The organism is Pseudonocardia aurantiaca, from assembly GCF_039526725.1.
Lineage (GTDB): Bacteria > Actinomycetota > Actinomycetes > Mycobacteriales > Pseudonocardiaceae > Pseudonocardia > Pseudonocardia aurantiaca.
In genome coordinates this window covers 288,422-400,033 of record NZ_BAAAJG010000015.1, presented here as the reverse complement: position 1 = coordinate 400,033, position 111,612 = coordinate 288,422, and the positions used below count along the sequence as shown (strand labels likewise).

Genomic DNA, 111,612 nt, shown 5'->3' with positions numbered 1-111,612 from the left:
CTGTTTCGGCAGTACGGCGAGAACGGTTGCGGCCGCGTGCGCAAGTACCTGCACGACGATGAGGAGGCGGCGCCCTACGGACAGCCTCCCGGTACGTTCACACCCTGGGTCGATGTGCCGGCCGATACCGACCTGCTGTTCTACGAAGGACTGCACGGCGCTGTTGCCACCGACACGGTGGACACCGCCCAGCATGTGGACCTGTCGATCGGCGTCGTACCGGTGATCAACCTGGAGTGGATCCAGAAGCTGCTGCGCGACAAGGCGTTGCGGGGCTATTCCGCCGAGGCGGTGACCGAAACGATTCTGCGTCGCATGCCCGACTTCGTGAACTACATCTGCCCGCAGTTCTCGCGCACGCATGTCAACTTCCAACGCGTGCCCGTTGTCGACACTTCCAACCCGTTCATCGCCCGGACCATCCCGACGGCGGACGAGTCGATGCTCGTCATCCGCTTCGCCGATCCGCGCGGCATCGACTTCTCATACCTCCTCTCGATGCTGCACGACTCGTTCATGTCGCGCGCCAACACCATTGTCTGCCCCGGCGGCAAGATGGATCTCGCAATGCAGCTCATCTTCACACCGATGATCTGGCGGCTGATCGAGCGGCGCAAGCAGGCCCTCGGGCTGTGACAGCGACCGGCGGGACTGTCGAATCTTGGCACCTCTCGGTGGTCAAGTGGATCGTGATTCGCGGGTTGTAGGGTCGCTGCTGGTAGGGCAGGGTCGGGCGGCCGGAGGGAGTTTCACCCTCCGTGTACCGAGTGGGGTTCCAGAAGTCGGCCTGAGCCTGTGACCTGCGGCGATCGGCGTTCCACGCGTCAGAGCCGCCAGGAACGCAACCAGACCGTCTGCGGCGACTGGCGCAGGACGGACAGGGTGGCGTCCGACAGCACGGTGCCGGTGTCGGTCAGGACGTACCCGTGACCACCGCGGGTCGACAGCGACTGGCCGACCACATTCACCCCGGCGTCTGCGAGCAACCGGTTGATCTCGGCCAACACGCCGGGCAGGTTCTCGTGCAGATACCCCAGCCTGAACGCGCCCTGGGGATGCGGCGGAGACACCTGCGGAAGGTTGACCGAAAGCGCCGTGCTCCCCGCCTCGACGAACCCGAGCAGCTTGTTCGCGACGAAATGCCCGATCTCCTCCTGCGCCTCCTGCGTCGAGCCGCCGACGTGCGGGGTGAGGATGACATTGTCAAGGCCCCGCAATGGCGAGTCGAACGGGTCGCCCTGTGCCTTCGGCTCAAGCGGGAAGACGTCGATGGCGGCGCCGGACAGGTGCCCGGACCGGATGTGGTCGTGCAGCGCGGCGTCGTCGACCACCATTCCGCGGGAGGCGTTGATAAACACCGCCCCCGGCTTCATCATCGCGAACCGCTCGGCGCCGAAGAGCCCCGCGTTGCCGGGCCTGCCGTCGACGTGGATGGTCACCACGTCCGCCTCGGCCAGCAACTCCTCCAACGACCCGACCCGACGCGCGTTGCCGTGTGCCAAGCGGTCAGAGGTGTCGAAGAAGATCACCCGCATGCCGATGGCTTCGGCGACGTTGGACAGCTGGGTGCCGATGTTGCCGTAGCCGACGATGCCCAGCGTGCGACCGCGGACCTCGTGGCTGCCCCTCGCCGACTTGTCCCACACACCCTCGTGCATCCGCTGCGTCTTCTCCGTGAGCCGGCGGGCCAACGCAACGATCTCGCCCAGCACCAGCTCGACGACACTGCGGGTGTTGGAGTACGGCGCGTTGAACACCGCCAAACCCCGGGCGGCCGCACTCTCCAGATCCACCTGGTTGGTTCCGATGCAGAAGCACCCCACCGCCAGGAGGTCCTTCCCCGCCTCGAGCACCGCCGGCGTGACGGTCGTGTTGGACCGGATCCCGAGCACCGACACCCCCGGCAGCTCCGCGACGAGCTCGTCCTCGCTCAGCGAGGCCGAACGCACGTCGACCTCGAAGCCCGCACGCCGGAACGCCGCCGCCGCGACCGGGTGGATGTTCTCCAGCAGCATCGCCTTCACCCGGCCAACCTAGGCGCGGATGGCCTCGTGCCGACACCCGGCTCGTGCGCCGCCCACCGACGATCGACCGACCGGGGGCGACACCTCGCCAGTACCGCCGGGCAGGTTGTCCAACGCATGCGGGCCGGCGGCTCGGGATGCGGTCCGAGGAAACGGGCCGGTCGAAGACCGGAACCGCGCCTCGGGCCGACTTCACAACTCTCATCGACCGCACCGCACACTCCGTCGGGCCGCTCCCCTGCGCTCGCCACCATCGCACCCGCCACCCGCCACCCGCCACCCGCCACCCGCGACCAGCGACGTCCGAAGGCACGATCGGCTCGGAGGCCTCCTCCACGAGTATCAGCAGGTCGCATGACCTAAGCCGGTTTTCGGGCACCCACACCGCCGGAGCCCGAGCCGGTGCTCGGCTCCGACGGCGCACTGAGCCGAGGACCGGCTCACGCCACGGCGCCGCTACTACGCAGGCTGCTGCTCTGCTCCGCGCTGAACCCCGCCTCCGCAAGAACCTCGTCGGTGTGCTGTCCCAACATCGGTGCCGCACGTCGGATGGCGCCCGGGGTCGCACTCATCTTCACCGGGATGCCGAGACCGATGACCTTGCCCTCGACCGGATGCTCCATCGTGACGACCATGCCCCTCGCCGTCGTGTGAGGGTCGTCGCACGCTTGCCGGTAGTCCTGGATCGGCGCTGCCGGCACCCCGGCGTCCAGCAGAGACGCGACGAGCTCGTCGCTCTGCCGTTTCGTGAGCGCCGACTCCAGCTCGGCGGTCAGCTCGTCACGGTGGCGCATCCGGTCGGCGTTGACCGCGAACCGTGCGTCACTCTCGAGGTCGGGCCGGCCGAGCACTGAGCAGAGTGCGGCCCAGAGCCGCTGGTTGTTCGCCGCGCGCCCTCGACCTCATCGAAGGCGACGACGACGTCCGCGCCGTCGTCATCACCGGCACCGGCCGGGCATTCACCTCGGGCGCCAACCTCCGCGAGGACCAGGCCCTCACCGACGAACAGCTCGCCGACTACATCGGCGAGTTCAGCGGCATGCTCAACCGCATCGAAGCACTCCGGATGCCCGTCATCGCCGCGATCAGCGGAGCCAGCGTTGGCGGCGGACTCGAGTTCGCACTCGCCTGCGACATCCGCTCGCCTCGACCGAGGCGTACCGACGAGCCGCCTGAACCGCACTCGAACCCCAGGTCACACGCTGAGTGAAGGATTTTGGCGCGCTACACGGGCTGACCCCGACCCACCACGAGTCCTGCACCGCGGCCGGATCACCAAGCAAGGCTCCCGCCTGGTCCGTTGGGCCGCGGTGGAGGCCGTGCAACGGGTGCCCGGACATACCCGGCTCGGCAGATCCGCGACCGGGTCGGCGAGCGCCGCGGCCGGCGCAGCATCTGAGCGTCGGGCTGAGCTTGGCCCGTGGGACCGGACACCTGTCCTGATGTGGCCGCGGCCACATCAGGACGGATACCGCTGTGCCGCTCCCCACCCGCCTGAGTTCCGCCGTCGAGCCGTCGAGTTGGCCCGCCAGGGCGATCAGCCAGTCGCCGCGGTGGCCAAGCAGCTGTCGATCAGCGAGTCGTGTCTTCGGAACTGGCTGGCCCAGGCCGACGCCGACGAGCACTCCAGCTCGTCGCGGTTGAGCAGCGACGAGAAACGCGAGCTGGCCGAGCTGCGCCGTGAATGGCGCCGCTTGGAGGTCGAGAACGAGATCCTGAAGCGTGCCGCCTATTTCGCGCGGAAGAACGTCCTCCCAAAGCAGTTTTCCCGCTGGTCCGTGAACTCGCCGACGACGGATTCGACGTCGCGGTGACCTGCCGGGTTCTGGGCGTGCGCCGCCAGGACTTCTACGAATGGCGTGCCGGGGTGAAGTCTGCCCGGGAGCAGGAGAACGAGTTGCTGCTCAAACATATAGAAAAAGTCCACATCGACCAAGAATCACGGGGAACGTACGGGTGGCCGCGATCGTGACTTCGTCGTGGACGGCCCGAATGAGCTCTGGTGTACCGACATCACCGAGCAGCACACGCTGGAGGGGAAGGTTGTACTGCGCCGCGGTGCTCGACGCCTACTCGCGGCCGAGCGTGGGCTGGTCGATCGATGACAACATGCGTATCGCCCTGGTCGTCGACGCACTCGGCATGGCGATCAGCCGCCGCCGACCCGAACCGCATTCAGCGGTCCTGCATTCCGACCACGGGTCGCAATACACATCCTGGGCATTCGGGCAGCGCATCCTCGAAGCCGGCCTCGGCACGTCGATGGGATCGGTCGGCGAATGCTACGACAACTCCATGACGGAGTCGTTCTGGGGCACCAGGCAACTCGATGCTCGACTCAAAGACATGGAAGACCCGCGCCCAGCTTGCCAGCGCGATATTCGAGTGGGTAGAATGCCGGTACAACCCACGCAGACGCCATTCCAGTATCGGAATGCTCTCGCCGGTGTACTACGAAGCAGCCCACACCGCCAGACCAAGATCACTGACCCCACACCGTCAGTGTCCGGCGCTGGGGGGCCAAGCTCACGCACCGTGAATCGATTTGCGGCGGTCGGAGGACGATGACGTCACGGACCAGGAATGCCTTTGCCGGTCCCGGAGAGCGCCCGGGTCGACCCGGCATGCCGCCCCGGTTCGGCCGGCGGCAGCTGCTCGCGGGGGCCGCCGCGCTGGGGGCCGCCGGCCTGGGGCTCGGTCTCACCGGCTGCTCGGGAAGCGGGCGACCGGAGCCGCTGCAGTTCTGGAACTATTACGCCCCGCAGGAGCAGGGCGACCCGGAGATCGTCGAGCAGAGCAAGTGGTTCCAGTCCGCGATCGACCACTGGAACGCGAACCACCCCGAGCAGGTCATGCCGGTGTTCGTGCCCGACTACGTCAACCCGATGAACCCGCGCATCGCCACGGCGTTCGCGGCCGAGAACGGACCCGACATCTTTCTGATCTCCCCCGGAGAGTTCCTGCGCTACTACAACGGCGGGGTCCTGGTCGACTTCAAGCCGTACCTGACGCAGGAAGCGTTCGACGACTTCTACCCGGAGACGCTTGCCACGCGGATCGTCGGCGAGGGGATCTACGCCCTGCCGATGGAGGTCGATCCGCTTTCCATCTACTACGACGTGGCGGCTTTCGAGGAGGCCGGCCTGTCGGAGGGCGACCTGCCCGCAACGTGGGACCAGATGCTCGACGTCGCCGAGCGGCTCACCACCCCTCGGCGCTCCGGGCTGGTGCTGGAGACCACTCCGGGCTACTACCAGAACTTCACGTTCTACCCGTGGGTGTGGCAGGGCGGCGGCGAGGTGGTCGACCCGATCACTCAGAAGCCCCGGATCGCCTCGGACGCCGTGGTGGCCGCGCTGGAACTCTTCGCCGCGAGCATCGCCCGCGGCGTCGCGCCGCGCACGCTCCCCGCAGGCGGCGAGATCGTCACGGCGTTCACCCAGGGCCTCGCGGCGATGTGGCAGCGCGGGCCGTGGTCGATCTCGGAGTTCCAACTGCAGGCGCCCGACCACCGGTACGGGGTGTTCCCGCTGCCGCTGCCCCCGGGCGGCCGGCAGATCACGGTCGCGGGCGGCTGGGCATGGGCCGTCAACAACCGGGGACGGAACTCCGACGCGGCGGCGCGGTTCGTCGTCGAGTCCATCGGCAGCATGAGCGCGGAGAGCATCGCGCGCGGCGCGGACTGGAACTACCGCGCCAAGTCGAACCTCCCCGCGCGCAGGTCGGTGTCCGCCGCCAGCGAGCAGCTGCCGTCCTACGCCGACCCGGCCCGCGCCGCTGTGCGCGAGCTGGTCTCCACCAGCCGCGGCGAGCCACGCTACCCACCGGTGCTCTACAAGGCCCTGTCCAACACGATCCAGTCGGTCCAGCTGGCCGGGGGTGACGCGCGCGTGCAGGCCCAGGTGGCGCAGGACGCGATCGAGAGCTTCCTCCAGACCTACGAGGGAGGGACGCTGGTATGACCGCGCTCTCGCTGAACCGGACGGCCGGGCGCGTGGGCGCTGACCGCCGACCACTCTCGACGATGCAGAAGCGCGAGCGCCGGGCCGCGTTCCTCTTCCTGCTCCCGGACTCGCTCGGCCTGCTGGTCTTCGTGGTTGTTCCGATGTTCCTGGCGATCGGGCTCGCCTTCTTCTCCCTGGACGGGTTCGGCCACCTCCGGTTCATCGGGGTGGACAACTACGTCCGGATGGCCCAGGACCCGCAATTCTGGTCGAGCCTGCGGGTGACGGCGGTCTACGTGGTCGTGGTCGTGCCGGTGATGTTCGTCGTCAGCCTCGCGCTCGCCGTGCTGGTCAAGGAGCGCTTCCCCGGCGTGGGCGTCGTGCGCAGCGCGCTCTTCCTGCCGTACGTGATCAGCCTCGTCGTGGTCGGCATGATCTGGCAGTTCATGCTCACCGACAAGGTCGGCGTGGTCTCCCGCGCGCTCGCGTTCGTGGGCCTGGAAGGCGTGTCGATTCTCGGCTCGCCCGGCCTGGCGCTCGCGGCCGTCATCGCGATCACCATCTGGTTCCAGATGGGCTACTACATGATCATGTTCCTGGCCGGCCTGCAAGACATCCCGGGAGAGCTGTACGAGGTTGCGCGGGTGGACGGGGCGAGCGCGTGGCAGCAGTTCCGCGGCATCACGCTGCCGCTGCTGGCGCCCACCAGCTTCTTCGTGATCCTGACCAGCACGATCGCGGTCGTCACCGGGGGCCTCGACCTGGTGTACGTCCTTACCCAGGGCGGCCCGGCGAGCGCGACATCTGTGCTGATCTTTTTCGTGTACGAGCAGGCCTTTCTGTTCGGCGAGTACGGCTACGCGGCCGCGATCGGCTCGGTCCTGCTGGTGGCGCTGCTGCTCTGGTCAGCCCTGATGTTCTTCCTCACCCACGGAGGGCGGTTCAGCCATGCCGACGACTGACCAGCTGCTGGAGCCGGCCGCACCCACCGTGGCCGCGGCGGAACGACGGCACGGCAGGCCGGCTCCGCGTACGCGGTGGAGCCGGCGCAACGCAGCGCTGCTGGCGCTGGGCCTCGTGCTCGGCATCGGCACCGTCCTGCCGCTCCTGGTGATGGTGCTCGGCTCGCTCAAGCCCAAGGCCGAGGTCACCGCGCCGACGCTGCTGCCGCAGCAGCCCACCCTGGAGAACTACGTATACGTCTTCACCGAGGTCCCGTTCGCGCGGTACCTGCTGAACAGCGCGTTCGTCGCCGGCGTGATCACGGTGCTGGCCCTGTGGTTCCACTCGATGGCCGCGTACGCGCTGGCCCGGCTGCGCTTCCCCGGCCGCGAGGCCGTTTTCCTCGTGATCTTCTCGACGCTGCTGGTGAGCCTTCCGGTGGTGATGGTGCCGACGTTCGCGGTGGTCCGGACGCTCGGCCTGGTGGACAGCTACGGCGGGCTGATCATCCCGGCGATCTTCAACGCCTTCGGGATCTTCCTGCTCCGCCAGTTCTATATCTCGATGCCCGCGGAACTCGAGGAGGCCGCGCTGCTCGACGGCGCGAGCTACTGGCGGGTGTACTGGCACGTGATCCTGCCGCTGTCCCGCCCGATCCTCTCGGCGCTGGCCGTGTTCTTCTTCCTGGCCAACTGGAACGCGTTCGTCTGGCCGTTGACGATCACCTCCGACCCGGACCTGCGCACCGTCCAGGTCGGCATCGCGGGGTTCCAGCAGCAGTACGCCGGCAACTGGAATTACACCCTCGCCGCCGCGACCGTGGCCGCGGTGCCGATGCTGCTGATGTTCTTCTTCTTCCAGCGCCAGATCGTCGAGTCGATCAAGAGCGCCAGCTTCAAGTAAGCGCACCGATCGGGCCGCCGCCCGCAGGCAGGTCGAGGTGCCCGGGGACCGAGACGGCAGCCCTGCCTCGACGCGGCATTCGGCGATCCTTGCGAGCACCCAGACTTGGCGGGGCGGTCGAAGCCCGCGGGCGAGAGCCTCTGCGGGCCAGATGTTGCCCTCGCTGGCGGTGGGCTCCAGTTCACTATCGACTACGCGGGCAGGGTCTCGGCGAGCCAACAGGTGTTCGGCTATCATCCCGCGCCGCCGTTGCCAGCCGACCGGCTGGCCCGCGTGCTGGACAGCTGACCCGCCGGCGTTGAGCCTGGGGACACAATGGCCAGGGCCGTCCTGCCAGCGCAGTGCGGTGGCTTGCTATCCGCCTCCTAACCGCGCGCCTACGACGACGAACGACTTCGACACTCGATCACCGCGTCAAGTCGAGCGCTCGTTAGGTGGCGCGTCCGGCACGATGACATGGTGGGCGACGCAGCAGCGCAAGACAACGGACCGGCGCTGCAGCTGCCCAGTACCGGGCCCGACCCGATGCCCTTCGACACCGCACTGGCTGCCGTCCTGGGCTACGCGCGAGGACGCCGCCCGCTGCGCTTCCGGTCCCCCGACTCGCCACAGGGCCGGTGGGTCCAGCTGCCGGCGTTCGGCTGGGCACGGTTCGACGCCCAGCCGATAGGCCCGGCCGGTGACACCGACGTCCTGATCAGCGAGGGGCTACACGGCCGGCTCGACCCGGCCGGCTGGCTAGCCGTCCACGACGCCCTCGCCCGTGTGCGCCCGCTTGCCGACGCCGCCTCCGACCAGGCCTGCGGCCGGGCCTTCTGGGAGCTGCCCGACGAGGAGCTGTCAGTGCTCGGCGAGCCGGGCACGGTCGGCGCCGCCCTGCGCGAAATCGGGCGGACCAGCGGGGAACACCCCGAGCACGTTTCCGCGGCGCTGCACCACCGCCATCCCGAGCTCATCCCGCACCTCACCCGCACCACCCGCCGCTCCCTGCTCCCCCACACCGAGGAGGGCGACAGCGGTGTGGAGGCGGTGGTCCTGCGTGAGCTGCGCGCTAACGACACGGCCTTCGCGGCGATGGAGGCCGCCACCGCGACGCTGATCGGCGACCGGCCGACCCGGCTGCGGCTACACGACATCCTGCTGTGGCTCACCGCCACACTGCGCCTGGCCCACGCTGTCGAGCTCGGCCGCGCATCCGACGAGTGGCAGGCCCACCGCGCCGGCGGGTACGACGAACCCGGCCGACTACTGTCCGCGCAGCGCGATGAGCGTGGCCGCAGCGGCCGCGCTGAGACACGGGACCACTGACACGGTCAATGCTTCGACGCAGGTAGCCGCTCGACGCGCCACTCGACCCGGAACGTAGATGACATGGCCGCGTCGGACTGACCGCTACCGGGGCCGCGGCCATCCCATGACCCTGCGCAGCCGCAGCACCCTCTGCGGTGGCCACTCCGCGAGCTCAGCCAGCACGAACACGCCGCCGATCTCAACCAACACATCCTCACCGACCGCGAGTGCATCCTCGGCCCCGACCACCACCTCAACACTCTGGCCAGCCCGTCGGCTCGCCCAGCCGACCGACGTCGTGGTCAGACGACGCGGACGTTGTCCGCCTGGGGTCCCTTCTGACCCTGGCTGGTCTCGAAGGACACCCGCTGGCCCTCCTCCAACGACTTGAACCCACTGCCCTGGATAGCCGAGTAATGAACGAAAACGTCCTTCCCGCCGTCGTCGGGGGCGATGAAGCCGAAGCCCTTTTCCCCGTTGAACCACTTCACGGTGCCCTCAGGCATGTTTCCTCCTTGATGGCCGATCGCGACCCGGTCGTGCCACCTCACGTGGCAGGGGTACCCTGCATCACTCACATGCGGGACAAACCGCCCGGCGTCGCGACGACGACCACCTCGACCCACCGCCGCCTCGGCCAGTTCGCGCCTGGCCGTTCCCAGCATATGACCCACACGGGCCGCCGGAGGGATATCTCCTCAGCCTCGTCGAGCCTCTCGCCGATCGCCGTGCACTGCGCTCATGCCTTGCACGAGGTGTCGACGGCTCCGTCGTGACGGCCGCGCGGTAGGCCGGGGTAGGTGCTGGGCGGGATCGGGGTGACCGGCAGCGCGGCAAGGGTGTTCTGGTCCTTGTCGTCGAGCAATTGCAGGGCGAGTACTGCGCCCAGCAGCAGGGCTGGCCCGCGGCAGTGTCGTCGACGTGGTCGAAGTCGTGGACGTGCGCGGCCGTCCCGGTGGCAACGCGGCGGCGTACGCGTCGAGTCGCTCGGTGCGGCCCAGCACCGGTACTGCGTCGGTCGGGCCGTGTATGCGCACGATGCCGTCGACGCTCGGGTGTGCGGCAGCTCGGTGTCGAGGTACAGCCGGCGAACACGGGCTGCAAGCTTCGGCGAGCGGCCGGACCCACGAACGCCCTCGGGACTCGTTCTGAAATGCGGGATGAGCCGCCACGAACTGGCGCGTATGTGAAGGTCGGTCGTTGGTCAAGGATCTCGGCGTCGTGGAACCGAAGGCGGAACAGTCGGTGCTGAGCGTTGACACTGGCGAGGTCCGCTCCCTAACGTCCCGAGCGAACTCGGGCAGGGGTTCTACGATCCGGCGCCCCGGCCGCTGTTCCCCGGCGCTCCCACGTTGGCTCGACCGTCAGGCCGAACCCGTTATGACCTGGCTGCGGGACCAGAGCGGGGAGACCGTCGCTGCACGTCCTCGACGACACACCGGCCCGGCGCACCGTTGCGCAGGTCGAAAGTACACAGGCCCTTCGACGCACCTACACCGATCTCGGCGCTCCACGCCCCGCGCACCAAGGCGCGCCGGGCAAGGTCCTCCTGGCCTTCGCCGACGAGGAGCTGCGACAGCGGGTCCTCCGGTCACGCCTGAAAGCCGCCGACGGCAGCCCGATCTCCCTGCCCGAGTTTCGGCAGGAGCTCGACCGCATCGTCGAGAAGGGGTACGCGGTGTCGCTCCAAGAGCGCGTCGTGGGCGTCGTTGCCCTCGCGGTACCCGTTTACGACCACACCGGGAGCGTCGCCGCCGCGCTGAGCATCAGCATCCCGGCTGCGCGCGCCGGACTGGCGGAGCTCGAGGCGCTCGCCCCCGTCGCCATCGAAGCCGCGAAGACGCTGTCCTACCGGCTGGGCTACGGCCTGCGCAGTCCCGACGCACGGCCGTCCCGCATCCCCGAGAAGAGAGGCCCCCTGGTCAACGCCGATGCATCTGCTCGCCCGGGGTCGGCGGCTCCGTGAGCACGTCGGTCTCAGCTCCTCGCGTTGTTGCCAGCGTTGTGGTCAGCCGTGAGAGACCACGCGTTCGCCACGTAGCAGGCACGGGCCTACGTGGCGCGGCCTCGCGGTACTGGGGGCCGCCGCGCACATCCGCTGAGCACGTCGTTCAGTCGGGGATCCGGATCCCGTAGTGCGCGACCCTGCGGTAGGCGGTGGCTCGGCTGATGCCGAGCCGTTCTGCCGCCCGGGTCACGGTCATGCCCGGCTCGGCCAGGCACCGGACGATCTCGTCGCGCTCGACCGTCTCGATCCGGCTGAGCACCCGCCCGGTGGAACACAGGACCTCGGGCGCAAGGTGCCGGACATCGACGACGCTCGCCCGATTCGCCGCGTCCCGCACGACCCGCCGGAGCTGTTCCGCGTTGCCGGGCCAGTCGTAGGAGTTCAGGGCCTGCGCGGCGGCCGGGGTGAAGTGGACTGCGCGCCCGGTCATCCGCCGGGCGAAGTGAATGGTCAGCGGCAGCACATCCTGCCGGCGGTGCCGTAGCGGCGCGAGCTCGACGACCAGGTCGACGAGCCGGGACAGGGCCGCCGGCACGGCGCCGGCGTCGAGTGCGGTGACGGCGAGGCTGCCGCGCTCGCGTTGCGCCACGATCATGGCAAGCTCGTCCGCCGCCCATGAGGGCAGGGCGTCCACCCGGCCGGCGATCACGCTCGTGTCCGGCTTCCCCAGCTCGGGGGTCCAGAGCGCGAGCCACGCGTCGGCACCGCGGGCGTCCGGCGGCCGGACGTGCAGGATCCGGTGCTGGCCCCGGACCCGCCGCAGCGCTTCGGTCAGCAGGGCAGCCTTGCCCACGCCCGCCTCGCCGACCACGCCGACCGACGCCCCCGCCGCCAGCGCCGCCTCGAGCTCGCGCGCGGCGGCGACCCACGCCTCCGACAGGTTCGGGGCGGCGTCCTCCCCCGGCGGGGTGTACACCCGGAACACCTCGCCGCGCGGCGCCGGCCGCGGCTCCGCGCCGCGGCCCCTTGCCAACATCAGCGCGGCCGTGTGCCCGGCCGCGGCCTGCGTGAGCGGCAGCAGCAGCGCGTCGGACTTGTCCGACCACGTCGTCAGGTTGACGCTGCCGAGCAGGCGACCGTTCACCGGGTCGGTCACGGGTACGGCGGCGCAGGTGTAGCTGCGCAGGGACGTGCAGTAGTGCTCGGCGCCGCGCACCAGGGAGGGAGCGCGGTCGGCGAGCGCCAGCCCCAGGCCGTTGGTTCCAGCCTCGCGTTCGGAGAAGGCGAAGCCGGGCGCGAGGTACGTGTCGTCGAGCGCCGCGACGAGCGCCCGCTCGGCGCAGAAGCGGACCAGCACCACGCCGTCGGCGTTGGTGAGCATGATGCTGACCGGCTCTCCCGCCAACGACTCGTGCAGACCGCCGAGAACCTGCCGCCCGCAGTCGAAGAACAGCGACTCGTTGTCGACCGAGCCGGTGAAGGCCGGGCTGACGGCGTCGTGGGGCGCGCCGTAGACCTCGCTGCGCCGCCAGGAGGCAGACAGCCGCGGAGACGCGGGCGGCCCCGATGCACCCACGTCCCCCTGCTGGGGAGAGCTCACTATCACGCACCTCCTCGGAGGCCGGGTCTCCGTCGACTCTCGCACAGCCGCCCGGACCAGCCGGGGAACCCCCGTCTCAGGTTGAGACGGTGATCACTCCCGAGGGGTCGAGCGGCTGCCTAGCGTCTCGGCCCAACGCGGTCGACGGAGCCGCGGGAGCGAGGAGCCAACGATGTACTCGAAGGACGGCGTGGACTACTTCATCGTCGACGCCCACGTCGCGCTGTGGGACGCCCGACCGGAAAACCAGCGCAACATCCACGGCAAGCAGTTCATCGACTGCTTCTACGACTACCACCGCAACCTCAGCCCAGAGTCGGAGGTGTGGCCGTACGAGGACTACCTCTACCAGGGCGGCAACCGGCTGATGAAGGACCTGTTCGAGGACGGGTACGTCGACCACGCGATCTTCCAGCCGGCACTGCTCGGGGAGTTCTACAACAACGGCTTCGGGCAGACCGAGGAGGCGTTCGCGCTGGCCTCGGCCCACCCCGACAAGCTCACCTACAACCACTGCTGGGACCCGCGCTTCGGGGAGGCCGGGCTCAAGCAACGAGCAATGCTTGAAACCTGTGGATGACCTGGAGGGGCCGTACCCTCCCGGTGATCTTGAGGCTCTCAAGCAAGACCGGCGGGCCAACGCCGGTCGGAAGGGTACGACCCGTGCTCACCGTAGTTCCTGGAGCTGCCGACGCCGATGACCCCCGCCGGAACCGCGATGGTTCGCCTGGCTCGTCGTTGATCGACGATCTGGTCCGCGAAGGGGCCCGCCGGATGCTGGCCGAGGCCCTGCAGGCCGAGGTCGACGACTACATCGCCCAGTTCAGCGCCGAACGCGACGCCAACGGGCGCCGGCTCGTAGTGCGCAACGGCAGCCACCAGCCCCGCGAGGTCCTGACCTCGGCCGGGGCGGTCAAGGTCACCGTGCCGCGGGTGAACGACCGCCGCGTCGACCCCGACACCGGCGAACGGGCCCGGTTCTCCTCGGCGATCCTGCCGCCGTGGTGCCGCAAGACTCCGAAGATTACCGAGGTGTTGCCGTTGCTCTACCTGCACGGCCTGTCCTCCGGCGACTTCGTGCCCGCGCTGGGCCAGTTCCTCGGGTCGACGGCCGGGCTGTCCGGGCCGGTGATCACGAAGCTGACCGAGACCTGGAAGACCGAGCAACGCAGTTTCGCCGCCCGCGACCTGTCGGACGTGGACTACGTCTACCTGTGGGCCGACGGGATCCACGTCAACATCCGCCTCGAGGAGCACAAGCTGTGCCTGCTCGTGCTCGTTGGAGTGCGCGCCGACGGGCGCAAGGAACTCGTCGCCCTCACCGACGGCTACCGAGAATCGACCGAGAGCTGGGCGGATCTGCTGCGTGACTGCGCCCGGCGCGGCATGCGCGCCCCGGTGCTCGCGGTCGGCGACGGCGCGCTCGGATTCTGGGGCGCGCTGCGCGAGGTCTTCCCCGACACCAGGGAGCAGCGCTGCTGGTTCCACAAGATCGCCAATGTCCTCGGTGCGCTGCCGAAGTCCGCGCACCCGGGAGCGAAGAAGGCCCTGGCCGAGATCTGGAACGCCGAGGACCGCCGCCACGCCCTCGACGCCGTCCACGCGTTCGAGGCCGCCTACGGCGCCAAGTTCGGCAAGGCCATCGCGAAGATCACCGACGATGTCGGGGTGCTGCTGGCGTTCTACGACTTCCCCGCCGAGCACTGGATCCACCTGCGCACCACGAACCCGATCGAGTCGACCTTCGCCACGGTCAGGCACCGGACGAAGATCACCCGAGGGCCGGGCTCGCGGGCAGCTGGTCTGGCGATGGCGTTCAAGCTCATCGAGGCCGCCCAGGACCGCTGGCGGGCGGTCAACGGCCCGCACCTGGTCGCACTCGTCCGGGCCGGCGCCACGTTCGTCAACGGCACGCTCGTGGAACGACCCGACGACCACCACCAACCGGAAGCCGCCTAAAAGATCTTTCATCCACAGGTCTTGACTATTGCTCCCCGACTGGACAAGGAGCGCTGTGACCCGGTCGGGGTTGCGGCTGGCGATGCGCAGCCCGATGGGAGCCCCGTAGTCCTGAATGTAGAGGGCGAACTTCTGGAGACCGAGTTGGTCGAGCAGCTCCAGCGTGATGGTGGTCAGGTTCTCAAACGAGTACTCGAACTCGTCGACAGGGGGTGCGTCGGAGAACCCGTATCCCATGTGATCGGGAGCGATGACGTGGTAGCGGTCCGCCAGTTCGGGAATCAGGTTCCGGAACATGTGGGACGAGGCAGGGAAACCGTGCAGGAGCACAACGGCCGGAGCGGCCGGATCGCCTGCCTCACGGTAGAAGACCTTGCGTCCGTTCACGGTGGCGGTGCGGTGCTGAACCACTGACTTGCTGTCGGTCATAGCGTCTCCTCAGTAGGGTGCGTCATCTGTCGATTTCTGTTCCCGAGCCGGACCTCGGGCGCTGTGGCATCGCCCTTTTCACCGGTGAGCCTCGCGTCGTCACAGGACCGCGTCGTGGCACCGCTCGGGAACCGTGCGCTGAGAGGGATTTCCCTCCCCGTCGCCCATGCGGCCCCGGAATCGGTCGAGCTTGAGGCCGACACTGCTTCGCGCGTCGCTCCCGGGAACAGCCCGACGGCGGGGACTCGGTCGCTTTGGCGGCGGAGCGGGTCATCTGTGCCACGCGTTCGGGACGTACGGGGAATGCGTCGGGGCGTAACCACCCTCTACGTGCTGCGGGGTACTTCCACTTGCCGCGGTCGTCGATCGACCGGCCGGATGCCTCCCGGCGAGCCACGGCCTCCCGGTGGTGGCGCCGCTCGATCGGGTGCCGGTGATGTCACACGGTCACGGAGGCGAGCGCCTCGCGGATCACCCTGACGACCTCCGCGGGGTGTGCGTGCATCACCAGGTGCGAGGAGTCGACCTCGGTGAACTTGACCTGGGCGCGCTCGTAGCCGTACCGCTGGACGTCGGGGTTGATGGCCTTGTCGGAGGACGCGACGATCCCCCACGCGGGCTGGTCCTTCCAGGCGGCCGTGCCGGCCGGCTCGCCGAAGGCGGCCCCGGCGAGCGGTCGCTGGGAAACGGCCAGGACGCGCGTGAGGGCCTGGTCCACATCGGCGGCGAAGATCTCCGGGAACCTGGCGATGTCCACCGAGACATCGGTGCCCGGCTCGTCGGAGCCCTCGACGGGGAAGGGCGTGTAGACGAGGGCGTCGGCCAGCGGTGAGGCGGGGAAGCGGCTCTGGAACTCGCCGAGGCTCTCGCCCTCGTCGAGGACGTAGGCGGCCAGGTAGACCAGCCCCACCACGTTGTCCTCGCGGCCTGCGACGGTGATCACGGCCCCGCCGTAGGAGTGTCCGACAAGGAGAACGGGTCCTTCGATCTGCCGGACGACGGAGGCGATGTACGCCGCGTCGCCAGCGAGGCCGCGGTTGGGTACGGCGGGAACCGCTACCCGGGTGCCGTCGGCGAGCAGTTCGGTGACGACGCGGGCGTAGCTGGACGCGTCGGCGAAAGCTCCGTGGACCAGGACCACGGTGGGCGTGTTGGACATGGCTTCTCCTCTGGTGAACCGCCACTGGCGGTAGCTGGAACGCACCGTCCGGCGCTTCCGTGCGATGTCAGTCGCTCCTCATGGGAGCTCCTCTCATCGCCTCCGACGCTAGAGAGGCGCGGTGGACGACCAGTGACCGATCTGTGAACCGCGCCGACCGGTGCGTGCGCGTCAGAAGTGCTTGCCCAGAAATGACCGGACGAGAGGCACGACCTCGTCGAGGGCGCTCTCGAGCAGGAAGTGGCCGCCGGCCACCAAGTGGACCTCGGCGTCCGGCAGGTCGGTGGTGAAAGCGAGCGCCCCGGCGGGTCCGAAGATCGGGTCGCCTTTTCCCCAGATGGCGAGCAGCGGAATCTGCCGCTCACGGAAGTGGCACTGCACCTTGGGGTACAGCGCCAGGTTGGTGGCATAGTCCAGGAACAACGCGAGTTGCACGCGGTCGTTGTCGGGCCGCGACAGCAGGTCGTGATCGTGGATCCAGGTGGTGGGGTCGACCAAGGTCTCGTCGCTCACGCCCGTGAGGTACCGCCAGCGGGTCAGCTCCAGGGTGAGCGCCTGACGAACGCCTGCCTCGGTCCGCGGGTTCTGCTCGCGCCAGTAGTCGCGTACCGCCGTGAAGAACTCCGGTTGTAATCCTTCGTCGTACGCGTTGCCGTTCTGGGTGATGATCGCCCTGACCGCGGCCGGTGCCCTCAGTGTGAGCCTCCACCCGATCGGCGCGCCGTGGTCGTGGACGAACAGGCAGTACCGCTCGATGCCGAGCTGGGCGAGAAGGGTTTCCGTGATATCGGTGAGCGCGTCGAAGGAGTACGCGAACTCCTCAGTCGTCGGCGCGTCGGAGAGTCCGAAACCGACATGGTCGGGTGCCACGAGGTGCCAGCGGTCCGCCAGCCGTGGGAGGAGGTGCCGAAACATCAGAGAACTGGCGGGGAAGCCGTGAAGGAGCACCAGGGTGGGCCGGTCCCTCGGCCCGGCTTCTCGGTAGAAGATCTGGTGGCCGTCGACCATGGCGTACCGGTGATGAATCGTGACCATGTTTTGTGCCACCTTCGCCCGGTATGCCATTTCCCTGAGGGATGATCACTGCAACGTACGGACCCGCTGTGGACGACTTGTGAAATCGCCACGGAACGAGGCGCCCGTCCGGCGTCAGCCCTTGAGAATCGCGGCCGCGACCCGGTCCACGAGCCACCGTGTCGCGCGGTCGACGCCCCACCCGAACGTCTCCACGGCGAGGACGAACTGAGGATTGCGGAAGTGGAAGAAGATGATCCTCGATGCGTCCTCGACCGAGAGTCCCTCGGCCAGGTCGCCATCGCCGGCGATGCCCTCGACGATCGTCTCCAGCGCCTCGATGTGACGCGCATCGGCGACGTCGAGGAATTCCTGGGCGGCTGGGGAGACGGGTGCCGCGCGCTCGACGATGCGCATGATGTCGCCGGCCTCAGCGGCGTGCCTGGCGTACCCCTCGGCCAGCACCTCCAGCTTGGTACGGCCTGGGGACGCGGCCGCCGCGTCGGAGATGATCCGTCCCACCGTCGGGCTCGTCGTCCAGATGTCCATCAAGGTCCGGAGAAGCCCCTCCTTGCCCCCGCACTGGGCGTAGACAGTGGCAGGGGAGACACGCGCCTCGCGGGCGATCTTCTCGACCGTGGTCTGTGCGTAGCCGGGCGCGGCAAACAGATTCCGCGCGGCCCTGACGACTTCTTGCCGGGTCATCATGGCGTACTCGTCGCGACGGCTCGGGGCTTGGCCTGACAACGTCTCACTCCTCGTCCGGGCAGCGACCTGTGTCGCCGGGCCATGTACGGCCGAATGCTCTCATCAAGGTCCAGGCGGCGCCGGTCGCGCACTCGGACTCGAACGCGTCGCGCTCCAGGACGGCCGAGACACGGATCCGGATCCCGTCCAGTTCGCGTGCGTCATCGGGGTCGGGGACCTGGCCGAGGTCCGCGAAGGCCTGGTCGGTGAACCCGATCAGCCGCGCGGCCAGTGGCATGTCCCCGTCCTCCGACGCGAGGGCCGCACCGGCGAGTCCCAGGTAGGGCAGGAAGTCCCGGTAGCCCGCCCGGAAGACACGCTCGCGGCTCTCCGCGATCAGTTGACGTGCGCGCTCCACATTGCCGAGGTGCAACTCGACAAGGGCCAGATTGTGGTACTCGGAGTGCACGTGCTCGTCCTGTCCGAGGACCCGGTTGAGTTCGATGCTGGCCTCGTAGAGGTCCCGCGCCCGCTCGTGGTCGCCCGACAACCGGGCCACGGCGGCGAGCACATGGCGCGGCCGCTCCTCCAAGCGACGCTCACCCGCACGCTGTGCGACGGCCAGGGCATGTTTCGCGAGATCGGCGGCTTGCTCCAGGTCCCCGCCGCGCAGGGCGACCCTGGCAAGGCCGTACAGCCCCTCGACCTCGCCGGCCGGATCACCTGCCGCGCGCGAGCGCTCGACCTCTGCGTCCGCCATGCGGCTCACGGCGTCGGTGTCGCCCTGCCTGAACGTCGCGCGGAGGTGTTGTCCGTCCGTCACCGTGCCCCACCTGCTCGAAAATTGGGACTGGCTAGAGTGGTACTCCAGCAGTTAGAGTCTGTGTGTAATCATGCTAGCGCAACTCCGACCCTGCGCAAAGGCGAGTGGTGGGCCCGGAGCGGAACCACCGAGGGGGTCGGACATGACATCAATGCTCGTCGTTCCCAGAGACATCGACGAGGCGAGAGGGCTTCCGTTCAGGGGCACCCTGCGCCTTCAGGTGCTGGGGCCGCTGCGGCTGTGGCGGGGCGAAAGTGAGCTGCAAGCCGGGCCACGCCAGCAGGCGTATCTGCTGGCTCTGCTCCTCGCTCGCGGAGGCCGGCCGACGGGCATCGGCGAGCTGATCGACCTGATCTGGGGTGAGGACGCGCCCGCCAGCGCCCTCAACGTGATCCACAAGTACGTCGGCTCGATACGACGTCTGCTGGAGCCCGACCTGCCCCCTCGGGAAACGGGCGCCTACCTGCTGAGGCGGGGCAACGGTTACCTGTGCACGGCCGGAGCGGACCTTCTCGACCTCGCCAGGTTCCGGCAGCAGTCCGGCGCTGCCCGGAAAGCGCGGGCGGACGAGCACGATGCCGCGGCACTGGGGCACTATCTCGACGCACTCCGCCTGTGGAGCGGCCCGGCCGGCGATGGGTGGACCCATGGACCCGTGGCCGCACCGATCTTCGCGGGCCTAAACGACGAGTACTTCCAGGCCTGCATGGAGGCGGCCGACGTCGCGCTGACACTCGGGCAGCCCGCGCGCGTACTGCCGGCCCTGCACCTGGCTGCCACGATGGCCCCGCTGCACGAATCGGTACAGGCCAGTCTCATCACCGTGCTGGGCGGCGCGGGTCGGCAGGCGGAAGCCCTGGCTGTCTTCGACGCCCTGCGCGGACGCCTCGCCGACGATCTCGGGATAGACCCCGGACCGGATCTCAAAGCCGCCCACCAACGGGTTCTCACCCAGACCCCCGCACCCCAGACCCCTGCGCCCCAGACCCCTGCGCCCCAGACCCCTGCTCCTCGAGCTCCCTCGACCCGGACCCCGGTCGCCGAGGACTTGGTCGCCGCGCCTTCGGGCAGGCCGACCCCCTCACTGCCGGCGATCTCGCAGACTCCCCCGCCGGGCGACGTCGACCGACTCGTCGGTCGGTCGGACGAGCTGGCGGCGCTGCGACGTGCTGTCGAGCCGGCCCTGGGGAACAGCACGGCAGTGGTACTGCTGGAGGGCGAGCCCGGGGTCGGGAAGAGCCGCCTCATGGAGGAGATCGCCGACCACGCCGAGGATCGTGGTGCCCTTGTGGTCTGGGGTCACTGCCTTGAGGGCGAGGGCAGGCCGACGATGTGGCCATGGGTCGAGACGGTGTCCAGCCTCTTCGACGTCATGCCACAGGAACGGCGGGAGCAGTGGGCAACTCGCGATCTCGGCCACCTCATCGGTTCCCGTGCGGAGAGGCCGACCGCACCGGCGATCCCGGACGGCAACGCCCGGTTCCGCCTGCTGGAACAGGTAGTCGACCTGATCGCCGAGGCGGCCGCCGCGCGACCGGTCGTGCTGATGCTCGATGACCTCCAGTGGGCGGACACGAGTTCGCTCCAGCTCCTGGATCATGTCGTCTCCCGCCTTCCCGCAGGTACAGCTGTCGTCGCCTCTCTTCGCAACCGAGGCCCTTCGCCCGGCTTTGAGCTGGTCCGGACGCTGGCCGCCGCCAGTCGCGCGACCGGTCATCGACGGCTCCTGGTCGGTCCCTTGAACACCGCTGAGGTGGCCGAGCTCATTCACCTCGAAACCGGTGTCCGACTCGCCCCTGACGTGGCCAGCTCGGTCCGCACCCGCACGGCGGGCAACCCTTTCTTCGTCCAGGAGCTGGGCCGGCTGTGGGCCGCCGACGGCGAGGTCACGATGGAGACAGTGTTGCGCAGCACCGTCCCGGTAACGGTGCGCGACGTCGTACGCGACCGCCTCGCCGTACTGGACAGTGACACACAGGAACTGCTGGGGATCGCGGCACTGGTCGGCCGGAGCGTAGAACTCGTCCTGCTCGCCCGGACGGCCTCACTCGACGTGGGTTCCTGCCTTGAGCGCCTGGAACCCGTCCGCAGCCTCGGTCTGGTCGGCCCGACGCCCGGCGACCCGTTCTCCTATCGCTTCACCCACGACCTCGTGCGTCAGGTCGTGTCGGAGGCGATCCCACCCGGTCGCGCCGCAGCGCTGCACGGCTCCATCGCGGACGCCATCGAGGAGGTCGGCCTGAGCGACGAGTCCGTCGCCGAACGGCTGGCACACCACCTGTGGACCGCGGGGCCGGTGGCGAACCCGGCTCGTACCGTCGCGGCCCTGGTCCGGGCCGGTGCTCAAGCCAAGGCGAAGACGGCGTTGGGGGCGGCCGAGCACCACCTCGCGTCGGCGGTGGAGCTGACGCGCAAGGCGTCGCTTCCCGAGCTGGAGCTCGGGGCTCTCTCGCAACTGATCGCGGTCGTCGGGATGCGTTCGATGTACGGCACGGCCTCCATCAGCTTGTTGGAGCGGGCGGAGCAGGTCGCGCAGCGCCTCGGGCGCGACCGCGAGGTGGCCGGGTTCCTCTTCTCCCGCTGGACCGCGCACGGCCAGGCCCTCGATCTGGACCGCAGCAGTCCCCTTGCCCGTCGGCTCGACGAGTTGGGCAATACCTCCCAGGACCCGGTCGTACGGTGCTATGGCGGGGCCGCGGCGGCATCCACGAATGGTGCCTCGGAAACATCGATGTGTCCTTCCAACGGCTGAGCGCGCTGAGCTCCGACATCCTTTCCGACCACGACGATGCCGAGTACGATCCCGTGCGCAGCGGAGTGCGGTTGATGACCGCTGGGATGTTCGCGGAGATCGCGGGTTACCACGGACGGACGGACCAAGCGCGCGCAGTGCTCGGCACCCTGGTGAAGGCGGCAGGTGATGACCCGTACGCCGTCACCACCGCGACCTCCTTCGAGGCCCGGACCGCCTCGGTGATCGGCGACCCCGACTGGGCTCTGCGCGCGGCCGAGCGCGGGATCGCCGCCGACCCGCACTTCTCCTTCGGCTCCCTCGGCACCTACCTGCGCCTGGCCCGGTGCTGGGCGCTGGCGACCGCGGGACAGAGCCCAGCAGCCGCCGCGGACGAAGCCGAGCATCTCATTCGCACCCACCTGGCCAGCCCCGCCCGCACCTGTGTCTCGACCTGGTACGCGCTGCTGGGTGAGATGCGCATCGCCGCGGGCTCGCTGGAGAAGGCCGCGGCAGCGCTCGACAGCGCCGAGGAGTACCTCGAACGCTACGGCCAGCGTTCCGCGGAGGCACTGATCATCCTCGTACGCGCACAACTGGAACAAGCCAGCGGCAACAACCGCGCCGCCGCGGACCTGGCCGACCGGGCCCGCACCGTGGCACTTCGGCAGGGAGCGCATCTCTTCACGCAACGCGCCGACCGGCTCCTCGCCCGCGTCGGCCAGCACAACGCCATGGGCGTCGGCGTCCAGAACCTCTCCACTCTTCGTTCACCGGGCACGCCTAAGTTCTCGACCTGAAGAAGGCGGGGCCGTTCTCAGCCGACAGATCACGACCGGGGAGGCCCTCTACCAGGAATATCGCCCGTCACCTGGTCCCGTTGTCGACAAGGCAGCGCACAGAAATCAGCCAGCTAGGATCCGGCGGGTGTGGCCGGACACGCGTTGCACGGCCTCCACCGCGGCCCAGCGGACCAGCCGGGAGCCCTGCTTGGTGATCCGGCCGCGGTGCACGGTGGTGTCGGACTCGTGATGCTTCGGGGTCAGCCCGGCCCACGAGGCCAGCTGCTGCGGGCGGGTGAACCGGGTGATGTCGCCGATCTCGGCGACGAACACCGCCGCGAGTAGCGGCCCGACCCCGGGTATGGCCTGGATCGCGGTGTATCCGGGGTTGGTGCGCAGCCGCCCGCCGAGCAGCCGCGCGAAGGTGTCGATCTCGAAGTCCAGCGCGGTGATCATTTGCAGCAGTGAGTCGACCCGGGAACGCGACTCGACCACGAGCCGGGTCCTGGTGAGCAGCTGCTGCCCGCCCGGGCCGAACAGGTCACTCATCGGCACCTGCACCCCAGCGCCGGCAAGCACCGCGTGGACCTGGCACTTCAGGTTCGACCGCAGCCCGACCAGCTTCGCGCGGTGCCGCACCCAGCCGCGCAGCTCCCGCGTGGCGGGTGGCGCGATCCACGCCTCGGGCAGGCGGCCCATCCGCAGCAGGTCGGCCAGGTCCCCAGCGTCAAGCTCGTCGTTCTTCACCCGCCGATAGGAGAACATCTTCACCCCCAGCGGGTGGGCCAGGTGCACCGGTCGCGCCGAGCTCGGCGAGCGTGTCCGCCGCCCAGTACCAGCCGTACGTGGCCTCCAGCACCACCTCGGGTGCTTCGCCGGCGCGGGTCATCACCTGCCGTAGGTACTCCGGGTCGTTGGAGATCCGCACCGTCTCCAACCGCTCGCCCGCCTCGGTCATCCGCACCAGCACCGACCGGCGCCGGTGCAGATCCATCCCGACGATCTGCCGTCCCGCGTACTGTTCGCTCACAGGGGCCTCCTCGAATCGATGGTGTGAGCACCCCGAGCATGAGCCGGGAGTCACGAGGAGCGGAGGCCCCGCTCCTTCATTGCATCAGGCATGGTTTCGCTCGTGGTGAGGGAGGCATGCGGCGTCTTGTTTCCGCTCCGTGAGCGAGGGATGCGCGATGGCGTCGGTGCTGGGAATGCTGGAGGCGCGGGAGACAGCGACCCGTGTGCGGGTGGAAGGGCTGCGGGAGGAAGTCGCCCGGTTGGCTGGGGTGTTGGAGGCCGCCGAGATCGAGCTGGATCGGCGGGTGATCGCGCGGGAAGAGCTGGTCGAGGCCCTGGCAGCCTCGGCTGCCGAGACCACCGCCGTGACCGGGACCGAGGCTGAGCAGAGAACCGTGCCCTCGCCCGCGCCGGTGCCGGGCTCGATCGTGCCACCTTGGCGCGAAGGATTGCCGGTGACGGTGCTGACGCCGGACTACCAGCGGATCCTGGGCGTGCTCGACGAGCGGCAGCCGACGGGCCAGGGACCGCTGAAGGCCAGGGAGATCGCGGTGGAGTTGGGCCTTCAGACGACGTCGGCGAAGGTCGAGGGGGTGCGCTCGAAAGCCAGGCGGCTGGCGGAGCGCGGGTGGCTCGTGCAGGAGACGTCGGGGATGTTCAGCGCCGGCCGGCGGCCCGTGGCCGTCCCAGGCGCCGGCTCATCCGCGTGACCATCGACCACCGGATCATTGCCTGGCTGCTGGCCGGCAACGTCTCGTAGTCCCGGGCCAGTCGGCGCGAATGCATCAGCCACGCGAACGTGCGCTCTGCCACCCAGCGCCTGGGCAGCACCACGAACCCCTCCATGTCGTCGGTGCGCTTGACGACCTGAAGAGTGAGCGCGAGTTTCTGCCGGCACCAGTCGACGAGGCCGCCGGTGTAGCCGCCGTCGGCCCAGACGAGGGTGATGTCGCGGTGCATGCGGCGCAGCCGGGTCAGCAGGCCCGTCGCGGCGTCGCGGTCGCCGATGTTCGCGGCGGTGACCGCGATGACCAGGAGCAGGCCGAGGCAGTCGGTCACGATGTGCCGCTTGCGGCCGCCCACTTTCTTCCCGCCGTCGTAGCCGCGTGAGACGGACGGCACCGAGGCCGCGGCCTTCACCGACCGCGCATCGATGATCCCGGCCGTCGGCTCCGCCTCACGGCCCTCCCGCTCACGCACCCGTCCGCGCAGCCGGTCGTGGAACTCTGTGATCAGCCCTTGGTCGCGCCAGCGGCGGAAGAAGGCGTAGACCCGGCCCCAGTCGGGGAAGTCCGAAGGCATCGCCCGCCAGGAGATCCCCGCCCGCGACCAGGTAGCGGATCGCGTCCAGCAGCTGGCGGTGGCAGTAGCCCTCGGGCTGCCCACCTCTGCCCTGGAGCCAGGCCGGCACCGGCAGCAAAGGCCGGATGGCCGCCCATTCCGCGTCCGACATGTCGGAGGGATGCGTTGCCGTACACATGCGCGAGGCAATCACACGATGGAGCAGCCGAGTTGAACTGAACGGGTCCGGACGCGTACAACAACGACACCAGGGCCTCCCGGCACTGCTCGGTCAGATTCGCATCCCCGAGCTACCGAGAGGCTTTGTCTTCATGCGCGTACAACGGGAAAATCACCCCGGCGGGAAACCTGTTCGACCCGCACGTTCCATGATCGGTTGAGATACGGCTTCTGAGACCAGGGTGCGGTGGTCTTTACCGCAGCCGTAGGTGTGGCACAGGATCCGCTGGGGTGAGGTGGGCGTCGGGCCGCAGCCATCAGGTGACATAGATGGCCAGGACGAGTCGGCCATCGGCAGCCCTCGGTAGGGGCACTTCGGTCAGTGCCCAGCGCAGCCGATCGGCATCGCTGCGTTCACGGGCCACCGCGGCACAGAGGCCTGCGTGACCGCAGCGGTGTTCGCCCACCGGCGACAGCTCGGCTGGCGACCTCAGCGGCCCATCGCCGCACAGCAAGGCAGTTACCGAACCGGGTGATCAAGTTTGGATGAGCCGTTCGACACCGGACGTTAGAAATCAAGCTCGTACCTCTGATGCGTCTGCGCCGGTCTGTTTGATTCACAGATCGGTCACTGGCCGTCCACTGCACCAGCCTAACTTCAAGACCGGGACAGAAAATCTATCCGCCCCGGAAGCAGAAACGACTCGACTCTCCAAGGAGGCGTCATGACCGAAAACAACTTGGTGAAGCACCGCTTCGCCACTGTAGACGGGCGAAAAGTATTTTACCGCGAAGCAGGCGACCCGGACGCTCCGGCCGTTGTGCTCCTGCATGGTTTCCCCGCCTCGTCCCACATGTTCCTGAACCTGATTCCCGAACTGGCGGACCACTATCATGTCATCGCCCCCGATCACATCGGATACGGGTTCTCCGATGCCCCCTCCGTCGATGAATTTGAGTACTCGTTCGAAAATCTCACCCACATCACTTTCGAGCTGAATTTCGCTCTCTACATTCAAGACTACGGAGCCCCCATCGGACTGCGTATCGCCAGCCGCAACCCTGACCGTGTCACAGCACTCGTCGTCCAATCTGGCAATGCCTACATGGAAGGCTTCACATCATTCGCAGATATTCTCATTGCATACACCCAGGACCGCGCGACCTCCCCAACGCGGAGCTTCACCTCCTCGACGCCGGCCACTTCGCCCTCGAATCCCACGGGCCAGAGATCGCAACTTTGATTCGCGACTTTCTAGGGCGAGTGATCACCCGAAGGCATTGACGTACCTGAACGTCTCGTCGAGGTGACGGTGAGCCGGCAGGCTTTTGGCGAGCCCAATCGGTGCCAGGATCGAACGTCACCTGGTCGCGGAAAACCAGGATCCAATGGCCCGTGATTAAGCGGAAAGAGTCGGCAGGGAATGTCGGATGGTGAGCGCGCCATTCGGTCCTTCGCCCCTGCCGGCAACAGTTCACGGAAGCGGACAACCCACTGACCAACTCGTTTCAGTTGAACAGAAGCCCAGCACCGTACTTGCGGCCAGCTCGATGATGTCGAAAATTGCCAGTCCGAAATCTTTTGGAGCTCACGATGTCCACGTCCACACAGTCACATTCCATGGCGGAGGGGCTCCATGCAGAAGCAAGCAGGTAAAAGTTGGAGAGAGGCGGCGTTCACAGGTCGCCGACAGACGACTCTCTCCCCCGGGGCGATTGCGAGCCACAGCGCCCTGGAGGGAATCCTGTCATTCTTCTTGCTGTTCGGAGCCACCAGCATCATCCGGTGGGTTGTGGGACCATCTTTTATTTCCAGCAAGGTGAGCGAAGGGCACTGGCGTCTGTTGATTGTCGGCCTGAGTGTGGGCCTACTCATTTCCGTTCTCATCTTGAGTCGGCCCGGCCGAATCAGCGGTGGTCACATGAATCCAGCAATCTCCTTTGCCATGTGGCGTTTCGGTGTCTTTCCTGGTCACATGGTCTTTCCCTACGTCATAGCACAGTTCGGAGGGTCAGTAGCCGGAGTGGTAGCCGCTCGGTATGTATGGGGAGCGACCACTGAGGAGCCCCCCGTGACCTTTGCGGTACTGCAACCCGCAGCCGGGTGGACTTCGGCCGGATTGTTTGCGGTTGAGGCAATAAGTACTGGCATCGTCATCTATGCAGTCGGGTACTTTTTGCAGTCGCCTCGACTCGCGCCTCTGGTCCCGTGGCTAGCGGGGCTGCTGACCGGCGCGGCGATCGTGCTGCTGGGTAATGTCACAGGAGCTTCGATGAACCCAGTGCGCCAGCTTGGACCAGCTCTTTTTTCTGGCCAGTACTCATTCCTATGGGTCTACTTGATAGCACCGATGGTGGGCGCTTTTGCAGCGGCTTTCTTCCTTGACGCTGCGAGAAGGCGCAGCACCGTTCTGACGCATCGGTTGTGCGGCACACAAGAGGACGGCTCTTCTGTATCCAGCACCGGCAAAGGAACACCTCCAACTGACGCGAAGCCTGACTCAGCGGGACCACATACGAAACATTGGAAACGCTCTGCCGTTGGTGGCCGTGACTGATCGGCCGCTCAGCACCTCACGACGACTTGGCTGTCGATGAAGAATTTCGAATGATCGTTCAGTGGGCTTCTTCAGCGTTGCCTCTCCAGGGTGAGGGTGGTTTTGGTGATGGACGTCGTGTGGTTGGGGCTGCATCGGGATCTGTGGAAGATCTGCCACGTTCACCCCGTGCCATCAGTGCTTGTGCGTGTAGTCGGCCCGTCCGTCGCCGACCCGGTCGTACTCGGTGAGTGTGCCGTCCAGCAGGACGAAGTCCGCATCGGCCTCGCACAGGCCTTCCAGCAGACCCGGCGCGCGTTCGGCGAGCAGGCGGATGACTGCGCTGGTGTAGGAGTGGGCGGTGGATTCGCTGATCCCGAACCCGGCAGTGAGCTTCGCCAGGGTGGTGTGTTCGCGCAGGTACACCAGTGCCACCATCGCGCGCTGAGACGGGCGGAGCTTGCAACGCCGGTCCCCCTCACGGGTGACAACGAGCATCGTCACCCACTCCACGAGCGCATGAGGCAGGTCGAGTGCGGCAGGATAGATGACCAACGAGGCCCACGAGCAGCGTGGTTGAGATGTCAGACATCTCGATCAACAGCCCGGGGGCCTCGCTCGTTGCGCTTCGGGGACCGTCACCTGATCAGTGGTCAACTCGAAGAAGCTTGGTGAGCCGTTTTCATCCTGAATAGTCACAGGTCAGCAGCGTGTGAACGGCTTGAACGATGGTGCTGATGCGGCGGGTGGAGCATCTGGCTCGTCGGAGGATTCGCCAGGACTTCAGCTGCGCGAAGGCCCGTTGTCTGGCGTGGTCGCGGTTGAACTGCTGGTAGTGCTCGGGCTGTTTGCGGTGATTCTTTGAGCAGTACGGCTCGTCGGCGGCGATGCGGTCGATGGGAATCAGGGTGCCGTCGACGATGACGTAGTCGCCCTTGCCCAGGCCGGTCAGGGCCTCGTGCAGGCCAGGCGCCCATGCCGCGAGGACGTCGAGGGTCTCATCGACGTAGCGCCAGGCAGTGGCTGTCGCGATGCCGAAGTCGGCTGCCAGGACGGGTAGCGTCTCGTTCTTGCGCAGGTGCACCAGTGCGAACAGGGTCTGCTGGAAGCATCTCAGCTTCCACCATCGCGAACGGAGTTCACACCTTCGTGCGTAGATGAGCCAGGAAACGTGCTCGAGCAGTTCATGCCGGACGTCGAGCGTGGCACGATACGGGACCAAGCGAGGCTCCTCGGACGATGCGTGGTGCGTAGAGAACACCACCGCAACGACCAGGAGCCTCGTCTCGTTGCGCACCCTTACTGACCTCCCATTTCACCCCACAGAGACAGGATGAAAACGGCTCGTCAACGACAAACTTCTCCGCTCGAACTCCTGGTCGATATCCTGGCCTTGGGAACAAGGTGATTTGAGGTATGGACCTCCCTTACCTCGACCACCTGCAACAGCGCTGGGAGGGAGGTGAGCACAGCGCCAAAATCCTTCACCAGGACCTCCTGAACAAGGGCTACCTGGGGCTGTGGGTGCCCGAAACTCGGCTCATGTCATGCGACCTGCCGATATTCGTGGAGGAGTCCGCCGAGCCGGTCGTGGCGGCGGACGCGGGTGAGGCCGTGCGGGCGGTGTTCCGGGAGCGCACGCAGGGGAGCGGCCTGTGCCAGTGCGCGGTGTGGGCGATGGTGGTTGAAGTAGCCCTCGTACTCGGCCATGACAGAGACTGCGTGGCGCTGGTTGACGATGAGGATCCGGTCGAGGAGTTCGCGGCGGATGCTGCCCACGAATCGCTCGGCGATGGCGTTCGCCCGTGGCGCCCGGACCGGAGTCTTGATCATCTGGATTCGGGCGCTCGCGAACACGGCGTCGAACATGGCGGTGAACTTCGCGTCGCGGTCGCGGATGAGGAACCGAAAGCGCTTGCCGGCATCGTCGAGATCCATCGCGAGGTTCCGCGCTTGTTGGGTCAGCCATGTCCCGGTCGGATGGGCTGTGACACCGAGGATGTGTACCTGGCGGGTGGCGTGCTCGACCACGCAGAACGCGTAGAGCCGGGTCAGGGGGATGGTGTCGAGGTGGAACAAGCCGCAGGCCAGGATCCCGCGGGCCTGGGCCCGCAGGAACTCGGTCCAGGAGGGCCCGGCCCGCCGTGGCGAGGGGTCGACGCCGGCGGCCTTGAGGATCTTCCACACGGTGGATGCGCCGATCTGGTAGCCGAGGCCGGCGAGTTCGCCGTGCACGCGCCGGTAGCCCCAGGTCGGGTTCTCGGTGGCCAGGCGCAGCGCCAGTGCCCGGAGGCCGGCTGGGATGGGCGGTCGACCGGGCCGGCGGTGGTTGGTGGTCCAGCGGCCGGCTGCGAGCTTTCGGTGCCAGCGCAGGATCGTGGCTGGCGTAATGAGAAGACCGATCCGGCGGTGGCGGGGGAGTCGGTGGACGAGAGCGGCGATCAGTGCCCGGTCGGCCCAGGAGAATCGAGCTCGCCGGGTCTGGCGGTTCAGTACGGCGAGCTGGTGGCGCAGCACGAGGATCTCGATGTCCTTGTCCGTGTCGGTGCGGGCGAGCAACACCATCCAGCCCAGCAGCCGGGATACGATCAGGTACGTCAGCCGGAGCGCCACCAGGCGATCATGCCGAGCCGTGGTGGGTGTCGAACCCGCAGGTCACGTTCGTCGGCCGAGTTCTGGGCACCCACAGGGTGGTCGAGCACGCCGCCGCGCTCGGGGTCGACGTCAATGGCGCCGAGCTGGCGCTCGGGCTCCGCGAAAGTCGTCGACCTCGGCGCTGGAGGTGACGTCGACCGGTACCGCGATGACGTCCGGGCCGCCGGCGCGCACATCAGCGGCCGCCTCGTGGGCCGCGTCCTTCGACAGGTCGGCGACCGCGACGCGGGCGCCCTGGGCGGCGAGCTCCGGCGATCGCGGCGCCAAAATATCCGGGCTACTGGCAGGCGTGATGGGTCCCACTGGCCGGGTCAGTGCAGTGGGACCCCACGGTCTCAGGCACGTCGAGGGCGGGGTTTTTGTTGAAGAAGCCGTACGGCTTCAACGTGAATTTCGCGTAGTCCACCGGCATGACGGGCCAGTCCTCCGGGCGGGGGAAGTGGGTCAGGCCGAAGGTGTGCCAGAGCACGACGTCGGTGTTCTCCAGGTTCCGGTCGGCGGCCATGTATTTCGGCAGCCCGTCGCCGCCGGGGTTCTGGTTGACGAGATCGCCGGCGGGGTACCGCTCCTCGGGGTCGTACGCGCTCACCCAGAGGTGCTTTGTGCAGTAGGTGGCCCGTGAGGTGATTCCGGCCGAGGGGTCGGCAAGCAAGGTAGGCGTCTGGGTGGGGTACAGGGCGTATCCGGTGGGCCGTCCGACGGCGTTCGTCTTGCCGGGGTTGATCACATGCCAGGTCCGCCCCTTGGAGGCGTCGGCGAGGCGGCCGCCTTCCGACTCCCGGCGGATCAGGGTGTGCTTATCGGTGAAGGCGTTGCCGTAGGGGTTGTCCGGTCCCACGGGGAGCCGCTCGACGTCGATCTCGACGACGGAGTTCTCGACGCCGTCCACGGTCATGTCGAGGCGGGCGCAGAAGAGGTGCTGGTGGTAGGGCGCCCCCACACCCCTCGCGACCTCGGAGGCGAAGCGTGAACCTTCCTCGGGGTACGCCGAGGGGAAGAGGATGCCGGTGAGCTTGGCCTCGCACTCGATGGTGCCGTCCAGGTACAGGTACCAGTAGAAGCCGTAGTCGTAGTTGCCGACCGTGGTGAAGAAGCTGATGACGAGCCTGCGCTGGCGCCTGACGTCGTAGGCGCCGCTCCACAGGTCGCTGTGTTTCCAGAGGGTGCCGAAGTCCTCCTCGTGGATGCAGATGGCGTTCTTGATGGTCTTCGGATCGCCGAGCTCGTCGGCGATGACCGCGTCGAAGTAGTGGATCTCGCCGAGGCAGTCGCAGCCGAGCCGGAGCGCGTTGGCGAAGCGGCCGAGCAGGTACTCGCCGGTGTCGAAGTAGTTCTGCCAGTAGCGGCTCGGGGAGGGGTCCGCATAGGGAACCACCATCTCGGCGATCGAACCCCGGTACATCACCGGCCGGTCCACACCATTGTCCGCGAAGCTGAGCTGGCGGAGGATCAGCCCCTCGCGGGCGTCGAAGGAAACCGATACCTTCCAGCCGGCCCATTCGAGTCTCGAACGGTCGACGGTAAAGGACGGTCCCTCGGGCTGGGTGATCTCGATGGGCGTGAGGTGGCGCGTCCGTTCCCCGCGGTAGTCGGCCTTGTGGAAGTCCGCCGATTCCATGGGAACTGGGAAACGTCGGTAGTCGACGATGTCCAGCACGGTCCCGGCGATGGGATCGACGTAGGCGCACAACCCGTCCACGGGATGAGCCCAGATGTTGTCCGTCGGGTCCTGCTGGACGAAGGCGAAGACGCGGATGATGCGAGCGCCGTCCTCGCCGGGCAGACCGTAGTACCCCGGGGACAGGGGCACTGACACCGTCTTGTCGGGGTCGACGCCGCGATCCTCGAGCGCTTTGCGCCACGCGGGGTCGGCGGTGAGGATCGGGCCTACGCGGTCGAACTCCTCCTCGAGGATCGGGAGCTGACCGGTAGAACCGTCCACCACTACGTCCTGCACGACCGTCCGGCACCCGACGGAGACCCTGAGGTCACGAGCCTCGCCCGTGCCCAGGTTCAGCAGCATGACGCGCGCGACCCGGTCGGACTCCGGTGCGTTGCCACCCTCGTAGGCCAGCACCTCACGCTTCGCCGGCTCGATGAGGCCAACGTAGACGAACCGGGTGTTCGCGTCGGTGGTGCCGGTCTCGGTCACGACGGACTTCACGGTCCTGATCTCGTCGGCCGTGAGCGAAGCCAGCACGTCGGCCGGGGCATGGGGCCGGGCAACGTCCCGGCTCGTTCCGTGCATCAGAGTCATCTGTCGTCCTCGGCAAAGGTGGCGAACATTGTGGCAGGGCAGGAGGTGACGAGCAGTGTCCGGCGTCGCGCTGTCGGCGTTAGGCGGAAGCGGGGAGCGGCGGCGGCCTGTGGCCCGCCCAGGGCCGGGCACCCTCGAAGTTGGCGGCGGCCCGCAGGACCGCCGCGTCGGCGCGGTGCCGACCGGCGATCTGCAGCCCCACCGGCCGGCCGTCCGCGGTGAACCCTGCGGGCACGGTGATCGCGGGGCTGGTGAGCATGTTGAACGGGTAGGTCAGCAGCCAGCCCAGGAGCCGGCGCTGCAGCGACTCACCCTCCAGCCACGACGGGGCGAACTGCTCGAGCGGGAACGCGGCGCTCGCGAGCGTTGGCGACATGAGGATGTCGTAGTCCCGCATGAAGGTGGTGAACGTGTCGTACATCCGGCCGCGGAAGACGTCTGCACGTGCCACGTCGACGGCGGTGAGCTTCTCCGCCTGGCGCATGATCTCGATGAGCTCGTCGTCGACCTGCCCGCGCACGCCCTCCCAATCGAGGAGGTCGTACTCGGTGGCGTAGCCGGGGATCCAGATCCCCTCCCACATGGCCTTCTCGGGGTTCGGCCACGGCGGCGTGGCCTCGACGACCGTGGCGCCGAGCTCCTCGAATGCACCGGCTGCCTCCCGGCAGATCCGGGCAACCTCGGGGTCGACGTAGCCGAGGCCGAGATCGTGGGAGTAGGCGACCCGCCAACCGTCGACGTCCTTCCCGATCTCCTCGGCGTAGGACACCGGCTCCGCCGGAAGGCTCATCGGGTCCTCGGCGTCGAACCCGGACACGACCTCGAGCATGAGCGCCGCGTCCCCGACGCTGCGGGTGATCGGCCCGTGGAACACCCAGGTGAGGTGCCGCGCTTCCAGGAGTGTGTGGGGGATCCGCCCGAGTGAGGGCTTGAGGCCCACGACACCGCACATGGCGGCGGGGATGCGCACGGATCCCGCGCCGTCCCCACCCTCGGCGAGAGGGCCCAGCCCGCTCGCCACGGCCGCGGCCGCACCGCCGCTGGAACCGCCTGCCGTGTGTCCCGGCGCCCATGGGTTCTGGGTCGGGCCGTAGAGGTGGTTGTCGGTGCCGCCGTAATACCCGGCCTCCGGCGAGTTGGTCTTGCCCAGGAAGAGGCCACCCGCCTCCTTCATCCGCCGGACCACGGCAGCGTCGCGCGTGGCGACGACGTGCTCGAACGGCTTCATCGCGCTCGTGAAGGGGAGTCCGTCGACCGCCGTGAGCATCTTGATCGAGAAGGGGACCCCGTGGAGCGGGCCGAGGTCCTCGCCGGCGTGCCGCTTGCGGTCGAGCTCGGCCCCGTCAGCCACGATCCGGTCGCGGTCGTAGGTGACGAACGCGTTCAGCGCCGGATTGACCGACTCGATGCGGTCTGTCATCGCCTCGGCCACCTCGGTGGAGGTGAGATCCCCGGCGCGCACCTTCGCGGCGAGCTCCGTGGCCGAGAGCCAGGCGATGTCTTCGTGGTCCACGTTGTTCTCCTCCGGTTCGATTCGGGTCCCGTCAGGCCGGGAGCCGGTCGGCTGAGTCGGGCCGGTCGGGCGACCTGCGCCCACGGAACTCCGCGACGAGCGCGGCATGGTCCTTGCCGACGAGGGAGTCCCACGTCGTGTACGCCTCGCTCGCGGGGAGATCGACGTAGCACGGCACCGCGACGACCGATGCCCCGGCGGCGACGCCGGCTGCCACGCCGGGTGGGGAGTCCTCGATGACGACGCACTCGGCGACGTCCACGCCGAGGAGCGCCGCCGCCAGGAGATAGGCCTCGGGGTCCGGCTTGCCCCGGGACACGTCCTCCCCGGTGACGACGACGTCGAAGGCCGGGAAGGGGATGCCGCGCACCACCTCGACCGCGGAGCTGCGGAACGCCATCGTGACGAGCGCCGTGGGGACGCGGGAGGTGCGAAGCGCGGCGAGAAGGTCGAGCGCTCCCGGCCGCCACGGGATGCCGTCCCGGAGCCGCAGGGCCACCTCCGCCACGATCTCCTCGACGATCTCCGCCGCGGGGCGCCGAGCACCGGCGCGGATCGCGATCGTTGCCATGTCCCACAGGTTCGCGCCCACGACCGCGTGGTGGTCCTCCTCGCCGAGCACCCCGCCGTGTGCGGCGACGATCGAGGTCAGGCTCTCGATGTAGTACAGCTCGGTGTCGACGACCGTTCCGTCCATGTCCCAGAGGACACCGGCCGGGCCGCGGCTCACAGGGGGACCGCGGCCGAGCCGAGCGTGAGCGCCTCGTCGAGACGGTCCAGGAACAGGGCGACGTCCGCGTCGGAGTAGACCAGCAGCGGGCGCACCTTGAGGACGTTGTTGTGCGGGCCGGCCACCGAGACCAGCACTCCGAGGTCGCGCAGGGTGTTGACGACCGCGAGGGCGAGGGCGCTGTCCGGGGTGCGCCGTTCGCGGTCGGACACGATCTCGACTCCCAAGAAGAGCCCTGCTCCTCGGACGTCACCGATCGCGGGATGGCGCCGGGCGTGGGCGCGCACGCCGTCGCGGAGCACGTCCCCCAGCGCCTCCGCGCGCGCTGCCAGGTTCTCGCGCTGGATGACGTCGAGCACCGCCTGGGCGGCCGCGATCGGCACCGAGCTGCCACCAAAGGTGTTGAAGTAGGGGATCTCGGAGCCGAAGCGGTCGACGATCTCGCTCCTGCCCACCATCCCGGCGACGGGAACGCCGTTGCCCATGGGCTTGCCGAGGCTCACTAGGTCGGGAACCACCCCGTGCCGCGCGAACCCCCAGAAGGAGGCCCCCGTCCTGGCGAAACCCGGCTGCACCTCGTCGGCGATGAAGAGCGCGCCCTCCTGGTGGACGGCCCGGACCGCGGGGCCGAGCACGGCGGGGTCGGACAGGACCCCGTCGGAGGCGAAGATCGTGTCGGCGAGGAACGCCGCGGGGCGGACTCCGCTGCTGCGGAGCCGCCCGAAGGCTGCCGTGATCTCGCCGGCGAACCACTCGCCCAACTGTGCGCCCCCGCCCCGCCGGTAGGCGTCGGGAGCGGGGACCAGCGTGGTGAACGAGCCGAGGGGGTGTTCACGGCCCATCGCGGGCGACACGTCCGCGACGAGGGAGGTCGTCCCGTGGTAGGCCTCGGCGGTCACCACGACGCCCGTGCCGCCGGTCGCGTGCCGGGCGACGCGCAGGGCCAGGTCGTTGGCCTCCGAACCGCTGTTGGTGAACATCACTGTGTCGAGCGCGGCGGGGAACGTCGCGAGCAGCTGCTCGGCGTAGTCGAGGATCTCGTGCTGCAGGTAGCGGGAGTGGGTGTTGAGAGTGCGCATCTGCCGGTGCACCGCCTCGACCACCGCTGGGTGCCCGTGGCCGATGCTGGCGACGTTGTTGTAGGCGTCGAGGTACTCCCGGCCGTCGGCGTCGTAGACGCGCGTCCCGGAACCTCGCACGAGGTGCAGGGGCCGGCGGTAGAACAGCCGGTAGCTGGGTCCGAGGACCCGTCGGCGACGCTCGAGCAGCTCGCGGTCCTCGCTCGGCAGGAGTCCTGCGTCGGCGCTGGAGAAGCTGTTGCCGTCGAGGATCGTCGATCGCGTCATGTCGGTCCTTCAGAGCTGGTCGTGGCGGTGGACGGCCCTTGCGCGGCCGGTGGTTCGGGGTGCGGGCGCGCCCTCACAGCGCGGCGAGCCACTGCGGCCACCGCGGGTCTGCCATGACGGCGCGGGCGCGGGCGAGCTTCCACGTGCCGTACTTGTGGTAGTCGTAGTCCCAGCTGTCGTTGAGCTGCTGGTTCACGCAGCCCCACAGGCCCCATTTCACATCGGCGAGCGCCACGCAGACGCGGACGCGGGAGACGACGTCCCAGGCGGCGGCACCGTAGAACTCCTCGATGCAGGCCATGCTCCGGGGCTCGTCGTAGAAGAACTCCGCCAGGATGAGCGCGAGGTCGTAGGCGCGCTCGTTGTTGGACGAGAACTCGAAGTCGATGAGCTTCATCGGACCGTCCGGGCAGGTGAGGAAGTTCCCCGGCATCGGGTCGTTGTGGCACGGCACGATGTCCAGGCCCGACGCCTCGAGCGCCGCGCGCGCCGCCCGCGCCTCGCGCAGCAGGACCGACGTGTTGGCCGGCAGCACGACCGCGAGGTCTCGCACCTGCTCCAGGTGCTCGTCGATCATGTCGAAGACGGTCTTGGTGACCGGCAGCGCGCCGACGCCGTGAAAGGTCCGGAACAGCCCGGTGACGGCACGGGCGACGTCCCACGACTTCATGTCGCCGTTGGTGCAGGCCCGGTGCCCTTCCAGGAACTCGACGATCTCGACGCCCGTCTCCGGCTGGAAGTCGATGATCCGCGGGCTGATGCCGGCGCGGGCGGCCAGCTCTCCGGCGGTGTGGGCGTTGCCCCGGTCGATGAACGACTCCGTGCCGGCCCCGGGCACCTTGACGAAGTAGCGCTGGTCCTCGTCGTCGAACCGCACCAGCCAGTTGCTGTTCTGCAGACCGCCGAAGACCGGCGTCGCGGCGAACTCGCGGTCCTCCCACCCCGGCACCGACCGCACGGCGCGCCGCAGGGCGTCAGCGGTGTCCGGGGCATCCGTGCCGTCCGGCTCGGCAGCGGCCGGAGCCGGCACGTCCGTCGGAGGCCCTGCCTGGTCCACGCTTGTCATGTCGCTCTCCTCAGAGGTGCCGCAGGCGGTCGTCGAAGTGCGGGTCGGCCAATGACCACCGGGCCCGCAGGAACTGCCAGTCGGAGAACTTCGAGTACTCCAGGGTTCCGGGGTCGACGCTGTCCACGTAGGCGCCGAGCAGCCCCCAGCGCACCGCGTCGGCGGCTCCATAGGCGCGCGCCCGGTCGAAGAGCGCGGCGTCCCAGCTGCCCCAGGCGATCTCGAAGAGATCGCGCGCGTCGTCGTCCGAGGGCGCCAGCTCGGCGAGGACGGCCCCGATGTCCTGCAGCGGGTCCATGACAGCGGCGCTGTCCCAGTCGACCAGGTAGGGCCGCCCTTCCGAGTCGAGCAGGACGTTGGAGACGTTGCCGTCGCCGTGGCAGAACGCCACGTCGAAACCGGTCGCGACGATCCGCTCCTCGGCCGCCTGCAGGACGCGCAGCATCCACGGCAGGTCGCCGGGAAGTGTGGCCCCTCGGTGCGCGGTGAGCGCGGCGAGGCCGTGGATGTCGTCGAAGACCGACGCCCGGCGCGCCTCCCGAACCGGCAGGCGGTGCACCGCGGTGCGCAGCGTGAGGTAGCGGTGGACGACGCCGGGATCGAGGAAGTCGTCGAGGGTCGCGGTCTTCGCCCGCCCGGTGAGGTCCTCGAGGGCGAGGGTGCGCGACGCAACGGAGGTACTCAGCACCCGCGGCCCGATCCCTGCCTCGCCGGCGGCCGCAGCGGCGGCGAAGGCGGTGGACAGGTCGACATACGCCGCTGCGGCGGGCCGCATGACCTTGACGAACGCGCCCTGTCCGGTCTCCGGGCCGGGCAGCACCCGGTGCCGCTCCGAATCGGCGCCCCACCAGCTCGGGCTCGCCATCGTCGGTGGTGCGGGCCTGATCAGCCGCGGGTCGACGGCGGTGGTCATGAGCTACCTCCTCATGTTCTGCTGCGTGGACCGGAGTCAGACGGCGACGGGCACGGCGGTGCCGCGGGGCACGAGCGGCCAATCGGGTTCGAAGCCCCGGTGCTCCTCGAGCCAGCGCGTCACGGCGAGCACCCGCTGGTCGGCGAAGCGGCGGCCCACCACCTGGACGCCGACGGGACGACCCCCGGACATGCCGAAGCACAGCGCCGCCGCGGGCTGGCCGGTCTGGTTGAACCAGCAGGTGTAGCCGGAGTGGGCCAGCGGTCGTTCGGGTTCGAGGCCCACGCTCTCGGCCGGGAACGACACAACCGGGATGACGGGCGCGAGCACCAGGTCGTAGCCGGCGAGGTGCCGGGCGATGCGGTCTCGGGAGCGTCCGACAGCTCCGACCGCGCGTTCCAGGTCGGTGGCCGACAGCCGGTTCGCGCCTTCCGACCACGCGACGAGCTGGGGCAGGACCCTCCTGCGGTCACGCTCGCCGAATGCTTCCCACTCGGTCCGCGCGCGCACCTGGAAGAGGGCGTCGAGCGCCGGGTACGGATCCTCCTCGAAGGGGGGAGGGACCTGCTCGACCGACGCCCCGCCCGCCGCGAGCGTCTCGGCGGCCCGCCTGACCACGTCGGCGACCTCGTCGACCGCCCGGTAGCCGTAGCCCATGTCGAGGAGGACGCCCACGCGCGCACCGCGGATCTCCGCGCGGGCGCGCAGGTCGTCCCCGGGGTCGAAAGCCTCTGGCGGGAGCGCCAGCTCGTCACGCGCGTCGAACCCGGCGATCACGGAGTACAGCTCCGCGGCCTCGGCGACGGTCCGGGCGATGGGCCCGGCCGAGCGGACCGTGCTCGAGGGCAGGTGCGGGATACGGCCCTGCGTCGGCTTGAGGGCCACGAGCCCGCAGTGCCCGGCAGGCAGCCGCACGGATCCGGCGATGTCGGACCCGACCGACCCCCAGCCGATGCCGGCCGCGAGGGACGCGCCCGCTCCGGCGCTGGAGCCGCCGGGGCTGGTCTTGAGGTCCCAGGGGTTGCGGGTGATGCCGTACAGGGAGCTCACGCCGGACGCCAGCATCCCGAAGTCCGGCATCGCCGTCTTGCCGACGATCACCGCGCCCGCCTCCTTCAACCTCGCGGCGGGTGGCGAGTCGCCGTCGCAGTCGGGCAGACCGTCGTTGGCGGCGGTCCCATGCCGCCACGGGAGCCCGACGGTCCGGACGCTGTCCTTGACCGTGACCGGGATCCCGTCGAGGACCGAGGACGGCCGGCCGGCGGCCCACCTCCGCCCCGCGGCCTCCGCCGCTCGGGTCGCGCGCTCGCGGTCGACGGCAACGATGGCCTTGAGGTCACCGTTCACCGCGTCGATCTGGGCGAGCGTCGCGTCGAGGGCGTCGAGCGGGGTGAGGGCTCCGCTCGCGAATCCCGTGCGGAGCTGAGAACTGGACATGGAGAGCAGAGGGTCCACGGGGCCGTCCTGAGAGGGGTCGGTGGCAGCCGGTGGCCTCCGCGCCGGGGCCGACTTCGGCTCCCACGACGTTCGCTCCAGACCATTTCTGGTCGATGTGGTTCGCGGTTACGTCCCCGTTAAAGGTCTTCGCAGACGTGATTGGTTGTGCGCTACTCGCGGGAGCATAGGCGGGTCCACCGTGCCGGCCAGTGCGAAGGCGTGAGGATCCCGTGTCCTACGAAGAGGTCCACCAGGCAATCCTGCGGCTGGCCGAGGAGATGGTCGCGCGGGCGCAGCCCAAGCTCCCGTCCGAGCGGGAGCTTGCGGCGCGGCTCAGCGCGTCACGGACCACCGTGCGCCGGGCGCTGGCCGACCTGGAGGACCGCGGGATGATCCGGCGGGTACAGGGCCGCGCGGGCGGCGCGTTCCTCAACGGCGTGGACACGTGCAAGGGGCCGGAACAGGTCACGGTGATGGGCAGCGGGCGCAAGGTGCAGCGCAGCCTGAACCGGGTGAGCAGCGTCCCCGACATGCTCAAGTCGCAGGGCTTCACCACCGGTACGCGGGTCATCGCCGCCTCGCTGGAGCCGGCGCCCGCTCCGGTGGCGCGGTTCCTGCACCTGGCGGGCACGGAGCTGGTCGCGTCCATCCTCCGGGTCCGGTTCGCCGACGGGGACAGCCTCTCCCTGGAGCGGATGTACGTCAGCTCCCGGCGTTTTCCCGCGCTGATCGAGAGCAACCTTGAGGGGTCGATGTACCAGCTCTTCGAGACGCGGTTCGGCGTGACCGTAGGGCAGGTCGAGGAGATGATCGAGGCGGCTGCTGCTCCTCCGCAGGTGGCCGCGCTGCTCGGGCTCTCGGACGGGGACCCGCTCCTGAAGCTCACCCGGATGGCCTTCGACTCGGACGGGACTCCCTTCGAGTACTCGATCGACCTCTTCCGCTCGGATCGGACGCGGCTGACCGTGCAGACCAGCAACCCGGCGGGCCGGGTCCGTTCCACCACCGCCCGCTCGTCAGGTCTCGAAGCCTGCTGAACCTTTTACGCGCTCGCAAAGAAGCGCCGCAGCACCAGAAATGGTCCGCGCCCAGGCTGCAATGGCCTTCGAGGATTCCGGCCAGCGCCCACGCGACCGCCACCCCGTGGGCGTCCCCCGCAAACCGACCCCAACCGGACGGCTTCGGCCATGCCGCGGCGCTGCTCGTCGAGATGACGGCCGCGGACGACCCACACGCCGGTGCGATCGACCATGAGGTAGACCCGTGAAGTCCTACATCAGAAGCCTGCCGTCGGCGGCGATCGAGACCGCCTTCGGCATCGTCTACGCCGTCAGCCTGCTCATGGCGCTGTTCCCCCCGCTGTACCTGGCCGCGAGTGGTGTGCGCGCAAGCGTCCTGGGGATCCCCGTTGCCATCGCCTACTGGATCGCCGACGCCGCACTCATCGGCCTGGCGCTGTGGGCGAAGTACGCCATCGAGGACGTGCGGGGTGAGCTCGACGAGGAATTCGACGCTACGCCCGACGCACCCGTGGCGCACCCCGTCGGGACCAGCGCATGATCATCATGCTGAGCATGCTGGCGGTGTTCTACGCCATCGTCATCGTCATCCTGTACGTCACGCAGCAGACCTCCCGGCCGAGCTTCAACGAGTACGCCGTCGGCGGCCGCAGCTACGGGCCCTGGTACGTCGCGATGTCCTACGTGAACTCGTGGTGGCCGGGCTCGACCTTCATCGCCTTCTTCGGGCTCGCCGCCGGCGCCGGCGTCTTCGGCCTCTACGGGCTGGCGTACTCCACCCTCGGCGTCACGTTCATGTACCTGATGGCGACCCGGGCGTGGCGCTGGGGCAAGAAGTTCAACCTCCGCACCCAGCCGGACCTGCTCGGCATGCGCTACGACTCCGGCGCGGTGAAGCGCATCGCGAGCGTCATCGGCGTCGTGTCCCTCTTCCCGTGGGTCGTCCTGGGCATGCAGGCACTGGGCGAGCTCTTCGAGATCGCGAGCGGCGGGGCGTGGTCGGTGACGGCGTGCCTGGTCATCGGCCTCGCCGTCATCGTCGTGCGGCAGTTCTGGACCGTGAAGATGGGCATGCGCGGGCTCATCATGACCGACCTGTTCCAGGGGATGGTCGCCTACGTGGTGTCGGCCCTCGTCTGTGTCGTGTTGCTGTCCGGCGTCGCCGGCTCCCCGATCAGTCTCGGAGACCTCTCCCGGGTCGGCGACGCGATCCTGCGCCTGCCGGGTGACGGTGGCGCCTACGGGCCCTGGTACATCTTCAGCCTCATCTTCACCGGCGTCGTCGGCTCCCTGTGCTGGCCGACGAGCTTCCAGCGCATCTACACCGCCTCCGGCGTGCGCGCGGTGAAGGCCGGGACGGTCCGGACGATCCTCATCTCGGGGGGCTTCTACACCCTCCTCATGCTCGTCGGCATCGCCGGGACGCGCGTTCCCGAGGTCCTCGCCGACCCGCAGCACGGCTGGTTCACGCTGCTGAACCAGTTCGGCGGGACCTGGCTGCTCGGCCTCGCGGTGGTCATCGTCTTCGCGGCCTCGATGGGCCACATCGACGGCGCGGTGCAGGTCTGTGGGCTGCAGATCGCCAACGACATCGTCAACAGCGGAAAGCGCAAGCTCTCCGACCACCAGCTGACGACCATCGCGAAGGGCAGCATGGTCGTGTTCATGGCGCTGGCCGGGGTGGTCGCCTACCTGACCTTCAGCATGGACCGGCTCCAGCTGCTCGCCCAGATCTCCTACCAGGGCATCGTCCAGCTCGGGGTACCGTTGTTCCTCGGCATCTTCTGGCGCGGCGGCAACAAGTACGGCGCCACGGCCGGCATGGTCGCCGGCTTCGTGGTGGCAGGCGCGCTCACGCTCGTCTTCCCGGACGACATCCGCGTCCTGGGCAGCATCACCGGCGGCATCATCGGTTTCGCGGTCAACCTCCTGGTCTTCCTCGCGGTCTCCGCGCTCACGGGGCAGTCCGAGGACGAGCGCAAGCGCGTGGCCGAGCTCTTCGAGGCGGCGAAGCGACGCGCGCCGGCGACACGGGCCGGCGTGACCGCGGCGACGCCGCAGGTCGCCTGATCCCGATGGCACCGGTGACCGCACAGCGACGAGAGGTACGCACGTGAACCAGCAGGACGTCCTCGAGGACTTCACGGTCCTGTCCTCCCTCGGAGCCACTCCGGGGGGAGGGGTGGATCGGCAGGCGGCGACGGAGACGGACGGGCAGGCCCGCCGCTGGCTCGTCGAATGGCTGACGGACAACGGGTTCGCCGTCACCGTCGACCGGGTCGGCAACATCTTCGGCACCGTGGAATGGGTGCCCGGCGCGCCGTTCGTCCTCATGGGCTCCCACCTGGACTCCCAGCCCACGGCCGGGCGGTTCGACGGGGCCTACGGCGTGCTCGCCGCCGCCCACGCCGCCCGCCGGATCGTCGCCGACGTCGCCGCCGGCGCGTTGACGCCCCGCCTCAACATCGCGGTCGTCGATTGGTTCAACGAGGAGGGCAGCCGCTTCACGCCGAGCATCATGGGCAGCACCGCGTACTGCGGCGGCATGGCCGTCGACGACGTCCTCGCGACCCGTGACCTCGACGGCACGAGCGTGGAGGAGGCGCTGCGCTCGATCGGCTTCCTCGGTGACGGCACTGCACCGCAGGCGGCCTGCTACGCGGAGATCCACATCGAGCAGGGACGGGTGCTCGAACGCCTGGGAGCCGACATCGGCCTCGTCGAGTCGAACTGGGCGGCACGCAAGTACGAGATCGTCGTCCACGGCACCCAGTCGCACACCGGTGCCACCGTGATGGCCGACCGCCACGACGCCCTCGTGGGCGCCTCGCGCATCGTCTGCCTCGCCCGCGACGTCGTCGACGAGTTCCCCGAGGGGGCGCTGCTCACGGCGGTCGGCCGGATGACCGTGCACCCCAACTCGCCGGTCGTCGTGCCGAGCGAGGTGCGGCTGAGCCTCGACGTGCGCTCCGCCGACGCCGACCTGGTCGAGCAGGCCCACGCGCTGCTGCTCGAGCGGATGGCCGGGATCGGCGCGCGGACCGGGGTGGAGGTCGAGGTCGCGCGGTCGTCGCTCCGGCACGCGCGTCCCTTCCGGGCCGCGGGGGTCGACCTCGCGGAGACCGTTGCGGAGGACGGCGGCGCCACCACCCACCGCATGCAGACCATGGCCGGTCACGACGCGATCCCGCTGAACACGCTCGTGCCCACCGTCCTGCTGTTCGTCCCGAGCGTGGAGGGCGTCTCGCACAACGAGCGCGAGCTCACGCACGACGACGACCTGCTGCGCGGGGTGGATGTGCTCAGCCGGCTCGGCGCCCGGCTCGTCGAGGGCGCGCTGCCGTGCGCCTGACACCCCGAGAAGAAGGATCCCCTTGATGATCGACCTGTCCGGAAAGACGGCCCTGGTGACCGGAGGGTCCCGCGGGATCGGCCGCGCGACCGCGCTCACCCTGGCGCGCGCCGGCAGCACGGTGGTGGTCGCCGACCGCAGCGACGCGCTCCGCACGGACGGCGCCTCGACCTCCGACCTGATCCGTGCGGCCGGCGGGCGAGCCGAGTCGCTGCTGCTCGACGTGTCGTCCTCCGCCGCGGTCGACGCGGTGTTCGACGACGTGGCCGCCCGCCACGGCATCGACATCCTCGTGAACAACGCGGGCGTCCTGTCGCCGGGCTCGGTGACCGAGACGTCCGACGACGCCTGGCGCTCGCTGTTCTCCGTGAACGTGGACGGCACGTTCTTCTGCATGCGCGCCGCACTCCGTCACATGGTGCCGGCCGGACGCGGCGGCAAGGTGATCAACGTTGCCTCGATCAGCGGGCTGCGGGCCAATCCCGGCTTCGCCGGCTATTGCGCGGCCAAGGGCGCCATGGTGAACCTGACGCGCCAGGCGGGGATCGACTACGCACCGCACGGGATCAACGTCAACGCGGTGGCACCCGGATTCGTCGAGACCGACATGACGGCGATCTACGACGCACCGATACGCCGGGCACTGGAGGCGCAGACGCCCAACGGCAAGTGGGCGACCGCCCAGCAGATCGCCGACACCATCCTCTTCCTCTCCTGTGGCCTGTCCGACCACCTCTGCGGAGAAGTCGTCGCCGTCGACGGTGGATGGCTCGTCGGTACTCCCGTGGTGGTCGAGAGGGTGACCGCGGCGGGGGGCATCGCCTGAGACGGCCAGTCTCCGCTGCCCGAAGTGCGTGGACTGGATAGCCGGCCAGCTGGCCGGGTTCGCGTGTTGCTGCGCTCGGTCTTCGACCACCCCGACGCTACCGCCGGCCAGCCCGAGTTGTGGCCGCGTAAACGGGCTCGCCGATCTTGACCGGGCAACCTGAGGTTGTAGTCCGTCCGGCGCGCCTGAACGAGGGCGGCCCATGACTCCTTGATCCTCGCTGTGTTCTGGAGCAGCGAGAGTAGAGCCACGGGCCGTGGTTGACCGTAGCGATGGGGCGTCGTGCCTGTGGGGACTCGAGGTCCTGGCGGTCGAGCGTGTCGTGCTCACCGGGCTCGGGGTCAGGGTCGTGCAGCTGGTCACCGATGATCCGGACGCGGCGCGCTGTCCGGTGTGTCGGTCGGTGTCGACGTCGGGCAAGGGGTGGGTGCTGAGCCTGTGGGTGCCGAGAACGCTGTCACCTCGCGCATGTGTCCGACGCCTGGGCGTGGGCAAAGGCCCGAAAGTTCGTCCAGCGCCAGCGCCAGCGCCAGCGCCAGCGCAACGCCGAGCGTGAACGGGAGTTGGTCGCCGAACGGTGTCGCCCCGACGACGGCCAGATGCATCTCCTCGGCGCCGAATGGCGGCGCCCGACAGCTCGTCCAGAGGATCGCACCTCCCTCGGAGCCTGCGCGGGAGAGGGTCGACGAGGTGCTGAACGACATCGCGAATTTCCATCGGTCGAGCGTGACGGACGTCATCCGGAACATCAGCGTGGCCGAGATCGCCCGACGCGCCCGGCTGCCGCAAAGCTTGGTCGAGGAGGTGCTGGCGTTGCCGCCGGGCAGTTGAAGCCGGTTCGCAGCTCGACGTACACGCAAAGGGGCGCTCGGCAGAATGCCGGTGACGGATACGCCGGAGCTGCCGACGGCAGCGACCATAACCGGCATTTTCGGACGTCTCGATGTCTCGATGACATCATCACGCAGTTCGCTGACAAACGCGAAGATCGAGACCTTCCCCATGCCGACGGGCTCTGATACAAGGCCGGCGTAGCAACGCGCACCTCCCTTTCCTCCCCCCGCAGTTCTCCCCGAAGTCCCGAGCAGAGCGAGCCGGTAGGCCGGCTTTGCAGCGCCGCGTCCGGCAGGGTGGAACCCACTCCCATGCCGGGGCGGACGGACCCGCGGCGAGGAGCTCCGTAAGCGCGTCATCTACCGGCCCCCAACGCCGCCCTTTCGACGTATGCAGAGGGTGCAGCGCGGGGGCGGCTCACAGCTGCCGACGCACTCACTCCTGGGAACCGCCCGGGAACCACGCTCCATGAACGCCCTGCTCGCACCCGCACGTCCTACCCGTAACCATAGGAGGCACAACGAGCCTGACGTGCGGAAACGCTTTTTTCCCCGAACTGGGGGTCAAGGGGTCGCAGGTTCAAATCCTGTCGTCCCGACGGCGTGATGGGCGGTTCTCTCAGTATGAGGGAGCCGCCCATCAGCGTTTCTACCTGCGGAAATAGGTCGTTGAGTGATCTTGTAGCGCGTCGGAAATGATTTTGCTGCTCGGTCTGGCGGACAGTGATTCATGCCCAACTGGAGCAAATCTGGAGCATGGTGTCGGGCGGGGCGAAATGGGGTCACGTTCTGCTCCAGGTCGCCGCTGTGGTTTCGGTCACTTCGGGCTTGTTCGGGGTTGTTGGGCGCAGCGGACGGTGAGGGCTGGCTGTGTCGGTAGGTGACGGTGGCGGGAGTCAAGGGGTCGCGCCGCGGTCGCGTGGTGTCGGCTGGTGTGTGAGATGGCTGCCGGATCTGGGATGTCGAGGATTTCGCTGGGTGGATTCTTGAGGCCGTGCGCCCAGTGCAGATCGTGCTCGATGTCGGTGGCCTGCATGGCGAGGTCGCACCTGCGCCGGGATGGCGCCTACGGTGCTGCCGATGGGAACGGAGCGTGTCAGCCATGAGCGGTCGGTCGCCGCAAGGCGGGTGGTTCGAAACCGTCCGTCATTGCTCTCCGTCGACCGGTTGGTCCGCCAAGAGTGTTTGAGCGACGCGGTACGGCCGCGCCTCAGTCGATGGCGACGCCGTGAGCGGCGGAGAGGTCCGCGAGGCCGTCTGCGCAAGTCAGCCCTGCGCCCACGTCCATGCTGGGGGAGACGACGACGCAGTTGCTGTAGGGCGGTAGTGCAGACGGGCGCACGGAGGCGCTCTCGGCGGTTCGCACGCCGTGCTGTGTCTTGCCGAGCAATCGGGCTGCGGAATTGCGCCGCGGAGTCGTGTCGTTCAGCAGAACACACCCGCTGCGTTCGGCATGTCCGACGGACGGCTCCGCCAGTCGTGCCTCTTCGACGGGTGCGCCCAAGCTCATAATTGATATGGAGCGAGAGAGCCCTTTATTGAAGGCAGCGGCTGGGTTCTGGCGGTCGGGGAGGGCAGGCGGCACTACGGGACGGACGATCGTGCGCACCGCACGCGCGCCCGCGGCGGTTCAAGTGCACTTGAACACTGGTTTGTCAAAGGTAGCTAGTACGCTGCAAAATCGTGTCCGAAGGGGGACTCCGACACGATTTCGTGGCAATTCTGCCCCGCTTCGGGGGTTCATGTGAATTACGATGCCATCGTGCCGGTCGAAGCGGAACTGGTGCTTGCTTATGTGCATCGGCGTCGCCGCGGAGGGGGCTCCATGACGACTGTCCTCACCGGCGGCACCGACGGCATCGGCCGCGCGCTCGCCGGCACTTACCTCGACCGCGGCCACGACGTGCTGGTGGTCCGCCGCAATGCGGAGAAGGGCCGGGCGTTCCTCGAAGCGCTCTACTACCTGTCCCGATTCCTGTTCAGCCACGGGCTCGCCGACCTCTTGCGCCGCGCTGAGCACCAGGTCGTCCTCAACTTCGGCGGTGCCGGCCTGACCGGCCCGCCTGCGACCTCGTCGTAGACCAGCGACTCCAGCCGGCACGGCGGGGTGCGCCAGAGGCCGCCGATCTGTCAGTGGCTCGCTTTCCCGGCGTGCTCGACGCGGTACGGGTAGACGAGCGGGTTGTCCGGGTGGCGCCGTCCCGTGGGGTGGTCGAACGGCTCGCCGAAGATCCGGACGGCCGCCACGTGCTGGTCGGGGGAGAGGGTTGCCCCGCGGAGCACGAGAACCTTGTGGATGCGCAGCGCCTCCCGCAGCTGGTCGGCGGTGGCGTGGCCGACGGGGTGGTGCAGGTCGACGCCGGCGATCTCCGCGCCGATACGCGGGCCGGTGGGCGTCCCGGTGAGGGACACGGTCGAGGTCACGGTGAAATCGATCTCCGAGGTGGTCGCGCAGTCGGAAATTCTGCGGAAAGGCGGGAGGAAAGTGCGGGCGCCGGCTACTGGCAGCGACAGCGGGCGGAGCGCACCAGCATGAAATCGGCAAATTGCCGGCCAACCAGCGGCAGGGGCGGAACAATGCTGGTTAGGTGAGTGACGGTACGGCCACGGCCGCGCGAGCGACAATCCGGGTATGATGTGAATCGCACTGCGTTGGGAATCCGTACATTTGAGAGTTCGCATCTCAAGAAATGGGAGCATTGCTGTGCGTTGACAACAATCCATGTCCCCGGATTGGCTCGCACTCGTCCTGCGTGCCATCGACCGAACGGACCATGATGCCTGTCCACGACACGTTGCTCGACCTCGTCGGCGGCACCCCGCTAGTCCGGTTGCGCCGGCTCACCGCCGAGATCGCCGGGCGGGTCGGTGAAGGATCAGGCCGCGTCGAGCATGGTCGCCGCGGCGGAGGCGTCCGGCGCGCTGCTCCCCGGCGGCACCATCGTCGAGGGGACGTCCGGCAACACCGGGGCGGGCCTGGCACAGGTCTCCGCCGTCCGCGGGTACCGGGTGGTGGTCGTCCTCCCCGACACGGTGGCCCGGGAGAAGTCGACACGCTCGTCGCTTTCGGCGCCGAGGTCGTCCTCACGCCGGCCGGGTTGCCCCGCGAGCACCCCGAGCACGTCCGGAACCTGGCGCGGCGGATCGCGGCCGAGACGCCGGGAGGATGGCTCGCCGACCAGTACGACAACCCGGCCAACCCGGCCGCCCACCACACCGGCACCGGCCCGGAGATCTGGACCGACACCGGCGGCACGGTCGCCCACCTCGTGGCGAGCATCGGCACCGGCGGCACGATCTCCGGCGCCGGCCGCTACCTGAAGGAGGTCCCGGCCGGCCGGGTGCGGGTGATCGGCACTGATCCGCCGTCCTCGGTCTACAACGGTGGGGACGGCAGCCCGTTCTACACCGAAGCCGCCGGGCACTACCGCCATCCCGAGACGGTCGACGACGTCTGGCCGCGCTCATACCGCACCGATGTCCCGGACCGGATCGAGGTGGTGGGCGACCGGGAGGCGATCCTGACCATGCGCCGGCTCGCGCGCGAGGAAGGGGCGCTCGTCGGCGCCTCCTCCGGTCTCGCGACGGCGGCGGCCCTGCGGGCCGGCCGACCTGGGACCGGAGCACACCGTGGTGGCGATCCTGCCCGACTCCGGGCGGTCCTACCTGTCGAAGTTCCACTCGCCGTCGTGGCTGCGCCGGTTCGGCTTCCTAGACGACGACCGCCCTGGACTGCTCGCCGGCGCCGGTGTCGTCGGCGCGGTGCGCACGGTCACGGCGCGCAGCACGCTCGGCGAGGCGGTGTCCGTCCTGCGGGACGGGCGGGACCAGTCGGCGCTGCCCGTTGTGCTGCCGGGGCGCGACCCTCGGCTGCCCACCGCGCTGGCCGAGCTCTCCGCGCTCCTCGAGCCGGTCGAGGTGGTCGCGGCGTGGGAGCGGCACGGGTCCGAGGCGCCGCTGCCCGCCGGGGCGCCCCCTGTCACGATCGGGACCGGCGAGACCGCGGCCGAGGCGCTCGCCCCGCTCGACGACGTCGGCGCCCGGCACGCGGTCGTGGTGCGCGACGGCCGGCTGGCCGGGCTGGTCACCCGTGCCGAGCTGGCCCGCCTGCGGGATGCCTCGGCGCAGCAGCCGGCATCGACTCCCTGAGCGGACAGGGCGGTCACACACCGAATATGGCGCGGATATCGGTGTGCAAGCTGGCGGGCCGTCGTCGACGATCGGCACGTGGGCTTCACCAGCGACGATCCCGACGTCCAGGACGTGGTCGAGAGGGAGCTGCGTCTCCAGGACCCGGCTGTACGGCACACGCGCAGCGCAGCCGCTGAGCTGCTCGATCGCGAGTTCCACGAGTTCGGCGCCTCTGGTCGGGTATGGGGTCGCGACTCGATCCTCGACATGATGGCCGATCACGAGGCTCCGCCGCCGACCCCGGACAACATTGCCGCCACCCGCCTCGGCGAGGACGTCATCCTCCTCACGTACCGCACACGGCGGCCCGAGCGGACGGCACTGCGCAGCTCGCTGTGGCGCCGTCGCGACGGCGGGCCCTGGCGCATCTACTTCCATCAGGGCACGGTGCAGCCCGACGCGACGTGAGCCCTATCAGCTCGCTTCCGCCGGGAGCGACGGGGCGGCGGACGCCTCCGAGAGCGTGGGCGCTCGGAAGGCGGCGAACGTCGTCCGCCGGCGGAGCCGGAACCCGAGGGGCTCGTAGAGCTGGATGGCGTTTACGTTCGACGCGGCGGCGTGCCGGCGCAGGCGCGTTGTTCGCCGAGGTCTTCGTCGCCCGCAGCTCCGCCCTGGTCGGCAGCCCGGCGCAGGTCCTTGACAAGGTGTACCGGCAGCACGAGGCGTTCGGCAACGAGGTGACCTACGTCCAGCAGGAGGCCGAGGGACTCAGCGATGCCGAGCGCGCCCGCAGCGTTGAACTGTTCGCGACGGACGTGGCACCGACGCTGCAGACGCAGCTGCCGGCGAGACCGTTCGTCTGGAAGGGATGTTGGTGAGCTCTTCGAACGACGCCCCGGCGGAGCCGGACCTGCTCGCGACGATCGCCGCGGAGCGCGAGATCAACAAGACGTTCTACCGCTTCTTCCGCCTCACTGATCTCAACGAGTTCGAGGAAGTCGGCGTCACGTGCTTCACGAGGGACGCGCTCATCGAGTACGACGTCATGCCCGGCCCGAGGCAGCGCTTCCACGGCCGTGACGAGTTCGTCGCGTTCATGACGGCGGGCGGCCCTCGGCGCGAACCGCGGGTGGCTCACGTCGTCGGGCAGAGCACGATCGACTGGGTTGACGGCGTGCCGCACCTGGAGGCCTATGTCACCGTGTGGCACTGGGCGGCCACGCGTACCCCGTCCGGTCTGCACCGCCCCGCCGACTGGACCGTGGTCGGGCTGGTGCAGGACCAGTTCGCGAAGGAGGACGGGCGGTGGCTGATCAGCCGCCGCTACGTGGCGCCGGTGGCGGGACTGGTCGCGGCCGGGAGGGCGCCAATGTGAGCTTCCTGGGCGAGCCGCGAGCTCGATGGGTTGCCGGGCGTTCGTTGGACCGCGGCGGCCACCCAACGTGGCGGGATGACAGCGAGCTGTTCCTGTGGTGGCGCGCGTGGCTCGCCCAGCGATCAGGCCGCCGCGTCGCCCACGAGCTACAGCGCCAGAGGCAGCGTGAGGACCCCTCGTCCGAGTTGGCGCCCGCCGTCGCTCGGGGATTCGAGTCCGTACCAGACCTCCGAGACACCATCGCCATAGCGGCTCCGAGGCACATCAGGCACGGTTCCAGGGTTACGGCCAGAACCAGCGGGCCGCGACGCTCTCGCCAGCCCAACCGCTGATCAGCATCAATCATTGCCAGCAGATCGGCGTGGACCAGCCGCCGGATGAGGGTCTGTTCCTGCGTGCAGCCCGCCCGACGACTTCATCCCCCATGGCCACGACCGCGCCGTTGGGCAGCCCGCTCGCAGCCAAGCCTTCCTCTGCGACCTCGATCGCCAATCTGATCAGCTGATCTGGAGTCATACTGCGAGGCTCCGGGCGGTCGGTCCAAGAGAATGTATTCTCATCTCCGGAGCGCTTTGCGTGCGAGCCAGTTCCCGATCAGCTGGGCCAGCTGCACGATCAGGACGATGATGACGACGGTGATCAGGGTGACGGTCCAGTTGAACTGCTGGTAGCCGTAGCTGATGGCGAAGTCGCCGAGGCCGCCGCCGCCGACGTAGCCGGCCATGGCCGACATGTCCACGACGCCGATGAAGATGAAGGTGTAGCCCAGGATCAGCGGTCCGAGTGCTTCAGGGATCAGGACGCTCCAGATGATCCGGAAGCGGCTTGCGCCCATGGCGCGCGCGGCTTCGATCACGCCGGGGTCCACGGACACGAGGTTCTGTTCGACGATCCGGCCGATCACGAACGTCGCCATCGCCGACATGGGGAACAGCACGGACTGGGTGCCGATCGTGGTGCCCATCACGAGCAGGGTGAGCGGCCCGATCGCGGTGATGAAGATGATGAAGGGGATCGGGCGCACGATGTTCACGAGTACGTTGAGCAGGCCGAACAGCGGGCCGTTCTGCAGTAGGCCGCCGCGCCGGGTGGCATAGAGCGCGACGCCGAGGGCCAGTCCGAGCGCGCCGGCGATGAGCATGGTCCAGAAGACCATGTAGACGGTCTGCTGGAACGACAGCCACAGGACGGGGGACAGCGTCGCCCAGTCGGTCATGACCGCGCCTTCTGTTCCATGGGGGCGTCGACCGCGGCGGTGAGTTCCTCGACGTGGGTGTGCGTGCGCAGCTCGGCGATCAGGGCGTCGACGGCGGTGTCGTCCCCGGCGAGCTCGAGGGTGATGCTGCCGAACGGCTTCTCGGCGAGCTCCCGGATGCCGCCGTAGACGATCGTGCTGCGCACGGCGTGGCTCGCGAGGACGTCGGACACCGCGGTCCGGACGGCCGGGTCGTCCCGGATCGCCACGGTGACGATCCGGCCCGGGAAGTGTTCGCGCAGCCGTGCGAGCGTCTCGTCGGACGGGCGGTCGTGCAGCACGCTGTGCACGAAGCGGCGAGTCGCCGGCTCGCGGGGGTCGCTGAACACGTCGTAGACCGGGCCGCGCTCGATCACCCGGCCCTGCTCCATCACGGCGACGGTGTCGCAGATCGAGCTCACGACGTCCATTTCGTGGGTGATGACGACGATCGTGGTGCCCAGCTCCCGGTTGATCCGCTTGAGCAAGTTGAGGACGTCCTTCGTGGTCTCCGGGTCCAGCGCGCTGGTGGCTTCGTCAGCGAGCAGGATTCGCGGCGAGGTGGCCAGCGCGCGGGCGATGCCCACCCGCTGCTTCTGCCCGCCGGACAGCTGGTTGGGGAACTGGCGTGCCTTGTCGGTGATCCCGACGAATTCCAGCAGCTCGGCCACCCGTTCCCGGCGCCGCTCGCGCGACCAGCCTGCGATCCGCAGCGGGTAGCCGACGTTGCCGGCGACGGTGCGCGAGGAGAACAGGTTGAACTGCTGGAAGATCATCCCGACCTCCCCGCGCAGCTCGCGCAGCCCGCGCTCGCCGAGCGATCCGGTCACCCGGCCGCCGACGGTGACCGTGCCCTCGGTCGGTAGCTCGAGTGCGTTGATCATGCGGACGAGGGTGCTCTTCCCGGCCCCGGAGTGGCCGATGACGCCGGTGATCTCCCCGTCCTCGATGTCGAGGTCGACGCCGTCGACGGCACGCACCTCACCACTCCGGCCTCCGGGGAAGGCCTTGCTCACTCCGCGGAAGGAGATCAGCGGTGCCACGGCTCAGGAACCCGTCCGGCGGATGTCGTTCTCGATCTTCACGGTCGTGGCCTGCAGGTCGGCGATGTCGTTCGTCGCGAAGACGCCGGTGTCGCCGAGGTCGGCGCGGATGGCCGCCTCGACCTCCGGGTCGTGGTAGAGCGCCGCCAGCCTCAGGTAGACGGGGTTGTCCTTGCCCTCGGCGCGGGAGACGAAGGCGTTGATGTAGGGCTTGGACGACTCGCTGTTCGGGTCGTCGGCGAAGATCCGCTGCTGGGCCGTCAGGTTCGCCGCGGTGGCGTAGTTGTTGTTGACGATCGCGGCGTCCACGCTCTGCAGGTTCGTCGCCGTCTGCGCGGCGTCGACCGGGACGACCGTCACCTTCGCCGACTCGATGTCGTTCGGCGTCGACAGCGAGTTGCCGCCGTCGCGCAACGTGACCAGTCCGGCCGCCTGCAGGACCAGCAGCGCACGCGCCTGGTTCGTCGGGTCGTTCGGGATGACGATCTGACCGCCCTGCGGGATCTGCTCGACCGAGGTGTGCTTCGTCGAGTACAGCGGCAGCGGGTAGACCGCCGTCGCGCCGATCGGGACGAGGTCGTCGTTGTTCTTGACGTTGTAGTTGGCGAGGTACTGCAGGTGCTGGAACTGGTTGAGCTGCAGCTGTCCCTGCGACAAGGCCGGGTTGGGCTGGTTGTAGTCGGTGAAGTTGACGAGGTTCACCGTAATGCCCTCGGCGGCGGCCTTCGTCTTGTAGACGTTCCAGTAGTTCTCGCTCGCGTCGGTCACGCCGATGGAGACGGTCTGGTCGGAGTCACCACCCGTGGACGGGGTGGACCCCGGGGCCGTGCACGCCGCGCCGAGCACGGCGAGTGGGAGGAGCAGCAGGAGCGTGCGGGTTAGGCGCGAGATGCGGGACATGGGGAGGAGGTCCTTTCCGGGGTGCCCACGGAATCCGTTCGGGCACGGGTTCGTACGCAGGAGTCGCGGGCGGGCTCACGCCCCGGCGACCGGCGGCGTGATCAGGCGCGCAGGCTCAGCGGAGGCGAAAGCCCCACATTCAGGCCTCGGGCACCTCGGGCTCGCCGAGGGTGAGCATGAGGCGGTTGGCCCAGGAGAAGAACGCGGCGGCGTGCACGATGTCGCTGATCTCGGCGTCGGACACGCCCAGCTCGCGCAGGCGGGCGACGTGGCCCGCGGTCGCCCTTGGCGGCGTGGCCGAAAGGGCGGCGGCGAAGTCGGTGATGGCGTCGCGGCGGGCGTCGATGCGCACCTCGACGCCCTCGTCGAGCAGCCGCTGCACGTCCGCGGCCCGGCCGGACAGCTGCGAGGACAGGCTCGAGTGCACCGAGGCGCAGTAGACGCACCCGTTGAGCCTGCTGGTGACGGTGGCGGTGAGCTCTCGCTCGGCGCGGGGCAGGCCACCGTGGCCGTAGAAGATCGCCTTGTCCACGGCCGACCGCTCGCGCAGTACGTGCGGGTCGCGCGCGAGCAGCCGGAAGTACGGGGACTCGGCGCGGAACCCGTCCAGCACGGCGAGCTGGTCCTCGGTGGCGTCGGTGAGCGCGATGGGCTCGATCCAGGGCACCCAGTCCAGGCGTTCCTGGGTGAAGCCGGCGGGGCGGCGGGCTACCGCCCGAACCTCGTCGGCGGGGGTGGTGGTCAAGTCAGGCCTCCTTTCCGGCGAGCAGCTCTAGGCCCGCCGCGGCGCGCAGCTGGAAGTTGACGAACGCGATCAGCTGTGACGCGGTGACGATGTCGGTGGTGTCCAGGCCGAACGCGCGCAGGGCCGCGAGATCCTCGCGGGTCGCCTCGGCAGGGCGGGTCGTCAGCAGGTCGGTATGGGTCAGGAGCGCGTCCAGGACCGGGTCACCGGTGGCTTCGGCGTTCTCGGCTGCGCCCGCCAGCGCAGTCGGGAGTTCGGCCCTGTGCCGGTCGGCGAGCGCGGGTTGCTCGGCGAGGGCAGCGACCCGCAGCGCGATCGCGTGCCGGTGCGCGACGCTCACCCCGCGCGGATCGGGTGGGTCGAACAGCGCGTCGTATGCACCCTGGGCGTGGTTGACGGCGGCGGGCCGCGCCTCCCGCATCGGGCGGACCGCCGCGGCGTTGGTGCCGAGCAGGCGGTCGATCTCGTCGGTCGGACTGGTACTCGTCACGAGCTTCTCCCTTCGAACGAGCGATCAGGACAGGACGAGCAGGCCGCGCGGGGTGTCGATCAGCGCCGCAAGGCTCGGCGGCCCCGGCTCGACGGCCAGCTGAACGTCGAGCGCGCGGAGCACAGCAGCGACGGCGTCCGGGTCGGGGTGGGTGGCGGACAGGCCGCGGAGCGTCAGCCGCGGCAGGGCCGGCGCCGGGTGCGGGGTGGCGCCCCAGTCGATGAGGAACGGGGTGACGCCGTCCAGGGGCGCCGGGTGCGCCGACGCGAGCCGCCACTCCAGCAGCACTCCGTCGGGCGTGCGGCGCGACAGCGGCCAGATCTCGCCAAGATCGGCACCCGCGCCCGCGGACGCCGACGCAGCGGCGGCGAGGTCGGCGGGGTGCACGGCCCAGGTGACCAGCCGGGGCTCGTCGAGTGTGTCCAGGCCGAACGGCATCGCGACGCCGGGGTCGGCCGGGTTCTCCGGATCGGGTCCGATGATCTCCAGGTAGCTGGTGGTCCGTAAGCCGACCAGGACGTTGCGGGTGCCGCGGCCCAGGTGACGGCCGCCCGGTGCGGGATCAACGCCGGTAGCCGCGCGGAACGCCCGGGTCGCGGCGTCGAGGTCGGGGACGGCGTAGACGAGGTGATCCAGCGAGGGTTCGACCGGCCCGAACCCGCGTCCGTCGGTGAGTGCCGGGGCGAGCGTCATGAGTGTGCGCCAGCGGCTGCGGGCACCCAGCCGAGCGCGGGTGCCACCTCCTCGGCGACCAGCTCGATCGATTCGAGCGTGGCGTCCTGACCGGGATCGGCCGGATGGACCTGGAAGATCAGGTCGGTTGCGCCGACGACCACCGGGTCCGCCGAGAGCGAGGCGATCACCTGCTCGGGCGTGCCGACGTGCACGTCGAACGCGGCGAGCAGGGCGTCCGCGTCGCCTGCGGGTACCGGCTGCCCGACGCGCCGCAGGTAGTCGGTGAACCGGACCAGGCCTGCCCGCGCGAGCGATCGGACCCGATCGCCGTCGCGGCCCACCAGCACCGACCGGGACGCGCCGACCCGCGGCCGCACGCCGGGCGGCAGCGCGGCGGCGTGCGCGGCCACGATCGGCTGCTGGATCTGCGCCAGCGTCGCGTGCGGCGCATCCTCGGTACGTGGCTGGGTGCGCGATAGCAGCAGCGCGGCGCCCGCGGTACCGGCGCGGGTGCCGCCGTGCCGGGAGAACGTGGCGTGCCAGATGTCGTCGAGCAGCCGGGTGCCGTCGGGGTGCAGGCGGGCGCCGTTCTCGCCGAGTTGCCGGCCGGCGAGGGCGTCGAGCAGCCGGGCCACGGCGTCGGAGTAGAGGTCGGCGCGGGCGGCGGGGTCGCGCCCGAAGACGGTGAACGCGTCCGTGCTGCCGCCGGAGCCGAGCCCGAGCTCCAGCCGGCCGCCGGACAGCGTGTCCAGCACGGCGGCGTCCTCGGCCACGCGGACCGGGTCTTCGAGGGCCACCGTGATGATCCCGGTGCCGAGCCGGATGCGTTCGGTGCGGGCGGCGACCGACGCCAGGAACACCAGCGGCGACGGCAGCCCGCCTTCCTCGGGGTCGAAGTGGTGCTGGGCGACCCAGCCGATGTCGAACCCGAGCCGCTCGGCCACCGCGAACTGCTCGAGAGTGTGGTGATAGACCTCCGCGGGCGGATAGCCGGGGTCGAGCAGGCGAGTGAACAGTCCAAGCCGTTTGGTCACGATCTTCCGTCCCGTCCGAGGTAGGCCTCCTGCACCGCCGGATCGTCGAGCAGGTCAGCTGCGGTTCCGGACAGCACGATCCGGCCGGTGGCGAGCACGTATCCGCGGTGTGCGATCGAGAGCGCGAGCTGGGCCTGCTGCTCGACCATGAGCACGGCGACCCCGAACTCGGCGTTGAGCCGGACGATCTCGTCGAGCACCTGGTCGACCAGCAGCGGGGACAGGCCCATCGTGGGCTCGTCCATGCAGATCAGCCGCGGTCTGCTCATCAGCGCCCTGGCGAAGGCGAGCATCTGCTGCTCGCCGCCGGAGAGCGTGCCGGCGGCCTGGCGGCGGCGCTGCGCCAGCCGCGGGAACTGCGCGTACATCCGGTCGAGGTCGGCGGCGATCTCGCGGCGGTTGTGGCGGGTGTAGGCGCCGGCCAGGAGGTTCTCGGTCACGGTCATCTGCCCGAACACCCGCCTGGCCTCGGGCACCGAGGCGATGCCCGCCCGGATCCGGCGCGGGGTGGACGTCCGGGTGATGTCGGCGCCGTCCAGCCGGACGCTCCCGGCCCGCGGGCGCACGAGCCCGAGGATCGTCTTCATCGTGGTCGACTTGCCCGACGCGTTGCCGCCGAGCAGCGACACGATCTCCCCGGGGCCGACGTGCAGCCCCACGGCTTCAAGGGCCTGGGCGGGGCCGTAGAACACGTCGATCCCGTCCAGCTCGAGGAGCGGGCTACTCATCGCACGGGCTCGCCGGCGCTCGGCCGGCGCTTCGCGCGGGCGCTGTGACATTGATTCGCTCGCAAGCTCGGTCATCGGACGCCGCTCCGCTCGCTGCGCCGGCCGAGGTAGGCCTCGACCACGGCCGGGTTCGTCCGTACGTCGGCTGGGGCTCCCTGGGCGATGAGCGCGCCGTCGTCCATGACGAGGACCCGGTCGGAGAGCGTCATCACGAGGTCGAGCTTGTGCTCGACGAGCAGGATCGTCTGGCCGGCCGCCTTGAGGGCGAGTAGCTGGTCGAGGACCTCGGCGGTCTCGGTCGGGTTCATCCCCGCGGTGGGCTCGTCGAGCAGCAGCAGGCGCGGGTCTGCGGCGAGTGCCCTGGCGATCTCGGTCCGTCGGCGGTTGGCGTAGGAGAGCCGGTAGGCGAGCTCGTCGTGGCGCGGCGCGAGCCGGTCGGAGAACCGGCGCAGCTGGGCGTCGACCTGCTCGGTGATCTCGCGGCGCTCCCGGCGGACCGCCGGCGTCGGCACGAGGGCGAGCACCAGCTCGGCCAGCAGCGGGATCCAGCGCAGCACCGGGAACCGCAGGAGGCCACGCAGCGGGCGGGCCGAGGCCAGCCGGGGATGCATCCCGACCTCGACGTTCTGTGCGACCGTCAGCCCGCCGAAGACGCGCCCGTTCTGGAACGTGCGCCCCAGCCCGGCGTCGGCGATCTGCTCCGGCGAGGCGTGCTCGATCCGCCGGCCGGCGAGCTCGATCGCGCCCGCATCGGGGCGCAGCAGACCAGCGACGAGGTTGAGCGTGGTGGTCTTGCCCGAGCCGTTCGGCCCGATGATCGACACCACCTCGCCGGCGTGGACATCGAACGAGACGCCGTCGACCGCGGTGACGCCATCGAACGTCCGGCGCAGGTTGGCCACCCGGAGCACGATCTCGGATCTGTCGGTCATCAGGCGGTCCGCACCCACAGGCCCTGCGGCCGGAACCGGATGACCAGCAGCAGCACCACGCCGTAGCCGAGGATCCGCACGTCCGGTGCCAGGCGCAGGAGTTCGGGCACCCCGACGAGGACGAGCGCCCCCAGCACCGCGCCGACCGGTGAGTACAGCCCGCCCAGCACGATGATCGTGAGCGCGAGCAGCGACATCGGGAGGTTGAAGACGCTCGGCTCGATGTAGGTGTACTGCACGGCCAGCAGCGAGCCGCCGATCCCGGCGAAGAACGCCGACACGGCGTAGGCGAGGGCCTTGTAGTCCCGGATCCGCACGCCCGACGAGCGGGCCGCGACCTCGTCGGCGCCGACGGCGGCGAGCACGGTGCCGAGGTGGGAGGCGCGGACCCGCGTGACCACGACGAGGGTGAGCACCAGCAACGCGAGGCTGAGTAGGTAGAACTCGATCGCGGAGTTGAGCTTCTCGCCGAACAGCACCGGCGCGGGGATGCCGCGGATCCCGTAGGCGCCCCGGGTGAGCGACTCCCAGTTGCGGATCACCGCGACGGCCACCGATCCGACGCCGAGCGTGGCGATGGCGACGTAGTGGCCGCGCAGCCGCCACGCCGGGCCGGTGAGTGCCCCGGCGACGACCGCCGCGAGCAGACCGGAGGCGAGGAGGGCGGGCCAGTAGGACCAGCCGGTGATCGTGGTGAGGATGGCCGAGGTGTAGGCGCCGATCGCGATCGGTCCGGCCTGGCCGATGGTGATCTGCCCCGCCGACCCGGACACCAGCGTCATCGAGGCGGCGATGATCGCGTACACCGCCACCGTGGCGGCCACCGTGATCGTGTAGCGGTCGACCAGCTGCGGAAGCGCCACCGCCAGGCCGAGCACGGGCAGCGTGATCCACCAGCGCAGCCGGATCTCCCGCCCGCCGGAGAGGAACGTGCCGGTCATTGGTTCGTTCGCGATCGCGGGGACCTTCCCGAGCAGGCCGCCGGGCCGCACGATCAGCACCAGCAGCAGTACGCCGAAGGTGATCAGGTCCCGCACACCGTCGCCCCACAGCGAGATCCCGAACGCCTCCACGACGCCCAGCAGGAACCCGCCGAGCACCGCGCCGACCATCGAGCCGAGCCCGCCGAGCGTGGCGGCGACGAACGCCGTGAGCCCGGCCGCCGTGCCCGAGGTGGGGGAGACGTTGGAGGTGTACATGCCGACGAACACGCCGGCCAGCCCGCCGAGCGCCGAGGCGATGACGAACGCCAGGTGCTGGATCCGCGCGACCGGGATCCCCATCTGCAGCGCGGCGTCGGGGTCCTGGGCGGTGGCCCGGATCGCCCGGCCCGAGCGGCCGAACTTCAGGTAGGCCGCGAGCCCGGCCATCACCGCGATCGTGATCGCGAACATCACCACGTCGGACGTCCCGATCCGCAGCCCGCCGAGCTGGAGGTCGTTGGTCGGCAGCGCGGGCGGGAACGGGCGCACCCGCGGCCCGAACACCAGCTGGGACAGGTTGTCGATGACGAGCGACACCGCGACGGTCGCGAGCAGCGCGGCGATCGGCGGCGACTTGGCAAGGGGCCGCACCGCCAGGACGTTGATCAGGAGCCCGAGCAGCCCGGTCACGGCCAGCACGGCGAGCACGGCCGCCCACAGCGGCAGGCCGAGCTCGGCGAGGAACCACCAGCCCGCCATCGATCCGACGGCGAACACCGAGCCGTGGGCGAAGTTCGCCACGTGGGTGACGCCGAAGATCAACGAGAGCCCGACGGCCACCAGGGCGTAGGCGTTGCCGTGGACCAGCCCGGCGATGAGGGTGTCGAACACTACGAGCCCAGCACGAACTTGCCGCCCTGCAGCACGAGCTCGCGGACCCTCGGGTTATCCGGCCTGCGCTCGTCGTTGAACGACAGCGTGCCGAACTGGATCGAGGGGAAATCGGTGGTCTCCAGAAGTCCCTTCTGAACCCCCTCGCGGGTGGCGCCACCGTTCCGGGCGGCCGTGACCAGCGTGATCAGCGCGTCGTAGGCGTAGACGTTGAAGTCGCCCGGCTCCTCGCCGTACCTGTCGCGGAACGCCTTGACGAACTCCTGGACCTCGGGCCGCGGGTCGTCGACGAGGAACGCGCCGGTGACGATGTCGCCCTCGGCGGCCGGCCCGGCCAGGGAGATGAACTCCGGGGTGTTCTGCCCGCCGAAGAACCGGCCGGTGAACCCGACGTCGCGCAGCTGTTTCACGATGAGCGCGCCGTCGGGTCCGTATCCCAGGTGCACCAGCGCGTCGGGCGCCGAGTCGCGCGCGTTGATCAGGATCGGCCGGAAGTCGGTCGAGTCGGGCAGGAACGCCGACGAGTAGGTGATGGTCAGTCCCTGCTGCGCGGCGGCAGCCGAGAACAGCGAGAACGCCGACTTGCCCCAATCCGTCTCCTGGTAGACCACGGCGATCTTCTTGGCGTACTTCGCGACGAAGCCTGCGTTGGCGCTCTGCAGCGTCTCCTGCGTGAGGGAGGGGGACCAGATGTGGTCGCCGCCCTTGGTGAAGTCCGGGTGGGAGTTGGTGAACCCGTACTGGACGAGCCCGGCGTCCTGGTACACCGACGACGCGGCCATCGACGCGGGCGAGGAGAAGTCGCCGAGCTCGGCGATGATCGAGGAGTCGTCCACGAACTTCTGCGCGATCGGCACCGTCTGCTTGGGGTCGGACTGGGAGTCCTCCCACTTGAGCGCGACCTTCTTGCCGTCGATCCCGCCCTCGGCGTTGACCTTGTCCAGGGCCAGGTCGAATCCCTGTTTCCAGAGCCGGCCGTACTCGGCGTTCGGGCCGGTCACCGGTCCGGAGACGCCGAAGGAGACGGTGTCGGCGTCGGCCGGGGAGGACGCCTCTCCGCGGTCCGCGCAGGCGGCGAGGGGGAGCGTGAGAGCGAGGAGCGCGACCGCCACACGGGGCAGGCGTGTCATGGGAAGTCCTTGTCAGAAGGTGAGTCCGGCCGGGCACGGCCGGGTACGACGAGGGGGCGGCGAGGGGGCGGCACAGCCGGCCGCGTACTAGATCGACGCGTCAGCGACAGCGCGTGGTGGTGCAGCCGCGCATCTGGTCGATGTGCCGGCGGGAGCTGGTGAGCAGCGCCGATCGACCGCGGTGATCACCGCGGTCGGTTCGCGTGCTGCTCATCCTCGTCCTCCGAAAGGGGCGCGGTGCCTGATCGTCTCCACTGCCCGGGGGCACGCTAGGCAGGCCGAACACCGAGGGTCAAGCCGTTCCGGTGTGACGCTGCCCGGCCCGAGCCGCGAGCCGGGCACGACCCATCACACGGGACGCATCACCGCGTGGCCGTTGTCGGCGAGGAACCGCGCGAACGAGCGGGGCTCGCGACCGGTGAGCTCGCGTGCCGCCGGGGTCCTCGCCTCCAGCGCGCCGGCGGCGACGTCGAGGTGTGACAGGGCCTCCGGTTCGGTGCGGACGTGATTGCCGCCCTGTCGATCGACTCGGCGCGCCCGGTCGGTGAGCGCCGCGGCCGCGCAGGCGGCGATGTCTGCGCAGTCGATGTAGGAGATGCGCCCATCCCCGTAGGCGCCGACGAGGTCTCCGTCCGTGGTGAACGCCCCGGCCCCCGTGACGAAGTTCTGCATGAACCCGCTGGCCTGCAGCACTGTCGCGGTGAGGCCGGAGGCGGCGAGGTACTGCTCGATCTCGCCGTGGGCGCCCTCGGCGAGCAGCCGGCCGGGCGCCGCCCGCCACACCGAGATGGTGGCCGGGGCGCTGGCAGCGGGATCGCTGCGGCCCGACGTGCGGGGAGAGGACCTGTTCGCCCTGATGAACGGGGGCGCCTGGGTGTGCGCGAACGTGTCGGCGGCTCAGGCCGAGCGGCTGGTGGCGTTCACGATGGCGGGGTTCGCGCCCTGACGGCTGGTCCGGTCAATTCGCCGACCGTCCTGCCATGTGGCTGGCGGCTTGTGCAGCTCGATTCGGCCGACGACGATGCCCGGCATGGCCCCGGCGCGCACCCGATCGACCGCGCACACGCGCGTGCCGGCGTCCGGTCTGGAGCGCTTCTGGCCGTCGCGGCGCATCCACACCTTCGACGAGCGCTGTCGCTGAGTCCCACCCCGGACCAGCCGCCTGCCAACTCGACGAAGGAGAACAGCCATGTCCGACGGCACCCCGCTATCCGCCCCCACCCGTCGGTGGGCCTTGAACGAGGACTGGGCCGCCACCATCGTCGGCCTCGTCCTGCTCGCGCTCGTGCTGACGGGGGCCATCCCCGGCTGGCTGGTGCCGTGATGGCCGGCGACGACGCGGCTCGCCCGGCGCCGCAGCAGACCGAGACCACCGACGCCCCGGCGAGGACGACCGGCGGCACCATCGCCGGGCTGGTCGTGCTGGTGGGGCTCGCCGCGCTGGTGCGGCTGCTCGATCAGACCCTGCCCGCCGCCACCGAGGGCACCGCGATCGGCGGGCTGGTCTCGGTGATCGAGTATCCGGTCTACGCGATCATCGTGGGCCTGCTCGGCAACCTCGTGCTCACCCGCCTGGGCGTCCGTGACCAGCTGTCCGGCGCGTTCCGCACGGAGTTCCTCATCAAGACCGGGCTCGTGCTGCTCGGCGCGTCGATCAATCTGGCGACGATCGTGAGCGCGGCGGGTCCGGCGATCGTGCAGGCCGTCGTGCTGATCTCGATCGTGTTCGGCTTCACGTGGTGGCTGGGCGGGCGGCTGGGTCTGGACGACAAGCTGTGCGCGGTGCTGGCGTCGGCGGTGTCGATCTGCGGGGTGAGCGCCGCGATCGCCGCCGCGGGCGCGGTGCAGGCCAAGAAGGAGCAGCTCGCCTACACCGCGAGCCTGGTGATCCTGTTCGCGTTGCCGTCGATCTTCCTGCTGCCGCTCATCGCGAGCGGTCTCGGGCTCGAGCAGGCGGTGGCGGGTGCCTGGATCGGCGGGAACATCGACACCACCGCCGCGGTGACGGCGGCGGGCGCGATCGCGGGTGAGCAGGCGCTGCAGCTCGCCGCGATCGTCAAGAGCACGCAGAACGCGCTCCTGGGCGTGGTGGCCGTCGCCCTGACCGCCTACTTCGCGATCGTGGTGGAGCGGCGTGAAGCCGCCCCGGCCCGTTCGTGGGGGCGTGACCTGTGGGTGCGGTTCCCCAAGTTCGTGCTCGGCTTCCTGGCCGCGTCCATCATCGCCACCGTGTTCCTCGCGAGCGGGGGGTCGAGGGGCGCGATCTCGGCGGTGAACGACCTGCGCACGCTGTTCCTCATCCTGGCGTTCGTCTCGATCGGCCTGGAGTTCCGGTTGGCGCCAGTGCGGGAGGCGGGCTGGCGGCCGGTGGGGGTCTTCGCCGCCGCGACGGGGGTCAACCTGGTGGTCGGCCTGGGGCTCGCGGCACTGCTGTTCACCGGGTTCCAGCCGGCGGCACAGGGCTAGTTCAGTCGCCTGCACGTTTCGAGGAGACACGCATGCCTGCACACGTTCCACTGAAGTTCGCCTACTGGGTGCCCAACGTCAGCGGTGGGCTCGTCACGAGCACCATCGAGCAGCGCACCGACTGGGGCTACGACTACAACAAGCGCCTCGCCCAGCTCGCCGAGAACAACGTGTGGGTGCCGAGAACTCGGTCACGTCGTGCGACCTGCAGATACTCGTGCACGAGGCCACCGAGGCGATCTCATCGCAGTGGCCGAACGGTCGCTTCGGAGGGCGGGGGAGTGTGGCCTGCGGGCGGATGCTGTTGGAGCGGTCGGTGCGGGCGGTAGGTGTTGTAGTGCGCGAGTCGGAGCGGGTGACCAGGATGTTCGACGGCTTGACGTCGCGGTGCAGCACGCCATGGCTGTGGGCGTCGGTGAGGGCCTCGGCGACCTGGGCGATCAAGGCGACCGCGCGACGGGGATCCAGCGGACCAGCGGCGATGACTTGATCGAGGCCTGCGCCCTCGACGAGGCGCATGTCGATGTAGAGGCGGCCGTCAATCTCGCCGAAGTCGTGAATCGGAATGACGTGAGGGTCCTGGAGGCGCGCCGCGCTGTCCGACTCTCGGCGGAACCGGGCACGGAAGTTCTCATCGCGCGCGACCTCGGGTGGAAGGATCTTGAGCGCGGCTGCGCGGCCACGCCGAGTGTCGAACGCCCGGTACACCTCGCCCATCCCGCCTCGCCCGAGGAGACCCTCGAGGCGGTAGGGCCCCAACATGTTGGGCTCATCGTTTGCGGTATCGGCGGTCAATGGTTGTCCCCGGCTTGGCGCGCACCATGATCGTCGGGTCGGCGATCGGATCGTTACTCGACGTACGGTGGCGATGCCGCAAGGGTGGGCTGGTCGAGCCCGCGGGGTATCAGCTCGGCCCGGCGAGACGGCGCTGGCCGGCGGGCTCGAACTGGGCGGGATCGGGTGGGTGATCGCCGGGGGCGAGTCCGGGCCGGCCGCCCGGTGGATCCGCGTGGGTGACGGGTCTGCGCGACGTGTGCTCGGCGGCGGTGCCGTTCTTCTTCGGCGCAGCGGGGCGGGCGCACCCCGAAGGCCGGTGGGCGGATGCTGGAGGGCCGCACCTGGGACGAGATGCCCGGCCGCACTGGCGCTCACGCAGCAGCGGTCGACTGAGTTGATCGGGAGATCACCAATGGTCGAGAATCCGGAGGCCCCTCGCGCCGCCGGGCCGTGCAGCAGGCACCGGACGGGGCGGGCCTGGCTGGACGTGCCGTTCACGGACAAGGACGCGGCGAAGGCGCTCGGCGCGCGCTGGGATCCGCAGGCCAAGCGCTGGTACGACCCGCGTTCTCCAACCCCGGGACTGGAGCGGTGGGCGGCGGTGGCGGAGGTGCCGGACCTGTTGCCGGGTGAGGACCGCGGGTTCGAGTCGGGGTTGTTCGTCGACATGATCCCGAGCTCGTGCTGGTTCACCCACGTGCGCTCGTGCGTGACCCCGCGGGACTGGGATCGGCTGCGCCGCTTGATCACCCGCCGGGCCGACCGGCGGTGCGAGGGGTGCGGTGCCGGCGAGGACTGCGAGGTGGGGCGGTGGCTGGAGGCGCACGAGCGGTTCGCCTACGACGAGCGGGCCGGGGTGCAGTCGCTGCGCCGGCTGATCTGCCTGTGCTCGTCCTGCCACCAGGCCACGCACTTCGGGCTACGCCACCGTCATCGGTCGGGACGCCGAGGCGTTCGCGCACCGGCGGGCGGTGACGGGGATGAGCTACGCGGAAGCCGCCCGGCACGCCGAGGCCGCCGAAGCGCTGTGGATCCGGCGGTCCGGCCGGGTCTGGGAGCTTGACCTGAGCATCCTCACCGCGGCCGGGGTGACCCGCCGTCGTCCTGAAGCGGCCCATGAACGCCCAGCAGCTGCGCGCCGCGGTCTTCAACGCTGACGAGCCGGGTGGCACTTTGAGGACCATGAGCATGGTGGTCGCGGTGTTCCGGCAGCTCAGGTACGGCGGGTTCATTGACCTGCAGTTCACCGGCAAGGGATGCAGCAGAGACAGCGGCAAGTCAGCATGACCTGCGGCTGACACGCCAACCGTCTGCGTCTTTTGCAACGAGGAGGTTGCAGATTCTCTGGTTACGTCAGGGGGCGAGTCCGAACTCGGCAAGCAGCGCCGCGGACTGCTCGGCGTCGCCCATCGCCGCTAGATCGGCGGCAAGGTTCCGCGCCGATCGATGGGTGTGGGGGTGGTCCTCGCCGAGAACGCGGCGGCGTCGGGTGAGGGTGTCCTCGTCCAGTTCGCGGGCTCGCTCGAATTCGCCCAGCGCGTACAGGTCGACGGCGAGGCTGTGGGCGGAGCCCAGGGTGTCGGGGTGGTCGTCGCCGAGGGTGCGGCGGCGTCGGTTGAGGGTGTCTTGGTCGAGGTCGCGGGCCTGCTGGAGTTCGCCTAGCTCGCGGAGGTCGGCGGCGAGGCTGCTGACGGAGGCGAGCGTGTCGGGGTGGTCGTCGCCTAGCGTGCGGCGGCGCCTGAGCCGGCGCCACACCACCGGAAGGGCGTCGCCCGCATGCCGCGCGCGAGCGGATGCGCCTGCAGTTGCAGTTCGAGGCCGGTGGCGGGGTGCCGTTGGCCGAGGGCGACAGCCTGGCGCTGGGGATCGTCGCGGAGTTGTCGCGCGCGTTCGAACAGTGGCCGGCTGCGCAACCGACGGGGACCGGTGAGACGACCCGGTAGGTGCGTCCGAGGTCATACGGCGTCCGAGATCACACGACCGTGTCCGCGGGTAACCACGCCGCCGATGGGCGCGATCTTGAACGTGAACAGATCGGGGAAGCCATGATCGCGACGTCGCGAAATTGTCGAACTGCCGTCGGGGGCCTGCTGCTGCTCGTGCTCGTGGGTTGTGCACCGAGTAGGCCCCCGGTGTCGACCCTGCCGACCCCAACCGCGCCTGCACCAGCAACCGCGACGACGATGCCTGGTGCGCTCACCACCGACGCGTTGAAGGACGCCCGCTTCATGGGCCTCGTTGGCGCCGGAGTCCCCGCGACTGCGGATGGACCCGCGACAGCCAAGCGGCTGTGCGAGATCGTCCGGGAGGCTCCCATGCTGGGCGGCATCTCCGCGTATCGCCTGTCGGAGGCTGGCTTCACCGACTCGGGCACGTTCCTGTTCCACGCGATTGCAACGTACTGCCCGGAGGTCCAGGAAGCCCTCCTTGACGGCGATCAACCGCCCAACTGATTCGGTGGCGCCCTCCGGGCTCTGTTCGGACACCGAGCATGGTGCGGGCCTGCGCTGTCGTTTCGCTGGCGGTCCGCTGTCTGCTGGTGTACCTGGCTGTCTGGAGGGCCCGCGTGGCCTCCTTCGTGGCCTCAAATGTAGGCGCACGGATGGTGTCAACTGAGCACTCTGAACCTGTTGACGTGCGCGGATGTACTGGGTGCGCATGGGTGTACCCAATGAAGGAATTACTCGTAATGCGTAGGCCTGGGGTTCGATTCCCCAAGGCGGCTCCGCGGGCCCCGTGGCCGCGGGCATCGGGAATCGCCGAGCGCCCAGGCGCCACCGTGTCGGCCGGGTCGAGAGTCACAGGTCGTGGGCCTCGTCGTAGCTGAGGTCCTCGTCGAGGTCGCTCGTGCCGCTGGCTGGCGGAGTGTTGGGGTGCTGGTGGCGGGGTCGGTCGTCCGGAACCTGTGAGGTGCCATTGGCCTCGTGCGCCAGGTCGTAGCCGTAGTCCGCTGAGGGGTCCTGGTCGTGCTGGTTCATGGGCAGTCCTGGGGATGGCGCGTCGATCCGGCCCGCGCCGGTGGGTACCGCCCGGCCGACGGGCGTACCCGATGGTCACCCCCTCCGCCTCGTGCGACAAGGCCTCGCCGGTCGCCGGCCCGCCGGCCCGCCGGCAAGGATTGGTCCGCGACGCACGTCCCGGCTGACGATGGAGCGATCAGCTTATGTCTCCTGGTGCGACGACGATCGTCGGGTCCGACTGAAGGAATCTCAACTGCGACTTCTCGCGCTGTCTCACACACTCGTTACGTCGGTTTGCCTCACACACATTTCATTTCCCTCAGGGCAGGGCGCGGACCCGCGTTATGACAGCCCATCTGACGGGCCGACGGTCCCGAAGGGGGCTCTTGGGATCAATCGTCACGGTGCGGCCGCCGTCGGGCGCGGCAAGGACGACCACCAGTTCAGGTGCAGCCAGCTCCTCCAGCAGAGCTCGTGCCGCCGCATGCCCTACTCGTTCGATCTCATCACCCTATAGCGCCGTGACCTCGGATGCTCATGTTCAGTGGTCCCACGCAGTGGGAGCTGGCGCAGAGCTGACACGATGGACTTCGGAGAATGGCCTCACGACGGCCACGATCAATGCGCTCGCTTGCCCTGGGCGAGCGGCAGTTCGTGTGATCGGCTGCCTCTCGGGTCGGAGGACCGTGATCATCCAGTAAGCCGACTCCAGGGAACCCGGGGCACATCAAAGGTCTCCGGACACGCCGGGGCGGTTCAGTTAGCATTGCGAGCCGAGCCGGCGTCAAGCAGTCACTCGGCATCCACGAAGGCGCCGCCTCGCAGATCATGACGCACCTTCACAGTGGCGATGCCACCAACGCCGGAGGCCGCGACCGCCCCACGTCCGAGGAGGCGGGGCCAGCAAGCCGAAGACAAGCCCATTTTGCGTGTTCTTCCTCACAATAATGGATACCCCGGATGTGTCCGAGCGGTGCCGGTGTCGATCCAATGGGGGAGCGATCATGCGGTTGGGCTACCACTCGATCACGTGGGGTGGCGTCATGGGCGACGCCGTCGGCGTGACCAGCGTCAAGGACCTCGTGTACCGGGTCCCCGGCTCGATGCACCGAGCACTGCGCGACATCGCCGAGGCCGGCTACGAGGGCGTGGAGATGTTCGACGGCAACGTCCTGGACTTCGCCAACCGGCCCGACGAGCTGCGCTCGCTCCTCGACGAGACGGGGTTGGCGCTAGTGAGTGTCTATACCGGGGCCAACTTCGTATACCGCGAGATCCTCCCCGACGAGCTGTACCGAGTGGGGCGCGCGGCCGACCTCGCCGCCCGGTTCGGCGCCGAACAACTCGTGGTCGGTGGTGGGGCCCGCCGGGCCGCCGGCACACCGGACAGCGACTACGACCGGCTGGCCGAGGCGCTCGACGCTGTCACCGACATCGCCGAGGAGCACGGCCTGTCGGCCTGCTACCACCCGCACCTCACGACCATCGTGGAGAGCCCGGACGAGGTCTCGACGATCCTGTCCCGTTCGCGCATCGGGTTCTGCCCCGACACCGCCCATCTGGTGGCGGGCGGCGGCGACCCGGCCGGGCTGATCCGCCGCTATCCCGACCGCGTCCGTCACGTGCACCTGAAGGATCTGCACGCCGCGACGACCACTTTCCTCCCGCTCGGGCACGGCGAGATCGACTTCGACGATGTGCTGGCGGCGGTCCGCGAGGTCGGCTACGACAGCTGGCTCATCGTGGAACTCGACTCCTACGCCGGCGACCCCGCCGAAGCCGCCCGGATCAGCCGGGCTTTCCTGGAGAAGGTCCTGTCATGAGGCGCCTCACCGTCGCGCTCGCCATGGTGGTCGCGCTCGCCGGCTGCTCGACGGCAACCGAGACGCGCATACCACCGCAGCTCGGCTACCCGCCCGCCCAGCAGGCCCTCGCCGAGCTCACCGGGAAGGTGCTCGCGACCGGCCCGAACGGGGAGGCGCCGACGAAGGCCGACGCGGTGACCCTCACCCCCGCCGAGACCGAACAGGTCCGGGCGATGAAGGCCACCGCGGCGATCGTCATGCACTACACCGGCGACGGCTGGACCGACGCCCAGATCGCCGCCCTGCGCCAGCAGTTCGGCGAGCTCGGCATCGACGTCATCGCCGTCACCGACGCCGGCTTCGAGCCCGACCGGCAGGTCTCCGACATCGAGACCGTGCTCGCGCGGCAGCCCGACGTCATCGTCTCCATCCCGGCCGACCCCGTCGCCACCGCGGGTGCGTACCGGCAGGCGGCCGCTGCCGGCGTGAAGCTCGTGTTCATGGACAACGCGCCGAAGGGCATGGTGGCCGGACGCGACTACGTGTCGGCGGTGTCGGCGGACAACGTCGGCAACGGCGTTGTCGCCGCACACCTGATGGCCGACGCGCTCGGTGGCCGCGGCGAGATCGGCGTGGTGTACCACGAGGCCGACTTCCAGGTGACCCGCCAGCGCTACGAGGGATTCACCTCGACCATCGAGCGCGACTACCCGAATATCCACATCGTCGATCGCAAAGGCGTCACCGGTCCCGACTTCGCCGGGCAGGCCCAGGCCGCGGCCATTGCGATGATGGTCAAGCATCAGGATCTGGCCGGCATCTGGGGCGTGTGGGACGTCCCGACCGAGGGCATCGTCGCGGCGGCACGGGCCGTCGACCGCACCGGTCTGGTCGTCACCACCGAGGACCTCGGGCCGAACGTCGCGATCGCGATGGCCTCGCGGGAGTACGTCGCGGGCCTGGGTGCGCAGCGCCCCTACGACCAGGGCCTCACGGAGGCGAAGCTCGCCGCGTACGCGCTGCTGGGCAAGCCGGCGCCGCCCTATGTCGCGCTGGATGCGCTGCCCGTCACGCGCGACAACCTACTGAAGGCGTGGCGCGATGTGTACCGCGAGGATCCTCCGCCCGAGGTCGTCCAGTCGTTCGAGGAGGCGCGGAGATGACCGCAGGACTGAACAACGTCGAAAGGGCTCGTGCAGCATCGGGCCCCGACCCCGTGGAGATGCGGGGCATCGAGAAGGGATTCGCCGGCGTCCCGGTGCTGCGCGGCGTCGACTTCACCCTGGGTCCCAGCGAGGTGCACGCACTCGCCGGCGGCAACGGGGCGGGCAAGTCGACGCTGATGAAGATCCTGGAGGGCGTGTACCGGCCGGACGCGGGCGCGATCCGCGTAGGTGGGCGCGAGGTCACGCTCTCCGCGCCCAAGGACGCCGAGGCGGCCGGGATCGGCATGGTGTTCCAGGAGTTCAGCCTCGTGCCCACACTCACCGTGGCCCGCAACATCTTCCTGGGCCGTGAGCCACGCCGGTTCGGGCTGATCGACGACCGCGCGATGGTCCGGCGGGCCGGCGAGATCCTCGGCGGGATGGGCGTGGACCTCGACCCGACGGCCGAGCTGCAGACCCTGCCCACCGGGTACTGGCAGCTCACCGAGATCGCGAAGGCGCTCGCCCTCGACGTCAAGATCCTGATCATGGACGAACCGACGGCGAGCCTGACCAAGACGGAGTCCGAGGCGCTGTTCGCGCTGATCAAACGGCTCAAGGAGCAGGGCGTCTCGATCGTCTACATCAGCCACCGGATGGAGGAGATCTACCGCATCTGCGACCGGATCACCGTGCTCCGGGACGGCGGCGTGGTGCTCAATGACGACGTGGCGGACCTGACGCCCGAGCAGATCGTCGCCGCCATCGTCGGCCGGGAGATGGACGCCCTGGAGTGGGAGGAGCGCCCCGCTCCTCGGGGCACCGATGTCCCAATGCTCGAGGTGCGCAACGTCACGGCGGCCAACGGCGTCACGGACATGTCGTTCCGGCTGCATGCCGGGGAGATCCTCGGGCTCGCCGGACTCATGGGCAGCGGGCGCACCGAGCTGGCGCGACTGCTCTTCGGGATCGACCGGCCCGACACCGGGGAGATCCTGCTGCGCGGCGAGCCCGTCGAGATCGCCAACCCGCGTGTCGCCATCGCCAAGGGCATCGCCCTGGTGCCCGAGGACCGCAGGCAACAGGGCCTCGTGCTCGATCACGCCGTGCGGGACAACCTGCTGCTGCCGCTGCTCGACGACCTGCGTCGCGGCGGTCTCGTCGACGACAGGCGCGGCGACGGCCTGGTCGCCCGCCTCATCGACCGGCTGCAGATCAAGCTGAGCTCGCCGAAGCGGCCCGTGCGGCTGCTGTCCGGCGGAAACCAGCAGAAGGTCGTCATCGGCAAGTGGCTCGGCCGCGAGCCCGAGGTGCTGATCCTCGACGAGCCGACGGCCGGCGTCGACATCGGCACCAAGGCCGAGATCATCCAGCAGATCCGGGAACTGGCCGACGCGGGCAAGGCCATCATCGTCATTTCCTCCGAGCTCGCGGAGCTGCTCGCCGTCAGCGACCGGGTGTTGGTACTGCGCCGCGGCACCGTCACCGCGGACCTCGACCGCCGCGACATCGCCGACGAGGAGTCTCTCCAGCTCGCCATCCAAGGAGTCTGAGCCATGTCCCAGACCGCCGTCCCCCCGTCGGCTCCGCCGCCGGCCGCCCCGGCCAGACGCCCCGGGCTGCTGCAGGAAGTCGACTGGCGCAACTACGCGATCTACATCGGCTTCGTTGTCATCTTCGTGCTGTTCGCGATCTTTCTGGCCGATGACGGCTTCCTGACCGGGACGAACCTGCTCAACATCGTCCGCCAGACCGCGATCATCTCGATCATGGCCGTCGCGATGACGTTCGTGATCGCCGCCGCTCAGATCGACCTGTCCGTCGGGTCGGTGGCCGGGCTGTCCAGCGTGGCCGCGGCGATGTCCATCGCCGCCACGGGCAACGCGCTGTTCGGAGTACTGGCCGGGCTCGCCGTCGGCCTGGCCGTGGGGATCGTCAACGGCAGCCTGGTGGCGTTCCTGGGGGTGCCGTCGTTCCTGGTCACCCTCGCGATGCTCGGCATCGCCTTCGGACTGGCGCAGTACATCACCGAGTCCGCACCGCAGCCGATCCTGAACGACACGTTCAACGCGATCTTCGGCGGCGGCAACATCGGCCCGATCCCAGGGTTGCTGGTGTGGACGATCGTCGCGGTGGTCATCGGGGCGGTGGTGCTGAACAAGACCCGCTTCGGCCGCCAGGTGCTCGCCACCGGGGGCAACCGCGTGGCCGCGGAGTACACCGGCGTGAACACCAAGCGGATCACGTTCACCGTCATGCTGATCTCGTCGGTGGTCGCGGCGATCGCAGGGATGCTCTACGCCGGGCGGCTCGAGTCGGGCCGCTACCAGTGGGGCACCGGCGACGAGCTCTCTGTCATCGCCGCGGTCATCCTCGGCGGCACGAGCTTGTTCGGCGGCACGGGCAGCGTGATCGGCTCGCTGGTCGGGTCGCTGCTCATCGGTTTGATCAACAACGGCCTCATCCTCGCGGGCCTCGACGTCAGCCAGCAGCAGATCATCCGGGGCCTGATCATCATCGTCGCGGTTGCGCTGGCGCGGAAGAAGTGACTCCTACTCCTCGGGATCGTCCAGACCCGACGGATGTTGAGAGAGGTGTCTCGTGGTTGACCGTTTCCGGGCCGGGATCATCGGCGCCGGGTTCATCGGTGGGGTGCACGCGCATGCGGTGCGGGCCGCCGGGGGACTGGTCGCCGCCGTGGCCGACCACACACCGGAGTCCACCGAGCGAGCGGTAGGGGTGCTGGGGGCCGAGCGTGCGGCCGTATCGGTGGAGGAGTTGGTCCACGCCGACGACGTGGACGGGGTCCACATCTGCACGCCGAACCACACCCACGCCGCTCTGGCGGAGGTGGTGATCGCGGCCGGAAAGCCGGTGATCTGCGAGAAGCCGCTGGCCACGACCGTGCAGGACGCCCGGCGGCTGACGGAGCTGGCGCAGGACGCCGACGTGGTGGCCTGCGTGCCGTTCGTGTACCGGTTCTACCCGGCGGTGCGCGAGGCGCGGGCCCGGATCGCGGCGGGCGAGGCCGGTCCGCTCTGGCTGCTGCACGGCTCGTACCTGCAGGACTGGCTGGCGTCGGCGGGGGCAACGAACTGGCGCGTGGACCCCGCGCTGGGTGGTGCCTCCCGCGCCTTCGGGGACATCGGGGTGCACTGGTGCGACCTGATGGAGTTCGTCACCGGGCACCGGATCACCCGTCTGGCCGCCAGGATGGGCCTCGCGTTCGCCAACCGGGCCGGTACCGAGGACGGCGCCGCGGTGGTGTTCGACACCGACCAGGGCGCGACCGGGTCCGTGGTGGTGTCGCAGGTGTCGCCGGGCCGGAAGAACCGGCTGTGGTTCTCCTTCGACGGCCCAGCGGCGTCCTACTCCTTCGACCAGGAGCTGCCGGACTCGCTGTGGGTCGGCGGGACGGCCCATAACCAGGTCGTGATGCGCGGCCCGGACACCTTCGGCGAGGCCGCCGCGGGATATGCCCGATTGCCCGCGGGGCACCCGCAGGGCTACCAGGACTCCTTCACCGCCTTCGTGTCCGACGTGTACGCGAAGGTGGCCGGACGCAAGCCCGACGGCCTGCCCACCTTCGCTGACGGGCTGCGCGCCGCGGTGCTGACCCAGGCGGTGGTGGAGGCGGCGACCGAGCAGACCTGGGTGGAGGTGCCCGCATGAAACTCGGATTCCTGACCGCGTGCCTGCCAGGACGCAGCCTCGCGGAGATCGTCGGCTGGGCAGCGACGAACGGCTTCGAGGCGCTCGAGGTCGCCGCATGGCCCGCGCTGGGCGACAGGCCTTTCACCGCCAGCCACATCGACGTCGACGACCTCGATCGGGGCGGCGCCGAGCGGATCCTCGCGCTGTTCGACCGGCCCGGACTCACACTGTCGTCGCTGGCGTTCTACGACAACAACCTGCACCCCGATCCGGACGAGCGAGCCGCGATCAACCGGCACGTGCAAGCCTGCATCGACGCGGCGGCACTGCTGGGCTGCCCCACGGTGGGCACGTTCCTCGGCCGCGACCCGGGCAAGCCGGTGGCGGAGAACCTGCGGGAGGCGGAGAAGGTCTTTCCCCCGCTGGTCGACCGGGCCGGCGAGCGCGGCGTGAAGCTGATCATCGAGAACTGCGTGATGGAGGGCTGGCACCCCGACGGCTACCCGGGCAACCTCGCCTACTCCCCGGAGCTGTGGGAGTGGATGTTCTCGCTCGGCCTGTACCTCAACTACGACCCGTCGCATCTGGTGTGGATGGGCATCGACCCGGTCGCCGCGCTGCGGCCCTACGTCGACCGGGTCGCGCACGCGCAGGCCAAGGACATCGAGCTCTTCCCCGAGAAGCGCACCCGGTACGGCTGGCCCGGTCGCGCTGTGGAGCGGCCCGACGCGTGGGACGTCGGCTGGTGGCGCTACCGGGTGCCCGGCCTCGGCCAGGTCGACTGGCGGCGCTTGGTCGACACCCTGTACGAGGGCGGTTTCGACGGCGTGCTGTCCGTGGAGCACGAGGACCCCGTGTGGGGTGGCACCGAGGAGCGCATCGAGACCGGCCTGCGTGTCGCCCACCGCACGCTCCGGCCGCTGATCGTCGCGTGATCCGAGGGGGAGCCATGAGAATCGTCGACCACAACGGGAACCTGGTGCGGCACGGCCGCGCCTTCGTCAACGGGGTTCGTCTGCACTACATGACCGCGGGCGACGGTGAGCCCGTGCTCCTGCTGCACGGCGTCCCGAAGACCTCGTACCACTGGCGGCACGTCATCCCGCTGTTCACACCGCACTACCGGGTGGTCGTCCCGGACATGCGCGGGCTGGGCGACTCCCAGCACACCGCGGGCGGGTTCGACATGCGCACCGTCGCCGAGGACTTCACCGCGCTCATGGCCGAGCTGGGCCATGAGCGGTACCGCGTGGTCGGCGAGGACTGGGGCGCCGCCGCGGCCTACCAGCTTGCCGCTGCCCACCCGGACCGCGTCCAGCAGCTCGTCTACCAGGAGATGATCCTGCCGGGCTACGGGCTGGAGGAATACTCGTTCCTCACCGCGGAGAACCTGCGCAGCTTCGTGTGGCTGTGGCACATCAACTTCTACTCGGTGCCCGAATTCCCCGAGCTGCTCATCAGCGGCAAGGAACGGGAGTACTTCTCCTACTTCATGAAGCACGAGACGCACGACCCGTCGGCGATCACGCCCGACGCGCTCGACGAGTACGTGCGCTGCTACTCCTCGCCCGGCGGGATCCGCTGCATGTGCGAGATCTACCGCGCGACGCTGACCGACGCCGAGCAGAACCGCGAAGCGGCGAAGACCAAGCTGACCATGCCGGTACTCGCCGTGGGCAGCGAGCACTTCATCGGCGCCGACAACGAGCGCCAGATGCGAGAGGTCGCCGACGACGTCCGCGGCGTCATCCTGCCGTGGGGCCACCAGCTCGCCGAGGAGTCGCCGGACGAGCTCGCCGGGCACTACCTGCGCTTCTTCGCCGGGGAGATGCAGCCATGAGTGCGTTCGCCGTCCGGACCGTTCCCCTGATCGTCGCGTGAGGGGTGGAGCAATGACGCACAGCCGATTCTTCGACGAGCACCAGCGGGAGACCGTCGCAGCCGCCATGGCCCGGATGATCCCGACCGACGACACGCCGGGCTCGCGGGAGGCGGGGAGCATCGACTTCCTCGACCAGTACCTGTCGGGCATCGAGTTCGTCTACGCCAAGCCCGACGGCAGCGGCTTCGAGAAGCTGGAGGGCAAGCGTGCCTGGGCGTGGGAGCAGCGCATCGCGGCGCTGCGCGAGACGTACGTGAGGGGCATCGACGAGCTCGACCGGCGGAGCCGGGAGGGGTTCGGCATCGACTTCGTCGGCCTGACCGAGGAGCAGCAGGACCAGGTGCTGCGCGACCTGGAGCGGCCGGCGCAGGAGCAGGAGGCGGCCGTGGCCGAGGCCCAGGTCACCGCGCCCTGGGCACCGCCGGAGCCGGCGCTGCAGCAGACGATGACGGAGATGGCGCTGGAGTTCGTCCCGTTGCTCGCCCTGCACACCCGCCAGGGCTTCTACGCCGACCCGATCTACGGCGGCAACCGCGACCGGGTCGGCTGGCAGGTCATCGGGTTCCCCGGGCCGGCGTCGCTGGCCGACGTGCACACCGGTCGGTACAGCGTCCTGGACTACTTCGCCGACCGGCGGGGCTACCCGGGAACGGAGGACGAGCGTGGCGCCTAAGACCAAGCCGGAGCGGGCCGACGTCTGCATCGTCGGCGCCGGCGCCACCGGAGCGGCCGCCGCGAAGGTGCTGACCGAGAACGGTCTGCGCGTCGTGGCGCTGGAGCGCGGTCCCTGGCGGGGGAAGGAGACGTTCGGTGGCGACGAGCTGGCCAACGTCAACCGCTACAACCTCTGGCCGGACCCATTGCTGAACCCCCGGACGGTCGTGCGGCCCGAGACCGGGTCGAGCGACCCGGTCGTCGAGCTGTTCTGCCCGGTTCCCCAGATGGTGGGCGGCGGAACCGTGCACTGGCAGGGCTGGTTGCCCCGGTTCACCCCGAACGACTTCCGCCTTCACACGATCGCCGGTGAACTGCCAGGCACGACACTGGCCGACTGGCCGATCACCTACGACGAGTTGGAGCCGTACTACAGCAAGGTCGAATGGGCCTTCGGAGTGTCCGGCCAGGGCGGAGCGAACCGCGCCGAAGGGCCGCGTAGCCGGGAGTACCCCTGCCCGCCGCTGCCGTTGTCGCACTACGCGCACAAGTTCCACGAAGGGTGCGACGCGCTCGGGTGGAACGCCTTCCCCACCCCGCAGGCGGCGCTGTCCCGGCCGCACAACGGCCGGCCACCGACCGTGATCAGCGCATTCGCGCAGCAGCACGGCGACCCGACCGGAACCCGGTCGAGCGCCCTGAACGTCTTCGTGCCCGACGCGGTGGCGACCGGACGGTTCGAGCTGCGGCCGGACTGCTACGTCCGGGAGATCACGGTGGACGATCGCGGGCGGGCGAAGGGGGCGGTGTACGCCGACGCCGACGGTGACCTCGTCGAGCAGGAGGCCGACGTCGTCGTCCTCGCCTGCGGCGCCGTCGAGTCAGCGCGGCTGCTGCTTCTCTCACGGTCGCGACGCTTCCCGGACGGCCTCGCCAACTCCAGCGACCTCGTCGGCCGCAACGTCACCTTCCACGAGTACAGCGCGGCCGTCGGCCTCTTCGACGACCCGGTGTACGCCTGGGCGGGCGGCGGCTACGTCAGCGCCAGCAGCTTCCAGTTCTACGAACACGACGACTCCCGCGGCTTCGCGAGCGGCGGGCACATCGCGTGCGCCGGGGTGGGCATCCCCCTGCCCATCAACTGGGGCCTGCCGGACCGCCCGCTGTGGGGTGCGCAGGCCAAGCAGATGGACCGCGACCACTTCAACCACAGCATGGCGGTGGCAATGGTCGTCCACGACATGCCCCAGCACGACAATCGGATCGAGCTTGACGAGAAGGTCGAGGACGCCTGGGGGTTGCCGGTCGCTCGCGTCACCCTGACGCCGCACCGGAACGACCTCGAGATGGGACGGTTCCTCATCGACCGCAACGCCGAGATCCTGGAGGCGGCCGGCGCGAACAAGGTCTACCGCGTGTACATCGACAAGGTGACCGGCAACTGTTCGCACCAGCACGGCACGACGCGGATGGGCGACGATCCCGGCACCTCGGTGCTGAACCGGTGGTGCCAGGCCCACGACGTCGACAACCTGTTCGTCGTCGACGGTGGCCCGTTCCCCACCGGGACGGGGGCGAACCCGACGCTGACGATGATGGCGAACGCATGGCGGGTGTCCGAGTACATCGCCACGCGGAAGTCGGACCGTCTAGGAAACAGGATGTGACGTTCTCGCACAGGGCCGCGATCATGGAGGAGCGGGTCGTGCTCCACCTATGAGCGTGGGCGTTCCTGCGGAGCGGCCGTGCCAGGTGCCTCGATGGTGGTCCTGGACGTGTCGAGCACGTTGGTCTTGTCGACGCGCTGGCTGATCGCGGTCAGGTGATCACCTTGGCTTCGGCCGATGCCGTCGCAGGGACCGCACGTCGTGCGTGCCAGGGCAGGAAGTCCCGCCGGGTGCCGATGCGCGTGCTCCTGAGCCTGCGCGCCGAACCGACAAGTGGTGGAGACCATCCTGCCATTGGCGAGGTCAGAGGCCCTGCCGCACCCTGGAACCATGAGCAACAAGACGATGCGGGCCGTCAGCCAGGACACTCTCGGGGAGCCGGACGTTCTCCATGAGGTGGAGGTAGAGCGCCCGGAGCCCGGCGGCGGCCAGATCCTCGTCACCGTCCACGCCGCCGGGGTCAACCCCACCGACTGGCTGCACCGCAGGCGCGGCCTCTACCTGGGCGAGCCGCCGTTCACGCTCGGCTGGGACGTGTCCGGCGTCGTCGAGGAAGTCGGCCTCGGCGTCTCGATCTTCGAGCCGGGCGACGAGGTGTTCGGCATGCTGCCCTACCCCCAGGGTGCCGGCGCGTACGCCGAGTACGTGACCGGGCCCACCCGCGCCTTCACGCGCAAGCCCGCCGGACTGAGCCACAGCGAGGCCGCGGCGCTGCCGATGGTGGGGCTCGTCGCCTGGCAGGCACTCGTCGACACCGCCGACGTACAGCACGGTCAGCGGGTGCTGGTGCTCGGTGCGGCCGGCGGCGTCGGGCATGTCGCCGTCCAGGTCGCCAAGGCGCGCGGCGCCCACGTCACCGGCACCGCCTCCGGCGACAAACGCGACTTCCTGCACGGCCTGGGCGCGGACGAGGTCATCGACTACCGCACCCAGGACTTCGTACACGAGGCCCGCGATATCGACGTGGTCCTCGACCTCGTCGGCGGCAACGACCGGCTGCGCTCCCTGCAGACGCTCAAACCGGGCGGCATTCTCGTGTCGTCCCTGCCTGTGGATCTCGACGAAGTGCACCAGCGCGCCGCCGAGTTGGGGGTACGGGCCACCGCCCTGATCGTCGAGCACGACCAGGCGGGCATGGCCGGACTCGCCGCACTCGCCGAGTCCGGGCAGCTGCGCCCGCACGTCTTTGCCACGCACCCGCTCGCCGAGGCCGCCAAGGCCCACACGGACGGCGAGGCCGGGCGTGCTGCGGGCAAGCTTGTGCTCACCGTCCGCCCGTAGAGCGGAGCGCCCGCAGGGCCGTCGGGCACGTGGAAACCGCTCCGGGGCCGGGCGCCGGTCCTGAACGACACCGAGTACGGCGCATAGTCAAGGTCGTCTGACACCTGATCCGAGCAGAGCTTCCCGTGAAGATCGGCATCATCGGCGCCGGGAGTGTCGGCGGAAACCTCACCCGCCGCCTGACCACCCTCGGCCACGACGTCCGCGTGGCCAACTCTCGCGGCCCGAGACCCTTGCCGCACTCGCCGATGAGACCGGCGCGCTGACGCTACTCTCGACCCGCTCCGACGAGAGATGGTCACCGGGCTCAGCCGGACGCGGATAGATGTCGCTTTCATCAGCCAGCTGCTCAACGAGGCCGGCGACGCACACAGCAGCCGGGTAATTGCTGTGTTTCTCCGACGTCTCGACGACATGATCGAGCAGCTCTCCAACATCGACCACCCTTTAGACCGCTGAACGCCCTCGCGACCGCAGTCGAGTTCGAGGAAACAGCAGACCCCTATAGCACAACGCCGATCACCGCACACCGCATCTCTCGGCGCAAAGTGGACGCGCGGGTTCATCGGTGCATCGAAAAGTGGTGGGTACAACGTGATCCAATGCGCACCACGAGTGGTGGGGGGACCCGCGTCTGCGGGGTGTCGCCTCGCACCAGAGACCCTGCGGCGCGGCGGTGGGGCGCGACCACCGCCGCACCGCGTCGTGGGGACCATCTGGGGACCGGCGGCCCTGCACGACCTGCACGAACCTGCACGCCCTGCACCGGGCCACACGAGGCACAACATGCCTGACGTGCGCAGATCGTCTGACCCCCGAACTGGGGGTCAAGGGGTCGCAGGTTCAAATCCTGTCGTCCCGACGGCACGATTGGGGTAGTAATCCCAGGCCAGGGCCTTGATTCACTTCGGTGAGTCGAGGCCCTGGTTCGGGTTCGGGGCCGACCGTCTCACAACTTCTCACATTCGGTTTCGCACGGGCGATCTAACTCGGGTCGGTGAGGGCATCCAGGTCGATCACCTCCTCCTCGTTCTGGGCGGTCTGCTGCCGTAGCCGGTCCAGCCGGGCGTGCAGCGCGGCGACCTCTGCCGCCGTTCGCTCCGTGGTGGGCGTCATCACCGCGTCCAGGGCACGTTGCCGGTTCTGCTCGCGCGCTGCCTCGCGTTGGGCGAAGTCGCGTCGGTCCGCTGCGCTCTCCGCGGCGCGCTCCTCCGGGGTCATCCGAGCAGCCCAGCGAGCGCGTCGCGGGCGGCGTTCAGGTCGCTCGTCCGCTTCGTGAAGCTCAGGTCGGCGTGGCCGGCCCACGCGGACACGATCACGTCCGGCACCCCGTTCGTGGCGAGGTAGGTCAAGCATGCGTGCCGGGCGTCGTAGAGCCGCACCTTCCGCACCCCCGCCAACTTCATCAGGTCGTAGGCCCGGCGGCGCAGCCAGTCCGTGCGCACCGGCTCACCCAGCTCGTCGACGAGGACGTACCCGGTGTCCGCGTAGCCCTCGCCAAGGGCGAGCTTCTCCGCGGCCTGCTTGGCCTTGAACGACTTCAACGCCGCCGTGACCGGGGCGGGCAACGGGAGCGCCCGCGTGCCCTTCTCGGACTTGGTGTTCTTCTCGACCACCTCCCCGTCGACGAGCGTGCGGGTGTTCTCCACCTGCCCCTCCTCGGCGTCGAGGTCGACGTCCGGCCACCGCAACCCGCACACCTCCGCGGGCCGCATCCCGAGCAGGGAGAGCAGCATCACCGCGAACAGCCGCTCGTCCTTGATGGCCAGCAGGAACGCTCGCACCTCCTCGGCGCCCCAGGGCTGACGCGCGGCCGTTGTCTTCGCGGCCTCCGTCCGGGCGGCGCGGGGGATCTTCGTGTACTGAGCGACGTTGTGGATCACGAGCTGCCGTCGCACGGCCTCGGTGAGTGCCGCCCGGAGCCGGTTGAGGGTGAGCTGAACAACGCGTAGCCCGAGCCCGGTGCCCTGTGGGGTTCCAGTAGTCGGCTACGGGTGTTGACCTGCGGCTTTAGGCGGCGCGTTCGTACTCGTTGATCAGCCCTCCCAGCACCGGTGGGCGTCTGATCCGACGGTGGTCAGGATCCGGAGCGGGAAGATCAGGGCGTGGCGGCTGAAGTTGTAGCGCACGATGTGGCCGCCGATGGTTGTAGTGGGCGCCGTAGGCAGCGAGTACGGTCCGCGGAGGTTACGGGCCTGCTGGGTGGTCCATGCTCCGGTCGGATGGCTGGTCGTGCGGAGGATATGGACGTAGCGGTTGCGGACTTCGAGGACGAAGAAGACGTAGATCCGTTTCAGGGTGATCGCGCAGTCGACGTGGAAGAAGTCCACGGCCAGCATGGTCGAGGACTGGGCGCGCAGGAACCGTCGCCAGGACGTATCGGTGGACCGGAGTGGTGCCGGAGGGATCCGCCGCAGCTTGAGGATCCGGCGAATCGTGGATGCTCCGACGCGGCAGCCGAGCTTGAGAAGTTCGCCCTGGATGCGCTGGTAGCCCCAGGTCTCGTTCTCGCGGGCCATCCGCTCGATCAATGCGGCGATCGCCTTGTCGACAGGTGGGCGACCGGAGCGGTTCGGGTAGGTCCACTTCTTGGTCACCAGGCGGCGGTGCCACCGCAGGACCGTGGCCGGGGTGATCAGGCGGTGACCGCGCAAGCTGGTGGATAGGCGCCGTATCAGCGCGGCGAACACGGCTCGGTCGGCCCAGTCCAGCCGGGGCCGAAGGTTGTTTCTCCGGAGTACGGCGACCTCGTGGCGTAGGACGAGGAGCTCGATGTCCTTGGACGACGATGCGCGGCCGAGCAGTGTAAGCCAGCTGAGGAGTCGACTGAAGATTAGATAGATCAGGCGTAGCGCCACGTACGTGATCATGCCTGGCCGTGGGTGGCCGCCGATCGCCGCAGGTCAAGGGCTCAGGCTGACTTCTGGAACCCCACAGGGTGGCCTGGGCGCGTCGTTCCCGGCTTTGCCCGGCCGCCCGGGCGATCCGGTACATGCTCGACTGCGAGCACCAGAAGCGTCCCTCGTCGAGCTCGCGGGCCCATACCTGCGGGATCGCCAGGTCCCGGTAGTGCTCGGAGTTGAGCACCGCGAGCACCGCGGCCCGCTCGTGGTCGGTGATCGTCGAGGGCGGCGGCCGGCGTGGTCGGTGCGGGCCGTGCACCGGCCCCAGTGCCACCCCGGCCGGGTCGGCGCGGCGATAGTGCGTGGCCCGCGACCGGCCGGTCAACGCGCACGCCCGCACAATCGACACCTTCGCGGCGCGCAACTCGGTGAACGCGATGTTCAGCGCCTCTTCGGCGGCGGCGGTGGTGGTTCCCGGTCGTCCGCGCTGTCGTCCGCGCTCTCGGACAGCTGTTCCAAGAGCGCGTGTGCTTTTCCCATGATGTCCAGCGCAGTCCGCGTCTTCGTCAGGTCGGATTCGAGCTTCGCGTTCCGCGCCCGGAGCCGTTCCAACTCGGCCGCCTCCGCCGAGCGGCCCGGTCGCTTCTCCGGTCGTTTCTCCGCCCGCCGGGAATCGGCCCACCTTTCAGCGCCCCCGCGTCCCGAGCGCGAGTCCACTCGATCACATGCGACGAATACAGACCCTCCCGGCGCAAGACCGCGCCCTTCTCGCCGTTCGGTGCGTTCTCATACTCCGCGACGATCGCCAGCTTGTACTCCGCGCTGAACGACCGACGCGACGGACGCGGCGACGGACCGCCGGCCGACCGCGGACCCGACGACGATGACGCCGCCGAGCCACCACTGGCCGCCGCACCGCGACGCTCCTCCGATGACACGAGCACCAGGATCTCCGATCACGCCCTCTGCTGTGAACCGCTAACGTCAAGCTGTCTCACGTGATCTTGGCAAAGAGGGCATGTCACACCTGGCCCCGCATGACGGGGCACCAGCAACGCCCGAGCCTGAGTTCATCAGAGCCTTGAAGAGACCCACAAGCGCTCGATCCATCACCCGTGTCTGAAGTGGCACAACAGCCGTTCGAACTGCGGCCCTGCAGCGGGTGTAGATGCGATGCTTTGGTTGCGGCCAGCCCTGCGGCCGGGGCCTAAAGCCTCGCGAACAGGCGATCCGGCCGTGCTGGCCGAGGCGCCGCACTCGGTCCGTTTCGGCTACCGGTGAACCTCTTACAGGGCAGGGCCTACGAGGTCCCTCCAGGTCCCACTGAGACGCTACCCACCCTCGACTCGCGGGAGCGTACGAATTGCCTCGCGATACTCCGTAACGATCCGGTTGACAATCGCGGCGGCTGGCATGATTGCATCGACTAGCCCGGCCGACTGTCCCGCTTCGACCTTGCCGTCGGTGACGTCGCCGTGGAGGGCGGCGTCACGCAGGGTCGAGCCCTGGAATGCTTTGCGCCGCACGTCGATGTCGGCGGCGGAGGCCTCGAGCTCGCCCATCCGGTCGGTGAAATCGTTGGCGAGGGCCCGGATCACGCCGAGGCCGTTCCCGACGGTCCGGGTGTCGTCGATTGCGGCCCGGACCACTGCCGCCTTGTAGTCGGGGTGGACTGTGGCCTCGTGGCTGGCGAGGAACCGGGTGCCGAACTGCGCGGCGCCCGCACCGAGCGCGAGCATCGCGGCGAGTCCGGCGCCGTCGGCGATCCCGCCGGACGCGACGACGGGGGTGCCGGGCACGGCGGTGACGATCGCTCGGACGAGGATCTGGGTGGTCACCATGGTAGGTGGGGGATGGCCGCCTGCCTCGGCGCCGACGACGACGAGCCCGTCGACGCCGGCCTCGGCGGCCTTGCGGGCGTGCTCGGTGCCCGCGACGACGTGCAGGCAGGTCGTGCCGATGTCGTGGAACTGTTGCAGGTAGCGGCGGGGGCCGCCCTGGGAGGCGATCAGCACAGGTGGGCGGCGGTCGAGCAGCAGCTCGATCACCTCGTCGGCGCCGGCACGGTACAGGGGCAGGTTGACCGCCCAGGGGCGATGGGTGCCGTTGGTCATGTCGTCGAGAGTCCGAGCGAGGTCGTCGAGCCGCATTGGCCCGGCGGCGACGACCCCGAGTCCGCCTGCGCGGCTGACGGCCAGCGGCAGCGCCGGGCTGGAGGAGGCCCAGGACATCCCGGCCTGGACGACGGGCAGGTCGGTGCCGAGCAGGCGGGTGACGGGGGTCGGGATGCGGGTCATGCGCTGACCTCGTCGCTAACCGCCTCGAGCAGGCCGCGGGCGTGGGCTGCGAGCTTGTTCTTCTGCACCTTGGAGCTGGCGGTCATCCCGATATGTTCGAAGCCTTCGACGATGCGCAGGTGGCGGGGCACCTTGAAGCTCGCCATGTGTTCGCGGGCCCAGCTGAGCAGCTCGTCCTCGGTGACGCTGCCGGCGTCGGTGAGCACGACGAAGGCGAAGGGCACCTCGAGCAGACGGGCGTCGGGCACCCCGACGACGGCGGCCTGTCGCACCCGGTGGTGGCGGTGCAGTGTGTCCTCGATGTCGGCCGGGGCGACGTTCTCCCCGCCGACCCTGATGATGTCTTTGGTACGGCCGACGAAGTGCAGGCGCCCGCTGGTGTCCAGAGAGCCGATATCACCGGTCGAGAGCCAGCCGTCGGGGTCGATCGTGGCGGCCGTCTGCTCGGGCGCGTCGAGGTAGCCCTGCATGACGTTCCAGCCCCGGACGAGGATCGAGCCGGGCTCGCCCGGGTCGCAGTCGCGAGTGTCGTCAAGCGTGCGGATGCGGACCTCGACGTCGGGTTCGACGAGCATGGCTCCGGATGCTCGGATCTCGTCGTCCTCCCACCAGCAGGACTGGGCGACGTTGGGGGAGGCCTCGGACAGGCCGTAGCCGGCGACACACTCGCGTGCGCCGAGCTCGTCGATCACCCGCCGGATGACGGTGGGAGAGGCGGCGACCCACGCTCCGCGTAGGTGCAGCGTGCGCCGCGCGCGGTCCGGGTGGTTGAGCAGCATGAGCGCGATGGTGTCGTTGCCGGAGAAGTGGGTGCAGTGCTCGGCTTCCATGAGCCGCAACGCCTCTGCTGGCTCGAAGCGAGGCATGGTCACCAGTGTCGTGGCGTGCTGGATCGACGCGAGAACGGACAGCGTGCTGCCCGCGACGTGGAAGAACGGTCGGGCGCTGTGGAAGCGGTCGCCCGGGCGCAGACCGAGCCGGGCACCGGAGAAGAAGGCGTCGGCACACATGCTGCGGTGGGTGAGCAGTACGCCTTTCGGTCGCGAGGTGGTGCCGGAGGTGTACTGCACGAGCAGGAGGTCGTCGGGCTCGGCGACCGCGGATGTCGCGGTGTCCGTGGCGTCGGCGAGGAACTGCGGCCATGCGGTCGCCCAGACCGGGACGTCGTCGCCGAACACGACCACTGACTCGAGGTCGGGGAGGGTCGTGCAGGTCGGGGTGCCTGTGGACCCGATCCCCATCTCATCCAGCAAGCCGAGGAGATCGACCCGCAGGACACGGTCGGCCGTGAACAGGGTGGAGACGCGAGCGTGGGCGAGGGTGTAGTGGATCTCGTCGGCGGTGAACCGGGTGTTGACCGGGACGGTGACCGCCCCGACCGACGCGAGTGCGGCGAACAGGGCGACCCAGCCGGGGCCGTTGCCGAGGCAGATCCCCGCCCGGTACCCGTGTCCGATACCCCGGGCGACCAGAGCGGCCCGGATGCGGGCGACGTCCCGGGCGAGCTCGCCGTAGGTGGTCCGCTCCTCGGCGGTGACGACGGCCTCGACGTCTGGGGCGAGCATCGCGGCCCGCTGCAGGGCCTCGTGCACCGTGAGCGGGCAGACGGTCCGCAGGTCCATCACTTCTCCTCCGTGCTCGTGCTCGCGGCCCGGTCGCGAGTGCGGAACTGGTTGACGCCCTCGCGCCAGCCGCCGTCCGCGAGGCACTGTTCGATCGCGGACATCTCGATCCTGATGCCGCGGTCGAGATCGGTCTCGGCGCCGAGGTCAATGGCGCGCTTGGTGAGTGCGATCGCCAGCGGGGGTGCCTTGGCGATCGTGCGGGCGATCTCCGTGCCGGTGTCGAGCAGGTCCTCGCCGGGCACCACGCGTCCGACGACGCCGAGGTCGCAGGCCTCGTCGGCGGCAAGGGGACGGTTGATGAACAGCAGTTCCTTGGCTCGCCGCTTCCCGATCACGCGTTGCAGCCGTTGGGTAGCGCCGACCGTGCCCCAGTGCGGTTCCGGGAAGCGGAACGTGGTGCCCTCGGCGGCTATGGCGAAATCCGCGGCCAAGGTGATCTCTCCACCGGACCCGACGACCGCGCCGTGGACGAGCGCGACCACGGGGCGGCGGCACTGCTCGATCGCCGAGTAGGCGGCGAACGAGGCGACGCGCCGGCGCCGGACCCAGCTCGCGTCCTTGTCTGTCCGTTCCTTGAGATCGGCACCGGCGCAGAACGCGGGTCCCTGTGCGGAGAGCAGCACGACGCGCACGCCGTCGTCGGCGTCGATCTCTTCGAAGGCCTGGCGTAGCTGCAGGCACATCGGCAGGTCGACGGCGTTTCGGGCCTCGGGGCGGGCGAGCTCGACGCGGGCGACGCCATCCACGATCTCGCAGCGCACCCGCAGCTGCTCCCCGGTCATCTCAGATCACCCCCGCGGCCCGCAGGCCGTCGATCTCGGTGCGGTCGAGCCCGGCCAGCTCGGCCAGGACGGTGTCGGTGTCCGCCCCGAGCAGGGGCGGAGCGCTGGTCTCGGGCGGTGCCCCGGCGGTGTCCCGCAGAGGGGTGCGCAGCGCGGGGAACCGACCTTCGGTCGGGTGGTCGAACTCGGCGACGACGCCGCGGGCGACGGCGTGCGGGTCGGTCAGCGCCTCGCGGACGCTGCGGACCTCGCCGACGGGGACGTCGGCGCCGCGCAGCGCCTTGACCAGAGGCTCCCGCTCCCGGGTGGCAATCGCACACCGCAACGCATGCATCACCCGGTCGCGATGGGCGACACGTCCGGCGTTGCTGCGCAGGGTGGGATCGGCGGCGAGATCGTCGAGACCGAGGGTGGTGCAGAGCGGGAGCCAGTGCTGGTCGCTTCCGCTGATGTGCAGCCAGCCGCCGTCGGCCGCCTCGAACGCGGCGGACGGGACGCGGCCGGGGTGCTCGGTCCCGGTGCGGGCGGGGTCCTCGTCGAGGGCGAACAGCCGCGCCGCGTTGAGCGCGTTCAGGCTCAGTTGAACATCCATCATGGAGACGTCGAGGTGCCTGCCTCGGCCGGTCCCGGCGCGGCCGGCGAGGCCGGTCAGGGCGGCGATGACGATCCAGAGCCCGGAGCTCATGTCCGCTACCGGGACCCCCGTCTTGGCGGGAGGGCCGTCGGGTTCGCCAGTCATCGCCATGATCCCGGAAAGCGCCTGGAAGACGGTGTCGTAACCCTTGCGCGCGCTGTCAGGTCCGGTTTGCCCGAAACCCGTAGCCGAGACGTAGACCAGGCCCGGGTTCTCCGCTGCCAGGTCCGCGTACCCCAGGCCGAGCCGGTCCATGGCGCCGGGCAGGAAGTTCTCGACGACGACGTCGGCGCGTGCGGCGAGCCTGCGAGCGACGTCGCGCCCGCGCTCGTCCTTGAGATCGAGCGTGACGGAGCGCTTCCCACGGTTGAACGCGAAGAAGTAGGCACTCTCGCCCTGCGGGAGCCTCGGCTCGAATCCTCGGGTCTCGTCGCCGGTCCCGGGCCGCTCGACCTTCACCACGGTCGCGCCGAGCTCCCCCAGGATCTGGGTGGCCATCGGAGCGGCGAGCACGCGGGAGAAGTCGAGCACCGTGATGCCCGCCAGCGGTGCGCTCATCGGCGGAACCCCCGCATCAGCGCGTTGACATCCTGGCCGGCACGCATCGCGGCGTCGGTGGGGAGGTCGGCCACCCGGTAGAAGAGGTCCTTGGCGGCACGGATCGCGCGAGGCTCAATGGCAGCCCAGCCTTCGGCGATCTCGAGTGCGGCGGGGAGAACCTCCTCCGGCGCCACCACCCGGTTCACCAGGCCGTGCTCGGATGCCTCGGCGGCGGTGAGCAGCCGTCCGGTACTGACCAGTTCGAACGCGAGCTTACGTCCGAGGTGACGCTGCAGCCCGGTCATGACCAGCGCAGGAACGATGGAGTGCCGCAACTCCGGATAGCCGAACTTCAGGTCCGAGCCGGCGACAGCCATGTCCGCGCCGATCGCGAGGCCCGCGCCACCACCGACGGCGACGCCACGGACCGCGGAGACGACCGGCTTACCCATCTGTTGCATCTGCGTCTGGACCTGGGCGGTCAGCCCGGCCCGCTCGAGCACCGCGTCCGGATTGTCGGGGGTGAGGGTGGAGAACTCCGACAAGTCGGCCCCGGCGCAGAAGCCGCGCCCGTTCCCGGCGAGGACGACCGCCCGGACGTCGGGATCGTGATCGGCCGCGGCAAGGGCGTCCCGCAGGGCCCGGGTCAACGCGGTGTTCAGAGCGTTGAGCTTCGCCGGCCGGTTCAGGGTCAGTACGCGGACGGTCCCGTCGCCGGAGGGGTCGTCGACGAGCAGGACATCGTCGGACGGTGCGGCCGTATCGGCCCGCTGCTCGCTGGCGGTCGCGGTCACGGAGGTTCTCCTCAGGTAGAGCAGTCGGTCAGGCGGGGACGGCGGCGGTTCCGGCGCGGGCGAAGCCGGCGCGGGCGACCATGCTGTACAGCGGTCGACCCAGCGCCTCCTCGCACGCGGTGGACGCTGCGGCCAGCGTGTCGAGGTCGAGCCCGGTCGCGATGCCCATCGCGTCGAACAGGCTCACCAGGTCCTCGGTGCAGACGTTGCCGGTGAGCCCGGCGCCGTAGCTGATCGACGACGGATGTCCACCGACCCCGCCGATTGCGCTATCGAAGTGCCGGCAGCCGGCATCGAGAGCAGCTACGGCGTTGGCGATGCCCGTCCCGCGAGTGTTGTGGAAATGCGCGACGACCGGCAGACCGGGATGAGAGCGGTCCAGGCGGTGGAAGAGATAGGCGACGGCGCCGGGCGTCGCAACCCCGGTCGTGTCGCCGAGGGTGACTGCATCGGCTCCCAGATCGACGAAGCGGGCGACGTCCTCGGCGACGCGGCCGGGATCCACCCGCCCCTCGAAGGGGCAGCCGAACGCGACCGACACGACGCCGATCAGTCGGAAGCGGCGGCCTGCCAGACGGGCCATCTCGACGACCCGCTCCCACTGGTGCTCCCGCGTGGTGCGCAGGTTCCGCTCAGTGTGGCTCTCGCTCGCCGACACCAGGAGACTCAGCTCCTCGGCACCCGCGCCCCGGTCGAGGTCCGCGAGTGCCCGCTCGACGGCCCGCGGGTTCGGGCACGTCGCCTTGAAGGCCAGACCCGGTCGGTGGGTCACCCCGGCAAGCACCAGGCTCGCGTCGGCGAAGGCCGGTACCCGTTCCGGATGGCTGTAGCTGGTTGCCTCGATCCGGATGAAACCTGCGGCGACGAACCGCTCGAGCAGCGCGACCTTGGTCTCCGTCGGCACGAATGCCGGTTCGTGCTGCAGCCCGTCGCGGGCGAAGCACTCGCAGATCGTGACCGCGTCGGTCATCGAGCCACCTCCCCTTCGATGGCTCCAGGAGTACGCGTGAGTGTTGATGAAGTCAACACTCACGGAGAATCGACGCGCTCACGCTCCTGTCGTTCAATCAAGAGAGCGAGGTCGGCGAGCTTGTCGAGGGCGCGCTGGAGGACCTCGGTCTCGTCGGGGGACAGGACTCCGAGGAACGTCGCGTCCCGCTCGTTTGCCGCTCCGATGAGTCCGCGGTAGACCGCGATCCCCTCCTCGGTGAGGGCTAGCTGCGAGGTGCGGCCCGAGCCTGCGGTCCGGTTGACGAGCCGCCGCTCGGTGAGCCCGCTCACCACTCGGCTCATCTGGGCCTTGTCGAGCCCGGCGCGCCGGGCGAGTCGGTTCAATGTCAGCGTCGGATCAGCCGCGATAAGGGCGATCGCCCGCCACTCGCCCAGGCTGACGTCGAACTCGCGGCGGTATCGCAGGGCGGCACTGCGCGACAGTGCCGACGACGTGCGCGACAGCCGGTAGGAGAGCAACTCGGAGATGGGGGCCAGGTCTCTGCCGTCCGCGCGCTCCACCATGCCCGTCATCGTAGCGGCCGAGGACTTAGTGTTGACAAAATCAACAGGTGGCGTCGACACTCTCGACGCCGCCGCGCTCAGCGACGCCGCCCCCCGTGACAAAGGAGTCGAACGTCGTGGCCGAACCCATACCCGCCACCGAGCGGCACGAGCAGGCACCTGACGGATCTGCGGTCGACCGCGCCGCGACCTACCGCAAGATCGCGCTGCGGGTCATGCCGCTGTTGGTCATCTGCTACGTCGTCAGCTTCATTGACCGGACAAACATCGGGATCGCTCAGGAGGGCCTGCAGCGTGACCTCGGCTTCGGCCCGGCCGTCTACGGCTTGGGCGTAACCCTGTTCTTCGTCGGATTCATCCTGTTCGAAGTACCGAGCAACGCTCTGCTCGCCCGGATCGGGGCGCGCAAGACGCTCGTGCGAATCATGGCATTGTGGGGCATTGTCACCATCGCGACGATGTTGGTACAGGACGAGATCACGTTCTACATCGCGCGCTTCCTGCTCGGCGTCACCGAGGCAGGCTTCTTCCCCGGCGCGTTGTTCTTCCTGTCCCGCTGGTTCCCCTCGGCCCGGCGCACCCGCATGACGGCGATCTTCTTCGTCGGCGTTCCGATCTCCGGTGTGCTCGGCTCGCTCATCTCAGGTGGCATCATGCATGCCTTCGGCGGCGTCGGTGGGCTTGCCGACTGGCAGTGGCTCTTCCTGATCGAAGGCATTCCGCCGGTCCTGCTGGCGATCGTCGTGCTCTTCTGGCTCGTGGATGAGCCGGAGCAGGCGACGTGGCTGAGCCCGGCACAGAAGGCGGCGGTGCGCGCCGACCTGGACTCTGACCAGGTCGGCAAGGGCGGCAAGGACGACGAAGATGCCACCGGGCGCCACGGTGGGCTGCTGCTGGCACTGCGCGACTCGAAGGTCTGGATCCTCGGGCTCTGTGCCTGTGGCGCCTACACGCTCGCGAACGCCGTCTCGTTCTGGACCCCGCGGATCATTGCTGACGCCGGGGTCGGGGACGTGCTGAACCTCGGCCTGTTCTCGGCCCTGCCGCCACTGGCCGGGATCGTGGTCATGCTGGTCGTGGGCCGGCACTCCGACCGCACCCTCGAGCGACGCTGGCACGCCGCGACAAGCTGGATCATCGCCGCGCTGGCAATGATCGCAATCTCCTTTTCCCACGGGAGCGTGCTGGTCGTCGTCGTGCTGCTGGCGATCCTCGCGGCTGCCCACTACTCGGGCCTGACGGTCTTCTACTCCATCCCGTCCATCTATCTGTCCGACCGGGCCGCGGCGACCGGGATCGCCGTCGTGACCTCGATGGGCTCTTTCGCCGCGGCTGCATCGCCCTCGTTGCTGGGATTCATCCAGGCGGCCACCGGAAGTCTCGCCGTCGGCCTGCAGATCAGTGCCGGCATCGTCCTGCTCGCCGTCGCCGTACTGCTGCTCGGCATCAAGGTGAGCGATCTGAGGGAGCACCGCCCGTCCTGACGTCATCGGGAAGCATCTCGTTCGCCCCTGGTCCGAGCTGATTCCGCGAGTGGGCCGCTCCGGGGTCGGCGGCGGCCCGTGAGCGCGTCTGGATCGGGGTACGGGTCACAGTCGATGTACAGCGCAGAAGTACAGCTACGCCAGCAATCGCCAGCTACCCCGTCCCACCATAACGCGCCGCCTGACCTGCTCAGATGCACTCAGCGACCTCGTCGCCCACAGCTCACACCGAAGAGGTCACTGGTTCGATCCCAGTATCGCCCACCAGCACAAACGGCCCCTCCCGATCTCGGGAGGGGCCGTTTGACTGGATCTGGCCCACTTTCCGTGATCGACTTGGCGCTGGCAGGTCATGCGGCGAGGAGGATTCGTTTGCGTAGCAGGTCGAATTTGGCGCGGCCGTACATCTGTCTCTTGATCATTTTGATGCGGTTGACGTTGCCTTCGGCTGCCCCCGAGCTGTAGGTCAGGGTCAGTCCGTTGGGGACGGCGGCGTGGTCGCGGCGCAGCCCGGTGACGAACCGCTGCAGGTCGGGCAGGTCGGCGGCCTCGACGGCGGCCATCCAGCTCTCGAGGCGTTCCCCGTGCCGTCCGGTGAGCATCTTGGCGAACGCCGTGACGTGTGCGGCGGTGGCGTCCAGATGGGGGCAGCCGGCCCGGACCTGTTTGAGTCGAAGCTGCTGCTCGGCGTCGAGGTCGTCGGGATGGCGCAGCATCCACGAGGCGATTTCCCGCACCTTGGGCACCACCGCTGCGACCGGTGGTGCGGCTGCGAGATCACGGAACGGTGCAAGGTAAGCCGCGACGGTGCCCTGTCTGCCGCAGTAGCCCTGGTCGGCGATCTCCCGGTAGAGCGCGCTGGCGTTGGTGACACCAGCATTCCACCGTTCGTGCAGGGGTTCTGGCACGGTTTCCGTGATCTTGCCCTGGATGGCCTCAGTCGCTGAGCAGGATGCGTTTGCGGAGGAGGTCGGGTTTGGCACGTCCGAACATCTGTCGTTTCAGCATCTTGATCCGGTTGACGTGTCCTTCGACTCGGCCGCTGTTCCAGGGGAGGGTCAGCCCGGCGGTGACGGCGTCCTGATCTCGCCGGATGCCGAGGGTGAAGGAGCGCAGGGCGGGTGGGTCATCGGCGTCGGGTGCGGTCAGCCAGGTCTAGAGTTCGTGCCCGCGCAGCTGGCACATCATGGTGGCGAACGATCGGACGTGCCCGGCGAGCGCGGCCAGGTGCGGGCTGCGGGCAAGGATCGCGTCGAGGAGCTGCTGATCGTCGGGATCCATGTTCTGCGGGTCGGTCATGATCCAGCCCGTGACGCGCCGGACGGTGGGTGGCGATCCCGGCAGATGATCTCGACGCCCGGGTGGGCCTGTAGCCAGGCACTCAGCGTCTCGGCGGTGCGGTCGGCCAGCACATCGACCGGGCGCCGGGACTCGATGTCGATCAAGATCGTGCCATAGTGGTGGCCCCGTCGCAGGGCGAAGTCGTCCACACCGAGCACACGAGGCGTCGGCAGATCCGGATCAGGCAACGCGCGGATCAGCCGCAGCAAAGTCATCCGACTGACCGCGGCCGCCAGACGCCGGGTCAGCCGCGCACCAGCACGCCACCGCCAGAGCAACCGCCTGCAGGACCCGGTCAAGCACTGTGCTGCGCCGTGCGTGCCGAGCGGCCAATCCCGGCATCTGCTCGGCGAAGGTCTTCCTGCCGCAGTCGGAGTTGACGCAGAACAACCGGCGCACCCGCAACCGAATCAGCGTCTCCCGGCTGGCCACAGCCGTGTCCAGCAGCTGGCGGTGATATCGGCTATGCACCCTGTCCGACACGACCCCGCAGCCAGGACAAGCAACCTCGCCGCCCAGGGTGCCGGCCTCGATACGCACCACAGGGCCAGCGACGCGCACACCGTCGATCCGAAACTCGGCCAGATGCGGGAACAGGACCTTCACCAGTTCAAGATCAGCACACCATCCCCATGATCAACTAAGCCACCCAGCGGCGCTCGAGCCCGGGTCCTTCACGGAAACCGTGCCAGAACCAGCTTTCGCCTGCCGTTGACAGTGGTGAACGTGTCGGATGTCGAACTACGGATCAGATGCCAGTCAGGGCCACGCATGATCTGCCATCGTGCCGGCTCCTGGCTGGGGTGAGGGCTGACCCGGCCGCCTGCAGCGGCGAGTACGTACCGCGATCCCGACGTCATCGGGTTGGGCTGGCGCGGCGGACCACGGCGATCTGGAGCACGCCGTGTGGAGATGCTGGGATATCTGCTCCGCAGACACCGCGAGTAACCGGAGCAGCGCCGGATCCGATCTCAAGGAGCGGCGCGTGGAATCATTCGTTAAACGAGATGCAGGCGTACCGATGGTGCCGCCTGAGCATCGTTCAGCTTCTGACGTGCACGGATGGACTGTGTGTGTACGGTGTACCCGGTGACAGACTTTCTCGTAATGCGTAGGTCTGGGGTTCGACTCCCCAAAGCGGCTCCATTTTTTTCAGAGGGCATCTATGGGTCTCTGTGTGTGTCACGGAACGTGTCCGTGGAACGAGTATCCCCCAATCGGGGACGGCGATCATTCTCCGGCCCGCGCTATCGGCAACGCGCAGGACATCGAGCGGATGATCGAGGACGCCTGGCCCGGCAGGGACGGGAGTTGAGGAGCCGGGTGTAGCAGCACGCAACGCGGCTGGAAGTCATTCCGACCGCGTCGGCGCTCCTGCTCGGCGGGCGTTAGCCGGTGGCACGCGCGCCCTCACCCGGTTCAGGCACCGGCCTCGAGCACCGCGAGGTCGCGCACCGCATAACGGTGATGCTCGGCCTCTTCCTTCAGCACCACCTTGAGGCAGCGGCGCACGACGTACTCCTGATCGGGATACGGGTCCGCCGGCTTGCGACCGCATACGCGATCGAGCTCGGCTCCGGTGAGCCCGTCGATGGCGCGCCGCATCGTGGCCATGCGGGCGAGCCGCGGCGCGAGCACCTCGTCGAGTGTCGGGGTGGCTTCGAGGGTGAGCCCGAGCTTCGCCGTCGCGTCGGGCGGCATCCCGCCGGCAGGGAAGCCCAACGGGTGGTACGGCGCTTCCTCCTCGAGCACGGCATTGCCGAGCCAGGCATCGCCGGCGAACAGCAGGTGGCGTTGGGTCTCGACCAACGACCACTCGCCGTTGACCTGCTCGTGCAGCGTGGCCTCGGGCAATAGTCTGGCGCGGTCGAGCGTCGCCTCCCACAGCGTCTCGATGGCATCCCAAGCAGTCCGGTAGTCGTCGGGGGACGCGGCGTCACGCGCCAGCACCCGTGTGGGGTGCTGCCGGTCGAGCTCGGCCTCGACGTAGGCGGTCACGTCGACGTCGTTGACGACGAGACGCTCGAAGTCGCCACCGAGGTAGACTTCGCTCCCGTAGCAGTCGACGATCTTCAGACCGCTGACCTCGCAATCTCGGATCTCGAGGCCGGCAAGGTCGCACAGGTTGACGCGGGCACCACGGAACTGGTCACTCCGGGTGTACTCAGTAGTCATCGATGCAGTCTCCCGCACCATCCCGTCCGCGCACCGTTTGGCAACCAGCTTTCGGCCAACGGTGGAACGTGCTCGTGTCCCCGTCCCGCTCGGCGTACTTGCCGCGCAGGCGACGCCGGTTTCACTGAGACGCTGGTAGCCGAACTCTGGGCGAACTCGAAGCAGAGCGCGCCTCCTCCCTGGGAGAGACTTCGCGACGTGCGGAACAATTTCCTCGATGTGATGTGGCACGTCGTGAACTGGAGGCGACGATCTCCCTCCGCCGCCGATGATCGTTGCGCGCCGACTAGCTCAAGGGCTGCTGCGCCATCGCGCTGCGATGCCTCCAGCGCCCTTGGCTCAGCCGACACGACGAGGAGAGCGGGTACCTACGAGGAAGCCGGTCAGACGTTCCCCGAGTCGCGAATTTCTTGCGCCCCACTGGACTGCCGCTCCGCGGATGCTGGGATGTGCGGTCGTTGGTGACATCGGTGAGCAGGGCGGTGAGTTCGGTGCGCATCGCCGGCCAGCCGTCGTGGGGCTCGGTCAGTCGTGATTGGAACCGGGTGATGAAGACGCGGCCACGCATGGAGTCGAGCACGACGCCCATGCGGCGGGTCCAGGATCGTTGCGGGGGTGTGGTGGGGGCGGCCGCTGCGACGGTCTCGGCAGTGATGCCACTGCGCGCTACGGTCATGCGAACGACAGGAGGGCGAGAATCGCCACAGACGTTCACCACCTGGATCGGTCGTGAGATCAGCGGCGGCGAGCGCGTCGTGCAGCGGTGACGGTTCGAAAGAGAACGCGGCGAGGTCGTCGGTGAGCCCACGTTGATCGGCTTCGAACCGAGCGCCGGAGAGGTGGGCGACGACCAGGCCGACCATGACGCACGCACCGATCAAGCCCGTCCGGACGCGCGATCGCCGGGCGGCCGCTCCGGGGGCCTCCCGCGCCGATCCTCACTCGGCGTCGAGAAACGCCAGCGCAGTCGCGGCGAACAGCGGTGAGTCCACGATGTCGTAGTGGGTGAGCCCGGGCAGGATCGAGAGCGCGTGACCACCCTTCGGGCGGCCTTCACCCGTCCAGCCACCGTCGCGGAGACCGCCGTCGAGCAGGCCGAACACCTCGACGTAGTGGCTCGGTGGCGCCATGTCGGCGTCGGCGGCCATGACCAGGGTCGGGACCTGGAGGCCGCGGACGTCGTCGTCGAAGTCGAACCCGTGCGACATCGACTCGCCGATCTTGTCCAGCAGCCGCGGGAAGTCCTCCGGGCGCGGTGCCACTCGCTGGTAGAGCTCGTACATCGGCGTCTCCTTCATGAACTCGGCCGCTGCCGCGCTCACCTGACCCTGCTGCTCGCGCATCTCCGGGTAGATGGCGTCCGACCGGGTGTTGGCCGACACCGCGACCAGCCTGCGGAGCGTCGCCGGGTGCCGCACCGCGGTCTGCAGCGCGACACCGCCGCCGAGCGAGTAGCCCACGACGTCGGGCCGGTCCAGCCCGAGGTGCTCGATCAGCGCAGCGGTGTCGTCGGCCATCAGCCGCACGTCGAGCGGGCGGTCGATGTCGGCCGTGCGTCCGTGCCCCTGCAGGTCGGGAAGGATCACCCGGTGGTCCTGGGCGAACTGGGTCAGTATCGGCCCGAACATCTCACCCGATCCCAGCCCCCCGTGCAGCAGGATCATCGGCCGCCCGCTCCCGTGCGACTCGAAGTACATGTTCAGGCCGTTGACCTCGGCGTACTGGCCGGTCCCCGACACGTCGCTGGTCCAGGTTGGTGCGGTCATGTGCTCATCCTCGCGTGCTCGCCCGGAACTGTCGGTAGGTAGACCAGGAGGCGGCGCGGAACTCATCGGCCGCGGCGGGATTCAGCTGCCGTCGATAGCGGTGCCGCAGCAGGAGCGGCGGTCACGCTCGGTGCGCAGTGACCGGCGCGCCGTCCCGATGCGCCCAACAAGTCCCCGCCGGTCAGCGGATCCTGGTCCCCGCCGCCGCACATTAGCGTTCGAGGCGTGCCGCTGAACCCACTCAACGCCGCGTCGAAGCCCGGCAGGCTCCCCACTGCGGAAGCCGCCTCACTACCAGCCCTGTTGGAAGCCGCGAAACCGGCCGTAAGGCACGGTCTTGGTATTTCGATGGACAGGAATGTCCGCGGGCAGAAATAGTGGGCAGATGGTTCACAACGTCGCTCTGGTTCTCGATGGTGGGGCCGCCGGAAATGCGTGGGAGATCGGTATCATCGCAGGCCTGGCCGAAGCTGGTCTCGATATATGACAGAGGCCGCCGATCTGGTGGTCGGCACCTCGGCCGGTGCCACCGCGGCAGCGCAGGTGCGCAGCGGTATACCGACGGCCGAACTGTTGGCCTCGGTGCTGTCCCCGCCGGTTCAACCGGTCGGACAGCACCGGGAACGGCCGCCGTCCCTGCCGATGGCCACGGTGTTCGAGCGGATGAGTGCGCGGGACAGCGGCGCGCAATGGTCGCCGCCAGGTTGCCTCGCCCTGAATGGCCGGACAGGCCGATGATTGTGGTGGCCGTCGACGCGCGTACCGGCGAGTTGGCTGTGTTCGACCGCGATTCCGGCGTCGACCTGGTGGACGCGGTCACCGCGAGCTGCGCGCTGCCCGGCTTGTCCCCAACGCACAGCATCAACGGCACTCGCTGCATCGACGGTGGCGTGCGCTCCCCCGACAACGCAGACCTTGCCTCGGGCTATGCGAACGTCGTGGTGCTCTCGCCGTTGGGCGGACGGAGCCGGACACCACTGGAACGGGGCGGACCTGGCAGGCCAGTTCGAGGGCCTGCGCAGACCACCGGAATGGGGCGCGGACCTGGCAGGCCAGGTCGAAGGCCTGCGCAAGCAGGGCAGCCGCGTCGAGGTGATCACACCGGACGCCGATTCCCGAGCCGCATTGGGCACGAACCCGATGGATCCCGCCACCCGCATCCCCGCCGCCGGTGCCGGTTTCGCCCAAGGCAAGCAGGAAGCGACCCGCGTGACGTTCCTCTGACGATTGCACGCCGACGCCCAGCGCTACCCCGTCATTTGCGAACCTTCCGCGGGTTGTCGGGCTCGATCGTCGGGGTGCGCCGTTCGACGAGACCGACCCGCGTTTGCCGGGACGGACCGATTGATCGTCATGTCCGCGGTGTCCATCGTGGCGGCGGCCTGTGCGCGGCGGGAGAACGGGGCCGCGGCGCGGAGCCGGCCTCGGTGAGGGCAGTCAGCCAACGTCATAGTCTCCGGGCACACCGGGGCGGTTCATGGAGTTCTTGGCCGCGATCGGCCGGTCTCATCGCGTAGATCTGCCCGGCGCTGGGGTCGGCGAACGCCGGAGCGTGAAGATCGCTACTCGCACTGTCAGCGCATCGATCAGCAGCGCCCCGAGGCTCCACGGGTTCAGCCCACCGTTCGAGCCGGGTCTGGAGACCGCCAGCCATGTCCCGACGAGGGGGCCGGCGACCCCGACCGCGACCCCGACCGCGCCCATGATCGCGCAGGCGAGCAGCCAGTGGTCTTCACGGTCGCCGCCGAAACGGGCTGCTTCGACGAGCAGGCCGACCAGCACCAGTGCGATTGCTGCGACGGTGAGCAGCCCGGAGAGAGCGACGACGAAGGCGGGGCTCGCCGTCGAGGTCAGCGCGAGGCCTCCGTGGGCCGCCGCGGAGACGCCCAGCAGTGCCGCCACAATGATGTGGCCCCGAGATGACCGTTGGGCACTCACCCGGTGAGCCTATGCCTCGCTCACGACTGTGCTGGAGCGTCTGCGATCGGGTGATACGACCGGGATCTTGACCTCCCGAGGTGCACGATCGAGCGTGGGGTGCTCAGGGGTACGCGGGCGAAGGACCTACCGTCGGCATCCGGCTTCGGTTCTGGGGCCGGCCGGAGCCAAGTTCGTCGGCCACCCTTCCATGCTCGTGCTCAGCCAACCCGGCCGAACCCCAGCACCGTCGGCGGCATCGCCGCACTCGGCGGGCTCACCATCGACGCCATGAGCTGGCGCAATGACCTGGCGCAGCGCTCAGCGATTGCGTTCGCCCGGGGGGCTTGCGGTGGCGTCTGGAGCGTCGCGTTCCGCGTCCTCTGACCGCCCGCCGTACGGATGGCGCCCCCGGTGACTCGATGGTGTGGACACGGTCTGCGGGCTGTGGATGAACGCGCCCGCTGCGGGGCGGGATCGGGCACCATCCGGTGCATGCCCAGCGACCCGACCAACCCGAGGCACCCGTCCGAGTGGACGACGGCCGTTCAGGAGGTGGCCGAGCTGTTGGCGCGGGTGGCGGCGGAGCGCGGGTTGGACTTCGAGCCGGCGCCGGTGCCGGTGATCGATGCGTTGCCCGGGCTGAACCGCACCGTGGAGGAGGTGGCCGGGCGTTGCCGGGATGATCAGGAGCGGCGCTGGCTGGCCGCCGCGCTGGCGGCCCTGTCGCACCACGTGCAGGTCAGCACCCTCCCCGAACCTCTCGCCCGGGAGCCGTCCGACACACCGGATCTGCTGGGGTCGGCTGAGGGCGCCGAAGCGGTGGTGGCGGTGGTGACGTCTCCGCTCGGGGTTCTGGCCGGCCGCCGCCGGGACGGCGTACCGCGCTGGGTGTTTCCCGGGGGATCCCTCGAGGAGGGTGAGACCGCGCAGCAGGCCGCCGTCCGCGAGTGCGCCGAGGAGACCGGCCTCGTCGTGGCCGCCGACCACGAGATCGGGCGCCGTACCCACCCGGTGACCGAGCAGGCGCTCATCTACATCGCCTGCACACCCAGAGCCGGATATGCCGTCCGCGCCGTTCGCCGGACGAACTCGTGGAGATGCGCTGGCTCAACCGCAGCCAGGTCGACGAGCTCATGCCCGACCTGTTCGATGCGGTTCGCGAACACCTCGATGGCGAGCAAGCGTGACGGCCCACCGCTGGGCCGGCGGCCGGGGTCGGTGGCAGGCGACCTGCTCGGGCGTGACACGAGCCATGACACGAAGTCGCGTTGGCTGCTGTTGTCGTCGAGGTCGTCGCGGCGGGGATCGATGCTGTAGTTCCTGGTTGAGGCCCTGGGCCGTACCGAGCGATCCTTTTTAATCCGTGGGTTCAGGGTTCCATCCCCTGGGAGCCCGCCAAGTGTGGTTGTCCCCGCTCAAGCACGAGAACCTCAACGTCTTGGGCCGCGGCAGCTTCACCGCGTCCGTCCCGGCGTCACTGAACGCCTTTGGCATTGCCCTGCGCTAGCTCCGCCACCGGCTGCCACTTTTCCCACGTCGCCAGACGTTGCTCGTAGTCGGCCTTTGCGATAGCCAGCGGCGCCGTACCGAAGAAGCATCGCAGCGGCGGCTCGTCGGCATCCACGAGCGTCAGCACGGCTGCGGCGGATGCCCGCGGGTCCCCAGGGGTTCCGACGCGATTGCGGCGCTGCTCCTGCACCTGTGCGTGGTAATCGATGTACGCCGGCATCTGCTGGGACGTGCTCGACGAGGAGCCGGCCCAGTCGGTGGCGAACCCACCGGGCTCGATCAGCGTGACCTTGATGCCGAATTGCGCCACCTCCTGGGCCAGCGACTGGCTGATCCCTTCGAGCGCCCACTTCGAGGCGTGGTAGATGCCGACCAACGGGAACGCGCTGATCCCACCGATCGAGGAGACCTGCAGGATGTGGCCGCTACCCTGCTCGCGCAGGAACGGCAGCGCCGCCTGGGTGACCCAAAGCGCCCCGAACAGGTTGGTCTCCAGCTGCGCGCGGGCTTCGGCCTCAGTGATCTCTTCAACCATCCCGAAGTGGCCGTAGCCGGCGTTGTTGACCACCACGTCGAGGCGCCCGAACCGCGCGTGTGCCTGCCGCACGGCGGCGAAGTCGGCGTCGCGGTCGGTGACGTCGAGTTGCAGGGGCAGGAACCGCTCTCCGTGGGTTGCGGCAAGGTCGTCCAGCGTGGACAACTCACGCGCCGTCGCGGCCACCGAGTCGCCGCGTTCCAACGCTGCGATCGCCCATTCCCGGCCGAAGCCCCGCGAAGCGCCCGTGATGAACCAGGTCTTCTTTGCCATGCCACCGACGTTACGACCGCAACCGGCCCACGCGTCCGAGTGCTGGGCTGTGTGAAACCCCTCGTCCTCACCTACCGCCGCGCCGGCGGTAGCCGGCCCGGCGCCCGCCGGTCGGTTCCGCGGAACACGAGCCAGCGCATCGCGCAGTACATGAAGAACCCCTCGCATGCGCCCGCCGCGACCCGCGCGGCCTGGTACTGCACCCCGATCGCGTTGAGCCCGCAGCTGACGCCGACCAGGAGCGCGAAGTTGACGGCGACGACGCCGACGTAGACGAGCGTCTGGCGGCCGACCGGATCGTGCGATCGGAAGTTGAGGACGCGGTTGAGCGCAAAGCTCAGCGCGAACGCGACGGCGTAGCCGATGCCGACCGCCACCGCGTAGGGCGCCCCCCAGTGGGTGTGCAGCGCCGTCAGGATCAGCAGGTCGATGCAGAAGGTGAAACCGTTGATCGCGGCGAAGCCCACGAACGTCGACGGCACGATGCGGGACAGGCCGAAGGGCAGGCGGGCCGTGACGGCGGCGCAGAGCCGGGCGAAGCGCTCCCGCGCTCCACCTCGGTGGTGTTCGGCGGTGTCGTCGCGCGGCTCGGTCTCCACGGTTTCCTTGGTATCGGTCGAGGGTCCCGGCGCAGCGACGGGATGGCGAACGGAAGCTGAACTTGACCGGCACCAGTGGGGCCGAATGCGGTCGACAGCACCTGCGACTGCGGCGCGGGTACGTCCAGGTACTTGAAGCCCTCGCCGAGGAAGCGTCCCCCGTCGAACACGACGGTCCGCTGCTGCGGCAGTGCCCGGTCGAGGGCGCTGAGTACGCCGGCGACATCGAGCGTGTCGTGGCACGCCAGAGGAGGTCGTCGTCGGCCAGCCCCAGCCGACACGAGGACAGCACGGCCGGCGGCCTGATCGCGAACCTGCGCAACCGAATGTCGCCCCGCCGAGATCGTCCATTCCAGGCTGGGCACAATAGGATGGGCCCGGTCGTTGAGCAGACGAGACCGCCGGCGGAAGAGAGGCCCCGATGTCGTCGCCTTACCAGCCCCACCAGCGCGATGTCGACAACACCCCGGTCGCGGCACCCTCGGCGAGAAGTCGGGTCGGAGCGATCCTCGCTCACCTGTCGGCGCCGATCGCGGCGCTTTTGAGCGCTGGCGCACTCAGCCTGCTCGGGCCCTTGCTCGTGTGGCTGGTGCAGAAGAACGAGCCGTTCGCCCGCCGAGCAGCCGCCGGGGCGTTCAACTTCAACCTGAGTTTCTGGTTGCTCTATTTGATCAGCTGGCTCCTGATCTTCACCGTTGTCGGCGCGGTGATCGGCATCCCGATGATCATCGTGCTGTTCCTGGTGTCCGCGTGGTGCCACGTCAAAGGCGCCGTTCGCGCGGCTGACGACCGACCGTACGACTACCCCTTCCAGATCCGCGTGCTGTCCTGAGCCCGCTACGCTCTTCCAGCCGCTGGGCCAGCGCGATCCGATCTTCGAAGCTCAGCTCGGCACCCGCAGCTGCGAGGTAGGCACCGAGCGGCAGTTCGGCGTCGTCGTACTCGACGACCAGGCCTGGCCCGTCGTCGGTCTTCTTGAACTCACTGGGCACCGCGATGCCCTCCGGTTCCGCGCCGAGTGCGAGCGCCGGCAGCAGGTCGGTGCCGATGTCGATGGCCAGGATCTGCAGCACGCCCAGCGCCAGCGGGACGCCCCCGCCGGTGAGCCCAGTCCATCGCGTCGTCGGCGGAGCCGTCGTAGCCGACTGCGACGACGACGGCTCCCTGCTCCGTGCCCCGGTTCATCGGCCGGCGAGCGCGGGCGATGCCGGCGTCGGTGTGGTGTTCACCGCCGTGGCGGGTTGGCTGCTCGAACCGGGCTTCTCGCTCGCCCTCTACCGTCCCGCGCCGGAAGTCCGGTGCGTATATCGGCGGATCCAGGTTTCCGCTGGGTGTGCCGGGGCGCGGTCCTCGTACCGGGCGTACTCGGGCCGTGCGCCGGTGCGCCCAGCGGGGAGCTGGGCCGTCGAGATATGAGGTGGACTTGCGGCGCGGGACACTAGTACTGCCGGCTTTCGACGAGGCCGTTCGACGGGGCAGGGGATGCTGCCGTGACTGCCTCGGGAGGGGCGACCGTCGACGTGAGCTGCACCGCGGTGCCGGTCTCGGCCGCCTCGGTCACGGCTAGCAAGATGTCGAGCACGTGCGCGGCGAGGCGCCCCGACGCGCGCTCGGGCACATCGTTGCGGATGGCTCGCACCAGGTCTACGACGCCGGTTCCGCGGCCATCGCTCGAGCCGGCAGCAGGGAGCGTTGTCGGTTGGTCGCTGCCGTACCGCCAGAGCGTGCTCGCGCCGTCGAAGTTGTTCGGGTCCGGCAGGCTGATCGTGCCATCGGTGCCGTTGATCTCGACGAACCCGCTCCGGGGGAGGGCGTGCTGGAACGAGAAGGTCGACTGTGCGGAGCGTCCACCGGTGAACTCGATGAGCGCGGCGTGATGAGTCGGCACCTCGACCGGGAACGTCTCACCGGCGCGGGGTCCCGAGCCGATCGTGCGCGTGTGCCGCGACGTCGAGGACACCGCCTGAACGCGCGTGGCCGAGCCGAGCACGAGCACGAGCGTGGACATGTAGTACGGCCCGAGGTCGAATAGCGGTCCGGCGCCCTTGGCGTACAGGAAGTCGGGCGACGGGTGCCACGACTCGGGTCCGGGCAGGTGGACCATCGTCGTCGCGGTGAGCGGTTCGCCGATGTCACCACGGGCGATGGCCCGCAGCGCTGTCTGGATGCCGGCGCCGAGGACCGTGTCCGGGGCGCACGCCACGCGCAGCCCTGCCGCGTCGGCAGCGGCGAGCAGCCCGACGGCGGACGCGTGGTTCATCGTCAGCGGCTTCTCGCTCCACACGTGCTTGCCGGCGGCGAGGATCTGGTGGCTGACCTCGGCATGGGCTGCAGGGTTGGTCAGGTTCAGCACTACCTCGATGTCGTCGCGCGCCAGGAGCTCGGCGACGGTGCCGTGGCCCTCGACCTCGAACCGGGTCGCCTGCGCATGCGCCCGCGCTAGGACGACGTCGGCGACGAACCGCACCTCGACGTCCGCGAAGCGTGACAGGTTGGTCAGGTACTGGGTCGAGATGTTCCCCGCGCCGATGATGCCGACGCCCGTGACCCCGGTGCTCACACCGCCTCCTGTGCGTCGTTCGCGGCCAGCCAGGCGAGCGACTCGGTGATGCCCTCGAAGACGTCGCCCTTGTACGAGTCGAACTCCACCACGCGCAGGGCATGCGGGGCGGCGCGCAGGATCGAGATGATGTCGACGTCGCCCTGCCCGGCGGGGGCCTGGTTCTCGTAGGCGGCCTTGAGTCGCTCCGGGACAACGAGTGCGTCCTCGCTGCTTGGCAGCACGGACGCGATGTCACCGGTGACCTGTCCGTCTTTGACGTGCAGCGCTTGCACGCGCTCGCCGAGCGAGCGCAGCACGGCGGGTGTGTCGGCGCCACCGACGGTCGCCCAGTAGGTGTCGATCTCGAGCGGGACGCGGGGGTCGAGGCGCTCCGCGAACAGCTCGAAGGCGGACCGCCCGTCGATCTGGTTGGCGAACTCCCACTGGTGGTTGTGGTAGCCGAAGCGCAGTCCCCGCTCGCGTGCCTGCTCGGCCAGGGCGCTGACGCGGTCAGCGAGGCGATGCACGTCGTCGGCCTGCTGCCAACGCTCTGTGGGGATGAAGGGGTCGATGACGAACCCGATCCCGAGCTCGGCCGCGGCGTCGAAGATCGCCTCGGGCTGCACGGAGTCGATCACGGGGGCGTGCCCGGACGGTGCGGTGACGCCGGAGGTGGCGAAGGCGCGCCGGTAGTCGGCGACCCGCTTGTGGAACGCGTACGGCTCCACCTGCGTGTACCCGATCTGGGAGACGCGGTCGATCGCGGCGTCGATGTCGGCGTCGACGGCATCCCTGACGGAGTACAGCTGCACGGACGGCTGTGTCATGCGAATGCTTCCTATGTGTTGGCTGGTCACAGGTGTGGCTTGATGTTGAGGTTCACGCCGAGGGCGTCCTCGGCGTCGACGATGGTCCAGCTCCCGCCGGCCCCGAGCGTCCGCATGACATAGCCCATGTCCTCGAGCTCGCCGATGACGGCGTCGCGGGCGTCGCCGACCTGGAAGCCGACGTGGTGCACGCCGTTCCCGTGCTTGTCGAGGAACTCGCGGAAGGTGGACGGGTTGCGGTCGGGCTCGTGCAGCTCGACGATGAAACCGCGGTCGGCGCAGTCGATGACGGCCAGCTTCAGGCCGTAGGCGGCCACCGCACCGCGGTAGGTCTCGTCGTGATTGGGAACGGCCTCCGTGACGCGCACGCTGGGGCGCGGGACGTCGAACAGCTCGCACCACGAGTCGATCGCGGTCTCGATGTTTTCGACGACGAGGGCGATCTGGATGAACCCGCCGAGCGGGATGGGGTTGTTCATAAAGTTCCGCCTTCGATGTGGGAGCAGCGCGGCTCAGGCTCAGCCGACGGGGTATGCGACGAAAGCGAGGGCGGTGCCGTCGGGTGCCCAGCTCGGCACGTTGATCGTGCCCTGGCCGCCGAACAGCGCCTTGAGGTCGCGGACCGTGCCGTCCTCGTCGAGCAGGCGGACGATCACGTCCTTGTCGGCGGGGTGCCCGAGCGTCCCCGGAGGGAAGCTGACGTAAGCGATCCGGCGCCCGGCCGGGTCCGGGTGCGGGAACCAGTTCACGCGCTCGTCGTGCGTGAGCTGCTCGGGCTCGCCACCGCCCACCGGGACGCGGAAGAGCTGGGCGTGGCCCGGCGTCGTCGAGCCGCGCTCGGAGTTGAAGTAGACCCAGGCGCCGTCGGGGGAGAACTCGGACCCGTCGTCCTGGAAGTCGTCATCGGTGAGCTGCCGTTCCTCGTGCGACGCGACGTCGATGAGGAACACGTTGGTCCGCACGCCGTCGTCAGGCAGGAACTCGAGCCCGATGTAGGCGAGAGTCTTGCCGTCGGGGCTCACGCCGTGCAGGTAGTGACGGAACGCGTCGCCCTTGTCGGTGGTGATGCGGCGGATCTCGCCCTCACCGCCGAACGGGGCCGCGTAGATGTGGCCGTCGTCGCTGGAGACGTACACAGTCTTGCCATCGGGGCTGATCACGTGGTCGTTGTTGATGGGGTCGACGCCGGGCAGCGGGATCTCGACGAGGTCGCCGCCGTCGAGACCGAGACGGAAGAGCCGGCCGTCGCCGTTGACGACGAGGTCGCGGCCGTCGGGGGTCCAGTTGGGCGCTTCGAACAGCAGGTCGTGAGATGTGAGACGAAGCCGGGCCTCGCCAGTCGCCAGGTCGTAGACGTACAGCTCGGCGCGCTGGCCGGCCGAGAGAGTTCGGGGCATGCGGAATTCACACGACTTTCGATGTGGGACAGGGAAGGGATGCGCTCGACTACTTGAGCGCGCCGGCTGCGAGGCCGCGCTCGAAGAGCCGCTGGAGCGAGAGGTAGGCGACGACCTCAGGTATCGCGGTGATGACTGCGGACGCGAGCACCTTCGTCTGGTCGTTGCTGAACTGCCCGACGAAGAAGGACGGCAGTTGCGTGATCGTCTGGGTGGACGGGTCGACGAGGAACACGAGCGGGAACAGGTAGTCGTTCCACGCGCCGATCAGGGTGAAGATCAGGATCGCGGCACCGATCGGTCGCATCATCGGCAGGACGACGTACCAGAACCCCTTGAGAGTCGATGCACCGTCGATCCGCGTGGCGTCGATGAAGTCGTCCGGGATCCCCTGCGCGAAGTTGCGTGCGAGTAGGACTGCGAACGGGATCTGCAGCGCCGCGAGCGGGAGGACCACCGCCAGATAGGTGTTGTAGAGCCCGAGCGCCGTCGTCGTCGCGAACAGGGGTGCGAGCAGGACGACGCCCGGAAGCGTGAGCGCGACCAGCATCATCCAGAACAGCACCTCGCGGCCGAGGATCCTCAGCTTCGCGAATCCGAAGGCCGCGAGCATCGTGGTGCTGTACACGATCACGATGGTGATCGCGGCGATGACCACGCTGTTCCGGAAGAACAACGGCAGCTCAGGCACGGAGAGCACCGCTCGGTAGTTCCCCCAGCCCTGCCCGGCGAGCGACCCCTGCACCATCGCGACCAGGGGAAGGAAGAACGGGAGGGTCAGCGCCGTCAGGACGATCTGCAGAACGACCCGGCCGAACTTCGAGCGAACGGTGAGCATCACGCCCCCTTTCCGTCACGGTGGCGACGCACGTTGAAGATGAGCCCCATCGCGATCGCCAGGACGAGCATCAGGATCGAGATGGCCGAGGCGTAGCCCACCTGACCGAGCAGGATGCTCGTCCGGTAGATCATGGTTCCGAGGAACTCCGTGGCGAAATTCGGGCCGCCGACGGTGACGAGATACGGGATGTCGAAGATCTTCAGCACCCCGATCGCCGTGAGCGTCGCGAGGGCGGTCGTGGTGCCCTTGACGTTCGGAAGGATGATGCTGAACAGCTTCCGCATGTTGCCCGCACCGTCAACCTCGGCGGCTTCGAGCATCTCCGTGTCGATCTGGCTCATCGCTGCGAAATACAGGATCACGGCGAGGCCGGTGCCGTGCCAGACCATGATCACCAGCACGGCCCAGAGGGCGGTCGACGGCTGCGCGAGCCACGGCTGCGCGATCCCGCCAAGGCCGATCGCCGAGAGCAGTTGGTTGAGCTGGCCGTCGGCGGCGAAGATCTGGCGGAAGACCGGCGCGGTGATCGCCGGCGCGAGCACGACCGGGAGGAAGAGGACGACCTTGTAGACGTTCCCGGCGATCGGGCGCGAGTGCAGCATGGCAGCGAAGACGAAGCCGAGCCCGGTCTGCAGGACGAAGGTGAACACGAATGCGATCGCCGTGTTCCGGATCGCCTTCCAGAAGATCGGGTCGCCGAACGCCTGCACGTAGTTCGCGGCCCCGACCGAGGTCGAGGTCGGCGACGTGCCGTTCCACTCGAGGGTGGACATGTAGCCGGTGTAGCCGACCGCGTAGTAGATCAGCCCGACCGAGATGACGAACGCCGGAAGGATCCAGGTGTACCCCTGCGGGCGCAGGAGGTGGGGCTTCCTCCGATCGGCCTCGGCCGGCCGGCGGTTGCCGGGAGGCCCACTCCCGGCAACCGTGTGAGCGCCCGGTGTCGCAACGGACATGTCAGCTGCCCGCAACCGTGCTCGCCAGGGTCTCCAGCGCTGCCTCAGGCGTCTCGGACTTGGTGGCGACCGCCTGGATGGCTACACCCAGGGCCTGGCCCGTGGCCGTGTTGATGTTGCTGAGACGGGGATCCGTGACGGCGTTCGAGCGCTGGATCAGCTCTGCCAGCACGGGCTGCTGCTGGTTCGGGTCGACGAACTTGATGTCGTCCCACTTCGGGCTGATCGAGGCCAGCGACGGAGTGTCGTTCAGCGCGTTCGCCACGATCTGCTGCGCGGCTTCCGACGTGGTCAGCCACGTGACGAAGGTCTCCGCGGCCTGGGGGTACTTGGACTTCGCGGACACGGCCACGCCGAAGTCAGCGTCGCCGAACAGCGGTGCCGGGTTTCCCGCGCCAGTCATGTCCGGGAACTTGGCGGCGACGATCGGGAACGGCTTCGCTCCGGCGACGCCGGAGGCGTTGACGGCGGCGGTCGCGCCGTCGACGGTCGAGTACTGCATGTACCAGGTGCCCATGAGGACCATCGCGGCCTTGCCGGAGATGAAGTCGTTGTTCACGTCCGGGTACTGCTGCATGCCCAGGGCGCCCGGCTGCATGATGCCGTTGTCGAACATGTCGCGGTAGATCGTGAACGCCTCGACGATCGTCGGGTCGGTCCACTTCGCCTTGCCCTCGGCCGCGTCGGCCCAGACGCCCGGCTTGATGCTGTCGGCGATCGAGTGGATCAGGTCCTGGTTGAAGCCGTTGTCACCGGCGCCCTGCTCGAAGCACACCTGGCCCCCGGCCTGGAATGCCTTGCAGGTGTTGATCCACTCGTCGAGCGTGGTCGGCACCTTCTGGTCGTACTTCGCGAAGATGTCAGGGTTGACCCAGAGCGTGCCCGCGAACGTCGACCCGACCGGAAGTGCCTTGAGCACACCGTTCTTGTCGGTCAGGCCCTGCGGGCCGAGCGAGATGAGCTTGCTCTCCCAGTCGGCGCCGAGCGTCTTCTCCGCGGCCGGCTTGATGTCGACGGCGAAGTCGCCGTACGCCTGGACGGAGCCGATGCCGCCGCCGGGGGCCATGTTGAACACGTCCGGTCCCACGGTCGAGGCGAGCGCAGGACGAATCGCGGAGTCGTAGTCCGCCGTGGCCACCTGCTTGTAGGTGACCTTGATGTCCGGAAACGCCTTGTTGAACGCTTCGATGTACTTCTCGCCGACACCGAGCTCCGGCGTCCAGCCCCACCAGGTGATCGCACCCGACGTCGCCGAGTCGTCGGCAGCCGGCGCCGAGGACCCGCCACCGCAGGCGCTGGTCACGGCGAGCGCACCCACCAGGGCCGCCACCGCGACAGCGCGCTGGCCGATGCCTTTTCGTCCACGAAACCTCATCGTTCTCCTCTTTTGGGACCGCCGGGGACACGAGTCCCCGGCGGGTGGATGGCACGTCCACGTGCCGTCCGTCAACGTAAGTGTCGGCATCGTACGCGTCAATATTACGCGCCAAGATTGGAAAGTTTTCGCTCCTGGCGACCGCCAGGTTTTCTTCGAAGTGCCCGCCATGTGGCTACACTCACGCCATGTCGCTTCGCTCATCCGCGAGCGTCGGCGTCGGCGTCGGCGCGGACCGTCCCACTCTCGCCGACATCGCCGCTGCCGAGATTGTGTCCGTCGCCACGGTGTCGAAGGTGCTCAACGACCGCAAAGGGGTCTCGCCCGAGACTCGCGAACGTGTCGCGAAGGCGCTCGAGAAGGCCGGCTACCAGAAGCGCGGATCGGAGCGTCTCTACACGCCTCAGATCGAACTGGTGTTCGGTTCGCTCGCAGGCGAGTGGGCGATCGAGCTGATCCGAGGCGCGTCGCGCGTTGCGGTGGCCAACGATCTGACTCTGAGCGTCGTCGAGAGCGGCGTGCGGTTCGGTGTCGCACCGGGGTGGGCGCGCGCCGTCGCGCAGAGGCGGCCCGCAGGCGTCATCCTCGTCGCGTCCGAGCTGCCGGAGAGCAACCGGGCGCAACTGCACTCCCGGAACATTCCATTCGTCATCGTTGATCCGTCGGGCGACCCGCCGCCGGACGCGCCGTCGGTGGGCTCGACGAACTGGGCCGGCGGTGTAGCAGCCGTCCGACACCTCATCGACTTCGGCCACCGGCGAATCGGGCTCATCTCAGGGCCGAGCGACCTCATGGCGACCCGCGCGCGCGTCGCCGGGTTCCGCTCCGCGATGGAGGCTGCAGAACTCCCGATCGACCCCGACCTGGTCGTCTCGGACGAGTTCCAGGATGAAACAGGGCCCGAGGCCGCGCTCCGATTGTTTGCCCGAGACGGGCGCCCGACGGCGATCTTCGCCACCAGCGACTTGAAGGCGCTCGGCGTTTACGCGGCGGCCCGCGAGCTCGGGATCCGTATCCCCGAGGAGCTCTCGGTCGTCGGCTACGACGACCTATCGCTGGCCCGCTGGGCCGGACCGCCCCTGACGACGATCCGCCAGCCGCTCGCGGACATGGCCGCGGCCGCCGCCGACCTCATCATCCGTGACCGGAAGAACCTCACAATCTCGACTGATCGCATCGAGCTTGCGACATCGCTGATCCAGCGGGAAAGCACCGCGCGGTTCTAGTAGTGCTTTGTTATGTCGTGTCTGTTGGGGTCGGGCGTCGAGTCGGGATGGGCTGCAGGCAGGTGCGGCAGGCGCCGGTCCAGACGCTGAGCAGGGTCTGGAG

The 111,612-nt window shown here is 69.2% G+C and carries 114 protein-coding genes and 9 pseudogenes (1 of these 123 running past the window's edge); 53 read left to right on the top strand and 70 right to left on the bottom strand.

All coding sequences use genetic code 11. The annotated features are described in order from the left end of the window. Nucleotides 1-636: the 3' portion of a phosphoribulokinase gene (locus ABD143_RS24180; RefSeq protein WP_343982650.1), read on the top strand. 246 nt of this gene lie to the left of the window's left edge; only the last 636 of its 882 coding nucleotides appear in the window; its start codon lies off the left edge, out of view; its stop codon occupies nt 634-636. Nucleotides 637-824: 188 nt separating this feature from the next. Here ABD143_RS24180 and serA read toward each other — a convergent pair whose 3' ends face one another. Then, on the bottom strand, nt 825-2,015 hold the full coding sequence (gene serA / locus ABD143_RS24175; RefSeq protein WP_343982866.1) for a phosphoglycerate dehydrogenase: 1,191 nt from the start codon (nt 2,013-2,015) through the stop codon (nt 825-827). 449 nt (nt 2,016-2,464) lie between these two features. Continuing rightward, on the bottom strand, nt 2,465-2,875 hold the full coding sequence (locus ABD143_RS24170; protein WP_343982647.1) for a CoA transferase: 411 nt from the start codon (nt 2,873-2,875) through the stop codon (nt 2,465-2,467). An 8-nt stretch (nt 2,876-2,883) separates the two neighbouring features. Between ABD143_RS24170 and ABD143_RS24165 the strand changes: the two genes are divergently transcribed. The 7 genes from ABD143_RS24165 (at nt 2,884) to ABD143_RS24135 (ending at nt 9,121) form a co-directional block, all read left to right on the top strand. After that, complete coding sequence (locus ABD143_RS24165) at nt 2,884-3,234, top strand: enoyl-CoA hydratase/isomerase family protein (protein ID WP_343982645.1); 351 nt, start codon at nt 2,884-2,886, stop codon at nt 3,232-3,234. A gap of 232 nt (nt 3,235-3,466) precedes the next feature. Next, entirely contained in the window at nt 3,467-3,838 is a 372-nt protein-coding gene (locus tag ABD143_RS24160; RefSeq protein ID WP_343982642.1) for a transposase, read from the top strand. 40 nt (nt 3,839-3,878) lie between these two features. Next, entirely contained in the window at nt 3,879-4,592 is a 714-nt protein-coding gene (locus ABD143_RS24155; RefSeq protein WP_343982640.1) for a DDE-type integrase/transposase/recombinase, read from the top strand. Between the two features lie 56 nt (nt 4,593-4,648). Further along, on the top strand, nt 4,649-5,986 hold the full coding sequence (locus ABD143_RS24150; protein ID WP_343982637.1) for an ABC transporter substrate-binding protein: 1,338 nt from the start codon (nt 4,649-4,651) through the stop codon (nt 5,984-5,986). Next, nucleotides 5,983-6,930: a carbohydrate ABC transporter permease gene (locus ABD143_RS24145; RefSeq protein WP_343982634.1), complete on the top strand. Its 948-nt coding sequence runs from the start codon at nt 5,983-5,985 to the stop codon at nt 6,928-6,930. Before ABD143_RS24150 ends, ABD143_RS24145 begins: the two co-directional genes overlap by 4 nt. Next, on the top strand, nt 6,917-7,813 hold the full coding sequence (locus tag ABD143_RS24140; RefSeq protein WP_343982631.1) for a carbohydrate ABC transporter permease: 897 nt from the start codon (nt 6,917-6,919) through the stop codon (nt 7,811-7,813). Before ABD143_RS24145 ends, ABD143_RS24140 begins: the two co-directional genes overlap by 14 nt. Before the next feature lie 459 nt (nt 7,814-8,272). Beyond that, nucleotides 8,273-9,121 (top strand): hypothetical protein, encoded by an 849-nt coding sequence (locus ABD143_RS24135; RefSeq protein ID WP_343982628.1) that lies wholly within the window; start codon nt 8,273-8,275, stop codon nt 9,119-9,121. A gap of 284 nt (nt 9,122-9,405) precedes the next feature. Here the strand turns inward: ABD143_RS24135 and cspE are convergent, their stop codons facing one another. Beyond that, nucleotides 9,406-9,609, bottom strand: coding sequence for a transcription antiterminator/RNA stability regulator CspE (gene cspE / locus ABD143_RS24130; protein WP_343982625.1), 204 nt, complete (start codon nt 9,607-9,609; stop codon nt 9,406-9,408). Between the two features lie 911 nt (nt 9,610-10,520). On the opposite strand from cspE, the gene ABD143_RS24125 reads away from it, so the two are divergent. After that, the gene (locus ABD143_RS24125) at nt 10,521-11,069 is read left to right on the top strand and encodes an IclR family transcriptional regulator (RefSeq protein WP_343982864.1); all 549 of its coding nucleotides are present in this window, start codon (nt 10,521-10,523) and stop codon (nt 11,067-11,069) included. 145 nt (nt 11,070-11,214) lie between these two features. Here ABD143_RS24125 and ABD143_RS24120 read toward each other — a convergent pair whose 3' ends face one another. Further along, nucleotides 11,215-12,651: an AAA-type ATPase lid domain-containing protein gene (locus ABD143_RS24120; protein WP_343982623.1), complete on the bottom strand. Its 1,437-nt coding sequence runs from the start codon at nt 12,649-12,651 to the stop codon at nt 11,215-11,217. Nucleotides 12,652-12,823: 172 nt separating this feature from the next. Here ABD143_RS24120 and ABD143_RS24115 point away from each other — a divergent pair. Both ABD143_RS24115 and ABD143_RS24110 read left to right on the top strand, forming a co-directional pair. Next, nucleotides 12,824-13,204, top strand: a pseudogene (locus ABD143_RS24115) (amidohydrolase family protein); the annotation flags it as partial. Nucleotides 13,205-13,314: 110 nt separating this feature from the next. Beyond that, nucleotides 13,315-14,586, top strand: a pseudogene (locus tag ABD143_RS24110) (IS256 family transposase); the annotation flags it as partial. Here the strand turns inward: ABD143_RS24110 and ABD143_RS24105 are convergent. The 5 genes and pseudogenes from ABD143_RS24105 to ABD143_RS24085 form a co-directional block, all read right to left on the bottom strand. Then, nucleotides 14,482-15,039 (bottom strand): annotated as a pseudogene (locus tag ABD143_RS24105) (alpha/beta fold hydrolase); the annotation flags it as partial. The pseudogenes ABD143_RS24110 and ABD143_RS24105 overlap by 105 nt on opposite strands. A gap of 439 nt (nt 15,040-15,478) precedes the next feature. Beyond that, entirely contained in the window at nt 15,479-16,198 is a 720-nt protein-coding gene (locus ABD143_RS24100) for an alpha/beta fold hydrolase (RefSeq protein ID WP_343982620.1), read from the bottom strand. 171 nt (nt 16,199-16,369) lie between these two features. After that, nucleotides 16,370-17,233: an alpha/beta fold hydrolase gene (locus ABD143_RS24095; RefSeq protein ID WP_343982616.1), complete on the bottom strand. Its 864-nt coding sequence runs from the start codon at nt 17,231-17,233 to the stop codon at nt 16,370-16,372. A gap of 114 nt (nt 17,234-17,347) precedes the next feature. Continuing rightward, entirely contained in the window at nt 17,348-17,959 is a 612-nt protein-coding gene (locus tag ABD143_RS24090; RefSeq protein WP_343982614.1) for a TetR/AcrR family transcriptional regulator, read from the bottom strand. 4 nt (nt 17,960-17,963) lie between these two features. After that, nucleotides 17,964-18,722, bottom strand: a complete 759-nt coding sequence (locus ABD143_RS24085; RefSeq protein WP_425563744.1) for a tetratricopeptide repeat protein — start codon at nt 18,720-18,722, stop codon at nt 17,964-17,966. A gap of 142 nt (nt 18,723-18,864) precedes the next feature. Between ABD143_RS24085 and ABD143_RS24080 the strand changes: the two genes are divergently transcribed. Continuing rightward, nucleotides 18,865-21,474, top strand: coding sequence for an AAA family ATPase (locus tag ABD143_RS24080; protein WP_343982611.1), 2,610 nt, complete (start codon nt 18,865-18,867; stop codon nt 21,472-21,474). A 74-nt stretch (nt 21,475-21,548) separates the two neighbouring features. Next, the gene (locus tag ABD143_RS24075; RefSeq protein WP_343982609.1) at nt 21,549-22,253 is read left to right on the top strand and encodes a hypothetical protein; all 705 of its coding nucleotides are present in this window, start codon (nt 21,549-21,551) and stop codon (nt 22,251-22,253) included. Nucleotides 22,254-22,358: 105 nt separating this feature from the next. Here the strand turns inward: ABD143_RS24075 and ABD143_RS24070 are convergent, their stop codons facing one another. Both ABD143_RS24070 and ABD143_RS24065 read right to left on the bottom strand, forming a co-directional pair. Then, complete coding sequence (locus ABD143_RS24070) at nt 22,359-22,982, bottom strand: IS110 family RNA-guided transposase (protein WP_343982606.1); 624 nt, start codon at nt 22,980-22,982, stop codon at nt 22,359-22,361. After that, nucleotides 22,963-23,265, bottom strand: coding sequence for a hypothetical protein (locus ABD143_RS24065; protein ID WP_343982603.1), 303 nt, complete (start codon nt 23,263-23,265; stop codon nt 22,963-22,965). Before ABD143_RS24065 ends, ABD143_RS24070 begins: the two co-directional genes overlap by 20 nt. Nucleotides 23,266-23,422: 157 nt before the next feature. Between ABD143_RS24065 and ABD143_RS24060 the strand changes: the two genes are divergently transcribed. Then, the gene (locus ABD143_RS24060; protein WP_343982600.1) at nt 23,423-23,956 is read left to right on the top strand and encodes a hypothetical protein; all 534 of its coding nucleotides are present in this window, start codon (nt 23,423-23,425) and stop codon (nt 23,954-23,956) included. Here ABD143_RS24060 and ABD143_RS24055 read toward each other — a convergent pair. Further along, nucleotides 23,904-24,632, bottom strand: coding sequence for an IS5 family transposase (locus tag ABD143_RS24055; protein ID WP_343982598.1), 729 nt, complete (start codon nt 24,630-24,632; stop codon nt 23,904-23,906). The two genes, ABD143_RS24060 and ABD143_RS24055, sit on opposite strands and share 53 nt — an antisense overlap. Before the next feature lie 392 nt (nt 24,633-25,024). Next, a complete protein-coding gene (locus ABD143_RS38335) occupies nt 25,025-25,174 on the bottom strand; it encodes a hypothetical protein (protein WP_379660078.1) in 150 nt (49 codons plus the stop codon). Between the two features lie 258 nt (nt 25,175-25,432). Here ABD143_RS38335 and ABD143_RS24050 point away from each other — a divergent pair, with 258 nt between their 5' ends. Together ABD143_RS24050 and ABD143_RS24045 are read left to right on the top strand one after the other, a co-directional pair. Beyond that, nucleotides 25,433-25,951, top strand: coding sequence for an alpha/beta fold hydrolase (locus tag ABD143_RS24050; protein ID WP_343982596.1), 519 nt, complete (start codon nt 25,433-25,435; stop codon nt 25,949-25,951). Between the two features lie 393 nt (nt 25,952-26,344). After that, nucleotides 26,345-27,265: an MIP/aquaporin family protein gene (locus ABD143_RS24045; RefSeq protein ID WP_343982594.1), complete on the top strand. Its 921-nt coding sequence runs from the start codon at nt 26,345-26,347 to the stop codon at nt 27,263-27,265. A 177-nt stretch (nt 27,266-27,442) separates the two neighbouring features. On the opposite strand, the pseudogene ABD143_RS24040 reads toward ABD143_RS24045, so the two are convergent. From ABD143_RS24040 to ABD143_RS23990, 11 genes and pseudogenes are all read right to left on the bottom strand, one after another. Next, nucleotides 27,443-27,799, bottom strand: a pseudogene (locus ABD143_RS24040) (helix-turn-helix domain-containing protein); the annotation flags it as partial. A 127-nt stretch (nt 27,800-27,926) separates the two neighbouring features. Next, nucleotides 27,927-28,508: a transposase family protein gene (locus ABD143_RS24035; RefSeq protein WP_379660080.1), complete on the bottom strand. Its 582-nt coding sequence runs from the start codon at nt 28,506-28,508 to the stop codon at nt 27,927-27,929. Between the two features lie 281 nt (nt 28,509-28,789). Further along, the gene (locus tag ABD143_RS24030) at nt 28,790-29,857 is read right to left on the bottom strand and encodes an integrase core domain-containing protein (protein WP_343982590.1); all 1,068 of its coding nucleotides are present in this window, start codon (nt 29,855-29,857) and stop codon (nt 28,790-28,792) included. Nucleotides 29,858-29,968: 111 nt separating this feature from the next. Further along, nucleotides 29,969-30,166: an SDR family NAD(P)-dependent oxidoreductase gene (locus ABD143_RS24025; RefSeq protein ID WP_343982587.1), complete on the bottom strand. Its 198-nt coding sequence runs from the start codon at nt 30,164-30,166 to the stop codon at nt 29,969-29,971. A gap of 10 nt (nt 30,167-30,176) precedes the next feature. Further along, the gene (locus ABD143_RS24020; RefSeq protein WP_343982585.1) at nt 30,177-32,156 is read right to left on the bottom strand and encodes a primary-amine oxidase; all 1,980 of its coding nucleotides are present in this window, start codon (nt 32,154-32,156) and stop codon (nt 30,177-30,179) included. Between the two features lie 79 nt (nt 32,157-32,235). Next, complete coding sequence (locus ABD143_RS24015) at nt 32,236-33,669, bottom strand: amidase (RefSeq protein ID WP_343982583.1); 1,434 nt, start codon at nt 33,667-33,669, stop codon at nt 32,236-32,238. A gap of 31 nt (nt 33,670-33,700) precedes the next feature. After that, complete coding sequence (locus ABD143_RS24010; RefSeq protein WP_343982581.1) at nt 33,701-34,399, bottom strand: HAD family hydrolase; 699 nt, start codon at nt 34,397-34,399, stop codon at nt 33,701-33,703. Next, nucleotides 34,396-35,745: an aspartate aminotransferase family protein gene (locus ABD143_RS24005; RefSeq protein ID WP_343982579.1), complete on the bottom strand. Its 1,350-nt coding sequence runs from the start codon at nt 35,743-35,745 to the stop codon at nt 34,396-34,398. The genes ABD143_RS24010 and ABD143_RS24005 overlap by 4 nt, the downstream gene beginning before the upstream one ends. A 73-nt stretch (nt 35,746-35,818) precedes the next feature. Beyond that, nucleotides 35,819-36,811: a phosphotransferase gene (locus tag ABD143_RS24000; RefSeq protein WP_343982576.1), complete on the bottom strand. Its 993-nt coding sequence runs from the start codon at nt 36,809-36,811 to the stop codon at nt 35,819-35,821. Nucleotides 36,812-36,821: 10 nt separating this feature from the next. Then, nucleotides 36,822-37,724, bottom strand: a complete 903-nt coding sequence (locus ABD143_RS23995) for a phosphotransferase family protein (protein ID WP_343982573.1) — start codon at nt 37,722-37,724, stop codon at nt 36,822-36,824. A gap of 36 nt (nt 37,725-37,760) precedes the next feature. Continuing rightward, nucleotides 37,761-39,179 carry an amidase gene (locus ABD143_RS23990; protein ID WP_343982570.1) on the bottom strand — a complete coding sequence of 473 codons (1,419 nt, stop codon included), beginning with the start codon at nt 39,177-39,179 and terminating at the stop codon, nt 37,761-37,763. A gap of 212 nt (nt 39,180-39,391) precedes the next feature. Between ABD143_RS23990 and ABD143_RS23985 the strand changes: the two genes are divergently transcribed. The 5 genes from ABD143_RS23985 to ABD143_RS23965 all read left to right on the top strand — a co-directional run bounded on the left by ABD143_RS23985 (nt 39,392) and on the right by ABD143_RS23965 (nt 44,358). Beyond that, the gene (locus ABD143_RS23985) at nt 39,392-40,198 is read left to right on the top strand and encodes a GntR family transcriptional regulator (protein ID WP_343982568.1); all 807 of its coding nucleotides are present in this window, start codon (nt 39,392-39,394) and stop codon (nt 40,196-40,198) included. 226 nt (nt 40,199-40,424) lie between these two features. Then, entirely contained in the window at nt 40,425-40,721 is a 297-nt protein-coding gene (locus tag ABD143_RS23980; RefSeq protein ID WP_343982565.1) for a hypothetical protein, read from the top strand. After that, nucleotides 40,718-42,250 (top strand): sodium:solute symporter family protein, encoded by a 1,533-nt coding sequence (locus ABD143_RS23975; RefSeq protein ID WP_343982562.1) that lies wholly within the window; start codon nt 40,718-40,720, stop codon nt 42,248-42,250. Before ABD143_RS23980 ends, ABD143_RS23975 begins: the two co-directional genes overlap by 4 nt. A 43-nt stretch (nt 42,251-42,293) precedes the next feature. Then, nucleotides 42,294-43,532, top strand: coding sequence for a M20 family metallo-hydrolase (locus tag ABD143_RS23970; protein ID WP_343982559.1), 1,239 nt, complete (start codon nt 42,294-42,296; stop codon nt 43,530-43,532). A 25-nt stretch (nt 43,533-43,557) separates the two neighbouring features. Next, nucleotides 43,558-44,358 carry an SDR family NAD(P)-dependent oxidoreductase gene (locus ABD143_RS23965; RefSeq protein ID WP_343982556.1) on the top strand — a complete coding sequence of 267 codons (801 nt, stop codon included), beginning with the start codon at nt 43,558-43,560 and terminating at the stop codon, nt 44,356-44,358. 359 nt (nt 44,359-44,717) lie between these two features. On the opposite strand, the gene ABD143_RS23960 is transcribed toward ABD143_RS23965, so the two are convergent. Then, a complete protein-coding gene (locus ABD143_RS23960; RefSeq protein WP_343982554.1) occupies nt 44,718-45,362 on the bottom strand; it encodes a hypothetical protein in 645 nt (214 codons plus the stop codon). A gap of 1,654 nt (nt 45,363-47,016) precedes the next feature. Here ABD143_RS23960 and ABD143_RS23955 point away from each other — a divergent pair. Further along, nucleotides 47,017-47,271, top strand: a complete 255-nt coding sequence (locus tag ABD143_RS23955) for an SDR family NAD(P)-dependent oxidoreductase (protein WP_343982550.1) — start codon at nt 47,017-47,019, stop codon at nt 47,269-47,271. A gap of 50 nt (nt 47,272-47,321) precedes the next feature. On the opposite strand, the gene ABD143_RS23950 is transcribed toward ABD143_RS23955, so the two are convergent. Then, nucleotides 47,322-47,615: a TauD/TfdA dioxygenase family protein gene (locus ABD143_RS23950; protein ID WP_343982547.1), complete on the bottom strand. Its 294-nt coding sequence runs from the start codon at nt 47,613-47,615 to the stop codon at nt 47,322-47,324. 468 nt (nt 47,616-48,083) lie between these two features. On the opposite strand from ABD143_RS23950, the pseudogene ABD143_RS38330 reads away from it, so the two are divergent. The 5 genes and pseudogenes from ABD143_RS38330 to ABD143_RS23925 form a co-directional block, all read left to right on the top strand. Next, nucleotides 48,084-48,733, top strand: a pseudogene (locus ABD143_RS38330) (PLP-dependent cysteine synthase family protein); the annotation flags it as partial. Nucleotides 48,734-48,821: 88 nt separating this feature from the next. After that, entirely contained in the window at nt 48,822-49,340 is a 519-nt protein-coding gene (locus tag ABD143_RS23940; RefSeq protein WP_343982540.1) for a CBS domain-containing protein, read from the top strand. A gap of 78 nt (nt 49,341-49,418) precedes the next feature. Continuing rightward, on the top strand, nt 49,419-49,790 hold the full coding sequence (locus ABD143_RS23935) for a nuclear transport factor 2 family protein (RefSeq protein ID WP_343982537.1): 372 nt from the start codon (nt 49,419-49,421) through the stop codon (nt 49,788-49,790). Nucleotides 49,791-49,957: 167 nt separating this feature from the next. Beyond that, complete coding sequence (locus ABD143_RS23930; RefSeq protein ID WP_343982534.1) at nt 49,958-50,200, top strand: hypothetical protein; 243 nt, start codon at nt 49,958-49,960, stop codon at nt 50,198-50,200. Continuing rightward, nucleotides 50,197-50,697: a nuclear transport factor 2 family protein gene (locus tag ABD143_RS23925; protein ID WP_343982530.1), complete on the top strand. Its 501-nt coding sequence runs from the start codon at nt 50,197-50,199 to the stop codon at nt 50,695-50,697. Before ABD143_RS23930 ends, ABD143_RS23925 begins: the two co-directional genes overlap by 4 nt. Here the strand turns inward: ABD143_RS23925 and ABD143_RS38325 are convergent. The 13 genes and pseudogenes from ABD143_RS38325 to ABD143_RS23865 form a co-directional block, all read right to left on the bottom strand. Further along, a pseudogene (locus tag ABD143_RS38325) lies at nt 50,636-51,088 on the bottom strand (hypothetical protein); the annotation flags it as partial. The gene ABD143_RS23925 and the pseudogene ABD143_RS38325 sit on opposite strands and share 62 nt — an antisense overlap. Nucleotides 51,089-51,253: 165 nt before the next feature. Then, nucleotides 51,254-51,913, bottom strand: a complete 660-nt coding sequence (locus ABD143_RS23920; RefSeq protein ID WP_343982527.1) for a methionine ABC transporter permease — start codon at nt 51,911-51,913, stop codon at nt 51,254-51,256. Then, a complete protein-coding gene (locus ABD143_RS23915) occupies nt 51,910-52,974 on the bottom strand; it encodes a methionine ABC transporter ATP-binding protein (protein WP_343982524.1) in 1,065 nt (354 codons plus the stop codon). The genes ABD143_RS23920 and ABD143_RS23915 overlap by 4 nt, the downstream gene beginning before the upstream one ends. A gap of 3 nt (nt 52,975-52,977) precedes the next feature. Further along, nucleotides 52,978-53,874: a MetQ/NlpA family ABC transporter substrate-binding protein gene (locus ABD143_RS23910; RefSeq protein WP_343982522.1), complete on the bottom strand. Its 897-nt coding sequence runs from the start codon at nt 53,872-53,874 to the stop codon at nt 52,978-52,980. Nucleotides 53,875-54,013: 139 nt separating this feature from the next. Then, nucleotides 54,014-54,619, bottom strand: a complete 606-nt coding sequence (locus tag ABD143_RS23905) for an alkylhydroperoxidase domain protein (protein WP_343982519.1) — start codon at nt 54,617-54,619, stop codon at nt 54,014-54,016. 1 nt (nt 54,620) lies between these two features. Beyond that, the gene (locus tag ABD143_RS23900; protein ID WP_343982515.1) at nt 54,621-55,109 is read right to left on the bottom strand and encodes a CMD domain-containing protein; all 489 of its coding nucleotides are present in this window, start codon (nt 55,107-55,109) and stop codon (nt 54,621-54,623) included. A gap of 24 nt (nt 55,110-55,133) precedes the next feature. Next, a complete protein-coding gene (locus ABD143_RS23895) occupies nt 55,134-55,802 on the bottom strand; it encodes a VOC family protein (RefSeq protein WP_343982513.1) in 669 nt (222 codons plus the stop codon). Further along, the gene (locus ABD143_RS23890) at nt 55,799-56,818 is read right to left on the bottom strand and encodes a putative FMN-dependent luciferase-like monooxygenase (protein WP_343982511.1); all 1,020 of its coding nucleotides are present in this window, start codon (nt 56,816-56,818) and stop codon (nt 55,799-55,801) included. The genes ABD143_RS23895 and ABD143_RS23890 overlap by 4 nt, the downstream gene beginning before the upstream one ends. Beyond that, entirely contained in the window at nt 56,815-57,546 is a 732-nt protein-coding gene (locus tag ABD143_RS23885; protein WP_343982508.1) for an ABC transporter ATP-binding protein, read from the bottom strand. The genes ABD143_RS23890 and ABD143_RS23885 overlap by 4 nt, the downstream gene beginning before the upstream one ends. Nucleotides 57,547-57,617: 71 nt before the next feature. Next, a complete protein-coding gene (locus ABD143_RS23880; protein ID WP_343982506.1) occupies nt 57,618-58,478 on the bottom strand; it encodes an ABC transporter ATP-binding protein in 861 nt (286 codons plus the stop codon). Further along, the gene (locus ABD143_RS23875; protein ID WP_343982503.1) at nt 58,478-60,292 is read right to left on the bottom strand and encodes an ABC transporter permease; all 1,815 of its coding nucleotides are present in this window, start codon (nt 60,290-60,292) and stop codon (nt 58,478-58,480) included. The genes ABD143_RS23880 and ABD143_RS23875 overlap by 1 nt, the downstream gene beginning before the upstream one ends. After that, complete coding sequence (locus ABD143_RS23870; RefSeq protein ID WP_343982500.1) at nt 60,292-61,422, bottom strand: ABC transporter substrate-binding protein; 1,131 nt, start codon at nt 61,420-61,422, stop codon at nt 60,292-60,294. Before ABD143_RS23870 ends, ABD143_RS23875 begins: the two co-directional genes overlap by 1 nt. Before the next feature lie 348 nt (nt 61,423-61,770). Further along, nucleotides 61,771-62,205, bottom strand: coding sequence for a Rossmann-fold NAD(P)-binding domain-containing protein (locus ABD143_RS23865; RefSeq protein ID WP_343982497.1), 435 nt, complete (start codon nt 62,203-62,205; stop codon nt 61,771-61,773). Between ABD143_RS23865 and ABD143_RS38320 the strand changes: the two genes are divergently transcribed. After that, complete coding sequence (locus ABD143_RS38320) at nt 62,093-62,368, top strand: SbtR family transcriptional regulator (protein ID WP_379660077.1); 276 nt, start codon at nt 62,093-62,095, stop codon at nt 62,366-62,368. The genes ABD143_RS23865 and ABD143_RS38320 overlap by 113 nt on opposite strands. Here the strand turns inward: ABD143_RS38320 and ABD143_RS23860 are convergent. Next, the gene (locus tag ABD143_RS23860; RefSeq protein WP_343982495.1) at nt 62,320-62,535 is read right to left on the bottom strand and encodes a hypothetical protein; all 216 of its coding nucleotides are present in this window, start codon (nt 62,533-62,535) and stop codon (nt 62,320-62,322) included. The genes ABD143_RS38320 and ABD143_RS23860 overlap by 49 nt on opposite strands. A 76-nt stretch (nt 62,536-62,611) precedes the next feature. Here ABD143_RS23860 and ABD143_RS23855 point away from each other — a divergent pair, with 76 nt between their 5' ends. The 3 genes and pseudogenes from ABD143_RS23855 to ABD143_RS23845 all read left to right on the top strand — a co-directional run. Further along, the gene (locus ABD143_RS23855; RefSeq protein ID WP_343982492.1) at nt 62,612-62,746 is read left to right on the top strand and encodes a hypothetical protein; all 135 of its coding nucleotides are present in this window, start codon (nt 62,612-62,614) and stop codon (nt 62,744-62,746) included. Next, nucleotides 62,746-63,888, top strand: a complete 1,143-nt coding sequence (locus tag ABD143_RS23850) for a YeiH family protein (RefSeq protein ID WP_343982489.1) — start codon at nt 62,746-62,748, stop codon at nt 63,886-63,888. The genes ABD143_RS23855 and ABD143_RS23850 overlap by 1 nt, the downstream gene beginning before the upstream one ends. Before the next feature lie 32 nt (nt 63,889-63,920). Next, nucleotides 63,921-64,058: pseudogene (locus tag ABD143_RS23845) on the top strand (dimethylsulfone monooxygenase SfnG); the annotation flags it as partial. Nucleotides 64,059-64,296: 238 nt separating this feature from the next. Here the strand turns inward: ABD143_RS23845 and ABD143_RS23840 are convergent. Continuing rightward, a pseudogene (locus ABD143_RS23840) lies at nt 64,297-64,605 on the bottom strand (protein kinase domain-containing protein); the annotation flags it as partial. 472 nt (nt 64,606-65,077) lie between these two features. Between ABD143_RS23840 and ABD143_RS23835 the strand changes: the two are divergent. After that, a complete protein-coding gene (locus ABD143_RS23835) occupies nt 65,078-65,728 on the top strand; it encodes a DUF5710 domain-containing protein (RefSeq protein WP_343982487.1) in 651 nt (216 codons plus the stop codon). Nucleotides 65,729-65,781: 53 nt separating this feature from the next. Further along, entirely contained in the window at nt 65,782-65,952 is a 171-nt protein-coding gene (locus tag ABD143_RS23830; protein WP_343982484.1) for a hypothetical protein, read from the top strand. Nucleotides 65,953-66,018: 66 nt separating this feature from the next. Here the strand turns inward: ABD143_RS23830 and ABD143_RS23825 are convergent, their stop codons facing one another. Then, complete coding sequence (locus ABD143_RS23825; protein WP_343982481.1) at nt 66,019-66,420, bottom strand: tetratricopeptide repeat protein; 402 nt, start codon at nt 66,418-66,420, stop codon at nt 66,019-66,021. Nucleotides 66,421-66,647: 227 nt separating this feature from the next. Here ABD143_RS23825 and ABD143_RS23820 point away from each other — a divergent pair, with 227 nt between their 5' ends. Further along, entirely contained in the window at nt 66,648-67,118 is a 471-nt protein-coding gene (locus ABD143_RS23820; RefSeq protein ID WP_343982478.1) for a hypothetical protein, read from the top strand. Nucleotides 67,119-67,463: 345 nt separating this feature from the next. Here the strand turns inward: ABD143_RS23820 and ABD143_RS23815 are convergent, their stop codons facing one another. After that, nucleotides 67,464-67,643, bottom strand: a complete 180-nt coding sequence (locus ABD143_RS23815) for a hypothetical protein (protein WP_343982476.1) — start codon at nt 67,641-67,643, stop codon at nt 67,464-67,466. Between the two features lie 986 nt (nt 67,644-68,629). Here ABD143_RS23815 and ABD143_RS23810 point away from each other — a divergent pair. From ABD143_RS23810 to ABD143_RS23755, 12 genes are all read left to right on the top strand, one after another. Next, entirely contained in the window at nt 68,630-69,448 is an 819-nt protein-coding gene (locus ABD143_RS23810) for a sugar phosphate isomerase/epimerase family protein (RefSeq protein ID WP_343982474.1), read from the top strand. Next, nucleotides 69,445-70,593 (top strand): substrate-binding domain-containing protein, encoded by a 1,149-nt coding sequence (locus ABD143_RS23805; protein ID WP_343982472.1) that lies wholly within the window; start codon nt 69,445-69,447, stop codon nt 70,591-70,593. The genes ABD143_RS23810 and ABD143_RS23805 overlap by 4 nt, the downstream gene beginning before the upstream one ends. Beyond that, nucleotides 70,590-72,128 (top strand): sugar ABC transporter ATP-binding protein, encoded by a 1,539-nt coding sequence (locus ABD143_RS23800; RefSeq protein ID WP_343982469.1) that lies wholly within the window; start codon nt 70,590-70,592, stop codon nt 72,126-72,128. The genes ABD143_RS23805 and ABD143_RS23800 overlap by 4 nt, the downstream gene beginning before the upstream one ends. Before the next feature lie 3 nt (nt 72,129-72,131). Beyond that, a complete protein-coding gene (locus tag ABD143_RS23795; RefSeq protein WP_343982466.1) occupies nt 72,132-73,124 on the top strand; it encodes an ABC transporter permease in 993 nt (330 codons plus the stop codon). 52 nt (nt 73,125-73,176) lie between these two features. After that, complete coding sequence (locus tag ABD143_RS23790; protein ID WP_343982463.1) at nt 73,177-74,247, top strand: Gfo/Idh/MocA family protein; 1,071 nt, start codon at nt 73,177-73,179, stop codon at nt 74,245-74,247. Continuing rightward, complete coding sequence (locus ABD143_RS23785) at nt 74,244-75,164, top strand: sugar phosphate isomerase/epimerase family protein (RefSeq protein ID WP_343982459.1); 921 nt, start codon at nt 74,244-74,246, stop codon at nt 75,162-75,164. Before ABD143_RS23790 ends, ABD143_RS23785 begins: the two co-directional genes overlap by 4 nt. Before the next feature lie 14 nt (nt 75,165-75,178). Further along, nucleotides 75,179-76,069, top strand: a complete 891-nt coding sequence (locus ABD143_RS23780; RefSeq protein ID WP_343982456.1) for an alpha/beta fold hydrolase — start codon at nt 75,179-75,181, stop codon at nt 76,067-76,069. Between the two features lie 52 nt (nt 76,070-76,121). Beyond that, entirely contained in the window at nt 76,122-76,784 is a 663-nt protein-coding gene (locus ABD143_RS23775) for a gluconate 2-dehydrogenase subunit 3 family protein (RefSeq protein ID WP_343982453.1), read from the top strand. Further along, nucleotides 76,774-78,432: a GMC family oxidoreductase gene (locus tag ABD143_RS23770; protein ID WP_343982450.1), complete on the top strand. Its 1,659-nt coding sequence runs from the start codon at nt 76,774-76,776 to the stop codon at nt 78,430-78,432. The genes ABD143_RS23775 and ABD143_RS23770 overlap by 11 nt, the downstream gene beginning before the upstream one ends. A 345-nt stretch (nt 78,433-78,777) precedes the next feature. Further along, complete coding sequence (locus ABD143_RS23765) at nt 78,778-79,713, top strand: NADP-dependent oxidoreductase (protein ID WP_343982855.1); 936 nt, start codon at nt 78,778-78,780, stop codon at nt 79,711-79,713. A gap of 125 nt (nt 79,714-79,838) precedes the next feature. Next, on the top strand, nt 79,839-79,979 hold the full coding sequence (locus ABD143_RS23760) for an NAD(P)-binding domain-containing protein (RefSeq protein ID WP_343982447.1): 141 nt from the start codon (nt 79,839-79,841) through the stop codon (nt 79,977-79,979). A 28-nt stretch (nt 79,980-80,007) separates the two neighbouring features. Beyond that, a complete protein-coding gene (locus ABD143_RS23755; protein ID WP_343982444.1) occupies nt 80,008-80,172 on the top strand; it encodes a hypothetical protein in 165 nt (54 codons plus the stop codon). Between the two features lie 525 nt (nt 80,173-80,697). On the opposite strand, the gene ABD143_RS23750 is transcribed toward ABD143_RS23755, so the two are convergent. From ABD143_RS23750 to ABD143_RS23700, 10 genes are all read right to left on the bottom strand, one after another. After that, the gene (locus ABD143_RS23750; RefSeq protein WP_343982441.1) at nt 80,698-80,934 is read right to left on the bottom strand and encodes a hypothetical protein; all 237 of its coding nucleotides are present in this window, start codon (nt 80,932-80,934) and stop codon (nt 80,698-80,700) included. Beyond that, nucleotides 80,931-81,611 carry a site-specific integrase gene (locus ABD143_RS23745; RefSeq protein WP_343982438.1) on the bottom strand — a complete coding sequence of 227 codons (681 nt, stop codon included), beginning with the start codon at nt 81,609-81,611 and terminating at the stop codon, nt 80,931-80,933. Before ABD143_RS23745 ends, ABD143_RS23750 begins: the two co-directional genes overlap by 4 nt. Nucleotides 81,612-81,749: 138 nt before the next feature. After that, a complete protein-coding gene (locus tag ABD143_RS23740; RefSeq protein ID WP_343982435.1) occupies nt 81,750-82,571 on the bottom strand; it encodes a hypothetical protein in 822 nt (273 codons plus the stop codon). A gap of 1,316 nt (nt 82,572-83,887) precedes the next feature. Continuing rightward, a complete protein-coding gene (locus ABD143_RS23730) occupies nt 83,888-84,853 on the bottom strand; it encodes an NAD(P)H-dependent flavin oxidoreductase (protein WP_343982432.1) in 966 nt (321 codons plus the stop codon). Further along, nucleotides 84,850-86,475 (bottom strand): AMP-binding protein, encoded by a 1,626-nt coding sequence (locus ABD143_RS23725; RefSeq protein WP_343982429.1) that lies wholly within the window; start codon nt 86,473-86,475, stop codon nt 84,850-84,852. The genes ABD143_RS23730 and ABD143_RS23725 overlap by 4 nt, the downstream gene beginning before the upstream one ends. Further along, nucleotides 86,475-87,260: an enoyl-CoA hydratase/isomerase family protein gene (locus tag ABD143_RS23720; protein ID WP_343982426.1), complete on the bottom strand. Its 786-nt coding sequence runs from the start codon at nt 87,258-87,260 to the stop codon at nt 86,475-86,477. The genes ABD143_RS23725 and ABD143_RS23720 overlap by 1 nt, the downstream gene beginning before the upstream one ends. A 1-nt stretch (nt 87,261) precedes the next feature. Further along, a complete protein-coding gene (locus ABD143_RS23715; protein WP_343982423.1) occupies nt 87,262-88,452 on the bottom strand; it encodes a CaiB/BaiF CoA transferase family protein in 1,191 nt (396 codons plus the stop codon). After that, nucleotides 88,449-89,228: an enoyl-CoA hydratase/isomerase family protein gene (locus ABD143_RS23710; protein WP_425563743.1), complete on the bottom strand. Its 780-nt coding sequence runs from the start codon at nt 89,226-89,228 to the stop codon at nt 88,449-88,451. The genes ABD143_RS23715 and ABD143_RS23710 overlap by 4 nt, the downstream gene beginning before the upstream one ends. 28 nt (nt 89,229-89,256) lie before the next feature. After that, complete coding sequence (locus ABD143_RS23705) at nt 89,257-90,198, bottom strand: hydroxymethylglutaryl-CoA lyase (protein WP_343982419.1); 942 nt, start codon at nt 90,196-90,198, stop codon at nt 89,257-89,259. A 59-nt stretch (nt 90,199-90,257) separates the two neighbouring features. Further along, on the bottom strand, nt 90,258-90,743 hold the full coding sequence (locus ABD143_RS23700; RefSeq protein ID WP_343982417.1) for a MarR family winged helix-turn-helix transcriptional regulator: 486 nt from the start codon (nt 90,741-90,743) through the stop codon (nt 90,258-90,260). Nucleotides 90,744-90,859: 116 nt separating this feature from the next. Between ABD143_RS23700 and ABD143_RS23695 the strand changes: the two genes are divergently transcribed. After that, nucleotides 90,860-92,227 (top strand): MFS transporter, encoded by a 1,368-nt coding sequence (locus ABD143_RS23695; RefSeq protein WP_343982415.1) that lies wholly within the window; start codon nt 90,860-90,862, stop codon nt 92,225-92,227. A 350-nt stretch (nt 92,228-92,577) separates the two neighbouring features. Here the strand turns inward: ABD143_RS23695 and ABD143_RS23690 are convergent, their stop codons facing one another. From ABD143_RS23690 to ABD143_RS23670, 6 genes are all read right to left on the bottom strand, one after another. Next, entirely contained in the window at nt 92,578-93,135 is a 558-nt protein-coding gene (locus ABD143_RS23690; RefSeq protein WP_343982412.1) for a transposase, read from the bottom strand. Between the two features lie 247 nt (nt 93,136-93,382). Then, entirely contained in the window at nt 93,383-93,526 is a 144-nt protein-coding gene (locus ABD143_RS38315) for a hypothetical protein (protein ID WP_379660075.1), read from the bottom strand. After that, complete coding sequence (locus ABD143_RS38310) at nt 93,523-93,783, bottom strand: transposase (protein WP_379660074.1); 261 nt, start codon at nt 93,781-93,783, stop codon at nt 93,523-93,525. The genes ABD143_RS38315 and ABD143_RS38310 overlap by 4 nt, the downstream gene beginning before the upstream one ends. After that, complete coding sequence (locus ABD143_RS23680) at nt 93,749-94,174, bottom strand: transposase family protein (protein WP_343982406.1); 426 nt, start codon at nt 94,172-94,174, stop codon at nt 93,749-93,751. The genes ABD143_RS38310 and ABD143_RS23680 overlap by 35 nt, the downstream gene beginning before the upstream one ends. 813 nt (nt 94,175-94,987) lie before the next feature. After that, nucleotides 94,988-95,974 carry a DinB family protein gene (locus ABD143_RS23675; protein WP_343982403.1) on the bottom strand — a complete coding sequence of 329 codons (987 nt, stop codon included), beginning with the start codon at nt 95,972-95,974 and terminating at the stop codon, nt 94,988-94,990. Nucleotides 95,975-96,681: 707 nt separating this feature from the next. Then, nucleotides 96,682-97,509 carry an alpha/beta fold hydrolase gene (locus ABD143_RS23670; protein ID WP_343982400.1) on the bottom strand — a complete coding sequence of 276 codons (828 nt, stop codon included), beginning with the start codon at nt 97,507-97,509 and terminating at the stop codon, nt 96,682-96,684. Between the two features lie 483 nt (nt 97,510-97,992). Here ABD143_RS23670 and ABD143_RS23665 point away from each other — a divergent pair, with 483 nt between their 5' ends. The 3 genes and pseudogenes from ABD143_RS23665 to ABD143_RS23655 all read left to right on the top strand — a co-directional run bounded on the left by ABD143_RS23665 (nt 97,993) and on the right by ABD143_RS23655 (nt 98,733). Further along, a complete protein-coding gene (locus ABD143_RS23665; protein WP_343982872.1) occupies nt 97,993-98,247 on the top strand; it encodes a hypothetical protein in 255 nt (84 codons plus the stop codon). Continuing rightward, nucleotides 98,199-98,369 (top strand): annotated as a pseudogene (locus tag ABD143_RS23660) (patatin-like phospholipase family protein); the annotation flags it as partial. The gene ABD143_RS23665 and the pseudogene ABD143_RS23660, both read left to right, overlap by 49 nt. 67 nt (nt 98,370-98,436) lie before the next feature. Continuing rightward, complete coding sequence (locus ABD143_RS23655; protein ID WP_343982869.1) at nt 98,437-98,733, top strand: hypothetical protein; 297 nt, start codon at nt 98,437-98,439, stop codon at nt 98,731-98,733. Nucleotides 98,734-99,015: 282 nt separating this feature from the next. Here ABD143_RS23655 and ABD143_RS23650 read toward each other — a convergent pair whose 3' ends face one another. Then, on the bottom strand, nt 99,016-99,447 hold the full coding sequence (locus ABD143_RS23650) for a hypothetical protein (RefSeq protein ID WP_343982397.1): 432 nt from the start codon (nt 99,445-99,447) through the stop codon (nt 99,016-99,018). A 474-nt stretch (nt 99,448-99,921) separates the two neighbouring features. On the opposite strand from ABD143_RS23650, the gene ABD143_RS23645 reads away from it, so the two are divergent. Continuing rightward, a complete protein-coding gene (locus ABD143_RS23645) occupies nt 99,922-100,746 on the top strand; it encodes an NUDIX hydrolase (protein ID WP_343982393.1) in 825 nt (274 codons plus the stop codon). 157 nt (nt 100,747-100,903) lie between these two features. Here ABD143_RS23645 and ABD143_RS23640 read toward each other — a convergent pair whose 3' ends face one another. Together ABD143_RS23640 and ABD143_RS23635 are read right to left on the bottom strand one after the other, a co-directional pair. Beyond that, complete coding sequence (locus tag ABD143_RS23640) at nt 100,904-101,746, bottom strand: SDR family oxidoreductase (protein WP_343982390.1); 843 nt, start codon at nt 101,744-101,746, stop codon at nt 100,904-100,906. Nucleotides 101,747-101,817: 71 nt separating this feature from the next. Next, complete coding sequence (locus tag ABD143_RS23635; protein WP_343982387.1) at nt 101,818-102,345, bottom strand: GtrA family protein; 528 nt, start codon at nt 102,343-102,345, stop codon at nt 101,818-101,820. A 421-nt stretch (nt 102,346-102,766) separates the two neighbouring features. Between ABD143_RS23635 and ABD143_RS23630 the strand changes: the two genes are divergently transcribed. Next, nucleotides 102,767-103,177, top strand: a complete 411-nt coding sequence (locus ABD143_RS23630; RefSeq protein ID WP_343982384.1) for a DUF4870 domain-containing protein — start codon at nt 102,767-102,769, stop codon at nt 103,175-103,177. Here the strand turns inward: ABD143_RS23630 and ABD143_RS23625 are convergent. The 8 genes from ABD143_RS23625 to ABD143_RS23590 form a co-directional block, all read right to left on the bottom strand. Further along, nucleotides 103,107-103,418, bottom strand: a complete 312-nt coding sequence (locus tag ABD143_RS23625; protein ID WP_343982381.1) for a hypothetical protein — start codon at nt 103,416-103,418, stop codon at nt 103,107-103,109. The genes ABD143_RS23630 and ABD143_RS23625 overlap by 71 nt on opposite strands. Nucleotides 103,419-103,783: 365 nt before the next feature. Beyond that, nucleotides 103,784-104,905 carry a Gfo/Idh/MocA family protein gene (locus tag ABD143_RS23620; protein WP_343982378.1) on the bottom strand — a complete coding sequence of 374 codons (1,122 nt, stop codon included), beginning with the start codon at nt 104,903-104,905 and terminating at the stop codon, nt 103,784-103,786. Then, nucleotides 104,902-105,714, bottom strand: a complete 813-nt coding sequence (locus ABD143_RS23615) for a sugar phosphate isomerase/epimerase family protein (RefSeq protein WP_343982374.1) — start codon at nt 105,712-105,714, stop codon at nt 104,902-104,904. Before ABD143_RS23615 ends, ABD143_RS23620 begins: the two co-directional genes overlap by 4 nt. Before the next feature lie 26 nt (nt 105,715-105,740). Continuing rightward, the gene (locus ABD143_RS23610; protein ID WP_343982371.1) at nt 105,741-106,193 is read right to left on the bottom strand and encodes a VOC family protein; all 453 of its coding nucleotides are present in this window, start codon (nt 106,191-106,193) and stop codon (nt 105,741-105,743) included. Between the two features lie 39 nt (nt 106,194-106,232). Next, complete coding sequence (locus tag ABD143_RS23605) at nt 106,233-107,111, bottom strand: TolB family protein (RefSeq protein ID WP_343982368.1); 879 nt, start codon at nt 107,109-107,111, stop codon at nt 106,233-106,235. A 49-nt stretch (nt 107,112-107,160) separates the two neighbouring features. After that, complete coding sequence (locus ABD143_RS23600; protein WP_343982366.1) at nt 107,161-107,949, bottom strand: carbohydrate ABC transporter permease; 789 nt, start codon at nt 107,947-107,949, stop codon at nt 107,161-107,163. Further along, complete coding sequence (locus ABD143_RS23595; RefSeq protein ID WP_343982364.1) at nt 107,949-108,908, bottom strand: carbohydrate ABC transporter permease; 960 nt, start codon at nt 108,906-108,908, stop codon at nt 107,949-107,951. The genes ABD143_RS23600 and ABD143_RS23595 overlap by 1 nt, the downstream gene beginning before the upstream one ends. A 1-nt stretch (nt 108,909) precedes the next feature. After that, the gene (locus tag ABD143_RS23590; RefSeq protein WP_343982361.1) at nt 108,910-110,283 is read right to left on the bottom strand and encodes an ABC transporter substrate-binding protein; all 1,374 of its coding nucleotides are present in this window, start codon (nt 110,281-110,283) and stop codon (nt 108,910-108,912) included. A gap of 80 nt (nt 110,284-110,363) precedes the next feature. Between ABD143_RS23590 and ABD143_RS23585 the strand changes: the two genes are divergently transcribed. Then, nucleotides 110,364-111,509: a substrate-binding domain-containing protein gene (locus ABD143_RS23585; RefSeq protein ID WP_343982357.1), complete on the top strand. Its 1,146-nt coding sequence runs from the start codon at nt 110,364-110,366 to the stop codon at nt 111,507-111,509. The last annotated feature ends 103 nt before the right edge of the window (nt 111,510-111,612 follow it).

Excerpts from the sequence above, each read along its gene's own strand:
- serA (WP_343982866.1), bottom strand. The coding sequence starts at position 2,015 with ATGCTGCTGGAGAACATCCACCCGGTCGCGGCGGCGGCGTTCCGGCGT.
- ABD143_RS24160 (WP_343982642.1), top strand. The coding sequence starts at position 3,467 with ATGTGGCCGCGGCCACATCAGGACGGATACCGCTGTGCCGCTCCCCAC.
- ABD143_RS24155 (WP_343982640.1), top strand. The coding sequence starts at position 3,879 with ATGGCGTGCCGGGGTGAAGTCTGCCCGGGAGCAGGAGAACGAGTTGCT.
- ABD143_RS24150 (WP_343982637.1), top strand. The coding sequence starts at position 4,649 with ATGCCGCCCCGGTTCGGCCGGCGGCAGCTGCTCGCGGGGGCCGCCGCG.
- ABD143_RS24145 (WP_343982634.1), top strand. The coding sequence starts at position 5,983 with ATGACCGCGCTCTCGCTGAACCGGACGGCCGGGCGCGTGGGCGCTGAC.
- ABD143_RS24140 (WP_343982631.1), top strand. The coding sequence starts at position 6,917 with ATGCCGACGACTGACCAGCTGCTGGAGCCGGCCGCACCCACCGTGGCC.
- cspE (WP_343982625.1), bottom strand. The coding sequence starts at position 9,609 with ATGCCTGAGGGCACCGTGAAGTGGTTCAACGGGGAAAAGGGCTTCGGC.
- ABD143_RS24100 (WP_343982620.1), bottom strand. The coding sequence starts at position 16,198 with ATGTCCAACACGCCCACCGTGGTCCTGGTCCACGGAGCTTTCGCCGAC.
- ABD143_RS24095 (WP_343982616.1), bottom strand. The coding sequence starts at position 17,233 with ATGGTCACGATTCATCACCGGTACGCCATGGTCGACGGCCACCAGATC.
- ABD143_RS24080 (WP_343982611.1), top strand. The coding sequence starts at position 18,865 with ATGACATCAATGCTCGTCGTTCCCAGAGACATCGACGAGGCGAGAGGG.
- ABD143_RS24075 (WP_343982609.1), top strand. The coding sequence starts at position 21,549 with ATGACCGCTGGGATGTTCGCGGAGATCGCGGGTTACCACGGACGGACG.
- ABD143_RS24060 (WP_343982600.1), top strand. The coding sequence starts at position 23,423 with ATGGCGTCGGTGCTGGGAATGCTGGAGGCGCGGGAGACAGCGACCCGT.
- ABD143_RS24050 (WP_343982596.1), top strand. The coding sequence starts at position 25,433 with ATGACCGAAAACAACTTGGTGAAGCACCGCTTCGCCACTGTAGACGGG.
- ABD143_RS24045 (WP_343982594.1), top strand. The coding sequence starts at position 26,345 with ATGCAGAAGCAAGCAGGTAAAAGTTGGAGAGAGGCGGCGTTCACAGGT.
- ABD143_RS24020 (WP_343982585.1), bottom strand. The coding sequence starts at position 32,156 with ATGACTCTGATGCACGGAACGAGCCGGGACGTTGCCCGGCCCCATGCC.
- ABD143_RS24005 (WP_343982579.1), bottom strand. The coding sequence starts at position 35,745 with ATGACGCGATCGACGATCCTCGACGGCAACAGCTTCTCCAGCGCCGAC.
- ABD143_RS24000 (WP_343982576.1), bottom strand. The coding sequence starts at position 36,811 with ATGACAAGCGTGGACCAGGCAGGGCCTCCGACGGACGTGCCGGCTCCG.
- ABD143_RS23995 (WP_343982573.1), bottom strand. The coding sequence starts at position 37,724 with ATGACCACCGCCGTCGACCCGCGGCTGATCAGGCCCGCACCACCGACG.
- ABD143_RS23975 (WP_343982562.1), top strand. The coding sequence starts at position 40,718 with ATGATCATCATGCTGAGCATGCTGGCGGTGTTCTACGCCATCGTCATC.
- ABD143_RS23965 (WP_343982556.1), top strand. The coding sequence starts at position 43,558 with ATGATCGACCTGTCCGGAAAGACGGCCCTGGTGACCGGAGGGTCCCGC.
- ABD143_RS23960 (WP_343982554.1), bottom strand. The coding sequence starts at position 45,362 with ATGGGGAAGGTCTCGATCTTCGCGTTTGTCAGCGAACTGCGTGATGAT.
- ABD143_RS23955 (WP_343982550.1), top strand. The coding sequence starts at position 47,017 with ATGACGACTGTCCTCACCGGCGGCACCGACGGCATCGGCCGCGCGCTC.
- ABD143_RS23920 (WP_343982527.1), bottom strand. The coding sequence starts at position 51,913 with ATGACCGACTGGGCGACGCTGTCCCCCGTCCTGTGGCTGTCGTTCCAG.
- ABD143_RS23910 (WP_343982522.1), bottom strand. The coding sequence starts at position 53,874 with ATGTCCCGCATCTCGCGCCTAACCCGCACGCTCCTGCTGCTCCTCCCA.
- ABD143_RS23895 (WP_343982513.1), bottom strand. The coding sequence starts at position 55,802 with ATGACGCTCGCCCCGGCACTCACCGACGGACGCGGGTTCGGGCCGGTC.
- ABD143_RS23885 (WP_343982508.1), bottom strand. The coding sequence starts at position 57,546 with ATGAGTAGCCCGCTCCTCGAGCTGGACGGGATCGACGTGTTCTACGGC.
- ABD143_RS23880 (WP_343982506.1), bottom strand. The coding sequence starts at position 58,478 with ATGACCGACAGATCCGAGATCGTGCTCCGGGTGGCCAACCTGCGCCGG.
- ABD143_RS23870 (WP_343982500.1), bottom strand. The coding sequence starts at position 61,422 with ATGACACGCCTGCCCCGTGTGGCGGTCGCGCTCCTCGCTCTCACGCTC.
- ABD143_RS38320 (WP_379660077.1), top strand. The coding sequence starts at position 62,093 with ATGAACCCGCTGGCCTGCAGCACTGTCGCGGTGAGGCCGGAGGCGGCG.
- ABD143_RS23860 (WP_343982495.1), bottom strand. The coding sequence starts at position 62,535 with ATGCGCCGCGACGGCCAGAAGCGCTCCAGACCGGACGCCGGCACGCGC.
- ABD143_RS23855 (WP_343982492.1), top strand. The coding sequence starts at position 62,612 with ATGTCCGACGGCACCCCGCTATCCGCCCCCACCCGTCGGTGGGCCTTG.
- ABD143_RS23850 (WP_343982489.1), top strand. The coding sequence starts at position 62,746 with ATGGCCGGCGACGACGCGGCTCGCCCGGCGCCGCAGCAGACCGAGACC.
- ABD143_RS23835 (WP_343982487.1), top strand. The coding sequence starts at position 65,078 with ATGGTCGAGAATCCGGAGGCCCCTCGCGCCGCCGGGCCGTGCAGCAGG.
- ABD143_RS23830 (WP_343982484.1), top strand. The coding sequence starts at position 65,782 with ATGAACGCCCAGCAGCTGCGCGCCGCGGTCTTCAACGCTGACGAGCCG.
- ABD143_RS23815 (WP_343982476.1), bottom strand. The coding sequence starts at position 67,643 with ATGAACCAGCACGACCAGGACCCCTCAGCGGACTACGGCTACGACCTG.
- ABD143_RS23810 (WP_343982474.1), top strand. The coding sequence starts at position 68,630 with ATGCGGTTGGGCTACCACTCGATCACGTGGGGTGGCGTCATGGGCGAC.
- ABD143_RS23805 (WP_343982472.1), top strand. The coding sequence starts at position 69,445 with ATGAGGCGCCTCACCGTCGCGCTCGCCATGGTGGTCGCGCTCGCCGGC.
- ABD143_RS23800 (WP_343982469.1), top strand. The coding sequence starts at position 70,590 with ATGACCGCAGGACTGAACAACGTCGAAAGGGCTCGTGCAGCATCGGGC.
- ABD143_RS23795 (WP_343982466.1), top strand. The coding sequence starts at position 72,132 with ATGTCCCAGACCGCCGTCCCCCCGTCGGCTCCGCCGCCGGCCGCCCCG.
- ABD143_RS23785 (WP_343982459.1), top strand. The coding sequence starts at position 74,244 with ATGAAACTCGGATTCCTGACCGCGTGCCTGCCAGGACGCAGCCTCGCG.
- ABD143_RS23780 (WP_343982456.1), top strand. The coding sequence starts at position 75,179 with ATGAGAATCGTCGACCACAACGGGAACCTGGTGCGGCACGGCCGCGCC.
- ABD143_RS23775 (WP_343982453.1), top strand. The coding sequence starts at position 76,122 with ATGACGCACAGCCGATTCTTCGACGAGCACCAGCGGGAGACCGTCGCA.
- ABD143_RS23765 (WP_343982855.1), top strand. The coding sequence starts at position 78,778 with ATGCGGGCCGTCAGCCAGGACACTCTCGGGGAGCCGGACGTTCTCCAT.
- ABD143_RS23755 (WP_343982444.1), top strand. The coding sequence starts at position 80,008 with ATGGTCACCGGGCTCAGCCGGACGCGGATAGATGTCGCTTTCATCAGC.
- ABD143_RS23750 (WP_343982441.1), bottom strand. The coding sequence starts at position 80,934 with ATGACCCCGGAGGAGCGCGCCGCGGAGAGCGCAGCGGACCGACGCGAC.
- ABD143_RS23730 (WP_343982432.1), bottom strand. The coding sequence starts at position 84,853 with ATGACCCGCATCCCGACCCCCGTCACCCGCCTGCTCGGCACCGACCTG.
- ABD143_RS23725 (WP_343982429.1), bottom strand. The coding sequence starts at position 86,475 with ATGGACCTGCGGACCGTCTGCCCGCTCACGGTGCACGAGGCCCTGCAG.
- ABD143_RS23720 (WP_343982426.1), bottom strand. The coding sequence starts at position 87,260 with ATGACCGGGGAGCAGCTGCGGGTGCGCTGCGAGATCGTGGATGGCGTC.
- ABD143_RS23715 (WP_343982423.1), bottom strand. The coding sequence starts at position 88,452 with ATGAGCGCACCGCTGGCGGGCATCACGGTGCTCGACTTCTCCCGCGTG.
- ABD143_RS23705 (WP_343982419.1), bottom strand. The coding sequence starts at position 90,198 with ATGACCGACGCGGTCACGATCTGCGAGTGCTTCGCCCGCGACGGGCTG.
- ABD143_RS23700 (WP_343982417.1), bottom strand. The coding sequence starts at position 90,743 with ATGGTGGAGCGCGCGGACGGCAGAGACCTGGCCCCCATCTCCGAGTTG.
- ABD143_RS38315 (WP_379660075.1), bottom strand. The coding sequence starts at position 93,526 with ATGACCGACCCGCAGAACATGGATCCCGACGATCAGCAGCTCCTCGAC.
- ABD143_RS38310 (WP_379660074.1), bottom strand. The coding sequence starts at position 93,783 with ATGACTTTGCTGCGGCTGATCCGCGCGTTGCCTGATCCGGATCTGCCG.
- ABD143_RS23670 (WP_343982400.1), bottom strand. The coding sequence starts at position 97,509 with ATGACCGCACCAACCTGGACCAGCGACGTGTCGGGGACCGGCCAGTAC.
- ABD143_RS23665 (WP_343982872.1), top strand. The coding sequence starts at position 97,993 with ATGACAGAGGCCGCCGATCTGGTGGTCGGCACCTCGGCCGGTGCCACC.
- ABD143_RS23655 (WP_343982869.1), top strand. The coding sequence starts at position 98,437 with ATGCGAACGTCGTGGTGCTCTCGCCGTTGGGCGGACGGAGCCGGACAC.
- ABD143_RS23645 (WP_343982393.1), top strand. The coding sequence starts at position 99,922 with ATGCCCAGCGACCCGACCAACCCGAGGCACCCGTCCGAGTGGACGACG.
- ABD143_RS23640 (WP_343982390.1), bottom strand. The coding sequence starts at position 101,746 with ATGGCAAAGAAGACCTGGTTCATCACGGGCGCTTCGCGGGGCTTCGGC.
- ABD143_RS23630 (WP_343982384.1), top strand. The coding sequence starts at position 102,767 with ATGTCGTCGCCTTACCAGCCCCACCAGCGCGATGTCGACAACACCCCG.
- ABD143_RS23615 (WP_343982374.1), bottom strand. The coding sequence starts at position 105,714 with ATGACACAGCCGTCCGTGCAGCTGTACTCCGTCAGGGATGCCGTCGAC.
- ABD143_RS23610 (WP_343982371.1), bottom strand. The coding sequence starts at position 106,193 with ATGAACAACCCCATCCCGCTCGGCGGGTTCATCCAGATCGCCCTCGTC.
- ABD143_RS23605 (WP_343982368.1), bottom strand. The coding sequence starts at position 107,111 with ATGCCCCGAACTCTCTCGGCCGGCCAGCGCGCCGAGCTGTACGTCTAC.
- ABD143_RS23600 (WP_343982366.1), bottom strand. The coding sequence starts at position 107,949 with ATGCTCACCGTTCGCTCGAAGTTCGGCCGGGTCGTTCTGCAGATCGTC.
- ABD143_RS23595 (WP_343982364.1), bottom strand. The coding sequence starts at position 108,908 with ATGTCCGTTGCGACACCGGGCGCTCACACGGTTGCCGGGAGTGGGCCT.
- ABD143_RS23590 (WP_343982361.1), bottom strand. The coding sequence starts at position 110,283 with ATGAGGTTTCGTGGACGAAAAGGCATCGGCCAGCGCGCTGTCGCGGTG.